This is a genomic window from Kushneria avicenniae (assembly GCF_900112585.1).
In the GTDB taxonomy this organism is placed as follows: domain Bacteria; phylum Pseudomonadota; class Gammaproteobacteria; order Pseudomonadales; family Halomonadaceae; genus Kushneria; species Kushneria avicenniae.
This window is the reverse complement of the sequence record NZ_FOLY01000003.1, coordinates 342471-457813: the sequence shown is the minus strand read 5'-3', so window position 1 is coordinate 457813 and position 115343 is coordinate 342471. Positions and strand designations below refer to the sequence as shown.

Sequence of the window (115343 nt, the reverse complement as noted above, 5' to 3'; positions counted from 1 at the left end):
TGGTGGTATCAGTAGCAGACGACATGGTGATCTCCCTGTACGTCACAAGCATCGGTAACGGGTATCGATGGGGTGTCTCGATGATGTGTCTATCGTGCCAGCTCGATGCGTGGGTTAACATCGATAAATCTGCAATGACACTTGAGAAAAACTCACATTACCATGCCGGAATCGCTGCCACCGCTCAACGCCCTGAAAGCCTTTGAAGCCGCTGCACGCCTGGGCAGCGTCACACTGGCGGCTCAGGAGCTGAGTGTTACCCATGGCGCCGTCAGCCGCCAGATTCGTGCGCTGGAGGCACATTTCGAGACGTCACTGTTCGAGCGTGCCGGGCGCGGTCTGGTGCTGAGTCGTCACGGCCGCCAGCTCCAGGCCGGGGTCAGTGAAGCCTTCACCGTGCTGCGGGCGAGCTGTCGGGCCCTGAGTCGCGACATCGAGGATGCCCCCTTTACGCTGGCCTGTCCGGGCAGCCTGCTGGCGCGCTGGCTGATTCCGCGGCTGGACCGTCTGCACCGGGAGCTGCCGGCGCTGAGACTCAACGTGCTGGCCAGCGACGGCGAGCCCGACCCAGGGCGCAATGACATCAGCGCAGCGCTGGCCTTCATCGCGCCCCCCTGGCCTTCTGATCGGCAGGTCATCGAGATCGCCGCCGAGACCATCGGCGCGGTTGCCGCCCCTGATATCGCGGCCCGACTGACCGGGCGACCGGTCGAGGCGCTGCTGGAGGAGACGATTCTGGAAACCGCCTCACGCCCCCAGGCCTGGCCGCAGTGGGGTCAGGCCCGGGGGGTTGAGCGCGAGGCGCTGACACGGGCTCGACAGGCGGGTCAGAGTTTTGAGCATCTCTATTATCTGCTGGAGGCGGCGCTGGCGGGTTTGGGCGTGGCGATTGCGCCGCGTCTGGTGATCGAGGGCGATCTTAAAAGCGGTCGGCTGGTGGCCCCCTGGGGGTTTGTCGAGACCGATGCCCGGCTCTGTCTGCTGCTGGCCCGTGGTACGCCGCGCCACAGCGGCGAGGCGCTGGCGGCGTGGCTACGCCACGAGCTGACCGCGCCCGCGTGAGGCGTCGGTACAGGTGAGCAATAACGTTCAAGCTGCAGGACGGGCGATGCGTTTACGCTTTGAAGGTGACGCTTCGGGAGAGCCGCGATGAACAGCGCGTTCGAGTTTCAGTTTTCCAGCAGTCGGCATGTGCCGACGCTCAAGGTACTCAGTGCCTCGATCAGTGATTTTCGCTATGACCGCCACGCCCATACGGAGTATGCCTTCGGCGTGACGCTGGCCGGGCGGCAGGACTTCTTCAGTGCCGGCGCTTACCACCGCAACCCGCCGGGCAGCGTGATCTTTTTTAACCCCGAACAGCCCCATGACGGCGAGTCCGGCGGCGACCACCGCCTGGACTACGTCATGACCTATGTTTCCCCCGACACGCTGGCGCCGATGTTTGCCGCGGCCGCCGGCGACGAACAGGCCGGCAGCCTTTCAAGTCCGCAAACGCTGATCACGGACCCGGTCCTGCGCGATACCATCCTGGCGCTGTCGCGTCTGGTACAGGGCGGCATCGGCAGCCGGATCGATCAGGAGCATCTGCTCGGCCGGATCGCTACCCGGATGACGCAGCGCGCCGGGCGCTATCAGACCGTCTCACCGGCCGCCTCCCGGCCCGACCGGCTGCTGATGCGTGCCTGTGACTATATCCGGGCCCATCTCGATCAGGAGCTGTCGCTTGAGCGCATCAGTGCTGCCGCGAACCTGTCCCGCTATCACTTTCTGCGCCTTTTCCGGGCGCAGTTCGGCATGACCCCGCACCAGTACGTGATCAGTTGCCGCATCGATGCCGCAAGAGGCGCGCTGGAAGCAGGTGCCACGCCCGGTGACGTGGCCCTGCGTTATGGCTTTGCCGATCACAGCCACTTCAACCGCCGCTTCAAGCGCATCCACGGTGTCACGCCCTTTCAATATCAGCAAAGCCTTGCCCACTGATTCGGAACGTCCATCATGCTTGCCATCATCGTTTATGCCCTGGGCATCATGTATTCGCCCGGGCCCGTGAATCTGCTCGGCCTCAACATGGGTCTGCACGGTCAGGCCCGACGCGCCATCGGTTACTATCTGGGCGTGGGGCTGGCCATGCTGATCCTCTTTATGCTGTTCGGCCTCGCCGGCGCGGCCTGGGTCAAACCGGGTGTGCTGATCGTCTTCGGGGCGCTGGGGTGCGGCTATATCCTCTATCTCGCCGTTAAAATCGCGCGCGCCAGCATCGATCCAAACGCGCTTGCCAGCACGCCGCGCGTGATGACCTTCCGCGACGGGCTATTCATGCAGCTGGGCAATCCCAAGGGCGTGGTGGCCACGCTGCCGATTGCCACCCTGCAATTTCCGGCCGCCGGCATTCACGGCGCAGGGCTGATCATCTGGTCGCTCGGACTGGCGGCGCTGGCCGTGGGTGCCCCGGGCAGCTATGCCGTGCTTGGCGCGATCATGGGACGTCGGCTGGAGAGTGCTCGGGTGCTCAAGGGGATCAATCTGGTCATGGCAGCGCTGCTGGTCGGCGTGGCGCTGTCCATGGGCTGGGAGCATGTCTGGTTGCCTTTGATGACATCGTCCGGCCAGGCGTAAACCTGAATCGACGTAGAAAGCTCATTTTTTCGCGCTCTGCAGTCGTTCCAGCGCGCGGCGGTAGGCACCGCTGCGCACTGCCTTGCTGATCATCGGCATCGCGCTCTTGATACCGGTGCGCACCGCCTGCCGCTTGAGGCGTGACATGTTTAGTCCCAGCATCTCGCTGGCCCAGTCAGGAAGCAGATCGATCCCCGCCTGCATAAAGAGCGCCCCGGCCGGGCGCAGCACGAGATTGCGCGGCGGCGCATCAAGCAGCACCTGAATGACCTCCCGGGTGCGTGCATCACAGATCAGCTCAGGGCGCGTCCGCGCAAGATACTCCTCCACCGCCGCGCGACTGTCCGGCACGTTGCGTGCACCGAGTGCCTCGGCGATGCAGGCGGTCTCGAAGAAATAGCGGTCCTGGTCAGCGTGACTCATCTGTGGATTGCGATAGCGCAGATGCCCGGCCATGAAGCGGCTCATTTCGGCCACGTGCACCCATACCAGCAGGTCGGGATCATCGGCGGCGTAGGGGCGGCCGTCGGTGGCGTGACCCTTCACGTACTCATGCACCCGACGCACGCGTGCAATCGCCGTTTCGGCCTGCTCAAAGGTGCCAAAGCTTGTGGTGGCGATGAAATCGCTGGTGCGCCTGAGCCGCCCGATCATGTCCTCGCGAAAGCGCGAATGGTCCCAGATACCGGCCAGCGCCAGCGGATGCAGCATCTGTAAAAGCAGCGCGCTGATACCGCCGCACATCATCGGCGTGAAATCGCCGTGCAGGTTTCTGACCAGCCCGTCACGGGGAAAGGGCCCGGGATTCTGATCGGTACGCGCCTGGCCCAGGCGCTCGATCATGGCGTCACGCAGAAAGGTCGAGGTCATGGGTGTATGGTTCGCATCCCCGGCATTGGAAAAGGCGTCAGGACTGCTTTCAGTGTAGGCCAGCCGGTCGCGCATGGGCGCGCGATCCGTAACTGGAGCAACCGGCCTACACCTGCCCGTACTGGCCGGCGGCCTCGCCGAGCCAGCGGCGGATCAGGGGGTCGACCGACTCGGGCGTTTGATCCAGCATGGCGCGGGTGAGACCGCGCACCGGGTCGAGCAGGTCGCGGTCGCGAGTGAGATCGGCGATCTTCATGCCGACCAGACCGGTCTGGCGGGTGCCGAGCACCTCGCCGGGTCCGCGCAGTTCCAGATCGCGCTCGGCGATGCGAAAGCCGTCGCTGGAGTCGCGCAGTACCGCCAGGCGCTCGCGGGAGGTGTCCGACAGCGGCGGATGATAGAGCAGCACGCAGAAGCTCTCCACCGTACCGCGGCCGACCCGGCCCCGGAGCTGATGCAGCTGGGCCAGCCCGAGGCGCTCGGGGTTTTCGATAATCATCAGACTGGCATTGGGCACATCGACGCCCACCTCGATGACCGTGGTGGCGACCAGCAGATCCACCTCGCCGTCGCGAAAGGCGTTCATCACCTCGGCCTTTTCCTGGGCCTTCATGCGGCCGTGCACCAGCCCGACCTGAAACTCCGGCAGCGCCTCGGTCAGGGTATCGCGGGTGACCTCTGCGGCCTGGCAGGTGAGCGCCTCGGACTCCTCGATCAGGGTACAGACCCAGTAGACCTGACGCCCTTCGAGACAGGCATTGCGAATGCGCTCGGTCACCTCGCCACGCCGCTCGTCGGACACCGCAATCGTTTTGACCGGCGTGCGCCCGGGCGGCAGCTCGTCGATCACCGAGACGTCCAGATCGGCGTAGGCGCTCATCGCCAGCGTTCGCGGGATGGGGGTGGCGGTCATGATCAGCTGGTGCGGGGTGGTGCCGCTCACCTCCCCCTTCTGGCGCAGCGCCAGGCGCTGATGCACGCCAAAGCGGTGCTGCTCGTCGATGACGGCCAGACCCAGACGATGAAAATGGACATCTTCCTGAAAGAGCGCATGGGTGCCGGCCACGACCCGGGCATGCCCTTCGCTGATCCGGGTCTTGGCGTCCAGCCGCGCCTTGCCCTTGAGCTTGCCCGAGAGCCAGGCCACCTCGATGCCCAGCGGCTCGAACCAGCGCTTGAGGCTCTTGTAGTGCTGTTCGGCCAGCAGTTCAGTGGGCGCCATGAGCGCTGCCTGATAGCCGCCGCTGACGGCCTGCAGCATGGCCATGGCGGCCACGACCGTCTTGCCGGAGCCGACATCGCCCTGCACCAGGCGCAGCATGGGGATGGTCTGCGTGATGTCGGCGCTGATCTCGCTCAGCACGCGACGCTGGGCTCCGGTCAGCGAAAACGGCAGCTGGGTCAGAAACCGGGTCGCCAGACCGCCGCTGGCGGGCAGTGCGGGGGCAGCGTCTTCCTGAATGCGCAGGCGAATGCGGTAGAGACTGAGCTGATGGGCTAGAAGTTCCTCCAGCGCCAGCCGTCGCTGGGCCGGGTGGTGCCCCTCGGCAAGCGTTTCCAGCGGCGCATCCGGCGGCGGGAAGTGCAGATAGTCCAGCGACTCGCGCAGTGCGGGCAGGCGAAAGCGACTGCGCAGCGACTCGGGAATCAGCTCCTCGAGCGCGAGGCTGCCCTGGTCGAGATGCTCAAACGCCTGACGAATCAGGGCGCGCAGCCGCGGCTGGGCCAGCCCTTCCGTGGTCGGGTAGACGGGCGTGAGGGTCTCCTCGACCTCCTTGCCGGTATCGTCCTTTAAAAGCCGGTACTCGGGGTGGTACATCTCGAGCCCGGTACTGCCGGAGCGGGCCTCACCGAACAGGCGCAGGCGGGTGCCGCGGGCAAACTGGGTGGTCTGTGCCTGGGAAAAGTGAAAAAAGCGCAGCGACAGAATGCCCGAGCCGTCGCGCAGGCGGACCAGCAGGCTGCGCCGGCGCCCCTGAATCACATCGGCGGCCGTAACCTCACCTTCCACGACGGCTTCGTGACCGGCGCGCAGGCCTGCGATCGGTGTGACCCGGGTGCGGTCCTGATAGCGCAGCGGCAGATGAAAGAGCAGGTCTTCAGCCGCCTGCAGCCCAAGGCGCTCAAGGCGCTCGCGCATGGCCGGACCCACGCCCTTGAGCGTATCGAGATCCGTCGCGCCGCTGGCGGGCCGGGTCACGGCAGTGCTCATCGTGATTCGGTGGCCTGCTGACAGGCGCGAATGGCGCGGGTGATCGAATCGATCGCCTTGGGCCGCGGGAAGCTGGCCCGCCAGGCCAGCGCCACGGTGCGGCTTGGTACCGGGTCCTTGAAGGGGCGCGTCTCCAGCACGCCGCGGGCGTAGTGAGCGCTGTCGGTGGCCGAACGTGGTACCACGGTAATACCCAGCCCCGAGGCGACCATGTGGCGGATGGTTTCCAGCGAGCCGCCTTCGGCTATCAGGGTGTTGCCGGGCTGATGGACGTGATCCTTGATGGTCGGGCAGGCTTCGAGCACCTGATCGCGGAAGCAGTGGCCCTCGCCCAGCATCAGCATCTTCTCGTCATGGAGGACCTCGCGGTCGATCTCCTTGCGATCAAGCCAGGGATGACCGGTCGGCAGCAGCACTTCAAAGGGCTCATCATAGAGCGACTTGGTCAGGACATCGGGCTCGGCAAAGGGCAGCGCCACGATGATCACATCCAGCTCGCCGGAGCGCAGTTTGCGCCGAAGCTCACCGGTCAGGTTCTCCTCGATGTAGAGCGGCATCTGAGGGGCCTCCTCGGAGAGCCTTGGAATCAGATACGGGAAGAGATAGGGGCCGATGGTGTGAATGGCCCCGACGCGCAGGGGGCTTGAGAGCTGGTCCTTGCCCTCGTTGGCCAGCTCCTTGATGGCGCCGGCCTGTTCGAGCACGCGACTGGCCTGCTCGATGATCTTTTCACCCAGTGGGGTCACCTGGACGGTGGACTTGCTGCGCTCGAACAGCGCCACGCCCAGCTCTTCCTCCAGTTTCTTGACCGCCACCGACAGGGTCGGCTGGGAGACGAAGCAACGCTCGGCGGCGCGCCCGAAATGGCGCTCCTGGGCCAAGGTTACGATGTAGCGAAGTTCTGTTAGAGTCATGTAGCAGACCGAGCCAGCACGTGGAACAGGAAATTGTCGCAGGAAGCGACCGTTCAATTCAGGGCCTTATAGTCAAACCTTATCGGCCCTATCAAGCAAGGAGCTTAGCGGGTGAACAAGACAATTCTCATCCTTGGATGCGGTGATGTTGGTACCGCACTGGGGCAGCGCAAGCTCGCACAGGGATATCGCGTGGTCGGTGTTCGCCGCCATGCCGAGGGACTCGAGCGCAGCGGTATCGAAGCTTTATCGATGGATATCAATGACGTTTCCTCGCTCGAGGCGCTGCCGGATGCCGACATTGTAGTCTATGCACTCAGCGCTGACCGCTTCGAAGAGAGCGCCTATCAGGCGGCCTACGTCGATGGTCTCGATCGGGTGCTGAGCCACTATGAAGCGCGCGAGCGTGCACCGCAGCATGTGTTCTTTGTCTCCTCGACCTCGGTCTACGGTCAGCAGGAGGGAGAGACGGTCGACGAAGAAAGCGTGACCGAGCCCCAGAGTTTCTCCGGACGCCTGCTGGTCGAGGCCGAACAGCGTCTGGCCAAAAGCGTTCTGCCCGGCACGGCTGTACGCTTTTCGGGCATCTATGGCCCCGGCCGCGAGCGGCTGATCGGCCAGGTGCAGGAAGGTCGCATCGCGCCAAAGAGTCCGCCGATGTACTCCAACCGCATCCATCGCGACGACTGTGCCGGCGTGCTGGATTTTCTCATCGAGCGCGCCGTCAGCAATGAACCGCTGGCGCCGGTCTATCTGGGCAGCGATACCGAGTCCACGCCGCTGCATGACGTAATGATGTGGCTGGCGGCCCGGCTCAATGTCGAGCCCAGCAGCACCATCCAGTCGCCGCTGCGTCGTCGCGCCAGCAAGCGCTGCGACAGCGCTCGGCTGGTCGAGGCCGGCTACCACTTTGAGTACCCCACCTTTCGCGAAGGCTACGCTCAGGTGCTCAAGGCGGCCGGCGTTCAGGTCAGCGAGCAGGCCTGACGCTGCGCGAGGGTCCTGCCGGGCGTAGACCGGATATATGAAAGGGGGCGATGGCCTGTGCCATCGCCCCCTTTCATTGCGGTCACCGGTCAGTCGTGAGACGACTCAGTCGCCCAGCACCATGACCCCTTCGGCTTCAAACTGGCTGCCCTTGGGCAGCTCCTTTACGCCCACGGCGGCACGCGCCGGATAGGGCGGCTGGAACCACTCTTCCATGACCGCGTTGACGCGAGCAAAGTGCGACAGGTCGGTCAGGTAGAGGTTGAGTTTGACGATGTCAGCCAGCGTTCCGGCGGCTTCTTCACAGACGGCCTTCATGTTTTTGAAGACCTGATGGGCCTGCTGCTCGATGTCGTCGCTCACGATCTCCATGCTGACCGGGTCCAGCGGAATCTGACCCGACAGATAGATGGTGTTGCCGGCCTTGATGGCCTGCGAATAGGGCCCGATGGCCTTTGGCGCGTGATCGGTATGGATGGCGGCACGGTTACTCATGAACACTCCCTGCGTTGTTGTCGCAACGTGTTGTCGAGACGCTTTAAAAGGGGATGATGCGATATATCGTCAGCTGCCGGTACGCGAGATGCGACCCACATAGGCCAGGTTGCGAATACGCTTGATGATACGTGCCAGATGCACGCGGTTGCGCACGGCAAGGGTCAGGTTGACGATCGACAGACGCTCATCACGCTCCTCGATATTGATGCGCTCGATATTGGCTTCGGCGTCGTTGATCAGGCTGGCAAGCTCGGCCACCAGCCCGCGACGCGTTTCGATTTCAATGCGCAGCCCCACCGGGAAGTCATCCTCCACGGTGTCGGACCACTGCAGTGGGAAGCACTTTTCCGGGTCTTCACGGCAGTCTTCCAGATTACCGCATTCGCTGCGATGCACCACAATGCCGCGTCCGGCGCTGAGGCTGCCGACAATGGCATCCCCCGGCAATGGATAGCAGCAGCGGGCAAAGCTGATCACCATGTTGTGGGCGCCGCTGATCGCCATGGCGCCCTGATCGTCACTATGGGCCTCAATCTGTTCGGGCTCGCTGTCGGCCAGCCGCCGCGCCACGCTCCAGGCCACACGGCTGCCCAGCCCGATCTCCTCGAGCAGGTCATCCAGCGTGTCCAGTGACAGCGCCTTGAGCAGTTCGTCGACGTGGGCAGGCGCGAGGCTGTCCAGCGTCATGTTGAACGAAGAGAGCGCCTGGTTGAGCAGGCGTCGGCCCAGCGCTACCGAGTCGTTGCGCTGCTGATGCTTGAGGGCATGACGCACCGCCGAACGGGCCTTGGCCGTGATCGTGAACGACAGCCATGCCAGATTGGGCTGGGCGCCGGGGGCGGTGATGATTTCAACCGTCTGGCCGCTTTCAAGGCGCGATGACAGCGGCGCCAGATGCCGGTCGATGCGACAGGCGATGCAGCTGTTGCCGATGTCGGTGTGCACCGCGTAGGCAAAGTCGATTGCGGTAGCGCCGCGCGGCAGTTCCATGATGTCGCCCTTGGGGGTGAACACGTAGGCGTCATCGGGGAACAGGTCGTTTTTGACGTGTTCGATGAACTCCAGCGAATTGCCGGCGTGGCGCTGCATTTCCAGCAGGCCGCGTACCCATTCGCGAGCGCGGGCGTGGCTGCCCATGGCGATCGGGCGGTCGGTCTGCCCGGCCTTGTAGAGCCAGTGGGCGGCAATACCGTTGTTGGCCATCGCCTCCATCTCGCGGGTGCGAATCTGCACCTCGATGGGAATACCGTTGGGGCCAAAGAGCGTGGTATGCAGGCTCTGGTAGCCGTTGGCCTTGGGGATGGCGATGTAGTCCTTGAAGCGCCCCGGCACCGGCTTGTAGAGATTGTGCACCGCGCCCAGGATGCGATAGCAGGTATCGACCCGATCGGTGACGATGCGAAAGCCGAACACGTCCATCAGCTCGTTGAAGGGCTTGCGCTGATCGCGCATCTTGCGATAGATCGACAGCAGATGCTTCTGGCGGCCCATTACCGTGCCGGGCAGCTCGTCGCCATCCAGCGTGCTCTGCAGGGTGCTCTGAACGTGGCGCACCATCGAGCGGCGGTTGCCGCGCGCCTTGACCACCGCGCGCTGGATGCGCTCGGCGCGCATCGGGTGGATGGCCTGAAAGGAGAGGTCCTCCAGCTCCACCCGGATGGTGTTGATGCCCAGTCGCCCGGCGATGCGTGAATAGATCTCGAGCGTCTCGCGGGCGATACGCCGCTTCTTGTCCGGGCGCAGGGCACCCAGGGTGCGCATGTTGTGCAGCCGGTCGGCCAGCTTGACGATGATGACGCGAATATCACGCGACATCGCCAGCACCATCTTCTGGAAGTTTTCCGCCTGGGCGACGGCCTTGTCCTCGAAGGTGATCTGGGTCAGCTTCGAAACGCCATCGACCAGCTCGGCCACTTCCTCGCCGAACTGGCGCGACAGCGCCTCCTTGGTGATGCCGGTATCCTCGATCACATCATGGAGCATCGCCGCCATCAGGCTTTGATAGTCCATGTGCATGTTGGCCAGGATGTTGGCCACGGCCAGCGGGTGGGTCACATAGGGCTCGCCGGAGCGGCGATGCTGGCCGTCGTGGGCCTGTTCGGCGTAGTAGAAGGCGCGTCTGACCTGCGCGATCTCATCGACGGTCAGGTAGCCGTCCAGGCGGTCGGAGAGATCATCGATCGTGAACATGGCAGGTCAGTGTATGGGCAATGGGCTTATTCGCTTTCCGGTTCGTAACGGGGGCGCTGCGGGACCATGGCTTCCAGCGGCTCGTTGAGCACGGAGCGGTCGACCTTTTGCGCGGCGATTTCACGCAGGGCCATGACGGTAGCCTTGTCGTTTTCCCACGGGAGTTCGGCATTGCGCGAGCCGCGAGCCAGCTGGCGGGCGCGGTGGGTCGCGACCATGACCAGCTGAAAGCGGTTATCCATGTATTCGAGACAATCTTCAACCGTTACTCGTGCCATGATGCTGGCTCCTGAATGCGTGTGGTCTGAGTGAAGGCGTCCGGCGCGTCACCAGGCCGGGCGTTATCGTGTTCGGAAGGGGGAACCGAGTCTACCGGAGCCCTTCCACTTCTGACAAGAGCTCACCGATCAGCGCATGGTTTGCCGCCTTTACTCGCGTCATTCGAAGACGTTCGGCACCGATCAGTCCTTTCAATTCGTCGACGGCGGTGGCGAAATCATCGTTGATGACGAGATAGTCGTACTCATCAAAATGGGACATCTCGCTGATCGCATCGCGCATGCGCCGGTCAATGGTGACAGCGTCGTCCTGGCCGCGACCCGCCAGGCGTTCGCGCAGGGCCTCGCGCGAGGGCGGCAGGATGAAAATCGACACCGCCTCCTGCATCTGCTGACGAACCTGACGCGCGCCCTGCCAGTCGATCTCGAGAATCACATCTTCGCCATGAGACAGGCGCTTTTCCACTTCAATGCGTGAGGTGCCGTAATGGCGATCAAACACCCAGGCGTGTTCAAAGAACTCGTGACGCTGGATCATCGCTTCGAAGGTGGGCTCGTCCACGAAGTGATAGTTGATGCCATCGGTCTCGCCGGTGCGGCGATGGCGGGTCGTATGAGAGACCGACACACCGATGTTATCGGTGGCGGCTACGAGCTCGCGCACCAGACTGGTCTTGCCGGCGCCCGATGGGGCGGAAATGATGTAGAGCGTGCCCTGAGACATGAAAACGGTCCGAATGAATGGCTGCAAGGCGCACCATTATGGCACAGCCCTGCAGCCGCCCGTGAGGAGATTGCTCAGGCCGCGACGGCGATCTCGTCATGCAGGGGCACATCGGCCAGCTGCGCCATGGCCTGCCGATAGGCTTCAACGTTTTTCGGATACTTCACGCCTTCCACCAGCGAGAGCTGGCGCAGCACCGGGAAGAGCTCGATGTCATCCATGGAGAGCACCTCGTTGACGGCCTCCGGCGACTGGATCAGGGCATCCAGCTCGTTGAGCCAGCGCTCCACCTCCACCATGAGTTCCGGTGTCTGCTCGAGCAGCGTGTCGAAGCTGCCAAATGCGACCTCCTTGTTGGCCGTGAAATACTCGGCAGCCTCGACAGTGGCGAATTCGCCCAGCGGCGCCTTCGGCACGCGGGGGATGAAGAGTCTGGCCACGGTATCGGAGGCGGCGCTGACCCAGCGGGTGATTTCCGGATTGCGCGGGCCATCCATGACCTTCACGCCTTCCGCCTGGCTGTCGATGCCCTTCACGATGTCCATGCTCTCGCCCATGGTGTGTCCATCCTCGAATTCGAGGATCGGCACCTTCTTTTCACCGATCAATCGGGTGGGCGTTTCGGCGTCGTCGTTGAGCAGCGTCTGCAGCGTGATCGGTACATCCCGCAGGCCGAAAATCATGCGTGCCTTGACGCAAAAGGGGCAGTGGTCGTAGATGTAGAGGTTCATGCTTTTCCCTGTGCCATTCCCAATGGATTTCGCGTTTATCAAAGCCTGGGCCACGCACGCCGCTGCCGCCAGTCGAAAGTCATGCCTGATCGGTCAGAAGCTCAGGCTGGCACTCAGACTGACCTCCATGGGATCCCCCACCACGACCCGGGTATCGCCGCCACTGGAAGGGTAATAGGTCGTATCGAACAGGTTGTGAACGTTGAGCTGTACGTGGGTATTGTCGCCCAGCCAGCCGTTGTCCCAGGCGATAAAGGCGTCGGCCACGGTATAGTCGTCAAGGCTGAAGCTGTTCTCGGCATCTCCCTGGCGATGGCCGACATAGCGCAGGCCGCCGCCGACCCGCCAGCGACCGTTTTCGGGCGCAACATCAAGCTCTCGGGTCAGCAGCAGTGAGGCGGTGTGACGCGCCACATTGGGCAACTCGTTGCCTTCGGTACCGCCTTCGGCGTCCTTGCGTACCTCGGCATCGGTCCAGGTATAGCTCCCCAGCAGCGAGAGCCGGTCAGTCAATTGCCCCTGCAGGGCAAGTTCCACGCCCCTGGCGTCGCTTTTGCCCACGGCGTTGGAGACGCCATTGTCGGTGACGACCACGTTTTTCTTGGTGATCTCGAAATAGGCCAGCGACGCTTCAAGACGTTCTTCGAGCAGGCGTCGTTTCAGTCCGATTTCCCAGCCATGCCCCTCTTCCGGATCGAAGGTCTGGCCGGTGTCGCTGTCCGGGACGTTGGGAATAAAGGATTCGCTGTAACTCGCGTAGGCCGACGTCACGGGATCGATCCTGTAGAGCAAGCTGGCATGCGGCAGGAAGACGGTATCGTCGCTATCGGTATCCGTCACGAAGGGGCGCCCCTGTCCGCCCTTCTGCTCGGTGTACTGATAGCGTCCGCCCAGCCCTAGAGTCCAGCGCTCACCGAGGTGGATGGCATCGTCGACATAGGCGGCAGTGCTGTTGATTTCATCGAGACGGTTGCTGCGCGCGGTTTCGTAGGTCGCACCGTCAAGATCGAGATCACCGTAATCGGGATCATAAATCGAGATCGTATCGGTCGTGCCACGATAGCGGTCGGCCAGATAGTCACGGCGACGTTCGTGATCCGCGCCCAGGGTGATCTCATGGCGAATGCCGGCCAGGTCCACATTGCCGAGCAGCTCGGCAGCGCTATAGATGACCCGGCGATCGAAGCCGTGATTGGCATCGGCGCGGCGACGGGCGTTGCCCTGTTCGTCGACGCTCAGGACTCGTGGCTGACCATCATCATACTGGCGCCGATTCCAGCCCCAGGTGAGGCGGCTGGTCCAGTCGGCATCGAGATCCTGCTCCCAGCGAGCGGTCAATGACTGGTCGTGCCCGGTCACCCTTGACCAGTTTTCGTCGAGACGACGCTTGCGTGGAATATCGACCGGACGGCCATCGACGAAGGCGGTGCCGCGATCCAGAGTCAGGTCGTAGTCACGATATTCGTAGGCAAGCCACAATCGGGTATCGTCGTCTTCCCAGGCCAGCGAGGGGGCAATCACGGTCTGGCGGTTGTTGCCGAAGTTGCGCCAGTAATCCTTGTCCTGATGGCCGACAATGAATCGAAAGGCGGCGCCGCTGTCGCCCAGCGGGCCGGTCAGATCGATGCTGGCATTGCCGCCGCCAAACGAGCTGCCCTCCCCGCTGATCGTGCGCTGCCATTCATATTGCGGCTTTTTGGTGACGAGGTTGATGACCCCACCCGGCTCCTGGATGCCATATCGAAACGAGCCCGGTCCCTTGAGCACTTCGATGCGCTCGGTGGTAAACAGCGGGAAGGTGTTGCGCGGCTGTCGGATGCCGTCGCGCAGGACCGACCCGTCACTGTTGCTGCCAAACCCGCGTTTCATGAAGCCCGCTTCGGTACCGCCCATGGTATTGCCCTGGGTGACGCCAGGGACAAAGGCCATGGCGTCGGTCAGGGAATCGGCGCTGATATCCGCGATCATCTGCGGTGTGATCGCATTGACGGTCCGCGCCTGGTCGAGAAAGTCAGTCTGGCGGCCGGTCACCATGCTGGAAGTACCCGGTCGGTAGCCCTGAGCGGGTGATGCCCCGATTCGGGAGGCGGTCACTGTAAGTGAGTCAAGGGTATCGGTTTCGGCGGCGCTGGCGTTGGTAGAGATGAGCGAACCTGCCGATAGCAGGAGCAGTGTCGTGACAAGCGACATCGGCAGCCCGGAGTGGCGTTGTGACATGGTATGTGTTCCCTGAAATATGCCGCTTGTGCGGCGTGTCATGACCGTCATCAAAGGGCGGTCGTTATGGTTTTTGTCGAGATGCTTCTTGTTAAGCGTTTACCCGTTTACCCGTTTACCCGTGATTCCCGGGCAGGATGACCGGTTTCATCGGTCAGACGTTGCTGGCGGGTAGGTGGTCTGGAAGGTGCCGTCGGGTGCGATCGGCAGATAATCTCGAAACAGGGCTTCACGAGTGGCTTCCGGATCGAGCGCGGCGCACTGCTGCGGATGCAGCCATCCGGCAATTGCCTGAAGCGCCACGGCGCTGAAGGGCCCCTGATGATAGCCGTGCCACAGGGCATGAAACCTGCCCCCGTTGACAGCCGAGAGCACTCCCCAGCCGGGTCGCTCAGCCACGATGTCGGCCATGTCCTGCCGAGTGCTGGCGACATCAACGCCAAAGCCGGCCCGGATCGATTCCCCCCGGGCCCACTGGGCGGCGGTGGCGATGATGACGTCCGGGTCGCGGGCCAGAATGGCTTCCGGATTGAGGACATTCTCGCTGCCCGGGGTCAGACCGGCGGCGATATTGTCTCCGCCGGCACGCGCCACCAGATCCGCAAGACCGGTGTCGAAATTGCTGCGACAGCAATCCACCTTGAGCCCCGGCGCAATGTCAATCAGCACGCTGGGGCGGGTGGTGACGTTGTCGAGACAGTGATCCACGGCATCGATTGCGGTATCCAGGTCCCGGGTCAGCGCTCCGGCGCGGGGCTTTGCATCAAGCACCTCTCCAAGCAGCGCAAGAGATGGCACCGTATCGAGTAGCGGATGGCGCTGAAAATCGATGAACAGGACCGGGATACCCAGTGCTTCGAGCTGGCCCAGCATGGGTGAATCACGCATCTCGGGATAGCGGGCCAGGTTGGTCACCACGAGATCGGGCGAGAGTGCCAGCAGTGACTCGGTACTGAAGCCGGCGTTGTTGTGGCCCAGTGACGGTAGCGCCTTCAGAGCGGGGAATCGTGCGGTAAACCCGGCCTGTGCCTGTCGGTCAAAGCCTGCAAGCGATCCGCGCCAGCCGCTCAGGCGCGAGACCGGATCGGGGAGCAGTGCAGCAAGGGCGAACAGATGACGGGGGTCATCCAGAAAAATATGCTGAGGGGAACGTTCAATGGAGACCTGACGCCCGGCGATATCGGTGACGGTCATGGGGAAGTCTGCGGCATGGGCAGGCACAATCCCGCCAGCAAGCCACAGAAAAAGAGCAACGCAGCGCCAGCGCCACCCTGAAAAGGACATCATGAATATATTCTATACCGTGCATAAAGGAGAATAATTATCATTTATGCACGGTGCTGGCGTCAATTCTGCTGACGCTGTCGGCACAGTGAAAGCGTTTTATCCGCGATCAAGCATCGGATAGTGACGAAAGAGTCCCTGCTCGGAAAACGGCAGACGCCGTTCGGAGGCGAGATATTCGCTGATCAGGGGCAGTTCCAGTACGTGATCATGCAGGGCAATCACTTTCGGGATATCCGCTTCCAGCGCGGCCATGGCGTTCGGGAAGGCATAGCGCAGCCCCTGCACCATGTGAAAGAGCGATAGATCGACGTAGGAGAGCCGCTTGCCGACCAGATACACGTCGCTTTCGGGATTCCTGTCGAGAATCTGCTCGAAGTAGTGAAGAAACTTCGGCAGGCGATTGTCGAGAAAGTTGCCCGCCCGGCGAACGGCTTCCGTCTGCTGATCCTCGAAGTAAAGCTCCGGCCCCATGGGGTGATGGACATCGTGGGTCTCGGCGACAAGATCGGTAATGGTCAGCTGCAGGCTGTGGGCCCAGAACTGATAGACCTTGTCGTCGCTGACCAGCTTCAGCCGCGGCCCCAGGTACAGCAGGATATTGGCGACGTGGGAGATGACCTCCTTGCCCGCCTTTAAAAAGGGCGGCGCCAGGGGCGGGTAACGGGTCTCGCTGCCTTCAAGCCAGGCGTTGACCGCCTCGATGCCGTAGCCGGGCTCGGTGCTGTTGCCCACATCAATATAGTCGGCCCCGCCGGCCTCCAGCGCCAGCCGGATGAATTCGCCCCGGCCGGGAATGCTCGGCCAGTAATAGAGCTCGTAACGCATGGTCTTCTCTCCGTACTGACGACTTGGTTCGCGCCATGGTGGCAGGTGAAGGGCACTGCAATGAAGATGCCTGCCTCAGCGGGGATAAAACGGCACAGTACGCCGCAGGGGCTCGCCGCTCGTCATTAGACCGTCTGCCAGCGCGGTGGTGCCGGCTGTGCCAGTGCCTGCACGATGGCCGCCAGCGCCCGCGCCAGCGCCTCGCGATCCGGGGCGGCGCTCAGACAGATGCGAATCGCCTGCGGCGCGGCGGTGCTGCCGACACAGAAGGTCTCCGCCGCGGCCACCCGGACGTTGTCACGCTCAAGCGTCTCGACCAGCGTCTGGGCGCGATGATCACCGGGCAGGGTCAGCCAGGCGTAGAAACCGCCACGGCGCAGGGTCATCTCGAAATCGCCCAGCGCCTCGCGCACCATCGCCTGGCGCGCCTCGAGCTCCTCGAACTGCCACGACACCAGCCGGTCGGCCTCACCGCTGGCCAGCCAGCGTCCGGCAATGTCGGTCATCAGCGCCGGCGGCGCCCAGCACTGATTGCGCAGACTGGTGCGCAGCCGCTCCATCAGTACCTGCGGTGCGCGCACGACGCCCGAGCGCAGCCCGCCGCCCAGAATCTTGGCCACTGAAAAGACAAAAATCGTGCGCTCCGGCGCCAGCTGATACAGCGGCGTGCCACGTGCCTCCTCGGGCAGATGCATGACGCCGTCCTCGATCAGCCAGAAATCGCGCTGGCGTGCCAGTGCCACCAGCGCCTCGCGGCGCTTTTCAGACAGCTGCACCGTGGTGGGGTTATGGTGTTCGGGCATGAGATAGAGTGCCCTGAAGGGCGTGCGCTCATGGCGAGCGGCGAGCGCCGCCACGTCGATGCCCTCGTCATCAAAGGGGACGGCCACCATCTTCAAGAACTGCTGGCGCGCGGTGCTGATGACGCCCGGATAGCTCAGCGTCTCGGCCGCCAGGCGGTCATTGGGAGAGAGCAGCACCGACAGCGCCAGCGCAATGCCGTTTGTGCCGCCCTGGGTGATCAGGAGCTCGTCCGGGTCGACGGCCAGTCCCTGCGTCGTCAGCCAGTCGGCGTAGTGCCGGCGCGATGTGGCCAGGCTGTCATCGAGCGGATAGTTGATGGCCTGCTCAAGCGCTGCCGGGTCCGTACTGATGTCGGTCATGAAGCGCGCCAGCGTGGCCTGACGCGCCGGATGCGGTGGCGGCAGTGACATGCCCAGGTCCACCAGCCCCTCGTGTGGCGCCCCGATGACGCGTGAAAATCCTTCGATCTTCTCTTCAGCCCTGACCCAGGTCCCGCTGCCGACCTGGGCACTGACCCGGCCGCTCTGCTCCACCAGTGCATAGGCGCGGGTAATGGTGCCGACCGTGACGCCGAGCGCATCCGCCAGCCGGCGCTGGGGGGGCAGCCGGACACCGGGGGCCAGCTCACCGCTGTCGATGGCCTGCTCGATGGCATGTGCCAGCGCCCGATAGCGCGGGCCGCTCTCCGTGAGTTCGGGTATCCACATTGTCATGGTGACAATAAATCCGTTGACGGTGACATTGGAAAACGTAAGCTCTGATTGTCACCCATTGATGGGTCACACTTCCATAATTGTATTCATACAATGACAGCGAGGTTGCCACGATGTCCGTCAGCTGGTGGGTCTCCGTGACCCTGTTTGCCATCACCATGACCGGTACGCCGGGTCCCAACAACGTCATGCTGACGGCTTCTGGCGCGATGTACGGCTTTCGCCGCACCCTGCCCCACATCGCCGGTATTCTGCTCGGTGGCCTGACGCTGTTCACCCTGATTGCGCTGGGTCTGGGCACGCTGTTTCAGCGCTATCCGCTGATCCAGCAGATGCTGCAGGTTGTCGGCGCGCTCTACCTGCTCTATCTGGCCTGGCGCATCGCTTCGGCACCGCCGCCGCAGTTTGATATTACCGCTGATGCCCGGCCCCTGACACTGTGGCAGGCCGTCACGTTCCAGTTCGTCAATCCCAAGGTCTGGGTGATGGGCCTGGCCCTGATGGCCAGCTTTTTGCCCGCCGAAGGCCCGATCTGGCTCAATGCCTTTGGTCTGGCGCTGTTCATGGAAGTGATCGCCCTGCCCTGCATCTCGCTGTGGGCGGGATTCGGGATGGTCATCGCACGCTTTCTGACCACTCCGCGGGCGTGGCGCGTTTTCAACGTCACCATGGGGCTGATGACTGCCGCCTGCGTGGTGTTCATTGTAAAGTGAGGCCTACCTTCAACCATCCGCAGGGGCAGTATCTTCATGAGTGACCGGTCAGAACGCTCCGGGGTGAGCGTACGTGAGGTGATGGATCAGGACCTTGCAGCCATCCACGCCATCTACAGTCACCACGTGCGCCATGGCCTTGGCTCCTTCGAGGAAGTGCCCCCGACGCTCGAGGAGATGACGCGGCGCTGCGCCGGCACGCGCGAGGCGGGCCTGCCCTATCTGGTCGCCACGCTCGATGACGCCGTGGTGGGTTACGCCTACGCCGGGTTTTTCCGCCCGCGCAGCGCCTTTCGCTTTTGTCTGGAGGACTCCGTCTATGTCAGCCATGAGGCGCATGGGCGCGGCGTGGGCAGTGCGCTGCTGGGCGAGCTCCTCACGCGCTGCGAGGCCGGGCCGTGGCGCCAGATGACCGCGCTGATCGGCGACAGTGGTAATGCCGGCTCGATCGCCCTGCACCAGCGTTTCGGCTTTACCCATCAGGGCGTGATCGAGGCCTGTGGCTTCAAGTTCGGCCGCTGGGTCGATACGGTCATCATGCAGCGCGCGCTCAACGAGGGCAGTGACAGCCTGCCGGACGCCTGAAACGCACCGTTCTTCTCTGCCAGACCCGGTACCACAACGCCATCGACCAAAGGGTCGATGGCGTTGTGGTGTCAGGAATCAACGCAGCGAATGGCTGGAGTCTCGATACTTTATTTCCAACGGGATGGCAGGCATTCAGGTATCGGTTTTTCCTGTTGTCTTGAGCCATAAACCTGCCGTAACCAACAGCGCAATGACGGCACCCAGTATGAGCGCGACCATCGGATGACTACTGGCATCCAGCATATATCCGCTCCATGTGCCGACCAGCATGGCCAGCGATGCCATCGAAAAGGCGATGCCGACCATGTCGGGATAACGCTTGCCGGCATAACGTTTCTGTCGCGCAGTGAGGTTGGCGACATTGCAGTATGAGGCGGCGAGATAAAGCAGAAGGATCAAGGCCATGTAAGCGCAGAGCACCGGTATCGACAGGGCATTGCCATAACGCCATACCATGCCGATCAGCATTATCTCGTCGATGGCCACCACCAGTATGGCGATGGTGACATGGCGTCGATAGCGACAACGCTCCTTCAGGGCGAAAAACAAAAGCGGGCCGATCATCGAGCCCAATCCGCCAAAAACGCCGGCCATGGCGACAATTTCTCCCTTGCGATCGGACCCTTCTGCCAGCCACAACGGCAGGTAATAGAAAAACAGCCCCATGGAGAGATAAACCAGCGGCGTGGTGATGGGGGAACTGGCAGACAGACGAAAGATTTGTCCACCGAAATATCGAATACCTTCTACAAGGTTGAGCCGGGAGACATTGTTGTTGAGGGCATATTGATTCCGGCCTGTGGGAAACATCGTGTCACGCTTCATCGCTGCCCAGCGGAAAAAGAAGGAAGCCGCGGTCATGACAAGATTGACGATCAGAACAAGATAAATGGAATAGTTGACCAGAAGACTGCCCAGCGGTCGCCCGATCACCAGGGTTGCAAGCGTTAAAAGGCTGAGTGAAAACGCGTTGAAAGTCACGGCGGTCGATTCGGATTTCAGCGAAATTGCGCCGGCATAAGTGCCATTAGCGATATTGGTAATCACTGGAATGAAGGAGGCAAGGATGAAATAGGTCATTAACACGACCAGCGTTGAAAGCGATCCTTCATAAAGCAGCAAAATGACTAATACTGTAATCACCATATCGTAGACTTCACAGATCAAAAGTACTCGATAGGGCGAATAATGACCGATCAGTCTTGCAACGACATATGCAGAGGCATTAATGGCTCTGGAAAACGTGGTGTAAAGTGGAATCCATATCGGTGACAGCATGCCTACTGCGACCAGTGTTGGAATGGCCCCCTCAATGACGGATGAGCCGGAATAGGAAAGCATTAGTCCAAAAAACATTAATACATGAGGCTTTCCAAATATTTTTAATTTCAAAAACTTCATACTTTATCCTGAATAAAAAGCCACGACGGCTTTTCTCCTGCCTTTTTATCTCGTCATAAAAAAGACACTGATCGAGGTAATGGTTGCCTGCAGACCATACCGTCAACGGGATGTAATCGCGACCCGACCCGCAAAAGAATCGATAATCATCATGCAAGTATCTTGTAGATGATAATGGTTATCAATAATATATTAGATCGACCTTTTAGAATTTGGGGCGGGGATCTATAACAAGGGAATCTAATATATTATGTCTGCTTATTCATGCCTGGTTTTCATGAGGCGCAACGCTGCTCTGATCGCCCTATCAAGCGCGTTCGTGCCCCTGGATGCCCTGGCACAAACGCCGGATGCTCCGCCGGCAAATGGTCAGGCACAGGAACTGTCAACAGTGGTGGTCGAGGCGCAACGCCCGGTTGGACAGGCGGGCAACAATGAGGGCTACAAGACCTCACGCATGAATACCGCAACGGGGATGAACCTCAGTGCGAAGGACACGCCGCAATCGGTCACTTCAGTCACCGCGCAGCGCATGGCAGATCAGGGCAGCAATGACACCATCAGCGCGCTGGACAACGTGGTCGGGCTGCAGACCAAAACCGTCGATGCCGATCGCCTTCGCATCTATTCCCGAGGCTCGGTGGTGAATACCACTATTTTCAACGGTATGCCGATCACGGCGCCGGACTCCTCGGATCACCGCTTCGATTTCGGCGACACCTTCGTGGACAGTGCCCTGCTGGAACGTATCGAGGTGTTGCGGGGCGCCAACGGTTTAATGCAGGGCGCCGGTACGCCTTCGGCGGCCATCAATCTGGTTCAAAAACGGCCCACCTACGATTATCAGGGCAGCTTTGAGCTGGGGACGGGAAGCTGGGACAGGAAGCGTGGCGTCATGGATCTGTCCGGGCCGCTCACTGACGACAGGAGCGTGCGCGGTCGCTTTGTCTATGCCGGCACCGAGCAGGATGCCGAGATGAATCGATATTCACGCGAGCAGCACTCCCTTTACGGAGTGGTCGAAGCCGATCTTGATGATCAGACCACCTTTACCCTGCGTAATACCTATCAGTACCGCGATTCGGACTCCCCGATGGTGGGCGGCTTGCCCATTTTCTACTCCGATGGCTCACGCACCCGCTACAGCCGTTCCGCGAGTACCTCGCCGGAATGGGCCAGCAATACGACGCGCAATTACATCGGCCAGGCCGAACTCGAGCATTATCTCAACCCCGACTGGTCCGTTGACTTCAGCTTCATGTACAGCCGCGCGACCATGGATCAGCCTTCATTGTGGTCTTTCGGCGCGCCCGACCCGCAGACCAACGAAGGCCTGGTGCCGGGCAGCTTCTATGATATCGACAGTGAGCGCATTCAGAGAACCTTCAACGTTCGCGTCAATGGCCGCTTCAACTGGCTCGGGCGTGAACACGAGATGGTCATGGGGGCCACACACTGGCACCAGGAGTTTGAATTCCCTTATTACAGCCCTTCCAATTTTTCGCGGCCATATCCGCCGCTGGGTGATTTCACCCGTTCCGGTTTCGATTACGGTGATGAAAGACCGGACTGGGACAAGAGTACGGTCATTCGCAACCAGAACGGTGAACAAGAGCAGACCAGCGCCTATATCGCCACCAACTGGGCGCTGACCGATGATCTGCACCTGCTGCTCGGCAGTCGACTCGATCGATGGGAAACCGATCAGAACGCCTTCGGCACGCCCATCGACAAATCCGTGCATGAATGGACACCCTATACGGGGCTGACCTGGGCGCTTACCCCGGAGGTCAATCTCTACACCAGCTATACCCGTATCTTTACCCCGCAAAACAGGCTTGGTCGCAGTAGAGAGGTCATTGACCCGGTCACTGGCTCCAATTACGAGGCCGGCATCAAATCCAGCCTGTTCGAGGATCGACTGGATCTGTCTGCCGCTGTCTTCGAGTCCATTCAGGACAATTATGTCGATAGCACCAGCGCTCAGCTCGATGACGGTCTTTACACCTATGAGGCCTATGACAACGTCAAGACTCGCGGCTTTGAGTTCGAGGCCAATGGTGCCGTAACACCACAGTGGAACATTTATGGCGGATACTCCTATGCGCGCATCGAAAGCCCCGATGACGAGCGCATGAATACCGATATACCCACTTCACAGGTCAAGCTGTTTACCACCTATGATCTGGCCGGTCCGCTGGATGGCCTGACTGTGGGTGGCGGTGTCAAATGGCAGAGCAAAACGTTTGCTGACATCACCAACCCGGCGTCCGGAGAATCGGAACGCATCCAGCAGGACGATTTCTTCACGACCGATCTGATGGCGCGCTACAGGGTCAACCAGAACCTCAGCTTGACCGCCAACTTGTATAATGCGTTTGACGAGAAGTACTACTATCTCGAACCGGTGTCGTTCTCGCAGTATTTCTATGGCGCGCCGCGCAGCTTCTCTGTCGGGCTCAAATACGATCTCTGATGTTTGATGGCGTCACAAAATGCCACCGCCGAATCCATCACGGCGGTGGCATTTTCAGGCAGGGATGGCCGGGTCATCGCCCGGGCGGTCACTTCCGGGCCGTGCGGGTCGAGAAAGATCTCGCACTAACGATGGCAAAGATCCTGCTCATCGGCGTTTGAGGCGACCTCCTCGATGCGGTCGGCGTCATAACGCAGTATGTCGAGCGAGCGGATGCGGCTCACGCACGCCTTTTTAATGGCTGCCGGTCTGGAAGACCAGTCCGTCATCGGCGCGGTCGAGCGCCTCGCTGGTGCAGCCGGCCAGCGCGATCACCATAGCGAACGTAAAAGAGCAGCTTTCATGTAGAGGTACTCTTTGGCGGGTAAAAAGGGTTGCGACGCACGCTGTCGCCTTGAAAAGCATCGACAGGGATGGCGATGCCATCAATGACATGAAGGCCTGCGGCGTTCAGGGCGATTCAAAAACCTCTCGCATGACAAGAGCAACCGTTTTGAAGGGCACCGTGGCGTGATCAACCCCGGCAACGAGGGTAAAACTTGAACGCATGCCATAGGCCGATAGCGGCTGAAGCCGCTCGTTGAGGCTGCGTGCATCCCGAATCTGCTGTGGCATGTCGCCCTCGGCCAGAATCATCACCAGGCTGGGAGGATGCTTTGGGCGCTTCTGCATCGCTTTTTGAAACTCGGGCTCCAGCGGCAGTAGATACTGATCACGCCACCACAGCGACGGGCTCGCCGCGACCACGTGGTTAAACAGAGCGGGGCGCTTGAACATCGTGTAGATCGCGAACATGCCGCCGAAAGAGTGGCCGAACAGGCTCTGTTGACGCGAATCGATCGGTAGATCAGAAGCGACGCGCGGCATCAGGCGCTGCTCGAGAAAAGCCAGCAGTTCGTCCTGCCCGCCCTGGGGCGGCTCGTTCCGGTCGGCGGGCGCCGGTGGCGAAAAATCATAGGAACGTCGCCTGAAATTGAGCGCCTGTGCCTGCGGATAGCCGATCCCGACGATGACCGTGTCGTGATAGCGCGCGACGGTGTCGCGAGCCGCATGGAAGGCCGGAAAGTAGGCGTTGCCATCGAGCACATAGAGCACCGGATAACCGCCTTGCGGCGGGTCGCCGTCGGGCAGGCTGATCATGATGCGATACGCTCTGCCTTGTGCGTTATGCATCTCCCACTGCCGGGTATGGTCCAGCGTCACCGCGGTAGTCTCGGCCGTATCGGTATTCGCACTTGCTGCGTCACTTGAGAATGAACCGAGCAGCAGCAACATGAATAGCCCCATGCCTGTTAAAGCGATGCTCGCGCGTTCGCGAAAGCTGTGATTTACATGCATGTGTGTGGTTTTCCCTTACTGTTATTTTCACTGCCGGCTGATATTCAACCTGCGCTATACGTTTATTGGAAAATAGAATCCAGCAGCCAATGGTAATGATTGTCCGGCAGCGCCAAATTGGCGGAGCGCTTCATCAGTATTCGAATTTGAATCAAAAAAATGAGCACTTAGACATGTATTCATGTTGTTGGTTTATAAGAAACAGTTGTTTAAAGGTTTATTTTTATCGATCTATCATGACTCCCACACCTGTAACGATATAACCGAGCGAAGACTCTTTTATCATAATATCTGCAGATTGAGGACCATCAGACATGCGATCAAAATTCTCCTGATCAATACAAAACTCAAAAAATAGTGCATCTACAGAGTCCAGAGTTACTTGATAATTGCAGTTAATCCCCTCCTCTTTATGAATAATATCCGATCGGGCCATGGATGTACCAAAAACTTGTGTATATGCGTGTGGAAATGCAAGTGCAAGATTAAGCCAAAAAACAGAGAAAATTAAAAAAGGAAGGGCCAGTAGAGTGGCAAGTTTTTTCCATCGAGGTATGTTATGCCATTTTTTGTTTTGATTACTTTTACGGGCTAATCGAGAAATTATCCATGGAAAAGTGATTATTGTGAATGCGATGGATATGTAAGTTGCTATTTTGACAGTGTGTGGGTTGGCTACAAAATGATTAAAATATAGAGACAATGCTGCTGTTAGTAGAAAAGCAATAAAAAACCATGCTCCAACATTTCTTTTTACACTTGCGTTGCTGTCCCAAAAAATGCTCACTCTTTAATCTCCTGAATATGTGTTAGGCATATTTATTTATGTGGTTTTGGTTGATTTTTTTCTAAAATAACAGAGTCCAGAAAATATTGAAAATGGAGAGTCAGGATTTGTGGCATCACCCGATAATGGCTCTGCCGCACCTTTTTTCTGTCCAGTACGCCACTTTGCTTACTTAAGCAATGTACGATGCCTACCTATCGCCTTTGATGCTAATGCGTTAGGTTTTAATGAGTTTTTTGATGGCAAATCTGCTCAAGATATAGCGGATGTACAATGCAAGTTTTTATGGGTCTGTAAACTTAAAATGGGCGTGACGCGGCTATTTGATCTCTTTTTTGAAATCGGGTGTTAAGAAATTTTTGATACCCTCAACAAAAATATTAACCAGACACTGCCTGCAAAATACATGGATCAACCTCGATATTATCAAGCGTTGATATGTTCCTGCTGTTGGCAAATATCTTCATTTTTTTCGCGATAATTTTCTGAAAATAGGAAATTTCCCAGTGTGAAGTTCATAAAATTTACCGATCATAATCAATGATGGCCTGCCCCTGCTCGTCGCTTTCAATCTGCACGATAAAGGGGGCTCTGGTCGCGCCGAGCATGTTGGTATCCAGCGTCATGCCCTGATCATCATCGCCAAAGCGGGTCGACATCTGATCGCCGAAGTGTGAGTTGTTACTCACACTGTAGCTCTGAACGCTGCATTCAGAAGATGTCATGGTGCTTTCGATGGAAACATTGGTCAGGCCCTGTCGATAAAAATGTCCGGATTAAACCCGATAGCATCGGGGCTTGTAATATGCCCCTTGCTGGCGTATTTCCCGATCTTATGAGTTTCTGCCATGAATTTTTGGAGAAAAATGGTAGGGGTGACAGCGTTTAATCGATAGGGATGGATGCCAATTTTCCATTCTTTAAGCGTTTTCAAGGCGGTTAAATATACCCTTGGTGCCGAGTAATCCTTGCATACAATTTCAATCGACCTTCGGGGTGAGGCCATATCCAGAAGCGCTTTTGAATACAAAAAGTTTTCCAGCGTATTGCTTGCCTTGTGCTCACATTCGATTCGAGATGAAGGTACCCCCAGCGCCACGATAAGCGACTTTATGTTGCTGGATTCATCTGAATAGCCACTGATGACGATCGCCCTTTCGAAGGTCTTGAATCGCTCGGCAGTGACCCTGGCAATGTCGTCATGACTGTGCGCAGACCCCAGCACGAAGATGACGTCGCTGTGTTCGTTGACAGGCAGTGTTTCGATAATGTCAGTAGCGTGAGCATGTTGAACCTTGCTGTGCTGTTCCATAACAGTGTTTCCGGCGCTGAGGGCTTGCCGCGCTGGCCAATATCGCACCAGCGTGGCTCTCTCCTCTCCTTGTTTTTAAAACCCGACTTCCAGCCCGGCATAGAAGGTTCGCCCCGGGGCCGGCTCGAAGTAGCGATCGTTGCTGGCGTTGATGCGGGTATTGGCAAAGTGTTCGCGATCGAACAGGTTGCGAATGCCGGCGTAGATATTGAGGCTCGTATCGCCGCCGAGCTGCCAGCCCTCGCCCGCCCGCAGGTTGATCAGCCAGTAGCTGTCGACGTCCACGTCGTTGGCGTTATCGGCCACCATGTCGCCGATGTATTGCGTCTCCAGCGTGGCAAAGCGCTGGTCGCGCCCTTCCCAGGTCAGCCAGTTGACCCAGGTCTGTTCCGGCAGGCCGGGAATGCGGTTGCTGTCATAGCGCTCGCCGTTGGCTTCAAAATCGTCAAAGCGGTAGTGGGCCAGCGTCAGCGCGCTGTCGAGGCGCCAGGTCTCATCAAGCTGCCAGCCGAGTGCGACTTCCAGGCCGTCGCGGTCAGTGTTGCCGGCGTTCTGATAAAAGGTGCGATCGTCATCGCCCTCAAGGGTGTAGGGCACCAGCTCGTCGCGCACCCGCACCGAGAACAGCGCCACGTCATAGTTCAGGCCGTTGTTGAAGTGGCCGCGCAGGCCGATCTCGCGGTTCCACGCTTTCTGCGGTTCGACGCTCGAATTGAAGCCGCCGCCGCCGGCGGGGTTGGCAAACTCCGAGAAGGTCGGCGTCTCGAATGAGGTGGCGGTGTTCACATAGGCCTGATGGTCGGGCAGGTAGCGATAGCTCAGCCCCGCCGAGCCGCTCCACTCGTTGAATTCCCGATTCCCGCTGTTGTCGCCTTCAGTGGTCAGGTCATCGTCGATCCTGAGCCGAATGCGGTCGTAGCGCACGCCCAGCGAGGCGGTCCATTGATCGGTCAGATCGAGATCGCCCTGCACAAAGACGCCGGTCGAGGTGGCGGTCTGGGTCTCGTCTTCGCTCTTGTCGGTCACCTCGCCGCTGAAGGCGACATTGCGCCGCCAGCGGTCGTCGCGCTGGTGGGCGGCATCCACACCGACCGCGTAGCGCAGCGGCATGTTGGCCAGGCTCAGCGTTTGATGATACTCGGCACTACCGCCGAAGACGTCGCGGTCATAGCCCAGAAGACTGTCACCCGGATAGGGCAGCTGCTGCTCGAAGTTGCGCCAGGTGTAGAACCCCTTCACATAGAGCTCACCGGGGCCGGCGGAGAGATCCTCGTACTGCAGGCCCACCACCTGCTGATCGACGCTCTGGCCGGTGTCATATTCCCGGGTAAAGCGCCCGGCCTGATGGCGCTTCCGGGAGACCTGCTCACGGGTCAGCCCGCCGGGGTCTTCCGAGCGCGGGTTGTCGAGCAGATTGACGATGGCGGTCAGCGCCCGGTCATCGTCGAGCGCGCGACGCAGTTTGGCGTTGAGCAGGTACTTCTCCACCGAACTGTGGTCGCGGTAACCGTTCTGGTTCAGCGCCGACAGGCTGACGTGGTGCGACCAGTCGCCATTGACGCCGCCGGTCTGCAGGGAGGCTTTCCTGTAGTCGTCGCTGCCGCCTTCCACACGCAGCCGGGTGCCCGGGTCATCGCGCCCGTCGGCGGTCGTCACCGAGATCACCCCGCCGGCGGCATTGCCGTAGAGCACCGAGGCGGGACCGCGAATGACCTCGATGCTCTCGGCGCTGTCGAGATCAATGGCATCGATCTGGGCCTGTCCGTCGGGCAGCGTATAGGGGATGCCGTCCATCAGGATGGTAATGCCGCGCACGCCAAAGGGCGCTCGGGCGCCGAAGCCGCGAATGGCGATGCGCTGGCCCTGGGCGAAGTTGTCGCGGTTCTGGATAAAAACGCCCGGCACCTGGCCAAGTGATTCATCCAGCCGCACGCGCTGCTGGCCGCGCTGAAGGCTCTCGCGCTCGACGGTCGATACGGCTGCCGGGGTGTCATAGAGCTCGCGGGCCAGCCGCGGCGCGCTGACCACCATCGTCTCTACGGCATCAGCCGTTTCGACCTCCTCACCGTAGGCGTTCCCCGCCGTCATGGCGCCCGCCAGCGCCAGCAGCAGTGTTCTGCGTGATGTCATGTTGTTCCCTTGAAATCGGTTGTGTTCCTGAAACCGACAGTGGTGGTGTTGTCGTTATGTTGTTTGGTATGGCGCCGAGTCTAGCATCCGCCATGCCCGGACCAGCCTGTAATGGATCAAGGCGCGTCAATAAATCGTGTTTTACATTGACGATGTAAAATGATCGTTTTACTTTGAAGGTGTGGTTTCACTTTTGGGAGGTGTCAGCATGACCATCATGGACAGGCTCGTGACCGCATCAGAAGCTCTCTTCGACCGCCACGGCTTCACCGCCACCGGCATGGACAAGCTCACAAAGGGCACGGGCATCTCGAGTCGCACGCTCTACAAGCATGCCGGCAGCAAGAATGCCCTGATCGCCCGGGTGCTCGGTGAACGCGACAAGCGTTTTGCGCGGCGGCTGGAGGTAGAAAGCATCGATGCGCTGTTCAAGGCGCTGGAGGACTGGGTGCGGGTCGAGGGCCGGCGCGGCTGTCTCTTCCTGCGGGCCCTTGGTGAGACCGGTGGTGACACGCCGGAGATTAACGAGGCGGTACTGGCCCACAAGGCGCGGGTCGCAGAGCGTATTGCTGTGCTGGTCGAGCGCGACAACGGGCGTGAGGACCCGATGCTGGTCGAGCAGATCATCGTGCTCTTCGAGGGGGCCACGGCCGCGGCGGTCTATCGCGGTGAGCAGGCGGTGGTCGCTGCCCGGCAGTCGGCGGCCATCCTGATGGCGGGGGCGCGCTCATGAATCCTGCCCTGACGCTGGGGGCGACCGGCTTCGGTCTGATTGGCGTGTGTTACGGCTTTGCCCGCTTCGCCTTCGGACTCTTTTTGCCGCAGATCGATGCCGATCTTGCGCTCTCTTCCACTCTCAGCGGTCTGATTTCGGGCGGTGCCTTTCTGGGCTACTGCCTTGCCATCACCCTGTCGGCCTGGCTGACCGAACGGCTGAGCGCGCGCGTTGTTTCGGTAGGGGCGGCGCTGGTAGCCGCGGTGGGTATGGCCGGTATGGCGATCGCGCCCTCCGCGCCCTGGCTTGCTGCAGCCGTCATGTTGGCCGGCTCAAGTACGGGGCTGGCTTCGCCTCCGATGGCGGCGGCCGTGGCGGCCGCGGTTCGCCCCGAGCGGCAAAGTGCAACCAATACGGTCATCAATGCCGGCACCGGGGCCGGTGTGGTGATGTCTGGACCCGTGGCGCTGATGATGGGCGATCAGTGGCGTCTGGCGTTTGCAGGTTTTGCTGTGGCGGCCGTGGCGCTGGCGATTGCTGCAGCGCTTTGCGTGCCGAAGGCGTCCGGTCGTGACCGGCAGGCCGCAGGCGGCCTGCCCGTGTTCAATCGCGCGCTCAAACATCTGATCGTTGCTGCTTTTTTAATGGGCGCTGCCAGCACGGCGTTGTGGTCCTTCGGTGGGCAGCTGGTATCGCTGCGTCTTGACTGGGGCAGTACCGGCACCGGACTGCTCTGGATCGCCATCGGTGGGACAGGCATCGTGGGGGCGATGGCCGGTTCGCTGGTAAAACACCTTGGCATGGATTGCGTGCATCGAACGTTTCTCGCCACGATGGCGGCCGGTATCGTCATGGTCGGCATGACCGGCACCACGCCTGCGCTGGCGCTGGGCGGCGGGCTGCTGTTTGGCCTGGCCTATATCATGCTCACCGGGGTCTATCTGATCTGGGGCGTCGAGGCGCTATCGCAGCGCCCGGCCACCGGACTGATGATCGGCTTTCTGACCATCGCCATCGGTCAGACGGCCGGCGCACCAGTCTTCGGCGCACTGATGGAGATGCTCTCACCCCAGTACGCCGTCATCCTCTTTGCAGGCCTGGCGCTGACGGCCGGTTTGGCCCGGGCGGGTAAATAAGTCGCCAGCCGGGGCTCCAGTAAAAAAATGCCTGACGCTGGGTCAGGCACGAGATCAGATCGGCTTGAACAACGACCGCCTGGCGCCCGTCCCTGCCTTCATCAAGCCGGACAACGATTGGCATGACAGCGCCCTGTCTCCTGTAGGTGCTTGTGCAGCGTAGAAGCGCCGGACCGGGTCGGCTATCCCCTCTAGCGGGTGCGTTTCAGAAAATCCTTCAGCACCACGGCGTTGTTGTACTCCTCGTCGCGGGCGGCAAACAGCAGGGTCAGCCCTTCGTTCTGCGCGTGTTCGCGCAGCGTCTGCGCCAGCGTCGAATCCCGCTCGCGCAGCTCCTTGCGATAGGCTTCGTAAAAGTCATTCCAGCGGTCACGGTCACGGCTGAACCATTCGACCAGGTCCTTCGAGGGGGCGATGTCGCGATACCACTCGTCGATATAAGCGTCTTTTTTCGCCCCGCCCCGCGGCCACATGCCGTCAACCAGTACAATTGACACATTAGCGGTTACAGATTCGGTCTGCAGGGCTGCGTTTTGTCGCATCCGGGCATGTCGGCAGTTCCTCAAAGACACTTAAGGAAGGCACAATACACACTGACGATTGTTATGATATAACTTACCACAAAATGATCCATTCATATGACCGGGAGCGTGTGCAGAAGATGTCGGCGAATGCGGTGCTGAGGGTCAACGAGCTGTGCATTCGTGCCGGCGGGCAGACGGTGGTGAGCGATCTCTGCTTTCATGTCGCCGCCGGCGAGCGGGTCTGCCTGCTGGGGCCGTCAGGCTCCGGCAAGTCGCTGACGGCCGGGGCCATTCTGGGGCTGTCGCCGCAGTCGGTGCAGATCGATGGCAGCGTGTCCATCAACGGCGTGGAAGTGGCCGATATCCGCGCCACCCGCCGGCCACTGCCGTCGCGCTCGGGCATGGTCTTTCAGGACACGCACTCGGCGCTCAACCCACTGGTCAGCGTCGGCGCGCAGCTGCGCGAACCCTTCATGCGCTTTCACGGTCTCTCCCGCAAGGGGGCCCTAGAAGCTGCCGTGACCCTGCTGCGCGGCATGCAGATGCAACACCCCGAAGAGATATTGAAGCGCTCGCCGGCGGAGCTTTCCGGCGGTCAGCGCCAGCGTGTCTGCATGGCGCTGGCGCTGGCCTGCAAGCCGGCGCTGATCGTCGCCGACGAGCCCACTACCGCGCTGGACGTGCTCACTCAGGAAGAAGTGCTGACGCTGCTGCGCGAGTGCACCGGCACGGCGGATACCCCGGCGCTGCTGTTCATCTCCCACGATATCGGCGCCGCCTGTCGGCTGTGTGAGCGCGCGGTCATCATTGATGAGGGCCGGCTGGTCGAGAGCAACACGCTGACCCACATCATCGCGAATCCGCAGCACCGCTTTACCCGTCAGCTGGTGCACGCGCTGCGTGACAGTGCCGCCGGCGCGGTGCCCTGGGCGCCGGGCTTTGATGCGCGCGAGGGCCAGCTGTGCCCGGCCTGACCCCCGAGAACGCCGAGCCGCTGCTGCGGGCCGAAGGCCTCTACAAGCATCTTTACCAGCCGAGCCTGGCATTCTGGCGTGCGCGGCAGCCGCGCACGATCCTGCGCGACATCCATCTGTCGATTCAGCCCGGCGAGCGCATCGGGCTTGCCGGGGTGTCCGGCGCCGGCAAGACGACCCTTTTGAACCTGCTGCTGGCGCTCAACGGCGCCGATGCCGGGTCGATCACCTGTCAGGGTCGCCCCGTGCGCCCGGCGTCGACAAGGGCGCTGCGCTGGTATCGTCGGCTGGTGCAGTACATCCCTCAGGACCCGGCCTCATCACTCGATCCGCGCATGAGCGTGCGCGAACTGATCCGCGAGCCGCTGGTGCGCCTGAGTGTTGAAGGCCACCACGGTCGGCGCATCGACGAGGCGCTGGACCGGGTGGGTCTTGATCAAAAGTTTCTGGGGTACCGCCCCGGAGCGCTGTCCGGCGGCCAGGCCCAGCGCGTTGCCATTGCCCGCGCCGTGGCACTGCGGCCGCGCCTGTTGCTGGCCGATGAGCCGCTCAGCGGGCTGGACCTGCCGGTGCGGGCAAAGGTCATGCAGCTTTTCAATGACATGAGTCGCCTTGATGACACGGCCTTTTTGATCATCTCGCATGATCTCTCCGTCATGCCGCGCCTTTGTGAGCGCACGCTCATTTTGCATGACGGCGCGATCATCGAAGACCGTCCCACGGCGGCGCTGTTTGGCGCGCCCGAGCATGACCACACCCGGGCGCTGGTACGTGCCGCGCATCCGGATCTGGCGATCATGATGCCGGCGCCTGCCGCCAATGCTTCTTATCCCGTTGCTTGATACCCGACTGCCCAGGAGATTCGTCTTGACCCTTCGTCGCGCGTTTTATCGGTCCACCTTTTATTTGCCCGCCATGGCGCTGTCGCTGGCTGTGCTCACCGGCTGTCAGCAGGAAGACGCCACCGAGGAAGCGACCAGCGAGCAGGCCGGCAATGACCGCGTGCGCGTGGCGATGCTGCAGCCGCCGCGCTCCGGGCTGAACCCGCTCACCGATGATGCCTTCAAGCTCTCGCGCTGGCGCACCGCCGAGACGCTGATTCGCCTTGATGATGATGGTGATCCGCAGCCGTTTCTCGCCACCGAATGGGAGCAGGTCGACGATCGTACCTGGCGCTTCGAGATTCGCGACGATGTGACCTTCCATGACGGTACGCCGCTCACCGCCTCGCAGGTCGTCAGGGCACTGACGGCGGCCACCAGTGCCGTACCGCGCCCGCGCATCCTCGACGGCGTCAACATGACCATCGAGGCCGACGGTGACAATGCCGTACGGGTGCAGACCGAACACGCCGACCCACTGGTGCCCAACCGGCTCTCCAGTCCGCAGCTGGCCATCATGGCGGCGAAGGCCTACGGCGACGATGGCCGGGTCAATCCGCTCGAGGCCGGTACCGGCCCGTTCGTTCTAAAGGAGATCAACGGTACCCAGAGCGCGACGCTTGATCGCTATGACGACTACTGGGGCGAGCGCGCGGCGCTTGCCGGCATCGATGCCGACTATGTGCCCGATGGCACCGCGCGTGCCGCGGCGCTGCGCACCGGCACCGCCGATGTGGTCGAGGCCGTGCCGGTCTCGCAGGTGGCGCTGGTCGATCCGGAGCTGGTGCATGAGGTGCCAATGCCGCGCACCAATACGCTCTATCTCAATACCGAAAAGGGCCCCTTCCAGGACCCGGCCATGCGTGCGGCAGCGCGCGAGGCGCTTGATCGGGCGGCGATTGTCAGAACGGTCTATGAAGGGCGCGCCGATGAGGCGAACGGCCTGCTGGGGCCGGCGCTGGCCTGGGCCGACGGGCTGCGCTCACCGATCGAGGGGCGCCCGGATGCCGCCGACCCGAACGGCGCCAGTATCACGCTGGGCACCTTCACCGACCGGGCGGAGCTGCCGGAAGTGGCGGTGCTGCTGGAGCAGCAGCTCGAGGCGGCCGGCTTTGACGTCCACCAGGAAGTGCGCCAGTACGCTCACATCGAATCCGACATGCTCGCCGGTCAGTTCGACGCCTTTATCCTGTCGCGGGCGACCATGCTCGACTCCGGCGACCCGGTCGCCTACATGTACAGCGATTTTGCCTGCGAAGGCTCCTTCAATATCGCCCAGCTCTGCGACCCGGCGGTGGATGAAGCGCTCTCCCGCGCGGCAGACCTGCCCACCGGGCCCGCGCGTCGCCAGGCCATCATCGACGCCGAGGCCGCCATTCTGCAGACCGATGCCGCCGTGCCGATGCTGCATGAGCGCGTTATTCAGGGCGAGTCGCAGCGTGTGCACGAGGCCGTGCGGGACCCGCGCGAGCGCGAGCTGATTACCGAGCACACGCGCCTTGATGGCGCTTCTCGTTAAGGCCTTTCCCATGAGCACTGCAAGCGTCGGCGTCTCGCCTTCTCCTGCCTTGAGGCCCGCGCTGCGCGCGCTGGTGCCCACCCTTTCGCGGCTGGTGACGCTGGCCGCGGTGGTGGTGCTGGTCGGGCTTTTGCCCTGGCTCTCCGGGCGCGATCCGGCGCTGAGCATTCTGCGCGCCCGCGCCGGCGATCAGAATCCCACCGCGGAGGCGCTGGACTCGATTCGCGCCCAGCTCGGGCTCGACATGGGCCCGTGGGAGAAGCTGGGCCACTGGCTCTGGGGGCTGATGCACGGCGATGCCGGGGTCTCGTGGATCTCGGGCGGCCCGGTGCTGCCCGGCATGCTGCAGGCCACCGGTGTCTCGCTGGCATTGATGCTGGCGGCCATGCTGTTGGCGCTGGTCACCACCATGGCGCTATGCGTCACGGCCGTGCGTCGCGGATTGATGGGCGAGCCCGCGCCAACCTCCGGCGCGCTGGGCGCCACACTCACTGCGCTGCCGGAGTTTCTGCTCGCTGCTCTGCTGCTGGTGATCTTTGCCGCCGGGCTCAACTGGCTGCCGCCTTACGGCTGGGGCGAGGCGCGCCACATGATACTGCCGGCGCTGTCGCTTGGGCTGCCGGCCGGCGGGCTGATGGGGCGGCTGTTCAGTGACGGCCTGACGGCCAGCTTCTCCGAACGCTGGGTCGCGACCTGGCACGTGGCGGGCTTTGGCCGGCGGCGCATTGCGCTGGCCGTGCTCAAGCGCACCCTGCCCAGTCTGCTGCCCCAGGTCGGTCTGGTGATTGTCGGGCTGACCGGCGGCGCGATTGCCGTCGAGCAGGTGTTCTCGATTCCCGGCCTGGGCCGCGCCACGCTGGGGGCGGCCTCGGCGCAGGATCTACCCGCGCTTCAGACCGGCATTCTGCTGCTGCTGGCGATTGCCGTGGTGCTTGGCGGTGCCGCGGGGCTCGGGCGCACCCTGCTGCTGGGGCGTACCCTGCGCGCCGGCGCCGTGCCAGTCACCCGCCATGAGCCGCATCACGGGCGGTGGCAGTGGGTCGTACCGGTCGCGGTGGCGCTGCTGCTGGTGATCATCATCGTCGCCGGGATTGGCCGTGACCCGCTGGCCTCAAACTATCTGCGCCTGCAGCCGCCGAGTCTTGATCTGCCGCTGGGCGCCGACGGCACCGGGCGCGACATTCTCGCCCGCGTCAGCCACGGGGCGCTCTCCACCATGGGCATGGCACTGCTGGTGGTGTCGATCACCTTCGTTCTTGGCGTTTTGATCGGGCTGATGCCGCGACTGGCTGCCGGGCCGATCGAGGTGACCAACGCCACCCCCCCGGTAATCGCCGGGCTGTTGGTGGCCGGCCTCATGGGGCCGAGCGCCAGCGGGGCCATTCTGGCCGTCACGCTGGTAAGCTGGGCGCCGCTGGCGGCCCATACTGCGGCGCTGGTAACCGAGGTGCAGGGCCAGGCGCACGTGCGTATCACGCCCATGCTGGGGGTAGGTCGGTGGCGCCTTTTGAGCCGCTATATTCTGCCGTCGGTCATTGGTCCGGTCTTTCGTCACGCCATGCTGCGCCTGCCCGGCATCGCGCTGGCGCTGGCCGCGCTCGGTTTTCTGGGGCTCGGGCCGCGCCCGCCCGCGCCGGAGTGGGGGCTATTGCTCGCCGAAGGTATCCCCTATCTGGAGCGCGCTCCCTGGGCGGTGCTGGTGCCCGCGCTGGCGCTGGTGCTGATGTCGATTCTGGCGGTGTCGCTGTCGAGTCTCTGGCGGCGGGGGTGATGTGCAGGGACGAGACCACCGGGCCGCCTGTCAGGGATGAAAATGATCCGGAGAGCTGGTCAGACTTTCCGCGCCCGGCTAGTCTGGCGGGCCCACCGTATGACTGGAGCGCTTTTCATGCTGAAACCGTTACTGCGCGGGTGCCTGCTGGCGCTGCCGCTGCTCTCGCCCCTGGCACTGGCCGATGCCGATCATCCGCATGTCGAGATCCGGACCAGTCAGGGCAATATCGAGCTGGAACTTGATGCCACCGCCGCACCACGCACGGTGGAGAACTTCCTGCGCTATGCCGGGGAAGACTTCTATCAGGGCACCGTGTTCCACCGTGTGATCGACGGCTTCATGATTCAGGGCGGCGGCATGACGGCCGACATGACCCGCAAAAAGACCCACGACCCCATCGCGCTGGAAGAGAGTGAGCTCAAGAATACCCGCGGCACCATTGCCATGGCGCGCACCGGTCAGCCGGACTCGGCCACCAGCCAGTTCTTCATCAACCTGGTCGACAATCAGGCACTCGATTATCGCAATCTCTACGAGCCCGGTTACACCGTGTTTGGCCACGTGGTCTCCGGCATGGACGTGGTCGATGCCATTTCCGGCGCGCCGACCGGTCGTCGCGGCCCTTACGCCGATGTGCCCAGTGATCCGATCACCATTCTGGACGTCGAACGACTGGATTGATGTGCCCCTGACATGACGGCCCGGAATGCCTGTCCAGGGATTCCGGGCCGTTTTTTGTGGCTCATCACAAGGGCGTGTACGCCGTGCGCCCCGAAGCTGCGATGATGATCGCTCGAATCATCACGAGGGCAGTGCATGAGACTTCAGGGACAGCGGGCCGTGGTGACCGGTGCCGCCAGCGGCATCGGGCTTGCCACGGTAGAGCGTTTTCTCATTGAGGGGGCCAGCGTGGCACTGCTGGACCAGGACGCGCCTGCCCTGACTCGAGAGGGCACCCGGCTGGGGCGGGTGTATCCCGGCAGGGTTCATGTCGAGACGGTGGATGTGGCCGATCATGGGGCCGTCAGGGGCGTCATGGCCGCCTCGCTCAGCGCCCTGGGCGGTGTCGATATTTTGATCAACGCCGCCGGGGTCAACGTTTTCGCCGACCCGATGGCGGTGGATGCCGAGCTCTGGCAGCGCTGCCTGTCGATCAATCTGGAAGGCGCCTGGCACTGCATTCAGGCGCTTTTGCCGTCGATGCTTTCGCAGTCGCGCGGTCATGTGGTCAATATCGCCTCGGTCCATGGACATCGGATCATTCCCGGGGCCTTTCCCTATCCGGTGGCCAAACACGGCCTGATCGGGCTGACCCGTTCACTCGGTATCGAATACGCGGCCCGGGGTATTCGGATCAATTCGATTTCGCCGGGGCTGATTGCAACGCCCTCCGCGCAGGCCTGGCTTGACGGATTGAGCGAGGCAGAGCGGTTGCAACAGATCGAACTTTTGCCCTGCAAGCGCTTTGGCGACGCCGAAGAGGTGGCCGCCACAGCGCTGTTTCTGGCCGGTGACGAGGCGCGCTTTATCAATGCCACCGACATTCTCATCGACGGCGGGCGCAGCCAGGTCTATCACCTCTAGATCTCACACCCGCCGTCGGTCGGTCTTGCCTTCGGGCCGTCAGTGCAGCTCACCGGAGGGGCCGAAGTATTCGAAATGGCGATACGGCGTGTCGATGCCCAGCGCCGCCAGGGCGTTGTCCACGTCGCGCATGAAGCCGGTCGGGCCGGTAAAGTAGCAGCTCGGTGTGACCTCGCGCGGCAGATAATCGGTGAGCAGGGCCCGGTCGATGATGCCCTTGTGTCGCGCCTCCTCGGTGCTCTCGGGCTCGCTGTAGACGTAGCGGTAGGTGAGTTGGCTGCCGTACTGTTCCGCCATCGCCTTGAGATGGTCGCCAAAGGCATGAACACGGGCATTGCGGGCGCCATGCAGATAGATCACCTGACGACCGGCATCGAGTGCCTGCGCCATGAGCGACAGCATCGGTGTCTGTCCGACACCGGCACTGATCAGCATGACCGGCGCGTCGCGCGCATCGAGCACCATCTCACCGACCGGGGCCAGCAGTCTGATGTGATCGCCGACGTTGACGTGATCATGCAGGTGGCGACTGGCGCGGCCCTGGCCTTCGCGTTTGACCGAGATGCGATAGCCATCATCATTCGGGCGGGAGGTCAGGCTGTACTGGCGCAGGGACTGCTCGCCGTCAATGTCGAGCGCCACGCCCAGGTACTGGCCCGGCTGGAAGGTGCGAACGGGTTGGTCATCGGCCGGTCTGAAGTAGAACGACACGATCTCTTCGCTCTCCGGCACGCGATCCACCAGGGTGAAATCGCGCTCGCCGCGCCAGCCGCCGGGTGCCTCTTCAAGCGCGCGGTAGGTGGCCTCCTCGGCATCGATCAGCCGCTCGGCGAACTCCCAGTAGAGCCCGCTCCAGGCATCGGCAATCTCGGGGGTGACAGCATCGCCCAGCACCTCGCCGATGGCGGCCATCAGGCATTCGGACACGATGGAATACTGGTCGGGCTGCAGATTGATCGCCACGTGCTTGTTGACGATCGGGCGCATGAGCCGCTCGAGCGCTTCCGGGTCGTGGCGGTTGAGAGCGTAGGCGACGACCGAGCGGGCCAGCGCGCGGGGCTGTTCGCCGGTCTGCTGATGGCGCATGTTGAACATCGAACGCACATGCGGATAGCGCTCGAACATCAGCGGGTAAAAGGTGCTGGCGATGGTTTCAGCATGTTCGGCGACCACCGGGGCCGTGGCATTGATGATTTCAAGCTGCTTTTCGTTAAGCATGACGCCCTCCTGGCGACAGGGAAACACAAGAGACACGTCTGATATCGCAAGCCCCGTGCCAGGCCGGACACACTGCGACAGCCTGCCACATCATTACCGCCTCGGGGCCCGTCGCAGGCGCTCTGGCGGGTATTCGCTCATTGCAATGCGTTGGTATTGATGCCGCGGAAATGGTCATAATGACCTCATTTTTGCATGTCAAAATGACGATCAGGCAGGCGGAGTGTCGATATGACCATCTTTTCACGCGCGCTGCGCGAGCTGCTTGCCGCACTGAGCGACGGCAGGCAGATGGAGGCTCTGCACGAGCAGTGGTCACAGTTGCTGGCCGCGCTGGTGCGCAACTATCCGGCCGATGCCTGTACGCTGATGGTCAGCGTCGAGGGCGGGCTGCAGCCGGTGGCGGTGCTGGGAATGGGCAGTGAAGTGTGCGGTCGCCGCTTTCAGCTCGAGGCCCATCCGCGTCTGGCCGCCATCGCGGCGCATCCGCAGGTCTGTCGTTTTCCGCGCGACTGCCCTCTGCCGGACCCCTTCGACGGCCTGCTCGATGCCGACCTGACCCATGTCCATGACTGCATGGGCGTGGCGCTGCGCGACGGTGAGCGGCTGCTGGGCATGCTGACGCTCGATGCGTTGATGCCTGATCAGATGGCAGGCATTGACGATGATGAGCTGATGGCCACAGCGGAGCTTCTTGCCACCTGCCTGCGCCTGACCGGACAGCTGGCAGAGACCCGGTCACGACTCAATCAGGCGCTGTCGACCGTGGAGAGCGCGCCCCTGCCCGCCCCCGGCTGGCACAGCCCGGCCATGGCGCGACTGTTTGAAAGCATGGCGCTGGTGGCGCCGACCGATCTGAGCGTGCTGCTGCACGGAGAAACCGGCGTCGGCAAGGAGCGCCTGATGCGCTATCTGCACGAGCGCTCGCGGCGCTGCAACGGGCCGCTGGTGAAGGTCAACTGCGCCACGCTGCCGGAATCGCTGATCGAAAGCGCCCTGTTCGGCCACCGTCGCGGCGCCTTTTCCGGCGCCAGTTGCGACCATCGTGGCCACTTTGCGATGGCCGATGGTGGCACCCTGATGCTTGATGAAATCGGCGAGCTGCCGCTCTCACAGCAGCCGCGGCTGCTGCGCGTTCTGCAGGAGGGCGAGATTCAGCCGCTGGGCAGCGACCAGCCAGTGAAGGTGGATGTACGCCTGATCGCCGTGACCAACCGCGATCTTGCCGAGGAAGTGGCCGCCGGGCGCTTTCGCGAGGATCTCTATCACCGCCTGAGCGTCTTTCCGCTGCGCATTCCGCCGCTGCGCGAGCGGCGTGAAGACATTCTGCTGCTGGCCGGCCATTTTCTCGAGGACAACCGGGTGCGGCTCGGGCTTGCCAACCTGCGCCTGGACATCAGCGCCGAGCAGGCCCTGCTGGCCTGGCACTGGCCCGGCAACGTGCGCGAGCTTGAACACACTCTGAGCCGGGCGGCCCTGCGGGCCATGGGCGATGCACGCCCCGAATCGCGTCGCTCGGCGGTGGTTCGCATTGTCGGTACGCATCTGGATCTGTCCATCGAGGCTGCCACAGGCAGTGCTGGTCCTGCGGAAAATCGCTTATCCACACCTGCTCAAGCGCAACCGGCTGTGGATAACACGCTTTCCCTGCGCGAGGCCACCGATACTTTTCAGCGTTACCACATTGAACAGGTACTGGCCGCACACGATCACAACTGGGCCGCCAGTGCCCGGGCGCTTGGAATCGATAGCGCCAATCTGCATCGCCTGGGGCGACGGCTGGGACTTAAATAGGTATAAGGTCCGGAGCCCGTTTCAAAATCTGCTCTTGAATCGCTTGAGGCAGATTAGCGAACAAACGCGCAGAATCATGTTATAGAAAATTTTGAACCTACGCTCGCATCGCGTTACCAGCTCTCTAAACCTGCTGGCCAAGAAAAGTTAAAATCAAACACCTTATCTATCCATGTTGCTGGAGTAGAAAGCAGTTGTTAATGCTCGGCAAGTGATGCATGGGCGAGTATCTTGACGGCACATACCCGATGATAATGGTGCTCTTGTTCTTAACCATGCAAGGATGTTTGAATTCGTTCCGAATGCCGTTACCTATTAGTGATGGGCAGGGCTGGTTTTCGCAGCTTTAATTATTTAAACCAGTCCTTTTCAAAGCGTCCGTTCTTGAGTCTATACATCGATAGGCCGTACTTCAGATCCCTGCCCTTGGCGTCTTTCATCATTCCTTTTTCCCTTCCCAGAGAACAGAAAAATGCATCGAAAAGTAGTATCGCTGCATCGATGAACCACCATAGCAATAGACCGCCTAGAGTTAGTGCTTTTAATATCCCCGATTTCCATTTGCCTAGGTAAAATCGGTCAATGCCAAAGATACCAAAAAACATGGATAATATTAGCGCAAAGATTCTATTTTTCCTTTTGCCCTGAAGATTGTTGCTTTCCATTTTTTAGCCTGCATTTGAAGAGATAGAATCTTATTTTAGTGAAAAATGTTATATTGATCAATGGGCTCGCGTCAGCGATTTTGCTGGTGCCAGTTTTAACGTAAATGGCTGAATTAAGTGCGGTTTACTCTTCCGCTGATGGTCAAAAGTAAATGTTGGTCAATGAGCAGATTAAAATATTTTCTTTTCATTTTCTTACACTGTTTTTGTTCTATCATTTTTAAAAACCAAATGAATATTAATCTTTAAAGTATGGGTCTACTTCAACTTTTCGTTGCGATCATCGCAAGCTTTGTCATTCCCTTGGCATCTTTATTTGCTATGGTGCTACTGGGTTTTATTTTGAATAAAGTGGCTAAACGTCTCGGATTGAGAGAAGAGAAAAACTCAAAGCCGTTGCCCGGATGGGGCTACTTGTTAATTTTTGCTACGCTCGGCTCATTTGCATGGACAATTTACTCGCTACCCAATGCCGCCGAGCTTCGTCATATGATGGACAAGGTTTCAGGCTACAACACGACTCGCCTTGAGCTGACATTACGTGAAGACACCCCCGAAGCTCGGGAGGCATTAGTCAAATCACTAACGCCATTAATGCGCAAGTGTGGCCGTGAGATTACCTACCGGATGAAAGGTCGATATGGGACTCACGTAGAGCGCGATGAGGTGCCAAGTTTTTACCGTTTTCATCAAGGGCGGTTGGAGATTGTCATGGGCGGCGTCCTGCCCGGTGAATCTCTTTACATGACACGTGCGACGCTGGAGGCGCTGGGAGCGCGGGTGCCAGATACGGTGCAGGCACAATTGAAACTACGCAACCAGGTTATCGATGCTTTAATGCTGCTGCCATCGAGCGTAATCCATGCTCTGGATTCGGCAAAGGGTTTTGGCTCGGACCGATTTCTTCGTCAGGAATGCTCGTTCAGCATGGAGGTGCAGATTGATCTGGATGCAGTCTGGGACATGCTCTTTGGGCGTACATTGAGACCTGGTGTTCTGAATGGTGCGGTGCTTGAGAGCGATGCCAATGATTTTTTTAACAAGCAACCACTAAGGGTAGTCGGTTTTTCCGACGGCCATATTGAAGCCAATAATTCCGGTATCGGACGCCACCTGACAGGTCGCATATACCTGCTTCCCGAAAAAATCGACCCAGCGAATACACCTGACTGCGGTCGCGCCCTTGTCCGCTGGTCAAGCCCTGAGTTGCGTGCGGCACTGCTGAATGCGCTGCCAGGTAACCTGCCCAAATTGGTCAATCACGTAGAGCTTGAGCAAGAGGAGCGCTTCAGCCCTTGGTATAGCCGGGGTGGCTGGCAGACGGTGTTTCCTGAAGGAGCGGGTAAAGGGCAGCGCGAAGCATGCACCGCTGAGGAAAAGATTCACACTCGCACCATCGTGCACTGGATCCGCGCCGGATGTAACAGTGACTCACCCGATGAAACCAGCTGTGCTCGTCTAAAGCGGTTGCGCGATTCGGCACTGGAAAACGCCATGAATTGTTCGATCGGGAAAATCTAGAATAAAGCCTTGAGCCATGTATAAGTGATAGCCTTATTTAATGGCCGCATGGCCGCATGGCCGCATGGCCGCATGGCCGCAAGGGGTGCTGAACATGGACAGCGCCAATCTGCATCGGCCTGGTCGGCGACCGGGCCTGAAATACAAGGTATTCGGAGATGTGAAACGACAATGTTTCACGTGAAACATGTCGATGATCACATCTGGTGTCGCGATGTGAAAATGCCCGCCGGTCATGCCGGCGAGCATCCTGGTTCTACCCTTTCGAAACTTGCTTAAACCTCGACGTTGAGGCTCACGTCGATGTTGCCGCGGGTAGCGTTGGAATAGGGGCATACCACATTCGCCTTGTCCACCAGCGCCCGGGCCTGCGCATCGTCCATATCGGGGAGGCGGATCGTCAGGGCCACTTCGATGCCAAAGCCGGTGGCAATGGCGCCAATGCCGACATCGGCACCTACCCAGATATTGTCGGGCAGTCTGACCTTCTCCTGAGCCGCCACGTGCTTGAGCGCGCCCAGAAAGCAGGCCGAATAGCCGGCGGCAAAAAGCTGCTCGGGGTTGGTGCCGTTGCCACCATTACCGCCGAGTTCCTTCGGTGTGCTCAACACGACATCAAGCTTCTCGTCGGAAGAGACGGCGCGGCCTTCACGGCCGCCGGTGGCCTGCGCGCTGGCACGGTAGAGTACCTTTTCAATCGACATGGTCAGGGTCCTTTTTTAATTCTTTGGCTATTAAATAGCGCGCGATATAAACGGATAAAAAATCAGGCGTTATCCAGGCGCTTTTTCAGCGCGTTAAGCTGATCGCGCAGCGCGGCCATCTCCTGCGCCGAGCAACCGGCCGCCTGCTGAACCTGGGCGGGCAGTCCCAGCGCCTGGCAGCGCAGCGCGCGTCCCTTGTCGGTCAACGATACTTCAACCTGGCGCTCGTCCTCGCGGGCGCGTTCCCGCCGAACCAGCTCGGCCCCTTCCAGACGCTTGAGCAGCGGGGTCAGCGTGGCCGAATCCAGCGACAGGTGTTCACCGATGCTGGAGACGGTCAGATGATCGTCCTGCCACAGCACCTGCATGACCAGATACTGGGGATAGGTCAGATCCAGCCGCTTGAGCAGGCGCCGGTAGAGCTTGCTCATGGAGAGCTGGGTGGCATAGAGCGCAAAGCAGAGCTGCGACTCCAGCGCCATCATGGTCTCGTTATCTTCGGGAGTGTCGTTGATCATGGTTGTAATCTATATCGTGCGCTATTGAATGGCCAGCTATTTAAATTCATGACGATCATGATGACGGCCTCAAAAAGGCAATGATGACCACGGCGGTGTCATCACGGCGTTCATCGTGAGGACAAAAACGCTGTTTGAACAATAGCCTGGGTGAGGTATGACGCACCGGCGCGCCGTTGGGGCACGCGCCGGGCAGGGCGGGAATCAGTCGATGAGGAAGTCGAATTTTTCGCGCAGGGCGTCCCAGCTGTCCTTCGAGCTGGCGGCAATCATGCGGCCCTGATGAATGGTGGGGTTATAGGGCGTGCCGTCGAGCAGCGCCGCGTAGCCACCGGCTTCCTGCAGGATCATGATGCCGGCGGCGTGATCCCAGGGCATCAGCTTGGCGGTGAGCATGAAGTCCACAAAGCCGAACGCCATGGTGCGGTATTCATGGCAGGCGCAGCCAAAGGCCATCATGCGGGCAAAGTCAGGGAAGAGCCCGGCCAGATCGTACTGGGTCTCCTTCGGGAACAGGCGGATCGAGGTGGAGCCGACCATGTTCGAAAGCTTTTTGGTATCGGACATCCTGAGCCGTCGCTGCGTACCGTCGGGGCGACCGAACCAGGCGCCCTCCCCCTTGCGGGCCATGACCCAGTCATCGGCCAGCGGATCGTACAAAAGCCCGAACACGGTCTCGCCGCGGCTGACCACGGCCACGATCACGCCGAACTGGTTGAGGTTACGAGCGAAGTTCCAGGTGCCATCGATCGGATCGATGATGACCGCCATCTCGGCATTGGCGATGGTGTTCAAAAGCGTGGCGTCTTCGGCCACGGCCTCTTCGCCCACGATGGTGGCTTCGGGAAAGGCCTTCGCAACGCCCTGAGTAATGACCTTCTCGGCGCTCTTGTCGGCGATGGTCACCAGGTCATCCGGGCCATCCTTGGTGTCGATGGCGTCAGGATCGAGGCTGCGAAAGCGCGGCAGAATCTCGGTTCTGGCGGCGTGGCGAACGATGTCGATAAGCGTCTGGGCAGCGGCCTGATCCAGGGTCATGACGGGGCTCCTCGTGAACGGGGCAGGTGAAATGCCGCCGCCGGGGCAATGGTCATCAAGTCGGCGGCGGCGGATGGCCTATAGCATGGCGGTCATTGCAGGTGATCACCAGTGCCAATCATCAGGCGTACAGCGGATTGTCCCTGAAGTAGTCCCGAACGCTTTGATGCAGCGCCTCGGCCAGCGCTTGCTGGTGGCTGTCGGTGAGCAGTCTTCTGGCGTCCTGGCGGTTGGACATGAAGCCGTTTTCCACCAGCATCGAGGGGGTCTCGGGGGACTTGAGCACCGCAAAGGCGGCCGAGTTGACCTGGTGCTGATGCAGGTTGGTGACCTCCCCCAGGTTGTTCAGCGTGGTCTGTCCCAGCGAGCGGCTCGCCTGCATCGTGCCGCGCATGGAGAGTTCCAGCAGCGTGGACTGAACGTCGGGATTATCGCTGTAGATGCGGCTGTCGCGGGTCGAGGCGTAGCGGTCGGCGCTGTTTTCGCTCTCGGCCATCCAGCGCGATTCGGCCGAGCTCGAGCCGTGCTCGGAGAGTATATAGACCGAAGCGCCCGAGGCCTTTGTCGTCATGGCGGCGTCAGCGTGGATCGACATGAACATGTCGGCCTTCGCATCGCGGGCGAGCAGTACTCGCTGATGCAGCGGAATGAAGATATCGGTATCGCGCGTCAGCATCGGGGTGAAATCGGGATCACTGGTCAGACGCTTGTGCAGTCTGCCGGCGATGCCGAGCGCCACGTACTTCTCGTAGTCATCGCTCTGGCTGATGCATCCCGGGTCCTTGCCGCCGTGGCCGGCATCGATCGCGATGATGGCCGGTCGCCTGCCGCCCTCACCTGACGCAGCCTCACTGTGACGGGTAGTGGCCGCCGCCATCAATGGATCGGCGCCCAGATGAATACTGACCTGCTGCCCGCCCCGCGCCCCCGGCTGTGCCGTGACCTGCACCTGAGCCTCGTGGGCCAGATCCACCACCACCCGCCTTCCCGAGCCGTGCGCGCCCTGACGGATGTTTCTGACCAGCCCCGTGCCCCCGGCGATCGAACCGTTGGCAGCCACCTGCGACACCCGGGTCAGATCGATGACCAGTCGGGCAGGGCTGGAAAGGTTGAAGTAGCTGTAGTCGCTGCCGGGCGGCAGCTCCAGCGTCAGTAGCGCGGATTGATCATCGCCCTTGAGACGATAGCGGCTGCTGCGAACATCGTCAGCCATTACCAGAGCGCTCGGAAAGAGGGAAAGGACGGCCAGTGCCCCCAGCACTTCACGGCGTTTCATGCATGATCTCCCCGGGAATGCAGACCGCCCTGCCACGACATTGAAAAGTCAACATTGAACCATCGATGCGCTGGCGGTGGGCGGCCCTGTCTGCGGTAAAAGTGTTATTTAATAACATAAGGCTTTCAGGTTGATATCAAAAATTGTGTCTGTCGGGTGGTGCCGGCGCTCGTTGAGACACGCAATGACCGACGACGTTCGACTTGTCAGCAGGGGGAATTATCTGATAAATATATTGGTATATTTCTATATTAATAGGTTTAAGACATGACGACATCTGCACAGGCGCTGGCCGCCCCGCTGTTTGAACCCCTGTCACTGGGTCCGCTCACGATTCCCAACCGCATTGTCATGGCCCCCATGACGCGTAACCAGTCGCCGGGTGGCGTGCCGGGCGAGGACGTGGCGGCCTACTACAGAAGCCGCGCTGAAGGGGGCGTGGGGCTGATCATCACTGAAGGCACCTATATCGATCACCCCGGCGCCAACGGCTACCCGGACGTGCCGGCCTTTCATGGCGAGGCGGCACTGGCCGGCTGGAAGCGGGTCGTCGAGGGCGTTCACGCCGCCGGCGGCAGGATCATGCCGCAGCTGTGGCACGTCGGCCGCGAGCGCCGCCCGGGCGTCGAGCCGGACATGAGCGTGCCGGGTTTCGGGCCGATGTCGATCATCGAGGACGGCGTAGAGGTCGTAAAGGCGATGACCGAGCAGGACATGCAGGACGTGGCGGCCTCCTTTGCCCGCGCCGCGCGCGATGCAAAGGCGATCGGCTTTGACGGCGTCGAGCTGCACGGCGCCCATGGCTATCTGATCGACCAGTTTCTGTGGTCCGGCAGCAATCAGCGCAGCGATGAGTACGGCGGCAGTGTGGAAAACCGCCTGCGCTTCCCGCGGATGGTCGTCCGAGCGGTGCGCGAGGCGGTGGGGCCGGACTTCCCGATCCTCTTCCGCTTCTCTCAGTGGAAGCTCTCCGACTATGACGCGATCATTGCTGAAACCCCCGAAGCGCTGGGAGAACTGCTCAATCCGCTGGTCAATGAGGGCGTGGATATCTTCCATGCCAGCACCCGCCGTGTCTGGGAGCCTGCTTTCGAGGGGAGCAGCAAAACGCTGGCTGGCTGGACGCGCGAACTGACCGGCTGCCCGGTCGTGGCCGTGGGTAGCGTGGGTCTGGACAAGACCTTCCGCACCGGCCACTTTACCCGCACTGAAGATCCGACCTCCAAAAGTCGAGTTAATGTCGAGGAGCTGGCCATGTGGCGAGCGCGTCATGATTTCGATCTGATTGCCATCGGCCGCGCCCTACTCTCCGACCCGCAGTGGGCGCGCAAGGTGCGTGACGGGCGTCTCGATGAGCTGCACGATTTTGATCGCAGTGCACTCGACACCCTTGTTCGCTGAAGCGCACCGACCGGGCTGTCTCGGCAGTCCGGCCGTGAGCGCGTATACTGAGAGGGCCTCCATCGCCTGGCCCTGATCATGGATATCAATACGATTTTAAGTGCACTGGCCAACCCGGTGCGCCTCGACATTCTGTGCTGGCTCAAGGAGCCGGAACGTCATTTCCAGCCTCAGAAGGACGTGGCGCCCCCCGGCGGTATCTGTGTCAGCCATATCCGCGAGAAGACCGGCCTCTCCCAGCCGACCGTCTCGCTGTATCTGTCGACGCTGTCGCGCGCGGGGCTGGTGTCGTCCCAGCGGGTGGGTCAGTGGACCTATTACCGCTACGAGCACGAGGTGGCCGAGGCCTTTCTAAGCGCCCTCGGCGAGCGGCTGTTGGTCGACGGGTCGCAGTGACCGCGTGATGCAGGTCTCTACGGTCAGGCTGCCGGGTCACCATGGTACGGCTTTTCAGACAATGCCCGCCCTCTTCCAGGAGGCGGGCATTTTTGCGTGCGGTCAGCGCCTTCTGCGAAGCGAGAGATAAAGTATACGAAGCGAGAGATAACGCCGTTGATGCAGACTCACGGCGTCACTGCGATGCTTGATATAGTTGACACTATCAACCATTGGGCGGATCGTATCGAGCATCCCTTTCATTGACGGTCATGTGTCATGTCTTCTGCCGGTCACGCCCTTTTCGGGCTGTTACACGTCTACAAGCGTGCCCTGCGCGAGCGCTATCTCAAGGCCGGGATCACCCTGCCGCTGTCCCATCTGCGCGTTCTGCGAGAGATCGGCGGCCATCAGGGTGTAATGGCCCGTGAGCTGGCCGAGGCACTACTGCAGGACAAGGGGCTGATCACCCGTGTCACCCGCGAACTGGAGCGTGAAGGGCTCGTCGAGCGCCATCCGCATCCGAGCGACAGCCGCGCCGCGCATCTGCGTCTCAGTAATGACGGCCGAGCCCTGCATGAGCGTATCAACGCCATCGAGCAGGCCTGCGATGCACAGATGACGGCAGCCCTGAGCGACGATCAGGCCAGCGCCTTTATCAGGACCGTCAATGCCATGACCGAACAGCTCGATCGTCCACAGGAGAGCCCATGAGCCGCCCCACCCCCCGCGTGTTTACCGTCCTCGACAAGACCCTGATTACCCCGCACATGCTGCGCGTCACGCTTGGCGGCGACGGCATGGTCACCTTCCCCGAGGATCAGGCCGGCACCTACATCAAGCTGATGTTTACCCGCAACGATGGCACGTCGCTGATGCGTACCTATACCGTGCGCGCCCAGCGAAAAGACGCCATTGATGTGGACCTTGTGCTGCACGAGGACGGCGGCCCGGCGGCGCAGTGGGTCGAACAGGCCGTGCCGGGCGATACCCTCGAGATCGGCGGGCCCGGCCCACGCAAGCGCGTTGATCAAACGGCCGACTGGTATCTGCTCGCCGGGGACATGACCGCCCTGCCGGCGATCAGCGACAATCTGGAAAACCTGCCCGCCCACGCCCGCGGGCATGCCGTGATCGAGGTATTGAGCGAGGCCGAGGTTCAGCCGCTGGATAAACCTGACGGCATCCAGCTGCACTGGGTCATCAACGAACACCCGGGCGAGAATAGTGACGTGCTGATCAATGCGGTGCGCGGGATCTACTGGCAAGACGGCCGCCCCGCCGTCTGGGCAGCGTGTGAGTTCTCCGCCATGCGCAGGCTGCGCCACTACTTCAAGGTCGAGCGTGAGGTGGCCAGAAGCGATCTGTACATCTCCAGCTACTGGAAACTGGGCATGAACGAGGAGCGCCACAAGACCGCCAAGCGAGAGGACGCCGAGCAGGCCGGTTAAGGGTCAGCTGGCCCGAAGCGCGGCGCCGTGGCGCCGGAAGTACCCACTGGCGCCGAGATAGCGCAGGCTGACGTAGCCCACGATGACGGTGGCCACGATCACTTCCAGCGTGGCCAGCCCGTGAACGATCGCAATGCCGCGAGAATCAACCCCCTGGTGGGCCATCCAGTCGGCGGTTTTGGCCAGCGCCGTCGCGCCAATGACCATGGGAAAGGTAAAGGCGGCGTAGCCCGGGCTGAAGGGCAGCCGCAGCAGCCTGAAAAAGGCCAGATAGATCACCAGCGTCATCAATACGGCAAGGCCGCCCAGCAGCGCCACAAGCCATGAAGACGGTGCCTCGACCACCGTCAGATACCCGGCCAGCGACAGGCTGGCGGGGGCCGCCATGATGGCAATGGTCGGTTTGGCCGGCTCAGGAATCTCATCGGCAAACAGCAGCCGATACACCATTACCGGCAGCAACACGGCATACAACACCATGCCCATATACAGCAGCCCCAGGGCCAGCGGATGCAGTGCGGCCACGCCCGGGAAGGCCACATCGGCCACGATGATACCGACCGGCGGCACAAACCAGGCCGGCACCATATGGTGCAGTTCAAAGACCCTGAGGCGATGCTGGATGAAAGCCACCAGAAAACTCAGGTGAAGCGCCACCCCGACCAGCCACAGCGTGATGCCGACCGCCGGTGTGAGCCACTGCCCGGCGCTTTTCGAGATGACCATCAGCGCCATGGCAAAGGTGGGCACGACACTGCCCACCACCGGATGGGCCAGATCCACCAGCAGCGATCGCGGGTCACAGACGACTCGAGTGATGAGTATCAGCAGCAGCATGGAGGCCACGAGCGCGCCGCCCAGCTGTGCCATGCCGCCCAGAGGGGCGAAGCTCTCCCAGCTCCAGCCCAGGCTGGCGATACCCAGCGCCAGACCGGCCATCGGCGTCGGCGCTGTCCGGCAGTGCTGTAACCAAAGGGCCATGGCGGTGCTCCTCAAGGATGATGAGGGTATTTTATGGCCGTTCGCGCTATCGTTATATTTTAACTTTTATCACCCAACGTTAAACAGAATCTAACGATTGTGGAGGCCTCATGCGGCTTACCCTTCGCCAGCTGGAGGTGTTTCTGGCAGTCGCTCGGGAGCGAACGTTGACCGCGGCGGCAGCCTCGCTGTTTCTGACCAAACCGGCCGTGAGCGTGGCGCTGTCGGAGCTGGAAAAGCAGTGCGGCCGGACGCTGTTTGATCGCCATCGCAACCGTCTGCACCTCAATGATCAGGGCCGCCGACTGCTGCCCATGGCGGATGAGCTGCTGGCGCGCAGCCAGGCCATCGAACGGCTCTTTGATCACGACACGCCGGGCGGACAGCTGCAGGTGGGGGCCAGTTATACGATCGGCCATCAGCTTCTGCCCGCACTGCTGAACGATTTTCGTCTCGAGACCGGTCATCGCGATCAGCGTGTGACGATCGCCAACAGCGCGGCCATCTGTCAGGCGCTGGAATCGTTCGAGCTGGATATCGGCATGATCGAGGGGCGCATCGTCGATGAGCGCTTTGACGTTTTGCCCTGGTGTCATGATCACATGCGGGTGGTGGCCTCTCCGGACCATCCGCTGGCCCGGCGCCGTCGTGTCGAGCTCTCCGAGCTGGCCGAGCATGACTGGCTGCTGCGCGAACCGGGGTCGGGCACGCGCGAGCAGTTCATGCGTTTTATCGCGCCCGGATTGCCGCAATGGCGACTGGGGATGGAGATCAACTCGGCCGAGGCCATCATCAACGCCGCATCGGTCGGGCTGGGGCTGACCTGCGTGTCGGCGCTCGAGGTGCGCCACGCCCTGCGCGACGGGCGGCTGGTCGAGATCCCGATTGATCTGGAGATGACCCGCGAGTTCAGCCTGGTCCTGCATCGCGATAAATATCGAAGCCCCTTGATCGAGCGTTTCGTCGCCTTCTGTCTGGCGCGACGCGAGACGATGGTCCCCGGGACGCTGGTGTGACGCCAGGGCCTGGCGGTAACGAAGTCCAGCACCCTACAATGGCCTCCCCCGTGATGACCCTGACCCGCGAGCACCCATGACTCTGCTTTCACCGCAACTGCTGCCCCCGGAACTTGAAACCGAACGTCTCCCGTCCGGCGCCTGCCCCTATGACGCGCTGGAGGATGCGGCGCTGCTTTCCCGGGTGCTGGAGATCTTTGATCGTCGCGCGGTGGCCGGAAAGCTCTATGAAGTGAGTGCTCACTGGACCCACGAGGCGCTGACTCGTCATCTCAAGGCGGCCGAGCCATCCCCTCTCAGTGACGCCGAGCGGCGGGTACTGATCACCCTGCTGCCCGCGCCGCCGTCGCATCAGCACCGGGCCGAGTTCACCTTTATCGATCTGTTCGCTGGCATCGGTGGCATCCGTCAGGGGTTTGAAGCGGTCGGTGGTGAGTGTGTGTTCACTTCCGAATGGAACAAGTACGCGGTACGCACCTACAAGGCGAACCACTACTGCGACCCGCAGACTCACCGCTTCAACGAAGACATTCGTGATGTGACCCTCTCCGCGCGAGACGACATCGATGAAGAGACCGCCTACGCCCATATTCGCGAGCAGATCCCCGAGCACGACGTGCTGCTGGCGGGCTTTCCCTGCCAGCCCTTCTCGCTGGCCGGCGTCTCCAAGAAAAACGCGCTGGGGCGCAAGCACGGCTTCGAGTGTGACGCCCAGGGCACGCTCTTTTTCGACGTGGCGCGCATCATCGCCGCGCGCCGTCCGCCCGCCTTCGTGCTGGAAAACGTCAAGAACCTCAAAAGCCACGACCAGGGCAAGACCTTTCGCGTGATCTGTGAGGCGCTCGATGAGCTGGGCTATGACGTCGCCGATGTGGACGCCCCGAAGGGCCGAGACCCCAAGGTGATCGACGCCCGCCACTTCGTGCCCCAGCACCGCGAGCGCATCGTACTGGTCGGCTTTCGTCGCGACCTGAACGTGCATGAGGGCTTCACCCTGCGCGATATCAGCGCGCATTATCCTGCGCACCGGCCCACCTTCGGTGAGCTGCTGGAATGTGATGTCGATGACAAGTACGTGCTCACACCGAAACTCTGGCACTACCTCTACCAGTACGCCAGAAAGCACAGGGAAAAAGGCAACGGCTTCGGCTTCGGCCTGACCCGGGCAGAGGACGTCGCCCGCACGCTGTCCGCGCGCTATCACAAGGACGGCTCGGAGATTCTCGTCGACCGTGGCTTCAATGACGCGCTGGCCTTTGACGCCCCCGACAACCTGCAAAACCGCCCACGCCGCCTGACGCCGCATGAATGTGCGCGCCTGATGGGCTTTGATGCCCCCGGCGAGCGGCGCTTCGTGATTCCTGTCTCCGACACCCAGGCCTATCGCCAGTTCGGTAACTCGGTGGTGGTGCCGGTGTTTCAGGCCGTGGCGGAGATGATGAAGCCCAAGGTGCTGGCGGCGAAGAAGACGATCAAGTAGAAAAAAGCAGGAATAAAAGAATTTAATACGGATAAGTTCTTATTTAGAGTTGTTGAGATTTATACAGTTCGCTTTCAATCCTTTTAAGCTGTTCCTCATTTTCACTTGTAATTAATAGCCATCGAAAATGGCTTATAAAGGTAGATTTCAATCGATGCCTATACTGCGATGGTTAACCCGAGACGAAGACGTACGCGCCGCTGAGAAGGTGCCCTATCGCTTAATGGAAGAGGATCACGAGCTTGGCTATGGTGATCAGAATTCAGGAAACATGCTCATCCAAGGCGATAATCTCGACGCTCTGAAGGCACTACTGCCTTATTACGCGGGGCAGGTTAAATGCATCTATATCGATCCACCCTACAACACTGGCTCCGCTTTTGAGCACTACGATGACAACCTAGAACATTCCAAATGGTTGGCCATGGTGTGGCCCCGACTAGAGCTACTGCGTGAGCTGCTAGCTGAGGATGGTTCTATATGGATAAGCATTGATGACCGAGAAAGCCATTACCTTAAAGTCATTATGGACGAAGTTTTTGGGCGAAAGGGCTTTCTAGCGAATGTAGTGTGGCAAAAGCGCTACTCGCGTGAAAATCGCGGAGTTTTAGGTGATGCACATGAGCACATACTCGTTTACGTAAAAAACGAAACGCTGTTTAGAGCTAGAGCTAACAGAATCCCCCTAGATGAAAAGCAGGCAAAAGTTTATAAAAATCCTGATGACCCCCGTGAAACTGATCCCGCAAAGAGGTGGCGCGGGCTTCCAATGACTGCGCAAGGCTATCGTCCGAATCAAATGTACAAAATAGTCGCACCTAATGGGAAAGTTCATTACCCACCAGATGGGCGCTGCTGGTCGATGGTTGAAGAAGAGTTCAAAAAAAAATTGGCTGATAATAAAATATTCTGGGGTAAAAATGGAGATGCAGCGCCGAGTGTAATCCGCTATCTATCGGAAGTTTCTGGAGTCGTGCCTTGGACATGGTGGCCACACGATGATGCTGGACATACAGACGAGTCAAAAAAAGAAAGTATAAAAATATTTGGTGGCAGCAATACTGCTGACACTCCAAAACCAGAACGACTGATTCAGCGCGTACTACAGATAGCATCAAACCCCGGCGAACTCGTACTTGATAGCTTTCTTGGCTCCGGCACCACCGCGGCTGTGGCTCACAAAATGGGCCGTCGATATATCGGCATTGAAATGGGCGAGCACGCCGTCACACACTGTGTTCCCAGGCTCAAACAAGTCGTTGATGGCGAACCAGGCGGCATTTCTGAAGCGCAGAATTGGCAGGGCGGCGGTGGCTTTCGTTTTTATAAGCTTGGCCCGCCCGTTTTTACGGAAGATGGTCAAATTCAGCCCGACATAAAATTCCCGGTGCTGGCAGCGCATATCTGGTTTACCGAAACCAATACATCATGGGCAAAGCCGCATGACCAAACACCGTTCCTTGGCAGCCATAATGGCCATGGGTATGCCCTCTTATACAACGGCATTCTTGGGGACAAAGCTGCTGCCAATGGAAACGTACTGACTCGAAAGACGTTAGCCGTAATTCGTGCTGCGCAGGGCATTTTTGAAGGTCCCATGACCATTTATGGCGAGCGCACCATGCTTTCAGAGGCAACGCTTAGCGCTGAGAAGATCGAGTTCAAGCAAACTCCTTACGATGTTAAGGCGCGGACATGAAGCTAAAGAGTTATCAACAAGCCTCACTCGATACGTTGAAAGCCTACCTGGAAGAGGCGCGGGTGATTGGCCCGCAAGAGGCGTACAAAAAAATTACCGAAAAGCCTGAAATAGCGGCGCGGCTCCGAGGTTACTCAGCAAAATATAAACCGATTAAAACGCTGCCAGACACGCCTTATGTGTGCCTACGCCTACCCACCGGTGGCGGTAAAACAATTCTTGCTGCTCACTCGATCGGTATCGCTAAAGACGCTTGGGTAGAGAAGGACCTCCCCTTGGTGTTGTGGCTTGTTCCCACCAATACCATTCGTACTCAAACGGCGGAGGCCCTTAAAAACCCTCGACATCCTTACCGAAAAGCGCTGGACGAGGCATTTGGAGGGCGCGTTCGAATCTTTGATATCGGCGATTTTACTCAGATCAAGCCGCATGACCTGCGCTCTAATCTCTGTGTAGTCGTCGGCACAGTACAAACGCTGCGTGTAAGCAATACCGATGGGCGAAAAGTCTATGCACATAACGAAGAAATGGAGCCACACTTCTCGACGGTTTCTCCGCAAACGCCGGAACTAGAGCGCACCGAGAAGGGCAATATCAAGTTCAGTTTCGCTAATTTGATGCGCCTGCACCAACCACTGGTGATTATGGATGAAGCCCATAAGGCAGGTTCCCAACTCAGCCAAGAAGTTTATGAGCGTATCAATCCAACGGCACTCATCGAATTTACCGCCACACCTAAGGGATTTAATAATCTGCTTCACTCAGTGACCGCTCAGGAGCTGAGAGATGAAGAGATGATAAAAATGCCCGTGGTTCTGGACGAGGCCGAGACATGGCAAGGTGCGGTTAACTCGGCCATTTTGAAGCGCGCCGAGCTGCAAGAACATGCTGAGCGCGACCGAGACGCTTATATTCGTCCTATCGTGCTCTTTCAGGCACAAAAAAAGGGCGAAGAAGTTACCGTAGAGGTGCTAAAGCAGCATCTGATCGACAATGAGAATATCGATCCCACTAAAATTGCAGTAGCCACTGGTGCACAACGCGAATTAGACGGCATCAACCTGTTTAGACCTGATTGCCCTATCGAGTATGTCATTACGATCGAAGCGCTCAAGGAAGGCTGGGACTGCTCGTTTGCTTATGTTTTTTGCTCGGTGGCAAATATTCGTAGCTCCACCGATGCCGAGCAGCTTCTTGGCCGTGTGCTTCGCATGCCTTATGCACAGAAGCGTAGAGAAAAAGCGCTGAATAAATCCTACGCCAAGCTGGTCTCAAAACACTTTTCTGAAGCGGCTCATAGCCTACGCGATAAACTCGTAGATATGGGCTTTGAAGAGAGCGAAGCGGAAGACAATATCGAAGCCGAGCAGCTCGGTCTGGATGATGGCTTGTTTGGTCGACAGCCTCAGCCTGTCCCGACAATGAAGGCCGCTATTCAGGCTAGCGAAGAAGAAGCCCGCAAAATGAATACGGCCGTGCCGTTGAAAGTACAAGTGACTTTTGATGAGAGCGGCAAGAGCCACGTGGAAGTCAAAGGTTTCCTCAAGCCCGAAGAAACCGACACATTGATCAGCTATACCCCTGAATCTCTTAAACCTCAGCTTCAACAACGCATCAACGAGCATCATGCTAAGCACCAGCACGAGATACCGCCCTCACAGAAAGGAGAAACCTTCACGCTGCCTCGTTTGATGGCCAGTATGCAGGGAGAATTGGTGCTTGGTGACACAGATATTCTCATGGAACAGCATGAGTGGTTGCTTGCTGATCATCCGGCTCGCTTGGACGCGTCCGAGTTTAGTATCGTGGATACCACGAACACATTTGAAATTGATCTGGACGGCAATCGTGTGATCATTGGCTCTGGCGATGTCGCTGGACAGCTCTCCATGAACGTCGAAGTAGACGACTGGACTCCAAACAGCCTAGTGCAATGGCTGGATCGCAAAATACGCACACCATGGCTGAGCCAAACTGAACTACTGGCTTGGCTAAGTGACGTTGTAACTTATCTAACACGTGACCGCGAGATAAGCTTATCGCAACTGATGCGCTGCAAATTTATTCTCGCTCGCAAGCTGTCTGAAAAAATACATGCTCTCCGCCTAGCGGAGCGTAAGAAGGTTTACCAAGCCAGCCTGTTCGGGCCAAGCGCCCATATTGAGGTCTCTTTCGACCAAGGCTTTACCTTTTTCGATGATATGTATGCCGGTGTTCCGAAATATCGCGGCACCTATCGCTTCAAAAAGCACTTCATGGGGCCCGACGCTGTGCCCATCTTTGATTCCAAGAAGGTCAACGGCGAGGAAGAACAGTGTGCTTTCATGATCGATTCGCATCCAAAAGTAAAATACTGGACGCGTAACGTCAGCAGGCACCCCAATTCATTTTCGCTACCAACTTCCACCGATAAGTTCTATCCAGACTTTGTCGCCCTTCTTGATGATGACCGTCTGCTTGCTGTCGAATACAAAGGTAAAGACCGCACTCCGGAGGAAAATCGTGATTCACGCGAGAAAAACCTTATTGGCCAGCAATGGGCAAAGGCTTCCAATGGTCAGGCTTTATTTGTTATGACAACCATTGAGAAAGGCAATCCGAGAGATATTCATGTAGCCATTGATGAGGTTTTACACAGGGCACATTGAAATATCAATTGTGATTTTATGAAGAAGAAATATATATCTTGGATTGAATCCTTAACCTCATCGAATCTAAATTAAAAAAGCCCGGCAATGCCGGGTTTTTATTGTTATTAAGGGATTAGATTACTTACTCCGGCAGCACATAGGTCAGGGCGTAATCTCCCGCCGGCGTTTCCATAAAGTGATGGCCACGATCATCAGACCGCTGGTGTCAGGACGACTGATCCCGCTTTAAAAGCCGCTTTCGCAGCGCCGGGCTGCGCGGCAGGAGGCCGACGGTCAGCCCGAAAGGGCGAAAGGCGCGGTTCAGCAGCGCCAGCGATGGGCTGCCCTTGTCGGTTTCGATATCGGAAAGCGTGCGGCGGCTGATACTGGCAAGTGCTGCGTATTCGGTCTGGTTCATGCCCAGTACCTCACGGCGCAGTTTTTTGAGCACGGCGCCGGGTGTGGTTTTCCCGATCAAGAGCTGCTCGACCATCTCCAATAGCAGTGTTTCGCGCTCGGCCGACGTCAGGGGTTGTGTCATGTCAGCCCCCACTGCTCAAGGCGTTGATCCAGCCGGGCCAGACCGATCGCGGGGTGTGTCAGAATCGATTCCGGTACGCCGCGGGTGGCCAGCCGCTGTTCGAGGCCGAGCAGTTGCCTGGCCAGCGCTCGCAGCTCATCGATCATGGTGTCCTCCGGGACATGATGCGACAGCGCCCGTGCGATCGCCTGCCAGTCGAAGTGGCCGCCCTCTTCGTACGGTGCTCCCCAGCGGGTGGTGCGGATCACCCCCTCGGGGTCGGCTTTCATCGGGGCAAAATCGTAGATGGGCGCCAGGGTCATACCGTCCGGGCGCTTGATGAGCGCCGTATTGCGGCCATGGTTATCGGAGTTGCCAAAGACCACGTTCAAAAGGTCCCGTTTGACCAGCTCAATGACGACAGGGGCGGCCTCGAAGTCCGCGCCGGCTTCCGTGACGCGATATTGCTGACCGAGCCGCTCGATCAATGTCTCGATCACGTCAAACATGTTGAGCGCAGCGCCAGGACCTTTTTCCATGATCGAATAGAGGGATTCGAGCCCGAACAGGGTTCGTCGACCGTTCTGGAAGGCGACATCAAAGCGCGGCAGCCACAGAGAGGGATACCGCGTGCCCTCTTCCAGTCGCATGGTGCGGGTCTCGATGGTGTTCATCCCAAGGGCGGCCAGCTCCTGATAGAAGTGGTACTCGGCGCGCAAAATATCGCAATCGATGGCAGCCCTGCGGTTTCTCGGAAACTTGACCAGGTAATGATGATCCTGGCAGAGCGGATCGTCCTGCCAGGTATCGATCCACACCTCATCGTTGTCGTTACAGCGCAGTATCAGCTTGGGTGCTTCCCCGCCCGCGCCGGTCGCGCCGCCACTGGCGGCGCCCATTTGCTGGGCGTATTCAAGAAAATCCGTATGGCGTTCAACCACATCGCGTACCGGAAAGCGTAGCCGGGTCAGCTGGCCGGTCTCGGGTCTTGTCGGCACTGCTTCCTTGATACGCAGATTCCCAACCGGCGCGATGGTGCCGTGTCGTAGCAGTTCAGCATCCTGCGCGCCGGTGGAGAGATGTTCGATGCCCAGCTGCGCGATCCAGTAACGGCGGCTGGCGCCGGCCGGCATGATGTCATCGATAAAGGCGAACCACGGAGAGGCATGAAACTGCTCCATCAGGCGCACCGGGTAGTTGATGCCACAGGCGCACTCATCATCCTGTTCCATCCATGCCACGGCGTACTGCTGGTCATAGCCCAGCGTGGCGGTGCCGCTGCGCCCTTTTTCAGGTGCTGACAATGTCAGAGTGGCCGCGTCGTGCCATTGATCGTGATGAAAGATTTGAAGCGTCAGCAGCATGGCGCCCTCATTGAGCAAAAAAATGCTCATTGTGAAACCAGAAACACGATATTGAGCAAAATAACGCTCAAGGTAAACAGCTCCCGACTTTTTTGAGCGCTATTTTGCTCAAACTGTCAGAGTAAATCCGGTCCGCCTTGCACCGATATCAAAAAGCCCGGCAAATGCCGGGCTTTTGATGGTCACGAAAGCACTGCATCACTTACTCCGGCAGCGCGTACGTCAGCACGTAATCCCCCGACGGCGTTTCCATGAAGTGGTGGCCGGTGGCGACGATCATCAGATACTCGCGGCCGTTGGCTTCATACACCAGCGGATTGGCCTGGCCACCGGCCGGTAGCGGCGCGCTCCAGAGCGTTTCACCGCTTTCGATGTCGATGGCCCGAATCAGATCGTCGGTCGCCGCGGCAATGAAGATCAGGCCGCCGGCGGTGACGGCCGAGCCGCCGTTGTTGGGCGTGCCGATGTTGATCGGCAGGCCCGAGCGGATCCCCCAGGGGCCGTTGGCGCGTGCGGTGCCCAGCGGGCGGTCCCACAGCGTGTTGCCGGAGGCCACATCGACGGCGCGGATATGACCGTAGGGCGGCTCCTTGCAGAGCAGACCGGTGAAGGGCACGCGCCAGCCGGCGTTGACGTTGACGGCGTAGGGCGTGTTGGCCTGCGGGTCGCCCGCGCCTTCGGCACCGCCGTCGTCGCTTGCCATCTCCTCGCGCGGTTTCCAGCCGTACTCGTTGGCCTTCTCGCGCGGTACCAGAATGTTGTAGTTGGGCATGTCGTTGTAGTTGGCGATCAGCACGCCGCGGTTGGGGTCGATTGCGATGCTGCCCCAGTCCGAGCCGCCGTTGTAGCCGGTGTATTCGACCCAGTGGCGATCGGCGGTGGGCGGTGTGTACATGCCCTCATAGCTGGCGTTCTGGAACTGGATGCGACAGAACATCTGATCAAAGGGCGACATGCCCCACATGTCGCGCTCGGTCAGCTCGGGCTGTTGCAGGGTGTGATAGAGCGAGTAGGGCTGGGTTTTCGAGCGCTGCTCGGGCTCCACGCCGCCCTGCGGGACCGGACGCTCCTCGGCGCCGCCGCCAAGCAGTTCGCCGCTGCGCCGATCAAAGACATAGATGCCGCCCTGCTTGGTCGGCATGACCACCGCCGGCACGCGGCCATTGTCGGTAGGAAAGTCGATCAGGGTCGGCTGTGAGCCGGGATCGTAGTCCCAGACATCCTTGTGCGCGGTCTGGAATTTCCACTTCGGCAGTCCGGTCGTGACATCCAGCGCCACCAGCGAGCTGGCCCATTCATTCTCGGCCGGCGTGCGCGAGCTGCTCCAGTAGTCCGCCGCCGAGTTGGCCATCGGCAGATAGACCAGCCCCAGCTGGTTGTCGCCCACGGCGGTGGTCCACATGTTGGGGGATCCGCGCACGTAGGTGTCATCGCCGCTGAGTGGTTCGCTTTGATCCGGGCGGCCGGCATCCCAGGCCCACTCGAGTTCACCGGTCACGGCGTTATAGCCTTTGATCACACCGGAGGGCGGATAGCGACGCTGACCGTCGAGCACCTGATGGCCGGTCACCAGCACGTTATCGACGATCACCGGCGCCGAGTTGATGGAGACATAGCCCGGCGGTGTCTCGCCCATGTTCTGTTTGATATCGACCTGGCCGTTGTCGCCAAAGTCGGTACAGGGCTGGCCCGTATCGGCATCCACGGCAATGATGCGACCATCCAGCGTGCCCGAGAAAATGCGCGTGCGGCACTGCTGCGCGGTGTCATTCGACGAGGCCTCTGCAACGGTAGTGTCTGATCGGTCATCAGAGCCCACGGCGCTGTCGTCGCCCGGGGCCGCCGGACGGTTCGTATCGATGCTTTCATCCTGTGCCGGGGCGTTCTCCGGCACCTGATAGTACGTCACGCCGCGGCAGGCGGCCGTGTAGGGGATGGCGTCTTCCGAGACCTGCGGGTCATGGCGCCAGCGCTCTTCACCGGTGGCGGCGTCCAGCGAGATCAGGATGTTGCGCGAGGTGCACAGATAGACGCTGTCGCCGACCTTCAGCGGCGTGGTCTCGGCGCCCCAGCGATGATCAAGCAGATCCCCGGTACGATAGGTCCAGGCCGGTTCGAGCTGGCTGACGTTGTCGGGGGTGATTTGATCCAGCGAGGTATAGCGGGTGGCGGCATTGTCGCCGCCGTAAGCGGCCCAGTCGCCGCGCGCCGGCTGATCGGCAGGCTGGGCGTTGCCGGTATTCGTGGCAAGCGACGCCGACTGCGGCCCGGGCACGTCACCGGAGTGCGAGAAATTATGCGGCAAAAAGGCCAGCGCACCGGCACCGGCCAGCACCAGCGTCAGCCCGCCGGCGGTGACAAACGAGGCGCGACGCGACGCACTGTCAGACGTTTTGTACGCCACCAGAGCGACCAGAATGCCCAGGATCAGGATCACGTCCATACGCGGGATCCAGCGCCAGTAATCCAGTCCCGACTCCCAGGCCGCCCAGATCAGCGAGCCGATAAAGACCACCGCGTAGAGCACTACCCCGGCGCGGCGCTGCATGATCAAAAGTCCTCCGGACAGCAGCATGCCGATGCCGGCCAGCAGGTAATACCAGGAGCCGCCGACGATGGCCAGCCAGGCGCCGCCGATGGTCATGGCAAGGCCCACCAGCGCGACCAGCGCCCCGACCAGTAACAACGCGACATCGCGCCGATGGTCATTTCCTGAAGATGTTCCCATGTCGCTCTCCCTTGCGCTTGTCGTTATTCGGACAAACTTGTTTACCGCTTAATGATGTTCCCGTTATGACAGCCTGGTCGCATTTCCGGTAAACACAAATTGGATCAAGGTGTGAGATCACAGCATGGGCCTGCCCCCCACCCTGAACGGACGGGGGAACTGATGAATGGCGCTGGCGGTTTTTAGAGGATCAAATGGAAAAACAGAGGGGCACGGATACGCAGGATGAGAAAGACAGGCTGCGAAAGAGCGCTCGGCCCTGTCACCGGGTCGGCGGCTCGAAGGCAGAGGAGCGGCTGGCATCAGCGACGCTTTCGCGCCCCTTGTAGTGATGACGCCTGCGCCGATCAGGCACTCACTGCCGGTATCGGCAGGGCGTCATGGCGCCATTCGGCATCCATGTCGTCTGCATGGGTCAGGCGACGACCGGCGTGAAACAGCGCCAGCTCTCCCTTGTCAAAGCGCTGCCAGTCATGCCCTTCGGTGATGGGATGCGTGGCGACGATGACAAAGCGTTCGCCTTCACAGTGCAGGGCCCGGGTATCGACATGCTCGTTGCAGTCGATCAGGTGTACCCCGGCCGTGTCGGGGGTATGGGCCGCCCAGTGCAGATCGGTGGTGGCGTGGACAAACATGAAGTCGTCCACGGTCAGGATGAAATTGAAGGTGCCGTGACGGGCAATGTCGGTCGACAGCTCTTTCAGCGCTTCAAACATCGCCGACAGGGGCGGTGCGGTATCGCCAAAGCGTGCAACGAGCCGGGTGAAGATCGAGGCGAAAGCCTGCTCGCTGTCGGTATTGCCAAAGGTGTGGAAGCGGCCATCAATGTCGGGGGCAAAATCCTTGAGATCGCCGTTGTGGGCAAAGAAAAAGCGCTTTCCCCACAGCGTGCGCGTGAACGGGTGGCTGTTGGCATCTTCCACGGCACCGACGGTGGCCTTGCGGATATGGGCCATGAGATTGCGCGAGCGTGTGCTGCCGCCGGCCAGCAGATGGGCATGTCGGCAGCGGAATGCGCTGGAGGCGTACACCTTCAGATGCGGCTGACCATCTTCCGCACGATAGGCGATGCCCCAGCCATCCTTGTGGTCGCTGGTACCGCCACCACGGCAGAAGAACCCGCGCAGCAGATAGTTGGGAGCGATGGGATGGAGACTGTTGACGCCAAAGATCTGACACATCGGACACGGCCCTCATGATCACCGTCTCGATGTTGGCGCATGTCGCTCCCGAACCTAAACAAGAAAAATCGCTATTCATATGAATGTTTGTGTTAAAGGCGAGCGGGTCACCTCACGATGCCGGGCGGGCTCCCTGCTCTGCTCAAGACAGCGCGCCGACAAGGCCGATGGAAGAGATCAGGGCGTGCAGCAGCATGGGCAGCAGTAGCCCGCGGGTGCGCCAGCGGTAGTAGCCCAGCACCAGCCCCCAGCAAAACAGGGCCACAAAGGTGAGCAGGTGGTGATACTGAACCATGTGCAGCCCGGCAAAGCACAGGGCACTGAAGCCGACCAGCCCTGCCATTCGCCAGCCCCGTGACTGATCATCAAGGCGTGCGATCAAAAAGTGACGAAAGGCCAGCTCTTCGATGATCGGCGCCCAGATGAGCACGCAGATCACCATGATGACACTCTGCAGAGCACTCTTGCCGTCATACAGCGAGGTCATGAACGCCTCGGGTGCCATGTTCATCCAGACGCTGACCACGGCGATCAGCCCTTGAATCAACAGCACCAGAGCAATGCCTCGAACGACATCACGCGCGGTGAAATGGCCAATAATCGTGGGCTGTGGGGAGAACCAGCGTCGCCATGCCCAAAAGCCCGCCAGCATCAGCAGCAGGGATGGCGCCAGAAGTACCGCGAAGCCATAGCCACGCATGAGCGTTGCAAAGGCGGCATCGCTCAAGAGGCGTTGCCATATCAACACGCTTAAAAACTGGCTGCCGAGATAGACGGCAAACATCGAAAGGCCAAAGAGCACTTCCAGAAGAGGCCTCTTGCGCATGGGAGAGGCTGCAGTCATCACCGGAACTCCAGTCGCTGAAAAGGCTTGAAGGATATATGCCGACGCGGGCATCCGTTGCGGAACAAAGAATATCTTTATCAGGAAAGCCGAATTTCCTGTCGACTTTCCTTTAAAATGCTCGAGGATTTCCTTTTTAAACATGCCTTAATGAACATCGAGACCACTTCCTATTCCGCCAGCCTCGAAGCGTTATTCGAGGACACGCTGTCATGGCAGATCCAACCGGACAGGACCCTCTTCGAACAGCTTGTGCCCAATTTTCTCAACTCCGGTGATGGCTTTCGATACGCCAGTTTTTCCTTTGAGGAGATGGCAGATCACATCGATCGGCTGGGCAATGCCACCGAGCATCTGTTTCGCTGCCTTGAGCATTTCATGGCGCACGCCACCGAAGAGGACTACCGGGACCTGGGCATCACCAATCCGCAATTGATCCGGCTGATCAAAATGAGCTGGGCGGCGGACGACAAGTGCCGGCACATCCACCCTGCCCTGTTCAATGGCCTGTATGGCAACCTTGACTATTCCATTGATGACGCCGGTCAGCACTGGATCTACGAGTTCAATGGCAATACGCCGGTGCTGACCTATGAATCGATCGTGGTGCAGCACCATTTCTTCACCGAGCAGCGCGAACGTCTTGAAAACGTCGATCAGTTCAATGGCCTTTCCGAAGCCTGGCAGCGGTTTTTCATGCAGATTCGTGACCGTCACGGGCGGCTCAATATGGCCTTTGCCGGCTTCAATGCGCTGGTCAATGACACCCTGACGCTGGAAACGATGTGCTTTGCGGCCGCAGAAGCCGGTCATGACGCCGTCATTCTGGAGCTTGGCGAGGATCTTGAATACGACAGCTATTCACAAAAATACTATCGCGCCGGCCATGACACGCCACTGGACTATCTCTTCGGCCTGTTCCCGTGGGAGGACTACGATCGTCAGGCGCTCTCTGCCTTTATTGCCAACTACGAGAATCTGATCGATACCGGCCGCGGCACGATCATTGCGGAGCCTCCCTACAAGCTCCTGCTCTCCAACAAGGCCTTCATGGCCTACATGACGCGTATCGACCCGGAAGGCAGCCTGAAAAACGGCTTTATACCGACCTACCTGTCGCCCGAGCCGCTGGCGGGCCAGCGATATGTCTGCAAGCCCGTTTATGGACGCATGTCGTCCAACATTCAGGTGTTTGAAAACGATGCGCTCATCGGTGAAACCGACGGAGATTATGCGGGCTCCTCTGTCGTCTATCAGCCCTTCCGGGACATGATTCAAATCGGTGACTGCTGGTATCAGCTCAGGATGTGGCTGGCGCCACAGGAGACGCGTGCCGGAGGCGATCAGGTCTTTACCCCTGTCGGCATGGCCGTTAGACGCAGCACTTCAGCACTGAGCATGAATGTCGAGACCGAGGAATTCGTTCCTCATGTTTACCGCAGGAAAATCTGATAATGCGCAAGTTCACTTCCATCGCCCTGGTGGCCTCCACCACCGTTGTTCTCACCGCCTGCTCATCCAATGACCATTCAATGAGTCAACAACAGTTGGCAGAGTACTGCGGGATCGATACCGCGAAGCTGCTTGAGGACATGAGATCGGCAAATCCGCGGGTAGAGTCGGTTAAAATCCAGGACACCGACTGCACGACACAGGTGGTCTACAAGGACGAGACCGGCCAGCGCCATTACGCCGAGGCCGACAATCATCACATGATGAGCCTGCTGGCGGCCGGCGGCGCAGGCGCCCTGCTGGGCTACATGATGTCGGGACCGGGCCGCAGCAGCTTCTACGATGCGCAGATGCGCAGGAGAGACCGCGACAGGGACCACTCGACCTTTTTCTCGCCCTACATTGCAAGCAACTCACGGGCACTGGGCGCCTATCGCACCGGTCGAAGTGCCTCCCGCATCAACGTCTCCGGCCGGAATGGGCAGGTGACTACCCGCTCCAATCCGTTCAGGGGGACTTCTTCCACGGCGCGATCCTCTGCCTATCGCGGTGGTTGATCACCGGGCCATCCGGCCGCAGCCTGAAAAGGTCGCGGCCGGGGGCTGTGCAAGATGAGAAGCGGCGGTTACTTTTAAGGGCCTGTCTGAGAACCCGGTCAACGGACGCCAACGCTACTCGATATTTTGAATCTTAATATTGATCAGAAATAAAAATATATAATTATCAAAGGTTTATTTTATTTTTAAAAGGATTTTATGTTTTTACTACCCAAGCTACTACCCATTCGGTAATGAGCTGAGATAGCTAATGTATCTTTTCCTGCCCATCAGTATCTGTGAACTGTAGCCTTTAACAAAGTGTATAGGCAGCCTTTGGTTGATACGGGCAAAGTTGCATAACAGCACGGCAAAGCTGACCAGAAAATCAAACGCTGCGCTTGACGCGCATGCCCAGCCAGACATTGATGATTAGTGTAACCATGATAAGCGTGCCGCCATATTGACCTGTCTGATTCAGGACCGAGCCGATACCGGGAGGCATAACGTAAAGCGTACTCCCGAATGTTCATTGCTGACCGTTGCCAGACCGCCATGAAGCTGAGCGATGGAGCGAACGATCGCCAGCCCCAGTCCGCCGGAATCGCCGGGCGTATGGCGCGACGCATCCACACGATAGAAACGCTCGAATAACAGCGGCAGATGTGCCTCGGGAATCACCTCTCCCTGATTGAAGACACTGATATGGTGCAGGTGATCAATCTGCTGCTGATCAATGATGATGGACGTTTGCGCCTGACCGTAACGCAGGGCATTGGCGATCAGATTGGCCAGTGCACGCCGGAGCAGATCCGGGTCGGCATCAAGGCAGCCCCGAGCCCGGTTGATCAATGCCATGCCGCGCTCTTCGGCCATGCCTTCGAAATACTCGCAGAGCTGATCGACCATGTCGTGAAGTTCGATCGGCTGTCGAACGAGGCTCGTATCGGGCTGCTCGTTACGCGCCAGAAAGAGCATGCTGTCGATCATGCGTGCCAGTCTTTCAAATTCCTCCTGATTGGAAATCAGTGTCTCTTTGTATTCCTCGTCGGTCCGATCATGACGTAGCCTCTGCTGTGTCTGTCCCATGAGATTGGTCAAGGGGGTTCGCATCTCGTGGGCGAGATCTTCAGAAAAGCGTGAAAGCTGCAGAAAACCGGCCTCGAGTCGCGTCAACATGCCATTCAGGGCAATGCTCAAGTCGCGCAGCTCGCTGACTTCCGAGTGCTCGGGCAACCGGTGATAGAGATGCTGCATATCGATGGTGGCTGCGCGTGCCGCCAGGCGTCTTACCGGAGCCAGTCCGCGCCTTGTTACGATCCAGCCGAGCAAAAAGGCCGCTAGAGAACCACCTGCCAGCGAAAGCCAGAGTTTGCCACGATAGCTCGCCAGCATGCGGTTACGCTCGGCCAGGCGCTTGCCGGCGACCAGCGTGACCTGTTGGCCATCAAGACGGGCATCGATCCAGGCAAGTCTTGCCGGTGCGCCGTTCTCGAAGGTGCGCAGCTGCACCTCATCGCTACCCTTCAGTTCAGGCACCGACTGATGCATCGGGTTGACTTCTATCAGAGGGTGTCCGTCATCCGTCAGCACCCAGAGCACGCTTTCGCGATTATCAAGCATGTTGGCATACAACCGAGGACGCTGACGCAGTGCCTCGATGCTGTCACTGTTGTCCAGCAGCACGAGCATGCGCTCAAGGCGTCCTCGCAGCATCTGATCGTCACGCCAGGTAATTTCGCTATACAGGGAGTGATAAAGATACAGACCGAGGGTGCTCAGTAGCAGCCCGACGACAAGTGCAAATAAAAACGCCAATCGGAGCGTCAATGAGCCCGGGACCCGGCTCATGGCTCAAGTCCCAGCATGTATCCCATGCCACGGACCGTGTGAATCAAGCGATGAGGCCAGGGATCGTCCACCTTTGCGCGCAGCCGGCGAATGGCCACATCGACAACATTGGTGTCGCTTTCAAAGTTCATGTTCCAGATCTGTGACGCGATAAAGGTGCGTGACAGCACTTCGTTTTCGCGGCTTATCAATAGATGCAGCAGCGCGAATTCCTTGTTGGTGAGATGAATACGCTGACCCTGGCGCATTGCTCGGTGCTGAACAAGATCAAGGGACAGATCACCAACACCGAACAGCTGCGTCTCACGCGGCGGGCCACGTCGCAGCAGGGTTCGAACCCGGGCCAGCAGCTCCACGTAGGAAAAGGGCTTCACCAGATAGTCATCAGCGCCAAGTTCAAGCCCCTTGACGCGATATTCCACAGCGTCACGGGCGGTAAGAAAGAGCACCGGCGTCTGCCAGCGGCTGCGGATAAACTGAAGCAACTGCCATCCGTTCATGCCTGGCAGCATGACATCAAGAATAATCAAATCGAAATGTTCATCGCTGATTCGCTGCTGTCCTGCAAGCCCGTCATGCGCGACATCCACACTATAACCGGACTCGCTGAGGCCCTTGTGTAAATAGTCTGCAGTCTTGACTTCATCTTCCACGACCAGAATACGCACCGTCATCCCCTGTGGTTATTGCAATTTATCTTCAGCGTTTTTCCTGATGGATACCATTACAAATCTGTAATCCAGCCGTAATGGTAATGGCCGTTCGCCTGGACGATATTGCCCGGGTCAACGACAACAACGCTGCAGGAGAATAGAGAATTGATTCACAAGGCTCGATGGTCGCTGCTGCTGGGGGCACTTTGTACCAGTGCGGCGCTGGCGCAATCCCCCGACGTAGCAACGCATCCTGATGTCTCTCTGGCACTGGCTGATCAGATCCTGAACGCCACACTTGAAGCCTGTCACGGCGACCAGCATACGGCGGTGGCTGCCGTGGTAGATCGCGGCGGCAACCTTGTGGCCCTGCAGCGTGATGACAATATCGGCCCGCACAATACGCAGGCCGCCCAGCGCAAGGCCTTTACCGCGCTTTCAACGAAAACACCGACGCGTCAGCTGGCAGAGTCGGCACGTAACAATCCTGAGTCGCAGAATCTGTCCACTGTCAGCGACCTGCTGCTGTTGGGCGGTGGCGTTCCCATCAAAAGTAACGGTGAGGTCATTGGTGCCGTTGGTGTTGCCGGAGCGGGTGGTTCAGCGACCGATGAGGGATGTGCGCTCAAGGGTATCCACCAGGTGTTACCACAGGATCAATAACAGGAGAACGACATGAAGACATTAACAACTCTGGGCGCTGCCGTGCTGCTGTGCGGTGCCTCGACGCTGGCCATGGCGGCCACCAACCCGATCAGCGTTCACGTACTCAACACCCAGACGGGCAAGCCTTCTGCGGGTGTCGAGGTCAAGCTGGAGCATCAGACGGACAGCGGCTGGGAAACCGTCGCCACTGATACTACCAGCGAAGACGGGCGAATTTCGGCGCTGTTCCCCGAGGGCGACACCTTTGAGTCGGGGGTGTATCGGGCAGTTTTTGAAACCGGTGACTGGTACAAGGCGCAGGATATCTCGACCTTCTTTCCTGAAATCACTGTCCCGTTTCAGGTCGATAACGTCGATCAGCACTATCACATTCCACTGCTGTTGAGTCCGTACGCTTACTCGACCTATCGTGGCAGCTGATACTCTGCTATCGATTGTTTAGACGGCAAGCACAGCCCCCGGCAGCGATATCGCTGCCGGGGGCTGTGCTAATGAGATATCCACTTTTTTGGAGAAAGTCATGACTCTATATGGTGTTCCGCTATCCCCGTTTGTTCGTAAGGTGTTATTGGTGGCCAATGAGCTTGGTATCCCGCTTGATACCATCGAGGTGCCGCCCCACAGCGATGATCCGGATTTTCGACGTATCAGTGCCATGGGGCGCATTCCGGCATTCAGCGACGGAGCGTTCGAACTTGTAGACTCGTCGGCCATCAGTCGCTATCTGATCATGCAGGCCGGGAGTGATCTCATGGGCGGGCAGAACCCGCGGCGTCAGGCTCAAATTGTGGTCCGGGAACGTTTTGCCGATGACGATCTGGCCCCGGCGCTGACTGATGTGTTAATCGAGCGGGTGGTCAAGCCCGTGCGCCTTGGTCAAACAACGGATGAGTCGGTCGTTGAAACGGCGCTCGAGAGCAGGCTTCCGCCAGTATGGGATCGTCTTGAGAGTCTGCTGGCTGATAATGGCTCATGGTTGGTGGACGGCGAGTTCAGCTATGCCGATTTTGCGCTGGGCACGCATTTGGCCAGTGCCGAGCTTGCAGCAGTAATGCCAGATGAATCGAGTTATCCGAACATCGTTGCCTGGCATCATCGACTTCAATCACTAGCGGCTTACAGTGCCATGATGACAAACACGCAGGAGTGTATTGAACGCATGAAAAAGAATTTATCGGCTCAAGGCCCGGCAGCATAAATTTTGATCAGCCGAAAGGATGAGCCAGTATCGTTGCGTTCAAAAGAGCCGGCTATTGTGTCGGCTTCTGTGTGGTTCATACACCAATGTTTGCATGTCGATATGGTGACTAATACTGAAAGCGTTAATGGTTATCCAACCTCGCTCTTATATTTAAAAATAATCTAAGGATATAACTTTTTGTGCGTTATCCTTGAGGCATGATTCTTCAAGGAGCTGTCATGAAAAACTTTGCCCTCTCTCGGGGTGATCAGAAAAGCGGCTGTCCCAATGTCGCCGGCTTTTTCGATCCTCGCACTTTCAGTATCCAGTACGTTGTTAGCGACCCCGCCACGCGCCGCTGCGCGATTATCGATCCGGTGCTCGATTTTGATGAGAAGGCTGGTGCGACCGCCACACTGCAGGCCGATACATTGCTGGCCTATATCGAGCGCGAAGGGCTCGAGGTCGAGTGGATTCTGGATACACATCCTCACGCCGATCACTTCTCCGCTGCGCGCTATCTCCATGAAAAAACCGGAGCGCCGACCGCCATTGGCCGACCGGTGACTCGGGTTCAGGCGTTGTGGAAAACGATCTACAACTGGCCGGATTTGAAGGATGACGGCAGCCAGTGGGATTATCTGTTCGACGAAGGGGATACCTTCAAACTGGGTGAGATCAATTGCCGCGTGATGCACTCACCGGGTCATACACTGGCCTCGATCACTTACGTGATTGGTGATGCGGCCTTCGTTCACGACACCCTGTTCCAGCCAGACTTCGGCACCGCGCGCGCCGACTTTCCCGGCGGCAGCGCCCATCAGCTGTGGCACTCGATTCAAGCGATCCTGGCGCTGCCCGATAAGACGCGGCTATTCACCGGTCATGACTACATGCCCGACGGCCGCGAACCGCAGTGGGAAAGCACGGTGCGCGAGCAGCGCGAGACCAACAAGCATCGTTTGAGCGATAGCAGCGAGGCCGAGTACGTCGAGCTGCGTAACCGTCGCGACAGCGAATTGCCGATGCCAAAACTGATCCTGCACGCGCTACAGATCAACATTCTCGGCGGCCGCCTCCCTGAGCCGGAGAGCAACGGCAAACGCTATCTGAAATTGCCGCTTGACGCTCTGGAAGGTGCTGCATGGGAGTGAGAATGCCACGTCGCCAAGCCATATTGCAGCGTGTCGAAACAACCAACGGGAGCCAGCCATGGACAGGTCAACAGTTTTGAACGAATCGTCAGACGTTAATGAGAAACGGCACGACGTCGTCATCATCGGCGGTGGTGCGGGCGGCATCGCGGTCGCTGCAAGCCTTCACAAGCGCCGGTTAGATCTCGATATCGCCATCATCGAGCCCGCACAGGATCATTTCTATCAGCCCGGCTGGACGCTGGTCGGCGGTGGCGTTTTTACAGCGGACCAGACGCGACGTTCAATGCATTCAGTAATGCCGGATTTTGCGACCTGGTATCAAACTACAGCCGATCAACTGATACCTGAACTACATCGGTTGAAGCTCGGTGATGGTTCGACGCTTGGCTATCGGGCATTGGTGGTTGCGCCGGGTCTCGAGATCGACTGGCAAGCAATCGATGGTCTTGAGGAAACGTTGGGCAAGAATGGTGTGACCTCAAACTACCGTTTTGATCTGGCGCCCTATACCTGGTCATTGGTTCAATCCATGAAACGAGGCAAGGCGCTTTTTACCCAGCCACCGATGCCGATCAAGTGTGCCGGCGCGCCACAGAAAGCAATGTATCTCTCCTGTTACGAATGGGAGAAGCAAGGTTTTTTGAAAGATATTGACGTTCACTTCCACAATGCCGGTGGTGTGATGTTTGGTGTTTCGGACTTCGTGCCAGCACTGGACGAATACGTGCAACGCTACGGCATTCACAAGCAGTTTCATCAGAATCTCATCGCCGTGGACGGCTCGGCCCAGAAGGCGCGCTTTCGTGTCACCCATGAAGACAGTGTCGAAGAGATCGAGACCGATTTCGATATGCTTCACGTCGTGCCGCCACAGCGTGCCCCACGGCTGGTGCGAGAATCGTCACTATCCAATGAGGGCGGCTGGCTCGATCTCGACGCCGAAACCCTTCAGCATAATCGTTTCAACAACGTCTTCGGTCTCGGTGATGCCAGTGGTACCGGCAATGCCAAGACGGCCGCCGCCGTGCGCAAGCAGGCACCGGTGGTGGCGGACAATTTGCTGGCTGCACTTGACGGCAAGCCGATGCCTTCCGGTTACTTCGGATATGGCGCCTGCCCGTTGACGGTAGAGCGTGGTCGCGTAGTACTGGCGGAGTTTGGCTACGGTGGCCAGCTACAGCCGACCTTTCCGTCCTGGATCAACCAGGCGACAAGGCCGACCAAACTCGGCTGGAATATCAAGGCGCAGCAGCTCCCCTTCATTTACTGGAACCTGATGCTCAAGGGGCATGAATGGCTGGCCAAGCCGCAGGCCCGCTCCTGAGAGGTGCCTCTTTCATGAATACCCGACCGCATCATGGCTCGGATAACGGAGCGGACAAGTCATGAGTCAGCAGCAAAGAGCCGGATTGGCGCGCTGGCTTCCGATTCTTGATTGGGGGCGGCGTTACAATGCTGGGTTGCTGGTCGATGATTTGCTGGCAGCCGTGATCGTGGCGCTGATGCTGGTCCCGCAGGCATTGGCCTACGCCATGCTGGCAGGGCTCCCACCTGTGGTAGGGCTGTATGCAAGTCTGGTGCCGCTGGTCATCTATACCCTGCTGGGAAGTAGCGCGACGCTCTCTGTTGGTCCGATGGCGGTGGTGTCCCTGATGACCGCCTCGGCACTTTCGCAGGTTGCCAAATCGGGATCGTCAGATTACGTCGCTGCAGCCCTGGTTCTGGCGCTGCTCTCCGGTGCCATTCTGCTGGTCATGGGGCTTTGTCGGCTGGGCTTTCTGGTCAATTTCCTGAGTCATCCGGTAATGACCGGCTTCGTCAGTGCTTCGGGTATTTTGATCGCCGCTAGTCAGCTGAAGCAATTGCTTGGTGTCGACCTCTCCGGCTCGACGCTGCCGGCGCTGTTGTCCCGGTTACCCTCTGCATTGGAAAGTGTCAGCCTGCCGACTGTCATCATTGGGATGGGATCGCTTTTGCTACTGTGGGCCATACGAGGATGGGGCAAGCCCGTACTGGAATACTGTCATGTACCGTCTCGAGTGGCGGGCGTACTGATCAAGCTGGCGCCGATCGCCACCATTGTATTGGCAGCACTGGTTGCCGGCGCGGCAGGCTGGCTGGGTCGCGACGTTGCCGTCATTGGTAAGATTCCCGCCGGGCTGCCACCGCTGACCCTACCCGACTGGGAGCCGGAGCTGTGGCGATCGCTGATCGGTTCGGCGGTGCTGATCAGCATCGTCGGCTACGTGGAGTCGGTCTCGGTGGCCCAGGCGCTAGCGGTGCGCCGCGGTGAACGCGTCGATCCGGACCAGGAACTGATCGGGCTTGGTGGCGCCAACCTGGCGGCGGCTTTTACCGGCGGTATGCCGATCACGGGCGGTTTCTCGCGCTCCGTGGTCAATTTTGATGCCGGCGCTCGTACCCCGGCCTCCAGTGCATTCACTGCCGCCGGTATCGCGCTGGCCATGCTGTTTCTGTCGCCCTGGCTGCGGGAACTGCCGATGGCGACGCTGGCAGCAACCATCGTCATTGCCACTGTCTCGCTGATCGATCTGGCAGCGTTCAAACGCGTCTGGCGCTACGCCCACGGCGAGGGTATCGCCATGACGGTGACTGCACTGGCAACGCTGATGCTGGGTGTGGACGTAGGCATTCTGGTCGGTGTCGCCATGTCGCTGGCTCTGCATCTCTATGGCACAAGCCGACCTCACAGTGCGGAAGTCGGTCGAATTCCCGGCACCGAACATTTTCGTAATGTCCGTCGTTATTCCGTGGAGACCGATGCAGGGGTTGCCATTCTGCGCGTTGACGAGAGTCTCTATTTCGCCAACGTTCGCCACCTGGAAGACCTGATCACGGCGGTGGTGAATCGTGACCCTACGCCTCGGGATCTGGTGCTGGTCTGCCAGGCGGTCAACGTCATTGACGCCACGGCGCTGGAGAGTCTCGAGGCGCTCAATCGGCGCCTGCAGGATCGACAGATCGGACTGCATCTCGCCGAAGTGAAAGGGCCCGTAATGGATCGGTTGTGTCGTACCGAACTACTCGAAACGCTCAATGGCCGTGTCTTTCTGAGTACCTTCGATGCCTGGTGTGAGCTGCATGGCCGAGGCTCGGCGCCGCTGAGTCATCCGTGTATTGAATCGCCGGTGCCCGAGCGTTCGGTAACTATCGGTTGAAGACATCAACGTTATTACCAAACGAGCAAGATGCGGAAATGATGAATATAAAATCACTTGATAACCGATTGAGTGTCACTGCGCAGCCCCGGCTCGATGAGCTTGAGCAGTTGGCAGCTCGGGGGTTCCGCACGATTCTCTCCAACCGCCCACGGGGCGAAAATGAGGACCAGCCGGATCCTGATGCGCTTAAGGACAAGGCCGAATCATTGAGTATGGTCTGGCATCAGATTCCGGTCAGGCCGGGGGAATATTCACAGGCTGACATCGAGGCGTTCGAGCACATTCTGAATAACGCTCAAGGGCCCATTGTTGGCTTTTGTCGTTCGGGCAAGCGTGTGACTGATCTATGGGCCTTGTCACAGGCAGCCTGTCGTCCCGTGCAGGAGCTTATCGAGGCCGCCGGCGCCATCGGTCATGACCTGGAGCCCTTGCGTGAGCGTCTTGAGCAGCAGGCCAGCCAGACGATTCGAAGGAACTGATTAATATGTGATGTTGGCGCGGCCGAGCGTTTGGCAACTGCTGTTTGACGGCACTGACAATGAGGTGCGAGATGGAAACGATGAGCGGGTTGCAAGGTGCACTGGGTGGCGTTCTGATCGGGCTTGCCGCCACCCTGCTCATGGGATCGTTGGGACGAATTGCTGGAATCAGCGGCATTCTCTCCGGACTGCTTTTCGAACGCGGCGGAAACAGGCCCTGGCGCCTTGCGTTTGTGCTGGGCATCGTATCCGGGCCGGGCCTGTTGATATTGACCGGGCTGGACTGGGGCAATGTGTCAGGCGACAGCGGAGCGGTGGTCGGTCTCCCGGAGAGTGGACCGGCGATGATGTTGATTGCCGGCCTGCTGGTCGGGTTGGGCACCGGCCTGGGGAGCGGCTGTACCAGCGGCCATGGGGTTTGCGGGTTGGCGCGTCTGTCGCCCCGGTCAATGGCCGCAACGCTCGTCTTCGTACTTGTTGCCATGCTGACCGTGTACCTGTCGCGTCATGTGCTGGGGGGCTCGGTGTGAAAATTCTGGCAGGTTATTTAGCGGGATTGTTGTTCGGTCTCGGCCTGGCGATCAGCGGCATGACCGATCCGGCGCGAGTTATCGGCTTTCTCGATGTTGCCGGCGCCTGGGATCCGACCCTGATCTTCGTGCTGGGCGGGGCGGTTGTCACTACATTCATCGGTTATCGCCTCGTCTGGCGACGCCAGATGCCGCTGTTCGAGTCCCGGTTTCAGCTGCCCACCCGCCGTGATCTCGATAGCCGGCTGCTGGGCGGTGCCGCGCTTTTCGGTATTGGCTGGGGCCTCTCCGGCTATTGCCCGGGCCCGGGGGTTGCCTCGCTGCCGGAACCGAGCTGGCCGTTGGCGGCATTCATCATGACCCTGCTGCTGGGTTGGTGGCTGGCGCGTCGGCTCTCTTCCGCTCACTGATCGGCAAGCTCATTCTGACATCATCGCCGTCCGCCAGACTATGGTAAAAATGGATCGCGTCCAAACGGGGGAAACATGCGCGTACTGCTTGTCGAGGACGATGCACCTGTGGCGGCCGGCATCGAAGCGGGACTGGCGCTGAGCGATTTCGTCGTCGATACGGTGAGCACGGTGGACGGCGCACGCGGGGCGCTGTCTGCGATTGACTACGATGCCGTGGTGCTCGATCGCCGTCTGCCCGATGGCGAGGGTCTGACGTTGCTGCAACAGTGGCGTCGTGCTGGCGTTGCCACACCGGTGCTGATGCTGACGGCAAGAGATGCCGTGGCCAGTCGCGTCGAAGGGCTTCAGGGCGGAGCTGACGACTACCTGGTCAAACCGTTCGATCTGGATGAGTTGACCGCAAGACTGCAGGCGCTATTACGCCGCAGCGCCGGGCAGGTCGATTGTTCACTTCGTCACGGGCGCCTGGCGCTGGATCCTGTTGCTCGCAGTGTGATGCTGGATGGCGTACCGGTGGCGCTGGTGCGTCGCGAACTGATGCTGCTGGAGGCGCTGATTCGGGCTCGTGGGCGGATTTTGAGTGCTGATCAGCTAAAGGATCGCCTCTACGGCATTGATGACGAGATCGAGAGCAACGCCCTCAATGTGCACATCTACCAGCTGCGTCGCAAGCTGGGACGCGAAGCGATCGAGACGGTTCGTGGCATCGGCTACCGTCTCGGCCCGCTTTCCGCCGACAGGCCTTGTCAGGGCGACACCCCATCATGAGCCTTCGGCTGCGTCTCGTCGTCACGCTCGGGATCACGCTGATGCTGCTGTGGGGGCTGACGGCGGCGTGGTCGATGCGCGATCTCTCGAGCCAGCTCGAGCGTTCGTTAGATCAGCGCCTGGCCCAGTCGGCCCGAATGGTGGCCGGTCTGCTTGATCGTGTGCCGGCGGCGACCTGGAGTGGTGAAGTTGGCGAGACGTCAGTCATCCCTGCGCTTGAGGGCATCGCCTGCCGCGTGTCATCGCTGCGCGGGCAGGTGGTGGCGGGTACGCACCCGGGAATGAACGATGTTCTCGCAGTCGATGCCGAAGGCTACAGCTACCGCGATCACAACGATCAGCGTTGGCGCGTTTATACTCTGGTCGACGACGACAAGCGGATCACCGTCGCTGATCGCCTGCGGGAGCGGGAATCATTGTTATCTCAGGTACGCCGCGCAGCCTTTTATCCGTTTCTGCTCGCACTGATCGGTAGTCTGATTGCGCTGTGGTGGGGCGTGACTCGGGGACTATCGCCGCTGTCGAGACTACAGCGGCGCTTGATGGCACGCGATCATGGTGACCTCTCGGCACTGCCGATTCGCGGTTTGCCGGGGGAAATTCGTCCGCTGATCGACGGTTTCAACACCGTGCTTGCGCGTACTCGACGCATGCTGGCGCTGGAGCAGCGCTTTACCGACGATGCCGCGCATGAGCTACGTACGCCGCTGACCGCGATTCGTACCCATCTTCAGATTGCGCGACGCGTCAACGGCGATCCCCGCCGGAAGGCGATGCAGCAGGCGGAAGCAGGGGTCGAGCGGCTGACGAAGACGCTCGACCAGTTGCTGTTGCTGGCACGCATGGAGAGCGAGGAGATTGCGCGGGGGAGTGTCGATCCCACGCGGCTGGAGCAAGCCCTGGAGGCCGCGATGGTGGAGACCGGCAGTCGTGATCGGTGCCATTGGCACGCATTGGCCGATCAACTTCATATCGCGCTATCCGGGGAGTTGCTGGTGATCGCGCTGCGTAATCTGCTCGAGAACGCCATGCGTCACGGTTCACCTGACACCCCGATCGAGATTGAGGCGCACGAGGCGGACGGCATGGCCGTGATCGACATCGTCAATCAGGGCGAGACCATCCCGCCCGAACAGATCGCTCGCCTGACGGAGCGCTTTCATCGCGGCAATCATCCGCAGGGCAGCGGCCTGGGGTTATCCATCGTCGAGGCGATCGCCACCCGGGTCGGCGGCAGCGTGCGGCTCACCTCCGGCGACGGTATCGGGCTGCGGGTGACGCTCTCGCTGCCCCTGGCCTGACTCGCCAGGGACGGGTGAGCAGAGGTGGATGAGAAAACTCAGGGAGAGTCGCTACCCATGATGGTGCGCAGCTTGTCCGGCGAGGGCGCGCCCCTGACCTTATACACCGTGCCATCATCGTCCTGATAGAAGGTCACGGGTGTCGCGTAAAGCTGACCATCATGCATCAGTTGCGTGTTGTCACTGACCCATTGCTCGCTCTGATCGGTTCCCTCGCTATCCGGCATGGCGCCGGTACGGTAGTGCTCGGCGATCGCGGCGCTCGGATCGTCGGCGGCCAGGATTGCGGCGGCTTTCTCGGGGCTGTCCGCTTTCAGAATGCCTACCATCAGATGACGAATCTGGACCTCACCGCTTTCGATCCAGGGCTGAGCGTCCTGCCAGAACTTGCGGCAGTAGGGACAGTTGGGATCGCTGAAGGTGTAGACCACTCGCGATGCATCGGCATCGCCCTCGCGAACCCAGTGATGATCCGCCATTGTCTTCCATAGCTCGGCATTCCTGGGCCCATCGACGAGCTTTTCCAATGGCTCGGCGGAGACGTCACGGCCCCGGGCGTCGATCAGCGTACCGACGACGGCATGTTCGCCGTCCGGGGTCAGATAGGCGGCCACACTCTGCCCTCGGATGCTGGCACCGTAGCCCTTGAGCCCACCGGGGGCATCGAATTCACCGTGAATGGTAAGGCCCTGCTGCTCAAGAGCCTGAATCGGCGCGGGCCAGTCATCGGCGGCGGCGGGAAGGCTTGCCGCCAGAGCAATACTGGCGGCCATAGGCAGCGCGAGCCGTAGTGACATCATTCGGGGGGTGTGATGTTGCATCGTTGTCGTCTCCGTTTGTGAATGCCTGGCGAGAAGGTCAAGTGAAGCGCCTGGGTTGAAAGCGTGCCCGAATCGTCATGGGGCAATGCGCTCGAGACTGCGATCGAGCGTGGCACGGGAAAGCTCACCGAAGTGGGTATCGACGAGCTGGCCGTCGGCGTCGTAGTAGAGGGTGGTCGGCATGGCCATGGCACCCACCTCCCGACCGAAGGTCATATCCGGATCGCGATAGAGATGATCGAGCGAGAGGGACTCCCGTTGCAGAAACGTCTCGATGGCGTCAACGCTCTCGCCCTGATTGACGAACACGAACGACACGTCGTTCCGCGCCTGCTGGGCCTGCTCCAGCATCGGCATCTCGCGACGACAGGGTGGACACCAGCTCGCCCAGAGATTGACCACCATGGGCCGATCAGATGCCTGCAGCACGGTGGGCAGTGCTACCGGTGACCCATCGAGAGCCGCCAGCGGGATAGCGGGCAGGCTCGCCCCGCGAGGTGCCGTCAGCGTCAGGGCGCCAGCGGTCATCGACCATGCCAGGGCACCCGAGAGAACCGCTGCGCCCAGGGGACGGCGCATGGCCGGCTGCCGCCAGAAACGCCAGGCCAGATAGGTAAAAGCGATCGCCAGTCCCGCCAGCGACTCGAACCCGCGATCCCTGATATCGAGCCAGGACCAGAAGGTGTCGTAGCTCTGCCAGTAGCGGGCGACGAACACGATGCGTGCGCCGATCACGCCGATCAGCAACGCATTGAACAGAACATCGCCGACGCTGATTTGCCGACGACGGCCCACCCAGGCACCCACGATCAGGGCGACGATCATGGCCACGATCAGCAGAAGCTGACCCAGACTCACGCCCAGGGGCCCCAGAGCGATACTGCGATCAAGCGAATTCATGGTCAGCCCTCCGTGGACTGGTTGGCGTTCTGTCTGGCCTGCGTATAGCGGTCGAGAAAGGCCACGGCATCCAGTTCGCCGATGATGCGGGCGCTGCGCTGTTCCCGACCGTCAGGGCCGAACCACATCAGGGTCGGCGGACCGACGATGCCGAAGTGCTGCATGATCGCCTTGTCCTCGGCGTCGTAATCCGTGACGTCGATACTCAGTCGCTGCACGTCCTGGAGCGCCTCCTTGACGGCCGGGTCGCTGAACACTTCCCGTTCGATGACTTCGCAGGAGACGCACCAGTCGGCGGTGAATTCGACCAGTGTCATCTGGCCGCTGTTGGCGGTGGTCTGGACGCGGCGTTCGAGCGTGACCAGATCCTTCACGTCCTCGAACGCGACAGGCCCGGACTCGCTGGCGTCTTTGGAGGCCGTTGCCACACCGCTCGGGACGTAGACTGAGATGGGTTGCCATGGATTCCTGGCGCCACCGGCGGCACCGATCAGGATCAACGTGCTCCACAGACCGATGATGGCGGCACTGGCTGTCGCAACCTGGCGCAGGACGCCTCCTGGCCTATTGCCATTTGGGTCGTTACCACGTGCCAGAGCGACGAGAGAGATCGCTCCGCCCAGACCCAGTGCGCCCCACAGGCCAAGAACGATGGCATCCGAGAGAATTCGGGCGACGAACCAGATCGCCATGCCCAGCAGCACGAAGCCGAAAAGCGCCTTGACGCGGGTCATCCAGGCGCCAGGGCGAGGCAGCAACTGGCTGCCAAGCGTGCCGATCAGCACCAGCGGAGCGCCCATGCCGAGGCCCAGCGCGAGCAGCGTCACGCCGCCCAGCCACGGATTACCGGTGTCGGCGATGAAGAGCAGAGCGCCGGCGAGAGGAGCAGTCATGCAGGGGCCGACCAGCAGGGCGGAGAGCCCCCCCATGACGGCGACGCCCTTGAGCCGGCCGCCGCGCTGTCTCGACAGTCCCGCATCCAGGTGTTGACGCAGCATCCGCGGCAGTTCGAGCTCGAAGGCACCGAACATGGCGAGCGCCAGCACCACGAACAGCACCGAGAAAATGCCGATGAACCAGACATTCTGGAACAGAATCTGCAGATTGGCGCCGGCCATGGCCGCCGCCACGCCCAGTATTGCGTAAGTGGCAGCCATGGGGAGAACGTAGGCGAGCGAGAGCACGAAGCCGGCGATGCGAGTATTCTCCCCGCTGCGACGTTGGCCGACGATCAGACTGGAGAGGATGGGGATCATCGGCAGCACGCAAGGCGTGAAGGTCAACAGCAAACCCATGCCGAAGAACGCTGCCAGCGTCCAGATCCAGTTGCCACCGGCGAGCTGCGCCGCCAGCTGCTGATCTTCCGCCATCGCCGCGTCTGTCTGGGGCTGATTGGTGAGGCCTGGCGCGACAGATGCTGGTGTCGCGGATGATGAATTCGGCGCATCGGTCGCGGTATCCGTTCCTGGCTCATTCGCGTCGGTGGTGCCGCCCCCCGAGGCACCGGCAACGGATTCCAGATCGAAGGTGCGCTGCTGAGGCGGATAGCAGAGGCCGGCATCGGCGCAACCCTGCCAATGAAGGGTGAGGGTATCGGCTTCCCCGGGCTGCGTGGTCATGCTCAACGCATGACGGTAGATTTCGGAGCGACCGAAGTACTCGTCCTCGATAGTCTCCCCCTCGGGAATATCGAGCGATAGCTCGTGTTCATCGGCCTCAGCGGCGAAGCTGTGGCGATAGAGATAGTAACCGGGCTCAATCTGCCAATTGATGTTTATCTCGTCGCCGTCTTGTATCAGCGTCGGTTTGAAGGCCTGAACCGGTGGCAGGAAATCGCCCTGTTGCCCGAACGGATCCTGCGCCATGGCCAGCGTGGTAACACCGAGCAATACCAGCATCATGATCCAACGGACTCGACTCGACTGCATCAACTTCACCTTGGCTCCTGCCCGCATCAACTGGACTCCTGACTCGATGCCGACAGGTTGGCTCATGGAGATGAGCTGAGGATGAACCCTTGTCATTGTGGTTGGCGGCGTATATTCATTTAATGAATATAATTATTCTTTTGACGAAATTTTGACAGGGGTTGAAATGAACGATCATTCCTTATCGCAGTGGCTCAACTCCATGGGGCTGGTTCGAGGCAAACCTGACAATGCCGAACTGGCGATCCCCTGCTCGCCGCTGCCCGTTGGGCAGGCGGTCGATCAGTGGCTTCCCGCGCCCGGCCAGACCTGTCATGGACTCTTTCAGATTTCTAGTGTGCCCGATGGACCGGATCGAGTGCATAGCGGTGTCATGCGGCTGGTACGAACGCTCAATCTAATGGCTCAGGCCGAGGTGGCGTGTCGCGCCGTGGTCATCGTGGCGGGGCCGGCGACGCCGTGCGTGTTGAAATCTGCAGCTTATCGCGAGCGGATTGCCGAGCCGTCACTCGAGGGAAATCCGAACACACGCTGGTGGAACGTCTTGCGCCAGCAAGGGGTACCAGTTCTGATTTGCCTGCAGGCGCTGGCCGCCCAAGGGTTATCGCTTGAGGAAGTCGAAGCCGGCATCGAGCCTGTTCAGTCGGGCTTGAGCGCGGCGTTGGCACTGGGACGACATGGGTTCGTTCCGCTGAACCTGTAAAAGTGAAAGCATGGCGACATTATAGTTGTAGCTGGGCGAAGATTGAGGCTTCCAGCGCAATCAGTCGCGTAATCACCAAGGCAATCGCCGACGAAAAACTCGTTCCCCGAGCCCTGGTAACACCATCAGGGCGGCAAGCAGCCAGGCTGGCCAGCTACCAACGCGGCTGAATGGTGTCAGACCGGTCATGGGTATGACCTCACCGATGATGCTCGTTGTTTCAAACTGTGGGCTGCGCTCGCGGAGATTGCCCTGATCATCGATGATCGCAGTAACACCGTTATTAGTCGCTCGTACCACGTAACGTCCGTTCTCAAGCGCCCGTAGCCTCGCCATCTGCAGATGCTGCAGCGGTCCGATCGAGCGACCAAACCAGGTGTCGTTGGAGACCGTAAGCAGCACTTTGGCGTCTCGGGCGCGCTCGGCAACCAAATCGGGATAGACGATCTCGTAGCAGATAGCGTTTCCGATAGCGACATCGTGGGTAAAAATCGGTGGCTGCGATCCAGCGCCGGCGCTGAAGTTCGACATCGGAAGATCGAAAAAATCGATTACGTCGCGCAGCATGACGTTCAGCGGAAGATACTCACCGAAGGGAACCAGGTGGGACTTGCGGTACTCGCCCTGCACGGCCCCGATACCGATGACGGCATTGTAGTAATGCTCGTCGCGGTCCTCTTGAACGATACCGGTGAGAAGCGCTGTACCATTAGGGAGCGAGGCCTGCAGGCGATCGAGGTAGGAACGAGCCTGACTTGCAAACATGGGCAGTGCCGTTTCAGGCCAGACGACGATATCGACGTTCATCGGCAGTTGGCGGGTCATCCGAGCATAAATTTCCAGTGCATTACGCTGACCCTCCGGACTCCATTTTTCGAGTTGAGGCAAGTTGCCCTGAATCAGTGCGAAGCGCAGTGGATCGGCAGACTGATGGGTCCACTGAACTGGCATTGCCAGTGTAGCGAGCCAGATCATTGCGATCGGCACCACAGCCCACCAGCGTCGTCGAAAGAACTCGACTAACATTGTCCCCGTCAAAGCGACGATTAATGACAGCAGATAAACCCCACCGATAGGTGCCCATACCGCTATGGGAGAATCTACTTGAGCACTACCCAGCAGCAGCCATGGAAAACCCGTGAATGCCCAGCTGCGAAAGGCTTCGGCCAGCACCCAGATGCCAGCAAAGCTCAGGAATGCCAGCCGAGGTGAGGTGAAATATCGATAGAGTCCAAGGCAAATAGCGGGAAACAGAGCCAGTACGGCGACGAATAGTCCAGTCAGAACGATTGCCAACGATACACTGGTATAGCCATAGTCATGGATCGAGACGTAGACCCAACTGGTACCTGTACCGAATAGAGCGATCCCGAAAAGCCAGCCGTGCAACATCGCCTGTGCCGTGCCCAGGCGATGATGATTTAGGTACATCAACGCCACGGCGAGCGGCCCTAACCACCAGAGGTGGAAAGGTGCAAAGCTCAGCGTTGAGAGACAGCCGGCTACAAGAGCAGCGAGGTAGGCTGGCCAGGTCCGATAGATACATGCTGACATGCACTCCCCTTCGAGACAGGGCTGGGTCAAAGGTAATGAAAATCTTCTCGACGACAGCGATGTAGCAGTACCTGCCTGGGCTCCTGATTAGCCCGACGCTAGTCGTTGACCGCTTCTTTTCGCGCCTAATGGAAGGCCCGGCCTGATGTGAAAGACACCGGCTTGTTGGTTAGCAGGGCCCTGCATCATGACCAGCTTGATAATATCGAGCGACGTGTGCTCATGTTTCTACCAGCGTGCTTGAGAGCTATGGTTTGCGGCCATTTCAACCGGTCTCAGACTGGATAGACTGCTTCGTGGGGATGAGCTCAAAATGAATTCTTCTTTAACTTAATAATAAAGGCATTAGTGACAAAGTAGATGTTTTTATGTCATCAACATAATGCCCAGAATTATTTTTCAATCTTGATTAGACGTTCTTATAGCACTGCCGTTAATTATCAGATAAGGCTAAATAGATAACTGCATAGAAGCGTCTTTAAGCCGATTAAGCGCCAGCTCTACTTTAGGTCGATCAAATAGCTTGAGCTTACGTTGTGCCGAGCCCTTGCCTCCAGGCCAGTGATGAACACTTTCCATAATCGACTCCATGTCTGGGGCTACATTCGATCGAAACAGCAACCAGTCCACTGTCGCCAGTAACTCCATCCCGAAAGGTGACTCGAAGCCATCGATCAGCTCTGCAGTTTTTTCAAGCGCAGGCAAATAAGCTTTCGCCTCGGTTTTGAGATAAAGCTCTACCTTCTCCCGACAAGCGTCATTGAACCAGATGGTATCCAGTGGCCCGCAATCGTTGATGCGTTTCTCGCTGTTCAGGTAGCTCCCATCCAGCCCACTTAATAAATGACGAAGACGGTCGGCATAAGGGCCGTAGCTATTGGCTTCAAAGCGAAGGTCCAACGGGTTGTCCAGGCCTTCTGCTTCAATTGCTCGCTCCAAAAACCATGCCAGTTTCTGGATCTCCAGCAAACTACACTCCATGCCCAGCACCCAGTAGCGACGCACCAGCTCGGCAATCAGAGCCCGGGCCGGGGTTAGCTTTTCCACACCCTGACGCTTCGCCACGTTTTGATATCGAGTTGTAGGCTCAAAAACGATGATTTCTACATCGGTTAGATCTCTCAGGGCTCGCTCAATGTGGGGCTTTACCTCATCCCAATCCAGGCCACCGTTACCCGCACCCAGTGGTGGGATAGCAATAGAGCGCACCTGGTTTCGCTCGATGAAGTTTCGAAGATCGGCCAGACCATCGATGATCCACTGCATCCGAGATTTTGCACGCCAATGCTGCTTGGTAGGGAAATTGACAATCCACCGTGGCCCCATCAACTCGCTGGATTCAGTGACAAACATGCGTCCAGTCTGTACCTCACCTGCCTTGCAGGCATGAGCATAAGCCTCAGTATTGGCAGGGAAGCGCTCCTTGAACATCAGCGCGATGCCCTTTCCCATCACGCCTACCGTGTTAACGGTATTCACCAGGGCTTCAACTTCTGCCTCCAGTAGATTGCCTGTTGTGAAGGTGATCATGATGGTCTCCTCAAAAGTACCAGCTGGGCTTACAGTAGATATCCAACGCGACACTCAACTCATCGGTCTGCTGCTGTAGCTCCAGCTTTACTTCTGGTGTGTAACATATGGCACCCAGCAACGCCTCGATAGGTACATGCTCATGAATCAACGCTTCTGCCTGATAGCGTTCAATCTTTTCTGGATCGTCCGGATCCCGTTGAAAATTGCGCTGCTGAAGTAGTGGCCAATCGATGGCGTGCAGATCTTCCAGGCCGTTGAAATAATTGGCGGTAACCGGATAGGCATGCCGATCGGTAAAGACAAACGGCAGGTTCAACTCTGCTACCTTGTGCAGACTGGATACCAGGATAACGATGTCTTCGTTTCTCAATTGGCGAACTCCACCCCGGCCCGTATGGATGTTGTACATCATTGGCGAGAAAGGCGTGAAGTAGAAGGGGATATAGTCGTTCAATACACCATTCGGTGGCAGTGGCACCTTGCGATGCGCTCGACGATCGATCAGGTCTTCATTGCCGATGGTCATCCATCTGCTTGAGCGCACATTGCTGGTGCCGGCATGCAAGCCATTAGCCAGAATCCATGGCACATTTTGTCGGTGGGTAATCCGCCAAATCAATGCTTTACCGGGATTCAGGCTTTTGTGCGCCATTAGTAGAACATACCTCGACATACCGTAACCTCAAGAGAAAGTCGGCGCTGTGCTACTTCTGCAGCCACTACGCTTTTGACCTGCTCTGTTGGCACATAAATCATGAAGAAGTCAGCAATTATGACAGGTACAGGGGATAAACACTCCGCCATACGGACAATTTTGCACTCAGGGTCGCTATAATTACGTCTCTCCAGTAGCTCCCAAGTGGCTACCCTTGAGTGGCCAGATGCTGAAAGTCTGGTTACAGAGCTGGCCGGTCTGGTTGAGCAGGCACCAGGGCAACATGCACACCAGCTCCAGTTGCCATTACCGCTGGCCAGATTGATGGCAAGGCTGGGCCGAGCGAATGGCCAACGATTGCTTGCCGCCTACCCCATGAGTGATCTGCCGATGGCCCTGGCTGATGAGGCTGTAGAGCGTACCTATGTCAGTGCGTCGCACTCTGCACTGTCCGAGGCTCTAATGCTGATCAGTGGTGCCATGATGGTGACACAGGCTCATGGGACTCACGCAGCTACAGCGCCACAGGCTGATGTCGTGCTGTCGGTCCCGCCTATGGGCGTTAGGATTCCCGATTCAGGAGGCGCCGAGAAGCAGCGACCTCGCCGGTCCGAAGCTGTCGGTCTTCAGGAAGCGCATGAGCTGTCTACACGAAGAGCGGCCGTACTTGGCCCTGCAAGCCTCCTTTTTGATAAGACAGAGTACGCGCTGAGAGAAACGCTTGTCCGTAACGACGCCATCGACATGGTCATTCAGTTGCCTGGTCAAACGCTCCGGGGCACCAGCATCCCGCCTGTTCTACTCGTGCTGGATCATCAGAGAAGACCGAAAGCGCCCATTACCTTTATAGATGCTGCTCGGTTGCTTCCGGATACCTCCCGGCAACGTCTTAAGCCGCTCCATCAGAACTTGGAGTTCTGGGAAGCACTGAACCAGCTCATCGAATTAGGCTCATCAACCAGCGAAGCATCTCGACAGGTCACCCTGAGCGAGATCGAACAAAACGACTTTGACCTGTCGGTGAGTCGCTACGTCGCAGGGGATGCCACTCAGAAGATCAGTGATCTGGAGGAGGCTCGCTCGCTGAACGAGGTGGCCGAAATTGTGCGAGCTCAAGTACTCAAGAGTGAAGAAGGCGATGACGGGCGTCTCTTTATTGAAATTGGCGGTCGCGATATCGACGCGAGCGGACAGATCCATATCGAAGCGCCTTGCAAGGAGATCGTGGTAGCGGGCCGTGCCCGAAAGCGTGCCGAGCAGCAGCAATTACGCCCGGGTGATGTGCTTCTCATCGGTAAGGGCAGCATCGGACGGGTGGCACTGGTGGGAGAGGATTGCGGTGAGAACTGGGTAGCAGGGCAGGTTTTTCTGATCATTCGGGCTCAGAAACGTGATCGGTTGAGACCTGAATACCTCTACCGCTATTTGGCCTCTCCCATGGTGCAGCAGTACCTGAAAGAGATCGTCAGTGGTACGAGCATTCCCGTTCTCAAGGCCAATGACATCAAACACCTGCCAGTGCCGGTACCCAGCTTGGAAGCGCAGGAGCAAGTTGTCGACGTTCATAGCCAGATTATGGAAGAGTACGAGGCCATCAAGGCGCACCAGGCCAAAATCGAAGCGTTATCTCAGCAGTACTGGGCAGTCTGACGAAAGACAGCAGCCCGGAGCCCAATTTATAGAAAGGAAAGTCATGATCACAGGCGATATGAAATCGCGTATTGACCGCATCTGGGACACGATGTGGTCCGGCGGTATCTCCAACCCGATTACCGTTATCGAGCAGCTCACCTATCTGCTGTTCATCAAGCGGCTGGATGAGTTGCACACGCTTAAGGAGCGCCAGGCGTCACGTACAAGGCGACCCATCGAAGAGCCGATTTTCAAGGACTCGCAGAACCATCTGCGCTGGTCATACTTCCGCGAAACAGCACCTGACAAGATGTTCGAGACCGTTCGTGATGAGGTCTTTCCCTTTATCAAGACGCTGGGGCAAAAAGGCGAAGATGACGGTGAGGGTGGCTCGACCTATACCCATCACATGCGCGATGCCCTCTTTCTGATGCCAGCGCCCAGGGTGTTGGCCAGCGTGGTGGATCAGCTCAATGATATCGACATGAGCGATGCCGATACCAAGGGTGATCTCTATGAATACATGCTGGGCAAGATTGCCAGTGCCGGCCAGAACGGCCAGTTCCGCACGCCACGCCATATCATCAAGTTGATGGTCGAGATGACCGCACCCAGCCCCAAAGACGTGATCTGTGATCCGGCCTGTGGCACGGCAGGCTTTTTGATCGAGGCCTCTAAATACCTGAACAAGCACCATAGAGGCGAGATTTATCGGGATGATGCGGCCCGCCGTCGCTTCAATGAAGGCACCTTCCACGGCTACGATTTCGACTCCACCATGCTGCGTATCGGCAGCATGAACATGCTGCTGCACGGCGTGGAAAATCCCGATATCCGCTACCGGGATTCGCTGGGCGAAACCGACGAAAACGATGCTGAAAAGTACTCGCTGATTCTCGCCAATCCGCCCTTCGCCGGTAGTCTGGATTATGAATCCACCGCCAAGGATCTGCTGCGAACCGTCAAGACCAAAAAGACCGAGCTGCTGTTTCTGAGCCTGTTCCTGCGCGTTATGCAGACCGGTGGACGCGCTGCCGTCATCGTGCCAGATGGCGTGTTGTTCGGCTCGAGTACAGCCCACAAGACGCTTCGTCGGCTCTTGGTGGAAGAGCACAAGCTCGAGGGCGTGGTCTCGATGCCTTCAGGTGTCTTTAAACCCTACGCCGGCGTGTCCACCGCCATTTTGTTCTTCACCAAGACGAACTCCGGCGGTACCGACAATGTCTGGTTTTACGACATGCATTCTGACGGGCTGTCACTGGACGACAGGCGTACGCCGCAGCCGGAAAAAAGCGACCTGCCAGACATTCTGGCCCGCTGGAAAAATCGGGACGCCGAGCATGATCGTATACGAACGGAGAAAAGCTTTCTGGTGCCTAGAGCTGAGATTGTCGGCAACGACTATGACCTCTCGATCAATCGCTATAAGGAAGTCGAGTACGAGGCGGTAGAGCATGAGGCGCCGTCGGTAATCATGGAGCGATTGGCAAGGCTTGAGAATGAGATTGCTGAAGGAAGTAAAGAGCTGGAGGAGTTGATTCAATGTGGCCGCTAGTCTCGCTCCCTAGTTTTTGCAAACCAAAGCAGTGGCCAACGATTTCCAAATCCGAGTTTACAAGCGATGGTTATCCAGTATACGGGGCAAATGGAAAAATAGGTTTTCATTCAACATATAACCATGAAGAGCCAACAGTTCTTATAACTTGTCGCGGAGCAACCTGTGGCAGGGTCAATGTTTCTGAGCCAAAATCTTATGTGAATGGTAATGCAATGGCTTTGGATTTTCTTGATGAAGCCAAGGTGCATATAAAATATTTGTATTACTGTCTACAGAACTCAGACTTTGACCAAATTATAACAGGAGTTGCTCAGCCTCAAATCACACGTCAATCTTTGAATCGCCTTCAAGTTCCTTTACCTCCTCTCGATGAACAAAAACGCATCGCGTCCATTCTCGATGCTGCAGATGAGCTACGCGCCAAGCGTCGGGAGTCGATCGCGCAGCTGGATGCATTGCTTCAATCGACCTTTTTAGAGATGTTTGGAGATCCAGTTTTTAACCCATACAACTGGGAAGTGTCAGAAATAAAGAATGTTATTTCTGAAAAGCCTATAAATGGTGCTTACTATTCTAAAGAAGCATACGTAAGCAATGGAACTCGCATGGTGCATATGGCAGATGCATTTTATGGAACAGCAAATTTGGCTGGAATGAGGCGTGTTGATGCTCCACCTCAAGATATCCATAAATATGGGCTTTTCCACAGCGATATTTTAGTTTCTCGCCGCTCACTAAGCTATGAAGGAGCAGCCAAACCTTGCATGATCCCTGCATCTTCTGAACCATTAATATTCGAATCTTCCCTAATACGTTTAAGGTCTAACCAATCTAAATTAAAACCTATTTATTTGTTTTATTTTCTTCAAAATGAGCGTGCTCGATCGAAATATGTTTTGCCGTTAGTTACGCGCTCTACTATTTCGGGTATAAATCAGAAAAATCTGATGCAAGTAAATGTTTTGTTGCCTCCGATTGATCTCCAAGAGCGCTTTGTCGCTATTGTTGAATCCATTGAGAAGCAAAAAGCCAAGATGCATTCTCATCTTAATGAGCTGGATTCTCTTTTCGCCTCACTTCAACACCGCGCTTTTACCGGAGAACTGTAGGTCATGAGCAATTTTGCCTTTCTGCCACGTGAATTCAGCACCGTCGCCGAGTCCGCCACTCTGGCAGAGGGGCATATTGTCGGTGACCCCAGGGCGTCCTGCTTCCATGCGCGCTTTGCGCTGGAAGCGGCCGTGCACTGGCTCTATCGCTTCGATCAGACGCTCAGGATGCCTTATGACCGCAACCTGGGTGCCCTGCTCCATGAGCCGACCTTTCAGAACCTGCTGCCGGAGGCAGTGTTTCAAAAGGCGCGAGTCATCCAGAAGATGGGCAACCAGGCGGTCCATGAGCCACGGCCCGTCAGGGAGAGCGACGCGCGACAGGTGGTAAAAGAGCTGCACCATCTTTGCTACTGGCTGACCCGCACCTATACGCCACAGGCCTCGAGAGATGGCGCGGCCTGGCGGGATGAGCGTGTACCTGCTCCCATGGACAAGCTCGTCGCGGCCGATGTCGTGCCGCGAGCGGAGCTGGAGGGGTTGGAGAAGAGGCTGGCCGAGCAGAACAAGGCCGCGCTCAAGCAGCAGCAGGAGCGCGATGCCCTCGACGCTGAAGAAGTTCAGACGCTGCGTCAGAAAGTGGCCGAGGCCCGCGAAGCCGCCGAGCAGTGCCCGGATACCCATGATTATTCCGAGGCAGAGACACGCGACTATCTTATCGATGTCGAGTTGCGTCGTGCCGGTTGGCCACTGGATAAGCCGGAGGACCGGGAGTACGGGGTCACCGGGATGCCGAACGCCAAAAATGTCGGCTATGTGGACTATGTACTGTGGGGAGACAACGGCAAGCCACTGGCCGTGGTCGAGGCCAAACGCACGACGGCGGACGCTGCAGTCGGACAACAGCAGGCCAAGCTGTATGCCGACTGTCTGGAAAAGATGCACGGCCAGCGCCCGCTGATCTTCTACACCAATGGCTATGAGACCTGGCTGTGGGACGATGAGTCTTACCCACCCCGTCAGGTCGCAGGCTTTTATACCAGGGATGAGCTGTCGCGCGTCATTCTGCGACGCCAGCAGCGCAAAACGCCGGATGCCACTGTTATCAACAGTGACATTGCCGGGCGCTATTACCAGAAGCGCGCCATTACCAGCATCTTCAGCCAGTTCGACCAGGCCCGTCGCAAGGCGCTACTGGTCATGGCCACCGGCACAGGCAAGACCCGTACCGCCGTGGCACTAGTAGATGCACTACAGCGTACTGGATTGGTGAAGCGGGCGCTGTTTCTGGCCGATCGGGTATCACTGGTCAACCAGGCCGCCAATGCCTTCAAGACCCACCTGCCTGATGCCAGTCCGGTGAATCTGGTGACCGAAAAGCATACCGAAGGTCGGGTTTATGTCTGCACCTACCCCACCATGATGGGGTTGATTGATGACATGGATGGCGACAAGGCTCGTTTCGGACCGGGCCATTTTGATCTGATCATCATTGATGAGGCGCACCGCTCGGTTTATCAAAAGTACGGTGCCATCTTCCGCTATTTCGATTCGCTGCTGGTTGGTCTGACCGCCACACCCCGTGAGCAGGTCGATAAAAATACCTACGATCTTTTCGAACTGGAGCCAGGCGTCCCCACGGATGCCTATGAGCTCACTCAGGCCGTCAAGGACGGCTTTCTGGTCCCGCCCAGAGTTCAGCAGATCGACCTGAAGTTTCCCAGTCAGGGGATCGACTATGAGCAGCTCAGCGATGAGGAGAAAGCCGAATGGGAAAGCCTTGACTGGGGAGACGATGCAGAAGAGGAAGGCATTCCCAGTAAGGTCAACGCGCCAGCCATCAACAACTGGCTGTTCAACAACGACACCATCGACAAAATGCTTCAGCACCTGATGGAAAACGGCTACCACGTGGATGGTGGCGACCGGCTGGCAAAAACCATCGTTTTCGCGCGCAATCATGAGCATGCCAAAGCCATCGAAGAGCGTTTCAATCATCACTACCCCCAACACGCTGGGCAATTCGCACGTATCATCGATAATAAAGCCAAATATCCGCAAAGCCTGATCGATGACTTCTCACAGCCGGAGAAGGCGCCCCATATCGCCATTTCGGTTGATATGCTGGATACCGGCATCGATGTGCCGGAGGTCGCCAACCTTGTGTTTTTCAAACCGGTCTATTCAAAGATCAAGTTCTGGCAGATGGTTGGCCGAGGGACCCGCCTGTGCCCCGGTCTGTTCGGCCCCGGTGGTGAGGAGGATGAGAAAAAGGATTTCCGGGTATTCGATTTCTGCTTCAACTTCGATTTCTTCAAGGAGAATCCGGAAGGTATCGAAGCCAGCGGCGGTGTGCCACTCGGAACGCGACTGTTTCGGAGTCGCGTTCAGCTATTGAGCCATCTTCAGGCCACGCCGGATCTGGATGCTGAGAAGCAACTCACTTCCAAACTGGCCGATGCACTGCAGGCAGAAGTGTCGGCCATGAACCCTGAAAACTTCATCGTGCGCATGCATCTGGCCTCCGTGGAGACCTTCAGAGAGCGCGATAGCTGGAATCAGCTCGACAACGAAGCGTGTCAGACGCTGATCAATGATGTTGCTGGTTTGCCTACAGAGCAGGAACCCGAGCAGATCGAATCCCGTCTGTTCGATCTCACGGCTCTTCGCATGCAGCTGGCTCACATCGAGGGCGATACTGCGACCTTTGAGCAGCTGCGTCGCCGCGTGGTTGAGATGGCGTCGCTATTGGAGGAGAAAGCCTCGGTACCACTGGTCAAGGCGCAGCTGGGTTACCTGCAGGCGCTGGCAGATGCCGGATTCTGGGAAGGCATCAACGTTAATATGCTGGAAGAGATGCGTTTGCGCCTTCGTGAATTGACGCCCTTTCTGGACAAGAAGCGCCGCCCCATCGTCTACACCGATTTCAAGGATGAAGTGCTGGGCGTACGCAATGAAGAAGTCTTTGAGCTGCCAAAGATGACCGGCGTTCAATATGCCCGGAAGGTAGAGGCTTATCTGCAGGAGCATCTCGATAATATTGTCATTCACCGACTGCGCACCAATCAGCCGATGACCCAGACTGATCTGGAAAGCCTGGAGACAATGCTCACTACCATCGGTGAAGAAGACGGTGAAGAGCTGCTTCAAAACCTCATGGCGCAGCATGAGGCGCCGTCACTGGCCCATTTCATTCGTGGACTGGTAGGAATGGACAACGAAGCCGCCAAGGCAGCCTTTTCGCAGTACCTCTCTGATCACAGCCTGACTGTTCCACAGATGCGCTTTATCGAAATGGTTATCGAACAGCTCACCGCCCGCGGCGTCATGGACGCCAGCGCGCTCTATGAAGCTCCTTTCAGCAGTGTGCATGCCGGTGGGCCGGATGCCCTATTTGCCGATAAGGATAACGTGATTGAAGGGATCTTCGAGGCGCTAGAAGCGACTCAGCCGAAGATCGTGACGAAGGCAGGATGAGGGCGGTTCTCTAGATGTTTGCAGAGCCTCTTCAGCTCTAACGATTAATCAGCCATCAAATGGACAAAGTAGGCATGCATCGAAAGATAGCGCCCTGAGCCTGGTTTAGTGGGGCCTCCAGAAATGATGGAGGCCTTTGGCCAATTGTGCGACCCCAGCAAGTAGAGGGCAGGTTTATTGTGAATCAAACCTGCTTCTATGGTCCTTGTGACCTTACATTGCCTGAATCAATAAAGACGCGGCCGGCCGCCGCATTTCTCTGATGCACGGGGTGTTGAGCTGGTCTGAAACGTTCGGCCTTTTACTGCAAGAGAGACGTATTCATCGACTTTGGTGAGATAGGCTGCAATTTTATCCAGGTGCTCCCTTTTCAGGTCGTCTGAATAATGTATGTCACCGAGCGCGTTGTATCGATAGTTGCTGCCACCGCTATGGTTGCAGTTGAAATACATCCCTTGATTGTTAGTGAGCCTTCTCCAAAGCTCACCAATATTCCTTCCCAGCGCAATATCCCTGCGTACCCGGTTACCGTCAAAGAAGAAAACGAAGTGATAATGGAACCCTTTTTTAGGTCGCCATTCCAGCTTCCATGCGTAACCTAGAAGGTGTTCGAACATCGGGTGTGAGTGAAACATTCGACAGAATTTTTTTCGGTGATAATCGGCTGTCTCATGATCTATATAGTATCCATCAGTCTCGCTATAGCCTAGGTCGATACGTACCACCAGTAGGCGGCTGCAGCAGCCAAAAAGAGAATCTACCAGACGAAAGAATCTTCTGTAATTGTCGCGACTGTTTCTTTTTAGGCGGGCGTGTTCAATGCCAAATGATGGTAATGATAGGTGTTGATGCCACGACCATAATCTCTGATTCAGGTCATCAACCACCTGCTCGGCAGCTGATCGCGTCATCGGTAGAGGTTCTTCCATGGTTGACGTGTGGAGATATGAGCAGCTCTTAAATGCCTGCAAAAAGCTTTTGGTATAGGGAGGTGACTGTAAACTGTAAGCGCCCTCATTATGGTCAAGTATCCCTGTAAGGCTTGCCACAATACTCTGCAACTCGTCCAGTAGCGGATCATCTGCCAGTTTTACCAAGCCGCTGCCACAGGGGGTAGACTGAATCACAGTGGCAGGGTCAAACCATAGGTGAGAGCTAGTAAGCTGCTTGAGTCTTTCCTCGATTTCAATCAGAGCTGCAAGCTGCTGATTTTGATTTGGCTGAGTTGATGGGTCCCACAATATCTGCTCGTCATGGTAATCCATATTCAGATCATTCAAAAAATACGATATGTCATCATTGGCAATGTAGTCGTCGGTGGGGTTGTGCATGGGGTGCTCCTGGCTACGGTTGGTTTTCCTCGTAGCATTCCCCATGGTTGTAAAAACAAACCTTTTCTGACTGAAAGCTGATGAGCCTCGCCAATGAATACAAGGCCCCTGAGGCAATCAGGGGCTTGAGCCTATACTGATTGTGTAAGGGATGAGTATAAATAGGCCAAGCTCTTGAGAAGCTTAGCCTATTTGGTTTGTTTCCCTGTCGCTATCATTGGCTAAGTGATATGCAGCATCCACTTATTACTCCTGATCAAATAATAAACACCTTAATAACAAATAATCCGAAAAAAAGAGTTATCCATATCCCACTGCTGAGACTTCGATAGCCACCCTTTGGTGGCTGTTTTACCGGGTTTTTCGAACCATCATTTTCTGAAAGTTAGCGTCACGATTATCAATTAAATTTTTGGTTATCGAGAATAAAAAACTTTCAGACGCACACTACCTCCATGAGCCTGTAAGAAATGGCTTCAGTTTTTTTCCAGAAAGCCGGGAGGTAGTTATGGCGACCGAATGTTCGAAATGCGGCTCGATTAAAATTCGTTCTCTTCATCAGGGGCGCAAGGTCTGCGGAAGCGTGGGTATGGCAGCGGGCTCTGCAGGCGGTGCTGCCGGGGCGTGGAGTGGTTCACAGGCAGGGGCGTTGGCAGGGGCCTTTGCAGGGCCTGTAGGCATCACGGTAGGCGGTCTGGCTGGCGCCGTATTCGGCGCCCTGGCAGGTGGGGCTGCCGGTGGCGTGACCGGCGCCCGGTTTGGCAGCGAGCTCGATGAGCGTGTGCTCGATAACCTCGAGTGCTGCTACTGCGGCCATACTTTTCGCATTCAATCCACCCAATAGCTGTCTCCCTCGGAGGCACCGACTCATTCCCATCTCTTCATTCAAAGGGCCCGTCATCAACCGATGGCGGGCCCTTTTGCCGTCTATACCACTATCAGCAAGGAGTTTTCTCATGACACATCAAGTCGAGCAGATGGCGTACGTTGGCGACACCCCCTGGCATGGGCTGGGACAGCAGCTGTCTCCCCATCAGCCACTGGAAGTCTGGCAGCAGCAGGCCGGCATGAACTGGCACATCGAAGAGACGCCGGTGCGGTTTATTGCCGATTCGTCCTCTCATCTGGGCAGCATCCACTCCTTCCCCGAACAGAAGGTGTTGTTCCGCTCGGATACCCAGGTGCCGCTCTCGGTCGTATCGCAGCGCTACAAGGTGGTGCAGCCACAGGAGGTACTAAATTTTTATCGTGACCTGACCGAGTACGCGGGGTATGAGCTGGAAACTGCAGGGGTACTCAAAGGTGGTCGCAAGTTCTGGGCACTGGCCCGTAGTGGTTTAAGCACGTCACTCAAGAACACGGATGAGGTCAGGGGCTATCTGTTACTGGCTACGTCCTGTGATGGGACATTGGCCACAGTAGCTACACCCACTTCCGTGCGGGTGGTCTGTAACAACACGCTGAGTATGGCCATCGAAGGTGCTTCTCAGATGGTTCGGGTACCTCACAGTACCGAGTTCAATGCACAACGGGTCAAACAGCAGCTGGGTATTTCAGTATCGCAGTGGGATGACTTCATGTACCGCATGAAGGCACTGGCTGAACGCAGGATCAGTCATGACGAGGCCACCCGTTACTTCCAGGCCGTGCTCAACAATACCGACGCGTCGCTGGGCACGCCGACCGGGAAGCCAGGTCGTGCCATGAACCGAGTGCAGCAGCTCTATCACGGTGAAGGACGTGGATCTCACTTAGCAACAGCGAAGGACACGGCCTGGGGGCTGCTCAACGCCGTGACCGAGTATGTCGATCACGAGAAGCGGGCCCGCAGCAACGATACCCGCATGGACTCGGCCTGGTTCGGGCAGGGCGCCAATCTGAAGCATCGGGCACTGGATAGCGCCCTCGAGCTGATCGCCTGACCACCAGGCCTGTTGTTCACCACTCAACCGCATAAAGCCCGACCAAAAAACTGGTCGGGCTTTTTTGTCGTCGCAAGGAGCGATTCATGAATACCGATATCCCTCTATCCATCTCCATCGCGCTGACTGACCTGTCGCGCCAGATGCTGGAACAGAACAAGACGCAGGCCGACACCCTTGTCTGTGCCAAAGGCTGCTTTTACCGCGCGTCCATGACGCTTGAGCGTATTGCAGAAGAGGATCTGCAGGACGTCATCAATGAATACCTTCCGGAGAAGACCTCATGACGCAGTCAATCACACGGCAGGACAACATCACCCGGCATCCATCTGAATCCAGTAGCGACAGCACTGCCATCATTCAGGTGATCGAACGGGCAGCGCTCAACCCCGATGTGGACATCGACAAGATGGAGCGTCTGCTGCAGATGCAGGAGCGTGTCCTCGATCGTCAGTCCCTGATGGCCTACAGCAGTGCCATGGCCGCCATGCAGACCGAGCTGCCCAGCATTGTCGAGCGAGGCAAGGGTAATAACGGTCACTACGCCACGCTGGAGGATATCGTCGATACGGTGCGGCCTATCCTGCAGCGCCACGGCTTTGCCGTGAGCTTTCGCATTCAGACACAGGAACGCGGCATTCAGGTGACCGGTGTGCTGATGCATCGGGATGGCCATCGCGAAGAGACCAGCATGTTGCTTCCTGCCGATGTCAGCGGCAACAAGAACGCCGTGCAGGCCTTTGGCTCCTCGACCAGCTATGGCAAGCGCTACGTGCTTTGCGCGCTGCTCAACATCACCACGCGGGGACAGGACGATGATGGTCATGCCGCTGCCCCTATGAAGCGGATCACCTCCTTTCAGGCCGGACAGCTTCGGCAGCTGATCGCCCGGTGCCCGACAACCACACAGGAGTGGTTCATCGGTCGCTATGGCGATGCCGAGCAGGTCCCCCAGAATGATTTCGACAGGCTGCGTGCTTCACTGCAAAAGCGCATCCAGCCACAACAGCCACCACATGGCGAGGCGAGCGAGGGTTAACGCCCTCGCCATATATGCCGTCACACCCTTCAGGAGCGCATGATGCAGATACTCAACTGCGAGCAGGGAACACCCGAGTGGCATGCCGCACGGCTGGGCATCGTTACCATGTCAGAGCTCAAGACGTTACTGGTCAAGGGCAAGGGGCCGGGTGGTTTCGGGGCCGGTGCCCTGAGCTACATGCACCAGCTAATTGGAGAACGCATTACCGGCGAATCGGCAGATGCTTTCTCGGGCAATGCCCATACCCAGCGTGGGCATACACTGGAACCCGTGGCACGGGAACTCTATAGCGAGGCTACCGGCAATGCTCATCTGGAGCAGGTCGGGATCATTCTTAACCATAGAGCCGGCTACTCACCGGATAGCCTGGTAGGCAGTGATGGGCTCATTGAGGTAAAGACCAAACTGCCCAAATACCAGATCGAGCTGCTGATTGCCGATGAGTTGCCACAGGAGCATATAGCCCAGTGTCAGGGTGGGCTTTGGGTGAGCGAACGCGAGTGGATCGATTTTGTCAGCTACTGGCCGGGGATGCCGCTGTTCGTGAAACGTGCCTATCGTGATGAGGCAATAATTCAGAAAATCGCCGAGCGTGTGGCGGCGTTTTATGAAGAAATGGACAGGCGTATGGCCGTAGTTATAGCAGCGTAATTACAAGGAATATCATTCAAGATATTTCTATTTTGCGTTTTATCAGGCCACCTCAAAAATAATTTCAAACTTCCCTGGCTCAGACATTTAGCCGATGAGATGTGGTAGGGATGATGACACGTCAACCATGGCGGCTCTCAAAAAGAGCCGCCATGGTTGCGTGATCAGCCCCATTATTTTTTGCCCAAACAGCATGGTTTGAAAATTCTTGCGCCAATTCTGGCCTTCGTTCAAATAGCTCAAAGTGGTTTGGCGGGCTTGCTGAAGAAATATATAGCGGTCCATGTCTCTAATGGACAGATAAGCATGGTCATGCAAATAAATGACTACGGCAGGCCCAGGAAGTTCAGAGGGGGATTGGAAGGGACAGAAAGTTAATAGCTTTTAAAGTGCTTGGTTGAGAAAGGGCGGGAGTATGGTCTGATGCAGCTCAGAGTTTAGCCTCATCTCTCATCTTTATTTTTAGAAAAATCCAATCATTGATTTCACTCTCAACCCAGGCAACGTTTCTCTCGCCTAAAGAAACAGGCTTGGGGAAATTGCCTTCAGCGATGTACTTGTAAACAGTAGAGCGCCCCAGCCCTGTTAAAAATATGACATCTTTCAGCTTGAGTAATCTCATGATGCGAAGCTCCGTATTCGTCTCATGAGATCTGACGCATGTGTAAGAAAACACTTTTTGGATCTATCTGCAGCTATCAAAACTGATAGGCCTATAGAGCTTCCGTGAAATACGAAATGTCTTTTCTGATGCCGATGATTACTAATCATCGGTTTGCAGGGCCGATTCACCGAAATGCTCAAACTGACTTGGCTGGCTCTGAGTGAGCCTTCATAAGTCTCCAACCAAATCGATACAACAGACTGAGAATGGCTAGGAGAGCAAGCGGGGTCAGGCTTGGAGCGGTCCAGCTTCTCTACTTGTGCCATAAACCTTATAAGATCTCCATGAAAATAGCCCTAAAGTTACTCAGGAATAGCCCGATAACTCTACAGTATGGTTACGTAGTTCTTTTTTATTGATAGAAGTTTGGAGATGACATGCCTATAGATGCGGGGTTTCCTTATTTTAAGGAGCTGGAGCTTAAGAACGATAGATACCGCAATTTTTATGCAAGTGCTTTGAGGCAGGAGATGGATCGTGGTAAAGGTATTGATTCATCTTATAGCGGCATGGTTGATTACTTTAAAAGCTTGCAAGAAGATAAAAAGACGGATGTTATCCTTAAATTAATAGATGCCAGAAAAGCAAAGCTTTTATCAGAAGAAGATTTCTCTTGGATAAAAGATGAGAGGCGCATTTGTAATTTTGTTTGGTGTGTCCTGAAATGGGCTACCGATGATCAGATAAAAATTATGTCTTTTATTGACCAAAAATATGATCTTCCGAAATCAAATGCTCACACTACTTTCTTCGATAACATTGTTGAAACGGAAGATTTTTTCGACATCAAAAATAGTTATCAAAAAGTAGTGGCATTCTTTGATAATTGGAATGAGTTATCTATTACAAAAAACAACATGATGGATAAATTAAAAAAAGGCTGGGAGTATAAGAGGAGAGAAAAAATAAAGCTTGCTTGGCTGAATTTTAAAAATAAAGAGCAGTGCGATTGGGCTTGGGATTATATGAAAATAAAGTTTGAAAAGCATTTGCTTAACAAAATGTTTTGGTCACTTCGTCCACTGAATAGTGAGCAAGCTTACTATTGTGCTTTTGCTGTTTTAGATTATTGGGAGGCTGAAGTCGGGACAAAAGAACTTTTTGTTTTAAAACTAAAAAAGCTTGGGATCAAAGAGAGTATCGAAAAAAACAATCCGAGAAATCACCGTTAAATACATATATCAGCAGTGAATCAAAAAAACAGTTGGATAGTCTGGCAAAAAACAGAGATGAAAAAATTTACCAAACCCTTGAGAGAATTATCAAAAGAGCTCACAACGAAAAGTGGTAATCAGCCAAATTAATGATGATTGCAGGTGCAACAAGATTGGCAACTTTAATCATCGCTTCTCTTCGCTCTTGGAAATAATCGTACCGATCATAGATGCCTTCAACGCCTTTGATCTTGTGGTTCAGGCAGCGCTCCGCCACATGCGCCGGTGTACCCGTAGCAGCCAGCAGACTCCGGCAGGTCCGCCGTAAATCATGCACGGTAAAGGGCTCCAGATCTCCCATTCGGTTCTCTGGCTGTTGCTTCTTGCCGGGCTCGCTGCCGAACAGCTTGGCGATAGCGCGGTTCAGTGTGTCCTTGCCCATATGGGGCGAGCTGTTGCCCCGTCGGCTGGGGAATACGAACTCCGAGCCGCAGGCCCGTATCTTGAGCTCCTCCAGCCAATTGATGGTCTGAGGAGGAAGCGGAATCCTGATCCCATTGCCGGACTTGCTGCGTTCGCCGGGCAGCGTCCATTGACTATTGGGTAGATCGAATTCTTTCCATCTCGCCTCGGTCAGCTCGGTCTTTCGTGTTCCCAGTACAAGCAGAAGCGCGCAGGCGAGATAGTTCTCTCGACTGAAGCTTGCGCTGTTGTCTCGAAATACGCTGAAGGCGGTGTTGATTTCGTCTAGGGTCAGGGCCCGGCTACGACTCTTTTCCACGCCGCCAGCATCATTGACGTTGAAAGCTGTCGCGGGGTTATAGGTGATAAGCCCCAGCTTGATGGCGTGGTTAAACAACTGCTTCAGATACATCAATGTATCGTTGGCGATCGTTGGTCGACCGCTTTGGGCCACCTTCCTGATGATGCTCCTTACTTCCATGGGCGTCACGGTATCCAGCTCGCGTTTGCCGAGACTGGGGGCCACCTCCTTGTGATAAATACGGTAGGGGATTCTGGGATGCTTGAGCCGTTTCTCAAGATCCGGATACCAGTCTGCAAACAGGTCGTCGACGGTTTTTATCGACATCTGTTGTTCCTGCTTGCGCGCCTCGATGGGGTCAACGCCATCCTGAACCAGCTTCTGATGATCCTGAGCTCTGGCTCGAGCTTCTGCAAGAGAGAGATGAGCCTGTTTGCCCAGCGTCATCTCCCGGCGTTTACCCAACAGCGTATATCTCAACATCCAGTATGGCGCGCCCTTTTGCGGCACCATGAGGTACAGGCCGTCACCGTCGCTGTAACGCCCGGCTTTGCCGCCCTTGATAAGGGCCTGCACTTTTCTGGCATTGAGGCTTCCCATGGTTCTTTTCTCTTTTCAGTGAAAGCGGATGGAGAACGGTCTCTCCGGATACCCCGAATAATCCAGCCCTGCCACAAAAGAGCGTCTGCCTATGCCTGCTCCCTTCGAGCGATGGGCAGCTAACTCACTGTGAACGTTACAGAATCGGCAAGCGGTGGGGAGTACTTTCGATGATAAACGGCAAAAAGTGGGGAGGCAATGAATTTACTCCCCACTTTACTACCCAAAAGGATGTGGATTTTGATAGATGTTGATAGACGTCAGTGGAATGGTTGTCGATAAAAATTCTTTAGAAACAATGGTCTTATGTATCGTTGTGGCTTTTGATAGACCCTACTCGATATTTTGAATCTGCTCGCGCATCTGCTCGATCAGCACCTTCAGCTCCACTGCGCAGCGGGTGGTGTCGGTGACCGCGGCCTTGGACGAGAGCGTGTTGGCTTCGCGATTGAGCTCCTGCATCAGAAAATCCAGTCGGCGTCCGATCGGCCCCTTCTGCTTGAGCTGTCGTTCGACTTCCCCTACATGCGTTTCCAGCCGGTCGAGTTCTTCGGCCACGTCGGCCTTTTGTGCGATCAGCGCCATCTCTGCTTCCAGCCGGGCCGGGTCGAGTTCGGCTTTCACGGTCTCCAGGCGTTCCAGGATCTGCTGGCGCTGACGCTCCAGCACGGCCGGGAGATGGCCGCGGACCTCCTCGACCTGAGTGCGAATGGCACCGAGCCGCTCGCGAATCAACGCGCAGAGCTGCTCCCCTTCGCGCTCGCGGCCGGCGTTCAGGTCCTCGAGGCCCTGCGACATCAGCTGGAGTGCTCCCGCGCGTACGGCGTCCATGTCGATCTCGCCGCCGCGGGCAATACCGGGATGGTCCAGAAGCTCCAGCAGGGTCGGCATCGAGGCTTCCGGGGCGTGACGGCGCAGGCGCGTCAGCGTCTCCATCAGCACTTCCAGATGCTCGACGTTGATGTCGAGACCGTCGCTGCCGCTCTGGGCGCGCTCAAAGCGCAGCGAACATTCGATCTTGCCGCGGGAAAGGGCACCGCGCAGGCTGTCACGAAACGGCGTTTCGAGATCGCGCAGGGCCTCGGGCAGACGAAAGTGCAGATCGAGGTAGCGCTGGTTGACCGAGCGCAGTTCCAGCGCAAGGCTGCCCCAGTCGGCATCCAGCGTCTGGCGGGTAAAGGCGGTCATGCTGCGTGCCATGGGTCATCCTTGCATGAGAGGTAAGATTGATCAGTCTAAACGATTCGTTCATTGCGCAGGCAGGCGTGTAAGATGCCCGGCCCGCTTTTTGGTTTATGTTTTCATTTTTACCAGTAGAGAGAGTGTCATGCGACCCAGTGGACGTGCCCCCGAGGCAACCCGTGAAATTACCCTGACCCGCGGCTATACGAAGCATGCCGAAGGTTCGGTGCTGGTCGCCTTTGGCGATACGCAGGTGCTGTGCACCGCAAGCGTTGAAGCCGGCGTGCCGCGCTGGCTGCGCGGCAAGGGGCAGGGCTGGATCACCGCAGAGTACGGCATGCTGCCGCGCGCGACCCACAGCCGCAGCGGTCGGGAAGCAGCCCGCGGCAAGCAGGGCGGGCGCACGGTCGAGATTCAGCGTCTGATCGGGCGCAGCCTGCGCGCGGCGGTGGATCTGAAAAAGCTTGGCGAGTTCACCATCACCATTGACTGCGACGTGCTTCAGGCCGATGGCGGTACGCGCACGGCGGCGATTACCGGCGGCTGCGTGGCGCTGGTCGATGCCCTGCAGACGCTGCAGCGCAACAAGCAGATCAAGACGGATCCGCTCAAGCAGCTGGTCAGTGCGGTGTCGGTCGGTATCTACAAGGGACAGGCGGTGACGGATCTGGACTACGCCGAAGACTCGCGCGCCGAGACCGACATGAACGTGGTCATGACGGGCGATGGCGGCATCATCGAGGTGCAGGGCACCGCCGAGCAGAAGTCGTTCTCGCGCAGTGAGCTCAACGCCATGATGGATATGGCCGAAGCGGGCTGCGAGCAGCTCTTTGCGCGTCAGCGCGAGACGCTGGGCATGGTCAGCTGAAACAGGTCGATCGGGGCGTGTGTGGATACGCCCGGGTAGTGATCACGCTGGACAATAACAACGCCAGCCAGTAACGACGCCAAACAGTAACAACACGGCGCCGACAGCGAGAGGCTGTCGGCGCCGTGGCGCGAAGGGACCGGGGCCGGGCAGTGCGATCACGATGGCGTCGTGATCGGACGGTCTGTCAGAGCTCCAGATCGTACTCGATGATCAGCGGCGCGAACTCGCTGAAATCGGCATCGCGATCGATCCAGGCGCTTTTGACCGTGCGGGCCAGGTCGGGCCCGGTGATCTGATAGTCCATGCGCCAGCCGTCCTGACGCTTGCGCGGGACGTCGCTGTCGGGCTTTTGCCACCAGGTGTGATGGCCGGCGTTGCGCTCGACTTCACGGAAGGTATCGACAAAGTCCATCGGTCCGAAGACCTGGTCCATGAAAGCGCGCTCTTCGGGACGAAACCCGGGCGTGCTCTGATGCTCGGACCAGTGGTCGAGATCGACGGTCTTGTGGGCGATGTACCAGCTGCCGGCGATGATGTACTGGCGACGCTTGCGGCGCAGCTTGCCGAGATAGTCGCTGTACTGGGTGATAAAGCGCTGCTTGGCGTGCGGGTCTTCCGGCATCAGAAAGGACGCCACGCTGAAGCGTTCGTAGTCGGCCTGCAGAAAGCGCCCTTCGTTGTCGCACTGCTCAAAGCCCAGACCATACATGATCGCCTTGGGGATCTTGCGGCAGTAGATCCCGACGCCGGCAAAATCGTCCTGCTCGGCATCCAGGAAATAGCCTTCATAGCCCTCGGGATAGAGGATCGAGTCGTCCAGTTCGAAGCTTTTGGTCTTCAGGTTCTGCACGCAGACGATGTCGGCATCCTGCGCTTTCAGCCAGTCGAGAAAGCCCCGTTCGACCGCCCTGCGCATGCCGTTGACGTTGATACTGGCGATTTTCATACATGGTCCCTTGTTTTTCGCGCGTGTATGATACCCGAGCCTGACAGGTTTGGGTAAAGGGCCGATCCAGGAAATAAGGGTACGACATGTTGAATGAGCAGCGGGAATTCATCGAATTCGCCATTGCCGAGCAGGCGCTCCGCTTTGGTGAGTTCACTCTCAAGTCGGGGCGTGTCAGTCCCTATTTCTTCAATGCCGGCCTTTTCCACACCGGGGCAGCGCTGGAAGTGCTGGGGCGCTGCTATGCCGGTGCCATTCAGCGCAGCGGCCTGGAGTTCGATCTTTTGTTCGGCCCCGCCTACAAGGGCATCCCGCTGGCATCGAGTACCGCCATTGCGATGGCGACTCATCATGACCGCAATCTGCCTTGGTCGTTCAATCGAAAGGAAGCCAAGGACCACGGTGAAGGCGGCTCGATTGTTGGTGCGCCGATGTCGGGTCGCGTGCTGATTATTGATGATGTCATTACCGCCGGCACGGCCATTGGTGAGTCCATGGCACTGATCGAGGCGGCCGGGGCCACTGCCGCCGGTGTGGTCGTGGCCCTTGATCGACAGGAGCGCGGTCAGGGCGACATCAGCGCCATCGAAGACGTTCGCCGGCGCTACAATATTCCGGTGATCCCGATCGTCACGCTGGCAGGTATTCTTGAATATCTCGAGACCCACGGCGATGACACGCTGGCGCCCCATGCCCGCGCCATCCAGGACTATCGTGCCCGCTACGGTGTTCAGGGATAACGGTTTCAGACAGTGGTAAGGTGTCCTTAATAAAAAAGGTACCATCATGTCGATCCACATCGTCATGATGGCACAATGTGCCGGTGCACACCGGTCTGTATTCCCGCAGGCGAACGGATTCCTCTCTGACAGCGCATGTCCCGTTCAAGGGGACAACAAGCCAAGGACTTCAAAATGAAAAAGATCATCATCTCGGCACTGGGTGCAGGCCTTGCCCTTGCAAGCCTCAACGCTTCTGCCCTGAGCCTCTCGGCCAGTGGTGGCGAAGACGCTCACGGTTTTCAGGTCAATCAGGGACTGTTGCCCGGCTTCAGCGCCGGTCTGGGATATTTCAGCACCAACGATAGCGGCAATAATACCAAGGCCTATTCCGGTCAGTTGATGTTCTCCCCCTATCTGCCGGGTGTTGATGTGTCGCTGGGTGGGCGCTATCAGTATCTGGATTCCGATTATGGTGATGGCGGCGGTCTGGGGCTGGGTGGCTCGGCCTATGTCGATACGCCGATCCCGCGTGTCAGTGTGGGGGGCTACGGCTTCTATACGCCGGAAGGACTGAGCCATGGCGATGTCAACGAAAGCTATGAGTACGGCGCCCGCGCCCGTGCCACGCTGATCGCCAACACCTATGGCTATGTGGGCTATCGCTATTACCATACCGATTTCGATAACCACGACGGCAAGACGCTGTTCAGCGGTCCGGAACTGGGTGTCTCCGTCGGTTTCTAAAACGGCAGGCGCCTGACATGAGCGGGCCCGGCCTTTGTGCCGGGCCCGCTGTCGTTGGTATCCGCGATACGATTTTCCGAGGTAGAGACACCCCGCCATGCTGGATATCGCCCTGTTCGAGCCGGAAATCGCGCCCAATACCGGCAACATCATCAGACTCTGCGCCAATACCGGCTTTCGCCTGCATCTGATCGAGCCGCTCGGCTTCGAACTCGATGACAAACGTCTGCGTCGGGCCGGGCTCGATTACCACGAGTGGGCCCGCGTGCAGGTGCATGCCTCGCTTGAGGCCTTCATGACCGCGGTCGAACCACTGCGGCTACTGGCCATCACCACGCGCGGGCGCACCCGTCATGATCATGTGGCCTATCAGACCGGCGATGCGCTGCTGTTTGGCCCGGAAAGCCGCGGCCTGCCGCAGACCCTGATCGACAGCCTTCCCGAGCATCAGCTCCTGCGCATTCCAATGCGCGAAGGCAGCCGCAGCCTGAATCTCTCCAATGCCTGCGCGGTGCTGGTCTATGAGGCCTGGCGGCAGCTCGATTTCGAGGGCGCGTTATCGCCCGGACCGTCGAGCGATTTTGTCATGAACACGCTGTAAGGATCTTCGCAGTAGCTGCCAAACGGCGGGCAGGTCTCAAAGCCAAAGCGGGCATAGAGGCTGCGTGCCGGGGCGAAGACAGCGGGTGTTCCGGTTTCAAGGCTCAGCCGCTTGAAACCGCGCATGCGTGCTTGTCGAATAATATGATCGAGCAGCTTGGCCGCCACGCCGCGGCGCAGATGCGTGCCGGCAGTGCGCATCGACTTGATCTCGCCGTGGGTCTCATCGAGCGCCTTGAGCGCGCCGCAGCCGGCAATGGTGTCATCCTCCCACACGCTCCAGAAGGTCAGTCCGGGCGCGCGCAGCGCTTCAAGATCCAGCGCATGACAGCTCTCTTCGGGAGAGTGACCGGCAAGCTCTGTCACATGGGCGCGGATCAGCGCGATAGTGGCGTCACTGCTCAGATCGTCCTCGATAATCTTCATCGCTGTTGCCTTTATTGTTGTGAATGAGATGTACGCTTTGGACAAGGGCTTCAGAGGCTGGACGGCGCCAGCCGCCCTTCCAGCCAGGCAAACAGGCGCTCGTAGCTGGCCATCTCGGCGGCACTTAAAAAGCCCTGCTCGGTGATCAGCTGATCGCTTTGTGTCCTGATGGCCTCGAGCTGCGTGTCGAGGGTCCGGGCATCGTTTTGTGTGAGTTGATCGCTGTCCCGGGCGCTTTCAATGCGATAGCGCAGCGTTTCGATACGATCATTGATGCGTTCCCGATCACTCTGATTGACCCGATAGTGACCATCGTCGAGATGAACTTCCAGACCCGAGCCGCGTACCAGCTGGATCAGCGCGGCATCAGGCGTGAATTTTCCCTGCAGCGCCGGTGCCTGGCGATCACCGAGCTGGGAGGTGTCGACCTCGACCGGGCAACCGCTGGTATGGGCAAACTGCTGAAGCGCTTGGTCCAGTCGCTGTTCGGGATAGTCATACGCCATCGCCTGGATCTGACAGGCGGCGCTGGCGGCCATCGAAGCGCTGACGGTGGTGCCGGCCAGCAGCAAACAGGCCGTGATGCGAAAAAGACGCTGTCCGATGTGGCGTACAAGCATTTGATGGCGCATGAGTTTCCTCGTCTGGTCGGTGGCCGTTGATCGATCGGCAGGCTGTCATTACAGCACAGGAGCGGGTGCAGGATGTATCATGACCTGCTTGCGTCATCTGCCTTTTCTCAGGTTGTTCCCATGTCCGATATTCGCCACCGCATCAGCGGCCTCAATCCGCGCCAGCGTGACGCCGTGAAATACATCGATGGCCCCTGTCTGGTACTCGCCGGTGCCGGTTCCGGCAAGACCAGCGTGATCACCACCAAGATTGCCTATCTGGTGCATGAGTGCGGCATGAGTGCCCGGCGCATTGCAGCGGTGACCTTTACCAACAAGGCCGCCCGCGAGATGAAGGAACGCGTGCAGGCGCTGCTGCCCGGTCGCAGCGGCCACGGCCTGACGGTGTCGACCTTTCACACGCTGGGACTGACCATCATCCGCTCGGAGCTGAAAACGCTGGGTCTGCGCCCGGGCTTTTCGCTGTTTGATCCGGAGGATGCGAAGGCGCTGCTGCGCGATCTGATGCAAAAGGATGCCCAGATCGATGCCGATCAGATCAACCGGGTGCAGCACCAGATCTCGAACTGGAAAAACGATCTGATCCTGCCGGGCCACGCCCTGTCGCATGCCGAGACCGAGGATGACGCGTACTGCGCACGCATCTATGAGCACTACGTGCGTCACCTGAAGGCCTACAACGCGGTCGATTTCGATGACCTGATCATGCTGCCGGCGACCATGTTCGAGCGTCATCCGGAGGTGCTCCAGCGCTGGCGACACCGCATCCACTACATGCTGGTGGACGAGTATCAGGACACCAACTCCAGCCAGTATCAGCTGGTGCGCATGCTGATGGCCGAGCGTCAGACCTTCACCGTGGTGGGTGATGATGACCAGTCGATCTATGCCTGGCGCGGCGCGCGGCCGGAGAATCTGGTGCAGCTGGGCGAGGACTTTCCCTCGCTCAACGTCATCAAACTGGAGCAGAACTACCGCTCCACCTCGGTGATCCTCAAGGCTGCCAACACCCTGATTGCCAACAACCCCCACGTCTATGAAAAGACGCTGTGGTCGGACAAGGGCCGCGGCGAGCCGATTCGGGTGATCGTCAATCGCAACGAGGAGGCCGAGACCGAGCGGGTGGCCACCGAAATCCTCACTCGGCGCATCAAGGAAAGCGCTCAGTGGCGCGATTTTGCCGTGCTCTATCGCGGCAACTTTCAGGCCCGGCTGCTGGAGTTGAAGCTTCAGCACCACCAGATTCCCTACAAGCTCTCCGGCGGCACTTCCTTTTTCTCGCGCAACGAGATCAAGGACGCGATGGCCTATCTGCGCCTTCTGATCAACCCGGCCGATGACAACGCCTTTTTGCGTATCGTCAACGTGCCGCGCCGCGAGATCGGCCCCACGACGCTTGAAAAACTCGCCAACTACGCTCAGGAGCGCAAGGTGAGTCTCTTTGCCGCCTGCAGTGAGATGGGGCTGTCGCATGTGCTTTCGGAGCGCGCCGTGGATCGGCTGGGGCGCTTCAATCACTTCCTTGAAGGCATTCGCAAGCGCATGGATCAGGGCGATGCGATCGCCGCGATCCGGGCGATGTTTGCCGAGATGGATTACGAGGCCTGGCTCTATCAGAACGCCAGCGCGCCGATCATCGCTGAAAAGCGCATGGGTAACGTGTACATCCTGATCGACCAGCTCGAGAAGTCGATGCACCGTGACACGGACGAGGGCGATGAGGGAGCCGAGGAGACCGACGACGTCGAAGCGGCCATCTCGCGGCTGGTACTGCGCGATATTCTCGATCAGCAGGCTCAGGAAGATGACACCGACAAGGTGCAGCTTCTGACCCTGCACGCCTCCAAGGGGCTCGAGTTTCCGCACGTCTATGTGATGGGCATGGAAGAGGAGCTGCTGCCGCACCGCAACTCGATCGAGATGGACACCATCGAAGAGGAGCGCCGGCTGGCCTATGTCGGGATCACCCGCGCCCGCCAGACGCTGACCCTGTCGCTGGCCCAGCAGCGCAAGCAGTTCGGCGAGATGATGAACTGCGCGCCGAGTCGCTTTCTCGATGAACTGCCGCCGGAGGATCTGGAATGGTTCGGTCGTGCTGACAAGGAAGACCCCGACAAGAAACACGAGCGCGGCCAGAGCGCGATTGCCGGACTGCGCTCGCTGCTCAGCTAGTTCTCGCCGGCCTTCTCACCGGTTAGCGCCTTCAGATCCCGATAGAGTGCCACCGGGATCGATACGCCCGATGTCAGGCTGCGCTCGCGCGCTTCAAAGCGGCGCTGCGACGGCAGCCGCGCGCCCTGGCCCAGAATCTGCTCGAACAGCCTCTCTGCGTGCGCCAGCCCCGCATCACATTGATCGCCCAGAAATGTTTTTGGTGACAGCGCGATGACAAGCTCGCCGTGACAGGGCCGACCGGTGCCTTCTTCGTTGGCCGCGTGGGTCTCGTGGCTCAGGGCATCGTTGATCAAGGGCCCCGCCAGCAGCTCGATCATGGTGGACAGCGCCGAGCCCTTGTGACCGCCAAAGGGCAGCATGGCGCCCTCAAGTGCTGCTGTCGGGTCGGTGGTCGGCTGGCCGTGGTCATCCAGCGCCCAGTTGTCGGCAATGGCCTTGCCGGCGCGGCGGTGCAGCTCGATTTCGCCGCGCGCCACCATGCTGGTGGCAAAGTCGAAAGTGTAGGGATTGCCGTTCGGCCGCGGCCAGGAAAAGGCAAAAGGATTGGTGCCCAGCAGGGCCTGCACGCCGCCACTGGGGGCCACAAAGGCGTGGGTCGGGTTCATCGCAATCCCCGCCAGCCCGCGCGCGCAGAGCGCTTCCACCTCCGACCACAGCGCCGAGAAATGAAAGCAGTGATTGATCATCAGCACCGCAATACCGTTGCGCTGGGTCTTTTCCTGCAGAGGGGGGGAGGCCCTGCTCGAAGGCCAGCAGCGAACTGCCATAGCGGGCATCAACCTTCACGATGCCGGGGGCATGATCGATCACTTCCGGCACCGCCTGTGGATCGAGCCCGCCCATTTTGGCCGTCTCCACGATGCCCAGCAGGCGATACAGCCCGTGGGAGTGACACTCATCGCGCTGCGCGGCGACCACACTCCGGGTGATCGCCTCGACATGTCCCTCGCTGAAACCTGCGTTTTGAAGAATGCGCCGGCTCAGCGCTCGTGCTTCTTCAAGCGAAAGCGTGATGTCGTGTTCCATGAAAGACTCCGATCGGTATAGACAGGCCGAGCCGACGCACAGTCTGCCAAAAAGAATGGTTGTAGCCGATTGCTGGCATCGACAGCGCCGGATGGGCGAGCATGGCTCATGTCGTCCTCCAGAGATGGCTATCCTTTTTGGACAAGATCAAAGTCATCGTTCAGTGCCCGCCATCGAGTCGCCTCACTGCGCAGGGCATTTGCCATGATGGCAATGTCGTTGGGCCCTGCCACAAAGCGATAACCGGCTTGTGACAATGTGTCTACACCACGGGTCGGTGCCGTGATGGTGCCCATCCAGCAGCCACTTGCATTGATGCGTGCTTCCATGTCCTGAATGGCCTGACGCACCCCGGTATCCTCCAGCTGCTCCAGGCGCCCCATGGAACCGGCCAGATCGTTGGGGCCGATAAACAGCATGTCGATACCTTCAATGGCTGCAATGGCCTCTATCTCTTTTTGAGCATCGATATGCTCGATCTGTACGATCAGCAGCAGATTGTCGTTGGCTATCCGGGCATAGTCACCAACGGCGCCAAAGCGTGAGGCACGCACGATGGGGGCGGCGTAGCCACGATTGCCCTGCGGGGGATAGCGGCAGGCATCCACGATGGCGCGGGCCTGTGCGGCAGAATTGATCATGGGCACCATGATCGAGCGCACACCCATGTCGAGTATCCGTTTCAGATAGGCCGGGTCTTCGGCAGGAATGCGCAGGACCACATCGCCTCCGGCGGCCTCGACGGCGCGTAGCAGATGCGCGGTGTGTTCGAGACTGGCAATGCCGTGCTCGTTGTCGACCAGAATGGTTTTCCAGCCAGCATGGACGGCCATCTCGGCAATCTCGGGACTGGCGCTTTCAAGCCACAGTGCACTGACGGTACGGCCCTGCTCCAGGGCTTTACGGGTCGGGTTGAAGGAGGTCATCGGGGCTCTCGCTTGGGTGCATTGAAGGAGAGGGCCCGCTGGCGCTTATAGCCCTCATAAAGTGCTCGGCAGAGCAGAACTGTCCAGACCATCAGCGTGAGCACGCCCAGCGCCGCCGCCCAGGGGCGCTCAAAAAAGGCCAGCAGGTCACCCTGGGACTTGATCATCGAGGTCATGAAGTTCTCTTCGACAATACCTCCCAGCACGATGCCGAGAATTGCCGGCGCCAGCGGAAACCCGGTCGCTTCCATGGCATGGCCCAGAATGCCCAGGGCCAGAACAATCCAGACCGCGACGACCGAGTTGGTAATGGCGTAGGCGCCGACCAGCGAAAAGAGCAGCACGATCGGCATCAGGACACGGCGCGGGACGCGCACGATTCTGCTCGAGAGGGCAATGACCGCAATGCCGACCGGAATCATCAGCAGATTGGTCAGCGCAAAGGCGCCATACAGGGTGTGAACGATCTCCGGGTTGTCGGTGAAGATACGCGGCCCCGGCGACAGACCATTGAGCAACAGGATACCGATGGCGATGGCCGTGACGCTGTCGCCCGGAATGCCGAACACCAGTGCCGGAGTCCAGGCCCCGCCAATGGCGGCGTTGTTGGCCGAGCCACCATCAACAATCCCCTCAATATGCCCCTTGCCATAGCGTTCGGGCTGGCGCGAAAAACGCTTTGAAAAGGCATAGCAGATCCAGGCGGCGATATCGGCGCCGGCCCCGGGCAATGCACCGATCAGAGTGCCGGCAACACTTGAACGCGCCACGTTGCGCCGATAGCGCGCCAGAGTGGCAATGGCCTCGCGACAGGCCTGTGGCAGCGTTTCCCGTACTTCGATGGGGGGCGGTTGGCGTTTGCCGCTGCTGGCAGCACGCATGATTTCACTGAGGGCAAAAAGCCCGATGATTGCGGGAATGAAACTGACGCCATCGAAGAGTTCGTACCAGCCGAAGGTAAAGCGCGGATGGCCCACGGCCACATCGATGCCGATACAGGCGATAAACAGGCCGATGAACAGGCTGGCAAAGCTCTTGATGACCGAGGCATTACTGGTCATGACGGCGCAGCTCAGTCCCAGGGTTGCCAGCCAGAACACCTCATGGCTTGAGAATCCGATGGCGACTCTGGCCAGTTGCGGTGCGATCAGGGCCAGCAGCACGACGCCTACGATCCCGCCGATAGAGGCGGCCAGTAACGAGATCAGCAGGGTCGAGCGTGATTTACCGGCACTCGACAGCTGGAAGGCATCTTCGACGTAGGCCGCCGAGGCTGGCGTTCCCGGGATACGCAGCAGCGCGCCGGGGATATCGCCGGCAAAGATGGCCGTGGTGGTGGTCGCCACGATGGCGCTGATCGCCATCAGCGGGTCCATGACGTAGGTAAAGGGCACCAGCAGTGCCACCGCCATGGTGGCCGTCAGGCCCGGCATGGCACCGACCAGCGTGCCGTAGAGCGTGCACAGCGCCAGAACGGTCAGCGACTGTGGCGAGAAAAGGCGCAGGAGGGTATCGATATCCATATGGATTCACCAGGCCAGCGGTGTCAGGACGCCCCAGGGCAGCGGAACATTCATCAGGGAATAAAACAGCAGATGCACCCCGAAGATCAGCGACACGGACAGGCACAGCGCGCGGGGCAGGTTCAGACCAAACAGCAGCGCCGTGGCCGTGATGGCCAGCAGCGAGGTGAGATGAAAGCCCAGCGGCTCCAGCGCCAGGCCAAACCCGGCCACGATCAGCACCAGTAACGCCAGTCGTATACCGGCCCGGCGATGATGCATGGGTGGGTTTTGATCCTCTTCGGACTGGGCGGAAGTGCTGGCCGGCGTTGGGCGCTGTCGAATCAGAAGCGTCGAGATCAGCAGCAGCACACCACAGACCATGAGCCCGACGGCGGCAATTGAGGGAAAAAGGCCGGGACCATAGGGCAGGCCTGCCATGCTCGGAAAGGTTGAAGCACGCCAGAAGACCAGCGCACCGAACAGCACCAGCAAAAGCCCCGGAAACAGATCAGTGCGTGTCATGTCCTGCTCCTTGCCTGCTTCTTTCGTTCATTCTTTCCTGACTATCGGGCCAGCCCGATGGCATTGATGACGTCGCCCAGCTGCTGGTCGGTGTCATGAAAAAGCTCTGCGGTCTGCTCGGGCCCTTCATACACTACCTCGCTACCCCGACTGGCCTTGAACTGGGCCCACTCATCGCTCCGGGTAATTTTCCTGATGGCCTGGTCGTAGGCGCAGGTCATTTCTTCAGGCAGATTGCCGGGGCCGCTGATGGTCATGAAGGCGCTCTGTGTCCAGCCGCTGTCGAGCACGTCTGCCGTGAGGGGCACCTCGGGCAGGCTCGAATTGGGCGTGTCGCTCATGTAAGCCAGCGCTTTCAGCTCGCCCTGCTGGACCAGATGCTGCGCCTCTGACAGGGATGGCGTGGCGACATCCACACCGCCGGCCATCAGCTCCTGAAGCGCCGGTGACGCGCCTTGGCTGGGCACCCAGCGAATGGCATCGGGGGGCAGCCCCTCCGCCTGAAGCATGCCGGCCAGCGCCAGGTGCCAGATGCCGCCCTGGGCAGTGCCGGAAGCTGTCAGCTCGCCGGGATTTTCCCTGGCTTCCTCCAGCAGGGATTCCAGGGAGTCCCAGCGAGCATCCTCTTTCACCACAACGCTGGCAGGATTTTGATCCACCAGTGCAATCGGCGTCGCATCCTGCCAGGTCAGGGGTGTCAGCCCCAGGTGATGCATGGTGGCCAGCTCAATGGTGGCAGCACCGATGGTGTAACCATCCGGTCGCGCTCGAGCCAGTGCCGTATGGCCGATCACGCCATTGCCGCCGGTGCGGTTGACCACATTGAAGGGCACGCC

Annotated in this window: 107 protein-coding genes and 1 pseudogene (2 of these 108 cut by a window edge); 54 read left to right on the top strand and 54 right to left on the bottom strand. The window is 58.9% G+C overall.

Annotated elements, in window-relative coordinates:
• Positions 1-25 carry the 5' portion of a tryptophan synthase subunit beta gene (gene trpB / locus BM079_RS08510; RefSeq protein WP_090132934.1) on the bottom strand. Its footprint begins 1304 nt before the window's first position, so only the first 25 of its 1329 coding nucleotides appear in the window; it begins with the start codon at positions 23-25; the stop codon falls past the left edge of the window.
• Positions 26-141: 116 nt separating this feature from the next.
• On the opposite strand from trpB, the gene BM079_RS08505 reads away from it, so the two are divergent.
• The 3 genes from BM079_RS08505 to BM079_RS08495 all read left to right on the top strand — a co-directional run bounded on the left by BM079_RS08505 (position 142) and on the right by BM079_RS08495 (position 2619).
• On the top strand, positions 142-1062 hold the full coding sequence (locus tag BM079_RS08505) for a LysR family transcriptional regulator (RefSeq protein ID WP_380059437.1): 921 nt from the start codon (positions 142-144) through the stop codon (positions 1060-1062).
• Positions 1063-1149: 87 nt separating this feature from the next.
• Positions 1150-1983: an AraC family transcriptional regulator gene (locus BM079_RS08500; RefSeq protein ID WP_090132931.1), complete on the top strand. Its 834-nt coding sequence runs from the start codon at positions 1150-1152 to the stop codon at positions 1981-1983.
• A gap of 15 nt (positions 1984-1998) precedes the next feature.
• The gene (locus tag BM079_RS08495; RefSeq protein WP_090132928.1) at positions 1999-2619 is read left to right on the top strand and encodes a LysE family translocator; all 621 of its coding nucleotides are present in this window, start codon (positions 1999-2001) and stop codon (positions 2617-2619) included.
• Positions 2620-2640: 21 nt separating this feature from the next.
• Here BM079_RS08495 and BM079_RS08490 read toward each other — a convergent pair whose 3' ends face one another.
• The 3 genes from BM079_RS08490 to BM079_RS08480 are packed head-to-tail and all read right to left on the bottom strand — an operon-like array spanning position 2641 to position 6615.
• Entirely contained in the window at positions 2641-3564 is a 924-nt protein-coding gene (locus BM079_RS08490) for an oxygenase MpaB family protein (protein WP_245742895.1), read from the bottom strand.
• A gap of 31 nt (positions 3565-3595) precedes the next feature.
• A complete protein-coding gene (gene recG, locus BM079_RS08485; protein ID WP_090132926.1) occupies positions 3596-5701 on the bottom strand; it encodes an ATP-dependent DNA helicase RecG in 2106 nt (701 codons plus the stop codon).
• Complete coding sequence (locus BM079_RS08480) at positions 5698-6615, bottom strand: hydrogen peroxide-inducible genes activator (RefSeq protein ID WP_090132924.1); 918 nt, start codon at positions 6613-6615, stop codon at positions 5698-5700. The genes recG and BM079_RS08480 overlap by 4 nt, the downstream gene beginning before the upstream one ends.
• A gap of 111 nt (positions 6616-6726) precedes the next feature.
• On the opposite strand from BM079_RS08480, the gene BM079_RS08475 reads away from it, so the two are divergent.
• A complete protein-coding gene (locus BM079_RS08475) occupies positions 6727-7602 on the top strand; it encodes an SDR family oxidoreductase (RefSeq protein ID WP_090132922.1) in 876 nt (291 codons plus the stop codon).
• A 105-nt stretch (positions 7603-7707) separates the two neighbouring features.
• Here the strand turns inward: BM079_RS08475 and BM079_RS08470 are convergent, their stop codons facing one another.
• The 9 genes from BM079_RS08470 to BM079_RS08430 all read right to left on the bottom strand — a co-directional run bounded on the left by BM079_RS08470 (position 7708) and on the right by BM079_RS08430 (position 17869).
• The gene (locus BM079_RS08470) at positions 7708-8097 is read right to left on the bottom strand and encodes a RidA family protein (protein ID WP_090132920.1); all 390 of its coding nucleotides are present in this window, start codon (positions 8095-8097) and stop codon (positions 7708-7710) included.
• A gap of 69 nt (positions 8098-8166) precedes the next feature.
• Entirely contained in the window at positions 8167-10290 is a 2124-nt protein-coding gene (locus tag BM079_RS08465; RefSeq protein WP_090132918.1) for a RelA/SpoT family protein, read from the bottom strand.
• A 26-nt stretch (positions 10291-10316) separates the two neighbouring features.
• Complete coding sequence (rpoZ, locus tag BM079_RS08460) at positions 10317-10568, bottom strand: DNA-directed RNA polymerase subunit omega (RefSeq protein WP_090132916.1); 252 nt, start codon at positions 10566-10568, stop codon at positions 10317-10319.
• A gap of 91 nt (positions 10569-10659) precedes the next feature.
• Positions 10660-11292, bottom strand: coding sequence for a guanylate kinase (gmk, locus tag BM079_RS08455; protein ID WP_090133293.1), 633 nt, complete (start codon positions 11290-11292; stop codon positions 10660-10662).
• A 74-nt stretch (positions 11293-11366) separates the two neighbouring features.
• Complete coding sequence (gene grxB / locus BM079_RS08450) at positions 11367-12023, bottom strand: glutaredoxin 2 (RefSeq protein WP_090132914.1); 657 nt, start codon at positions 12021-12023, stop codon at positions 11367-11369.
• 93 nt (positions 12024-12116) lie between these two features.
• Positions 12117-14240, bottom strand: a complete 2124-nt coding sequence (locus BM079_RS08445; protein ID WP_245742886.1) for a TonB-dependent siderophore receptor — start codon at positions 14238-14240, stop codon at positions 12117-12119.
• 147 nt (positions 14241-14387) lie between these two features.
• Positions 14388-15527: an ABC transporter substrate-binding protein gene (locus BM079_RS08440; RefSeq protein ID WP_090132912.1), complete on the bottom strand. Its 1140-nt coding sequence runs from the start codon at positions 15525-15527 to the stop codon at positions 14388-14390.
• 96 nt (positions 15528-15623) lie between these two features.
• Positions 15624-16352, bottom strand: a complete 729-nt coding sequence (locus tag BM079_RS08435) for a glutathione S-transferase (protein WP_090132910.1) — start codon at positions 16350-16352, stop codon at positions 15624-15626.
• Positions 16353-16477: 125 nt separating this feature from the next.
• Complete coding sequence (locus BM079_RS08430) at positions 16478-17869, bottom strand: aminotransferase-like domain-containing protein (RefSeq protein ID WP_090132908.1); 1392 nt, start codon at positions 17867-17869, stop codon at positions 16478-16480.
• Positions 17870-17982: 113 nt separating this feature from the next.
• Between BM079_RS08430 and BM079_RS08425 the strand changes: the two genes are divergently transcribed.
• A complete protein-coding gene (locus BM079_RS08425) occupies positions 17983-18582 on the top strand; it encodes a LysE family translocator (RefSeq protein ID WP_090132906.1) in 600 nt (199 codons plus the stop codon).
• A gap of 36 nt (positions 18583-18618) precedes the next feature.
• Positions 18619-19167 carry a GNAT family N-acetyltransferase gene (locus BM079_RS08420; RefSeq protein ID WP_090132904.1) on the top strand — a complete coding sequence of 183 codons (549 nt, stop codon included), beginning with the start codon at positions 18619-18621 and terminating at the stop codon, positions 19165-19167.
• A 135-nt stretch (positions 19168-19302) separates the two neighbouring features.
• On the opposite strand, the gene BM079_RS08415 is transcribed toward BM079_RS08420, so the two are convergent.
• Positions 19303-20571, bottom strand: coding sequence for an MFS transporter (locus BM079_RS08415; protein ID WP_139215283.1), 1269 nt, complete (start codon positions 20569-20571; stop codon positions 19303-19305).
• A gap of 319 nt (positions 20572-20890) precedes the next feature.
• On the opposite strand from BM079_RS08415, the gene BM079_RS08410 reads away from it, so the two are divergent.
• Complete coding sequence (locus BM079_RS08410) at positions 20891-23047, top strand: TonB-dependent siderophore receptor (protein WP_175489647.1); 2157 nt, start codon at positions 20891-20893, stop codon at positions 23045-23047.
• 234 nt (positions 23048-23281) lie between these two features.
• Here BM079_RS08410 and BM079_RS16720 read toward each other — a convergent pair whose 3' ends face one another.
• The 6 genes from BM079_RS16720 to BM079_RS08395 form a co-directional block, all read right to left on the bottom strand.
• Complete coding sequence (locus tag BM079_RS16720) at positions 23282-23482, bottom strand: hypothetical protein (protein ID WP_175489646.1); 201 nt, start codon at positions 23480-23482, stop codon at positions 23282-23284.
• A 15-nt stretch (positions 23483-23497) separates the two neighbouring features.
• On the bottom strand, positions 23498-24322 hold the full coding sequence (locus BM079_RS08405; RefSeq protein ID WP_175489645.1) for an alpha/beta hydrolase: 825 nt from the start codon (positions 24320-24322) through the stop codon (positions 23498-23500).
• Positions 24323-24608: 286 nt separating this feature from the next.
• Complete coding sequence (locus tag BM079_RS16595) at positions 24609-25172, bottom strand: hypothetical protein (protein WP_139215282.1); 564 nt, start codon at positions 25170-25172, stop codon at positions 24609-24611.
• A gap of 524 nt (positions 25173-25696) precedes the next feature.
• The gene (locus tag BM079_RS16590; RefSeq protein ID WP_139215281.1) at positions 25697-25897 is read right to left on the bottom strand and encodes a hypothetical protein; all 201 of its coding nucleotides are present in this window, start codon (positions 25895-25897) and stop codon (positions 25697-25699) included.
• Positions 25898-25920: 23 nt separating this feature from the next.
• The gene (locus BM079_RS08400) at positions 25921-26484 is read right to left on the bottom strand and encodes a YdcF family protein (protein WP_090132896.1); all 564 of its coding nucleotides are present in this window, start codon (positions 26482-26484) and stop codon (positions 25921-25923) included.
• 75 nt (positions 26485-26559) lie between these two features.
• Positions 26560-28614: a TonB-dependent receptor family protein gene (locus BM079_RS08395; protein WP_090132894.1), complete on the bottom strand. Its 2055-nt coding sequence runs from the start codon at positions 28612-28614 to the stop codon at positions 26560-26562.
• A 229-nt stretch (positions 28615-28843) separates the two neighbouring features.
• Here BM079_RS08395 and BM079_RS08390 point away from each other — a divergent pair, with 229 nt between their 5' ends.
• Together BM079_RS08390 and BM079_RS08385 are read left to right on the top strand one after the other, a co-directional pair.
• Complete coding sequence (locus tag BM079_RS08390) at positions 28844-29347, top strand: TetR/AcrR family transcriptional regulator (protein ID WP_245742881.1); 504 nt, start codon at positions 28844-28846, stop codon at positions 29345-29347.
• A complete protein-coding gene (locus BM079_RS08385; RefSeq protein WP_090132890.1) occupies positions 29344-30465 on the top strand; it encodes an MFS transporter in 1122 nt (373 codons plus the stop codon). The genes BM079_RS08390 and BM079_RS08385 overlap by 4 nt, the downstream gene beginning before the upstream one ends.
• Positions 30466-30656: 191 nt before the next feature.
• Here BM079_RS08385 and BM079_RS08380 read toward each other — a convergent pair whose 3' ends face one another.
• Positions 30657-31007 (bottom strand): DUF488 domain-containing protein, encoded by a 351-nt coding sequence (locus BM079_RS08380; RefSeq protein ID WP_090132889.1) that lies wholly within the window; start codon positions 31005-31007, stop codon positions 30657-30659.
• A gap of 119 nt (positions 31008-31126) precedes the next feature.
• On the opposite strand from BM079_RS08380, the gene BM079_RS08375 reads away from it, so the two are divergent.
• The 6 genes from BM079_RS08375 to BM079_RS08350 all read left to right on the top strand — a co-directional run bounded on the left by BM079_RS08375 (position 31127) and on the right by BM079_RS08350 (position 37721).
• A complete protein-coding gene (locus BM079_RS08375) occupies positions 31127-31963 on the top strand; it encodes an ATP-binding cassette domain-containing protein (RefSeq protein ID WP_090132887.1) in 837 nt (278 codons plus the stop codon).
• The gene (locus BM079_RS08370; RefSeq protein WP_245742880.1) at positions 31951-32805 is read left to right on the top strand and encodes an ABC transporter ATP-binding protein; all 855 of its coding nucleotides are present in this window, start codon (positions 31951-31953) and stop codon (positions 32803-32805) included. The genes BM079_RS08375 and BM079_RS08370 overlap by 13 nt, the downstream gene beginning before the upstream one ends.
• Before the next feature lie 25 nt (positions 32806-32830).
• Positions 32831-34363, top strand: a complete 1533-nt coding sequence (locus BM079_RS08365) for an ABC transporter substrate-binding protein (RefSeq protein ID WP_245742879.1) — start codon at positions 32831-32833, stop codon at positions 34361-34363.
• A 10-nt stretch (positions 34364-34373) separates the two neighbouring features.
• The gene (locus BM079_RS08360; RefSeq protein ID WP_090132884.1) at positions 34374-36134 is read left to right on the top strand and encodes an ABC transporter permease subunit; all 1761 of its coding nucleotides are present in this window, start codon (positions 34374-34376) and stop codon (positions 36132-36134) included.
• 117 nt (positions 36135-36251) lie between these two features.
• Positions 36252-36818 carry a peptidylprolyl isomerase gene (locus BM079_RS08355; protein WP_090132882.1) on the top strand — a complete coding sequence of 189 codons (567 nt, stop codon included), beginning with the start codon at positions 36252-36254 and terminating at the stop codon, positions 36816-36818.
• Between the two features lie 135 nt (positions 36819-36953).
• Positions 36954-37721 carry an SDR family oxidoreductase gene (locus BM079_RS08350; protein WP_090132879.1) on the top strand — a complete coding sequence of 256 codons (768 nt, stop codon included), beginning with the start codon at positions 36954-36956 and terminating at the stop codon, positions 37719-37721.
• 39 nt (positions 37722-37760) lie between these two features.
• On the opposite strand, the gene hmpA is transcribed toward BM079_RS08350, so the two are convergent.
• The gene (gene hmpA, locus BM079_RS08345) at positions 37761-38939 is read right to left on the bottom strand and encodes an NO-inducible flavohemoprotein (protein WP_090132877.1); all 1179 of its coding nucleotides are present in this window, start codon (positions 38937-38939) and stop codon (positions 37761-37763) included.
• 231 nt (positions 38940-39170) lie between these two features.
• Between hmpA and norR the strand changes: the two genes are divergently transcribed.
• Positions 39171-40733, top strand: a complete 1563-nt coding sequence (norR, locus tag BM079_RS08340; RefSeq protein ID WP_090132875.1) for a nitric oxide reductase transcriptional regulator NorR — start codon at positions 39171-39173, stop codon at positions 40731-40733.
• Between the two features lie 350 nt (positions 40734-41083).
• Here norR and BM079_RS08335 read toward each other — a convergent pair whose 3' ends face one another.
• Positions 41084-41398 (bottom strand): TM2 domain-containing protein, encoded by a 315-nt coding sequence (locus BM079_RS08335; RefSeq protein ID WP_090132873.1) that lies wholly within the window; start codon positions 41396-41398, stop codon positions 41084-41086.
• A gap of 252 nt (positions 41399-41650) precedes the next feature.
• Between BM079_RS08335 and BM079_RS08330 the strand changes: the two genes are divergently transcribed.
• The gene (locus BM079_RS08330; protein ID WP_090132870.1) at positions 41651-42919 is read left to right on the top strand and encodes a hypothetical protein; all 1269 of its coding nucleotides are present in this window, start codon (positions 41651-41653) and stop codon (positions 42917-42919) included.
• Positions 42920-43194: 275 nt separating this feature from the next.
• On the opposite strand, the gene BM079_RS08325 is transcribed toward BM079_RS08330, so the two are convergent.
• The 4 genes from BM079_RS08325 to BM079_RS08310 all read right to left on the bottom strand — a co-directional run bounded on the left by BM079_RS08325 (position 43195) and on the right by BM079_RS08310 (position 46455).
• Positions 43195-43623: an organic hydroperoxide resistance protein gene (locus tag BM079_RS08325; protein WP_090132868.1), complete on the bottom strand. Its 429-nt coding sequence runs from the start codon at positions 43621-43623 to the stop codon at positions 43195-43197.
• Between the two features lie 62 nt (positions 43624-43685).
• Entirely contained in the window at positions 43686-44141 is a 456-nt protein-coding gene (locus tag BM079_RS08320; RefSeq protein WP_090132866.1) for a MarR family winged helix-turn-helix transcriptional regulator, read from the bottom strand.
• A gap of 204 nt (positions 44142-44345) precedes the next feature.
• The gene (locus BM079_RS08315; protein ID WP_090132864.1) at positions 44346-45179 is read right to left on the bottom strand and encodes an inositol monophosphatase family protein; all 834 of its coding nucleotides are present in this window, start codon (positions 45177-45179) and stop codon (positions 44346-44348) included.
• Between the two features lie 121 nt (positions 45180-45300).
• Positions 45301-46455 carry an N-acetylmuramoyl-L-alanine amidase gene (locus BM079_RS08310; RefSeq protein ID WP_090132862.1) on the bottom strand — a complete coding sequence of 385 codons (1155 nt, stop codon included), beginning with the start codon at positions 46453-46455 and terminating at the stop codon, positions 45301-45303.
• Between the two features lie 267 nt (positions 46456-46722).
• On the opposite strand from BM079_RS08310, the gene BM079_RS08305 reads away from it, so the two are divergent.
• The 4 genes from BM079_RS08305 to BM079_RS08290 all read left to right on the top strand — a co-directional run bounded on the left by BM079_RS08305 (position 46723) and on the right by BM079_RS08290 (position 49682).
• The gene (locus BM079_RS08305; RefSeq protein ID WP_090132860.1) at positions 46723-47856 is read left to right on the top strand and encodes an NADH:flavin oxidoreductase; all 1134 of its coding nucleotides are present in this window, start codon (positions 46723-46725) and stop codon (positions 47854-47856) included.
• Positions 47857-47934: 78 nt separating this feature from the next.
• Complete coding sequence (locus BM079_RS08300; protein WP_245742878.1) at positions 47935-48252, top strand: ArsR/SmtB family transcription factor; 318 nt, start codon at positions 47935-47937, stop codon at positions 48250-48252.
• A gap of 258 nt (positions 48253-48510) precedes the next feature.
• Complete coding sequence (locus BM079_RS08295) at positions 48511-48945, top strand: MarR family winged helix-turn-helix transcriptional regulator (protein ID WP_090132855.1); 435 nt, start codon at positions 48511-48513, stop codon at positions 48943-48945.
• The gene (locus tag BM079_RS08290) at positions 48942-49682 is read left to right on the top strand and encodes a siderophore-interacting protein (protein WP_090132853.1); all 741 of its coding nucleotides are present in this window, start codon (positions 48942-48944) and stop codon (positions 49680-49682) included. Before BM079_RS08295 ends, BM079_RS08290 begins: the two co-directional genes overlap by 4 nt.
• Before the next feature lie 3 nt (positions 49683-49685).
• Here BM079_RS08290 and BM079_RS08285 read toward each other — a convergent pair whose 3' ends face one another.
• The gene (locus tag BM079_RS08285; protein ID WP_090132851.1) at positions 49686-50663 is read right to left on the bottom strand and encodes a TDT family transporter; all 978 of its coding nucleotides are present in this window, start codon (positions 50661-50663) and stop codon (positions 49686-49688) included.
• Between the two features lie 110 nt (positions 50664-50773).
• On the opposite strand from BM079_RS08285, the gene BM079_RS08280 reads away from it, so the two are divergent.
• From BM079_RS08280 to BM079_RS08265, 4 genes are all read left to right on the top strand, one after another.
• The gene (locus tag BM079_RS08280; RefSeq protein ID WP_090132849.1) at positions 50774-51679 is read left to right on the top strand and encodes a LysR family transcriptional regulator; all 906 of its coding nucleotides are present in this window, start codon (positions 50774-50776) and stop codon (positions 51677-51679) included.
• Positions 51680-51755: 76 nt separating this feature from the next.
• The gene (gene dcm / locus BM079_RS08275; protein ID WP_090132848.1) at positions 51756-53159 is read left to right on the top strand and encodes a DNA (cytosine-5-)-methyltransferase; all 1404 of its coding nucleotides are present in this window, start codon (positions 51756-51758) and stop codon (positions 53157-53159) included.
• Between the two features lie 223 nt (positions 53160-53382).
• Entirely contained in the window at positions 53383-54858 is a 1476-nt protein-coding gene (locus tag BM079_RS08270) for a site-specific DNA-methyltransferase (RefSeq protein WP_245742877.1), read from the top strand.
• Positions 54855-57506 carry a DEAD/DEAH box helicase gene (locus tag BM079_RS08265; protein WP_090132844.1) on the top strand — a complete coding sequence of 884 codons (2652 nt, stop codon included), beginning with the start codon at positions 54855-54857 and terminating at the stop codon, positions 57504-57506. Before BM079_RS08270 ends, BM079_RS08265 begins: the two co-directional genes overlap by 4 nt.
• 208 nt (positions 57507-57714) lie before the next feature.
• Here BM079_RS08265 and BM079_RS08260 read toward each other — a convergent pair whose 3' ends face one another.
• The 5 genes from BM079_RS08260 to BM079_RS08240 all read right to left on the bottom strand — a co-directional run bounded on the left by BM079_RS08260 (position 57715) and on the right by BM079_RS08240 (position 64107).
• Positions 57715-58029, bottom strand: coding sequence for a helix-turn-helix transcriptional regulator (locus tag BM079_RS08260; protein ID WP_090132842.1), 315 nt, complete (start codon positions 58027-58029; stop codon positions 57715-57717).
• Entirely contained in the window at positions 58026-59402 is a 1377-nt protein-coding gene (locus tag BM079_RS08255; protein ID WP_245742876.1) for a type II toxin-antitoxin system HipA family toxin, read from the bottom strand. Before BM079_RS08255 ends, BM079_RS08260 begins: the two co-directional genes overlap by 4 nt.
• A 172-nt stretch (positions 59403-59574) precedes the next feature.
• A complete protein-coding gene (locus BM079_RS08250) occupies positions 59575-62100 on the bottom strand; it encodes a membrane-bound PQQ-dependent dehydrogenase, glucose/quinate/shikimate family (protein ID WP_090132840.1) in 2526 nt (841 codons plus the stop codon).
• A gap of 347 nt (positions 62101-62447) precedes the next feature.
• Positions 62448-63281, bottom strand: a complete 834-nt coding sequence (locus tag BM079_RS08245; RefSeq protein ID WP_090132835.1) for a class II glutamine amidotransferase — start codon at positions 63279-63281, stop codon at positions 62448-62450.
• A 142-nt stretch (positions 63282-63423) separates the two neighbouring features.
• Entirely contained in the window at positions 63424-64107 is a 684-nt protein-coding gene (locus BM079_RS08240; RefSeq protein WP_175489644.1) for a CPBP family intramembrane glutamic endopeptidase, read from the bottom strand.
• A gap of 168 nt (positions 64108-64275) precedes the next feature.
• On the opposite strand from BM079_RS08240, the gene BM079_RS08235 reads away from it, so the two are divergent.
• Both BM079_RS08235 and BM079_RS08230 read left to right on the top strand, forming a co-directional pair.
• Positions 64276-65577 (top strand): glutathionylspermidine synthase family protein, encoded by a 1302-nt coding sequence (locus BM079_RS08235; RefSeq protein ID WP_175489643.1) that lies wholly within the window; start codon positions 64276-64278, stop codon positions 65575-65577.
• Positions 65578-65579: 2 nt separating this feature from the next.
• The gene (locus BM079_RS08230) at positions 65580-66134 is read left to right on the top strand and encodes a hypothetical protein (RefSeq protein WP_090132828.1); all 555 of its coding nucleotides are present in this window, start codon (positions 65580-65582) and stop codon (positions 66132-66134) included.
• A 456-nt stretch (positions 66135-66590) separates the two neighbouring features.
• Here BM079_RS08230 and BM079_RS08225 read toward each other — a convergent pair whose 3' ends face one another.
• Entirely contained in the window at positions 66591-67964 is a 1374-nt protein-coding gene (locus BM079_RS08225) for a heavy metal sensor histidine kinase (RefSeq protein WP_090132826.1), read from the bottom strand.
• Positions 67961-68632, bottom strand: a complete 672-nt coding sequence (locus tag BM079_RS08220; RefSeq protein WP_090133284.1) for a heavy metal response regulator transcription factor — start codon at positions 68630-68632, stop codon at positions 67961-67963. The genes BM079_RS08225 and BM079_RS08220 overlap by 4 nt, the downstream gene beginning before the upstream one ends.
• Positions 68633-68782: 150 nt before the next feature.
• Between BM079_RS08220 and BM079_RS08215 the strand changes: the two genes are divergently transcribed.
• From BM079_RS08215 to BM079_RS08165, 11 genes are all read left to right on the top strand, one after another.
• The gene (locus BM079_RS08215; protein ID WP_217639657.1) at positions 68783-69280 is read left to right on the top strand and encodes a GlcG/HbpS family heme-binding protein; all 498 of its coding nucleotides are present in this window, start codon (positions 68783-68785) and stop codon (positions 69278-69280) included.
• Between the two features lie 12 nt (positions 69281-69292).
• The gene (gene uraH, locus BM079_RS08210; RefSeq protein ID WP_090132823.1) at positions 69293-69703 is read left to right on the top strand and encodes a hydroxyisourate hydrolase; all 411 of its coding nucleotides are present in this window, start codon (positions 69293-69295) and stop codon (positions 69701-69703) included.
• Between the two features lie 100 nt (positions 69704-69803).
• Entirely contained in the window at positions 69804-70481 is a 678-nt protein-coding gene (locus tag BM079_RS08205; RefSeq protein ID WP_090132821.1) for a glutathione S-transferase family protein, read from the top strand.
• A 221-nt stretch (positions 70482-70702) separates the two neighbouring features.
• Positions 70703-71617, top strand: coding sequence for an MBL fold metallo-hydrolase (locus BM079_RS08200; RefSeq protein WP_090132819.1), 915 nt, complete (start codon positions 70703-70705; stop codon positions 71615-71617).
• Positions 71586-72944 carry an NAD(P)/FAD-dependent oxidoreductase gene (locus BM079_RS08195; RefSeq protein ID WP_245742874.1) on the top strand — a complete coding sequence of 453 codons (1359 nt, stop codon included), beginning with the start codon at positions 71586-71588 and terminating at the stop codon, positions 72942-72944. Before BM079_RS08200 ends, BM079_RS08195 begins: the two co-directional genes overlap by 32 nt.
• 61 nt (positions 72945-73005) lie before the next feature.
• Positions 73006-74799, top strand: a complete 1794-nt coding sequence (locus BM079_RS08190) for a SulP family inorganic anion transporter (protein WP_090132814.1) — start codon at positions 73006-73008, stop codon at positions 74797-74799.
• Positions 74796-75281, top strand: a complete 486-nt coding sequence (locus BM079_RS08185; RefSeq protein WP_245742873.1) for a TIGR01244 family sulfur transferase — start codon at positions 74796-74798, stop codon at positions 75279-75281. Before BM079_RS08190 ends, BM079_RS08185 begins: the two co-directional genes overlap by 4 nt.
• A gap of 71 nt (positions 75282-75352) precedes the next feature.
• Positions 75353-75811 (top strand): YeeE/YedE family protein, encoded by a 459-nt coding sequence (locus BM079_RS08180; RefSeq protein WP_090132812.1) that lies wholly within the window; start codon positions 75353-75355, stop codon positions 75809-75811.
• On the top strand, positions 75808-76221 hold the full coding sequence (locus BM079_RS08175; protein ID WP_090132810.1) for a DUF6691 family protein: 414 nt from the start codon (positions 75808-75810) through the stop codon (positions 76219-76221). The genes BM079_RS08180 and BM079_RS08175 overlap by 4 nt, the downstream gene beginning before the upstream one ends.
• 75 nt (positions 76222-76296) lie before the next feature.
• Entirely contained in the window at positions 76297-76992 is a 696-nt protein-coding gene (locus tag BM079_RS08170) for a response regulator (protein ID WP_090132808.1), read from the top strand.
• The gene (locus BM079_RS08165) at positions 76989-78293 is read left to right on the top strand and encodes a sensor histidine kinase (RefSeq protein WP_090132805.1); all 1305 of its coding nucleotides are present in this window, start codon (positions 76989-76991) and stop codon (positions 78291-78293) included. The genes BM079_RS08170 and BM079_RS08165 overlap by 4 nt, the downstream gene beginning before the upstream one ends.
• Before the next feature lie 38 nt (positions 78294-78331).
• Here BM079_RS08165 and dsbG read toward each other — a convergent pair whose 3' ends face one another.
• From dsbG to dsbD, 3 genes are all read right to left on the bottom strand, one after another.
• A complete protein-coding gene (dsbG, locus tag BM079_RS08160) occupies positions 78332-79114 on the bottom strand; it encodes a thiol:disulfide interchange protein DsbG (RefSeq protein WP_245742872.1) in 783 nt (260 codons plus the stop codon).
• 75 nt (positions 79115-79189) lie between these two features.
• On the bottom strand, positions 79190-80014 hold the full coding sequence (locus BM079_RS08155) for a prolipoprotein diacylglyceryl transferase family protein (RefSeq protein ID WP_090132801.1): 825 nt from the start codon (positions 80012-80014) through the stop codon (positions 79190-79192).
• A 2-nt stretch (positions 80015-80016) separates the two neighbouring features.
• Positions 80017-81969, bottom strand: a complete 1953-nt coding sequence (dsbD, locus tag BM079_RS08150; RefSeq protein ID WP_090132799.1) for a protein-disulfide reductase DsbD — start codon at positions 81967-81969, stop codon at positions 80017-80019.
• A gap of 139 nt (positions 81970-82108) precedes the next feature.
• On the opposite strand from dsbD, the gene BM079_RS08145 reads away from it, so the two are divergent.
• Positions 82109-82645, top strand: a complete 537-nt coding sequence (locus BM079_RS08145; RefSeq protein ID WP_090132797.1) for a DsrE family protein — start codon at positions 82109-82111, stop codon at positions 82643-82645.
• 72 nt (positions 82646-82717) lie between these two features.
• Here the strand turns inward: BM079_RS08145 and lnt are convergent, their stop codons facing one another.
• From lnt to darT, 3 genes are all read right to left on the bottom strand, one after another.
• Positions 82718-84199, bottom strand: coding sequence for an apolipoprotein N-acyltransferase (gene lnt, locus BM079_RS08140; protein WP_090132795.1), 1482 nt, complete (start codon positions 84197-84199; stop codon positions 82718-82720).
• A 450-nt stretch (positions 84200-84649) separates the two neighbouring features.
• A complete protein-coding gene (gene darG, locus BM079_RS08135; protein ID WP_090132793.1) occupies positions 84650-85729 on the bottom strand; it encodes a type II toxin-antitoxin system antitoxin DNA ADP-ribosyl glycohydrolase DarG in 1080 nt (359 codons plus the stop codon).
• A gap of 10 nt (positions 85730-85739) precedes the next feature.
• On the bottom strand, positions 85740-86384 hold the full coding sequence (gene darT / locus BM079_RS08130) for a type II toxin-antitoxin system toxin DNA ADP-ribosyl transferase DarT (protein ID WP_090133278.1): 645 nt from the start codon (positions 86382-86384) through the stop codon (positions 85740-85742).
• Between the two features lie 207 nt (positions 86385-86591).
• Between darT and BM079_RS08125 the strand changes: the two genes are divergently transcribed.
• Genes BM079_RS08125 through BM079_RS08110 form a run of 4 tightly spaced genes read left to right on the top strand, consistent with a single transcriptional unit; the run spans position 86592 to position 94103 of the window.
• Entirely contained in the window at positions 86592-88037 is a 1446-nt protein-coding gene (locus tag BM079_RS08125) for an N-6 DNA methylase (protein WP_090132791.1), read from the top strand.
• Positions 88038-88080: 43 nt separating this feature from the next.
• Positions 88081-89574: a type I restriction-modification system subunit M gene (locus BM079_RS08120; RefSeq protein ID WP_090132789.1), complete on the top strand. Its 1494-nt coding sequence runs from the start codon at positions 88081-88083 to the stop codon at positions 89572-89574.
• Entirely contained in the window at positions 89562-90686 is a 1125-nt protein-coding gene (locus tag BM079_RS08115) for a restriction endonuclease subunit S (RefSeq protein ID WP_090132787.1), read from the top strand. Before BM079_RS08120 ends, BM079_RS08115 begins: the two co-directional genes overlap by 13 nt.
• Positions 90687-90689: 3 nt before the next feature.
• The gene (locus tag BM079_RS08110; RefSeq protein WP_090132785.1) at positions 90690-94103 is read left to right on the top strand and encodes a DEAD/DEAH box helicase family protein; all 3414 of its coding nucleotides are present in this window, start codon (positions 90690-90692) and stop codon (positions 94101-94103) included.
• Positions 94104-94330: 227 nt separating this feature from the next.
• Here the strand turns inward: BM079_RS08110 and BM079_RS08105 are convergent, their stop codons facing one another.
• On the bottom strand, positions 94331-95434 hold the full coding sequence (locus BM079_RS08105) for a YagK/YfjJ domain-containing protein (protein WP_175489642.1): 1104 nt from the start codon (positions 95432-95434) through the stop codon (positions 94331-94333).
• Positions 95435-96023: 589 nt separating this feature from the next.
• Here BM079_RS08105 and BM079_RS08100 point away from each other — a divergent pair.
• The 5 genes from BM079_RS08100 to BM079_RS08080 all read left to right on the top strand — a co-directional run bounded on the left by BM079_RS08100 (position 96024) and on the right by BM079_RS08080 (position 99049).
• On the top strand, positions 96024-96278 hold the full coding sequence (locus BM079_RS08100) for a hypothetical protein (RefSeq protein ID WP_245742871.1): 255 nt from the start codon (positions 96024-96026) through the stop codon (positions 96276-96278).
• A gap of 112 nt (positions 96279-96390) precedes the next feature.
• Complete coding sequence (locus BM079_RS08095; protein ID WP_090132779.1) at positions 96391-97356, top strand: DUF932 domain-containing protein; 966 nt, start codon at positions 96391-96393, stop codon at positions 97354-97356.
• Positions 97357-97442: 86 nt separating this feature from the next.
• Entirely contained in the window at positions 97443-97643 is a 201-nt protein-coding gene (locus tag BM079_RS08090; RefSeq protein ID WP_090132777.1) for a hypothetical protein, read from the top strand.
• On the top strand, positions 97640-98395 hold the full coding sequence (locus tag BM079_RS08085; protein ID WP_090132775.1) for an ERF family protein: 756 nt from the start codon (positions 97640-97642) through the stop codon (positions 98393-98395). Before BM079_RS08090 ends, BM079_RS08085 begins: the two co-directional genes overlap by 4 nt.
• Before the next feature lie 42 nt (positions 98396-98437).
• Positions 98438-99049, top strand: coding sequence for a lambda exonuclease family protein (locus BM079_RS08080; protein WP_090132773.1), 612 nt, complete (start codon positions 98438-98440; stop codon positions 99047-99049).
• A 430-nt stretch (positions 99050-99479) separates the two neighbouring features.
• Here BM079_RS08080 and BM079_RS08070 read toward each other — a convergent pair whose 3' ends face one another.
• Positions 99480-99671, bottom strand: a complete 192-nt coding sequence (locus tag BM079_RS08070) for an AlpA family transcriptional regulator (RefSeq protein WP_090132769.1) — start codon at positions 99669-99671, stop codon at positions 99480-99482.
• A gap of 419 nt (positions 99672-100090) precedes the next feature.
• Between BM079_RS08070 and BM079_RS08065 the strand changes: the two genes are divergently transcribed.
• Positions 100091-100885, top strand: coding sequence for a hypothetical protein (locus tag BM079_RS08065; RefSeq protein WP_090132767.1), 795 nt, complete (start codon positions 100091-100093; stop codon positions 100883-100885).
• A 100-nt stretch (positions 100886-100985) separates the two neighbouring features.
• Here the strand turns inward: BM079_RS08065 and BM079_RS08060 are convergent, their stop codons facing one another.
• Together BM079_RS08060 and BM079_RS08055 are read right to left on the bottom strand one after the other, a co-directional pair.
• On the bottom strand, positions 100986-102230 hold the full coding sequence (locus tag BM079_RS08060) for a tyrosine-type recombinase/integrase (RefSeq protein WP_090132765.1): 1245 nt from the start codon (positions 102228-102230) through the stop codon (positions 100986-100988).
• A gap of 333 nt (positions 102231-102563) precedes the next feature.
• The gene (locus BM079_RS08055) at positions 102564-103430 is read right to left on the bottom strand and encodes a YicC/YloC family endoribonuclease (RefSeq protein WP_090132763.1); all 867 of its coding nucleotides are present in this window, start codon (positions 103428-103430) and stop codon (positions 102564-102566) included.
• Positions 103431-103557: 127 nt separating this feature from the next.
• On the opposite strand from BM079_RS08055, the gene rph reads away from it, so the two are divergent.
• The gene (gene rph, locus BM079_RS08050) at positions 103558-104280 is read left to right on the top strand and encodes a ribonuclease PH (RefSeq protein ID WP_090132761.1); all 723 of its coding nucleotides are present in this window, start codon (positions 103558-103560) and stop codon (positions 104278-104280) included.
• A 187-nt stretch (positions 104281-104467) separates the two neighbouring features.
• Here the strand turns inward: rph and BM079_RS08045 are convergent, their stop codons facing one another.
• On the bottom strand, positions 104468-105229 hold the full coding sequence (locus tag BM079_RS08045; protein WP_090132759.1) for an exodeoxyribonuclease III: 762 nt from the start codon (positions 105227-105229) through the stop codon (positions 104468-104470).
• Between the two features lie 86 nt (positions 105230-105315).
• Here BM079_RS08045 and pyrE point away from each other — a divergent pair, with 86 nt between their 5' ends.
• The 3 genes from pyrE (at position 105316) to trmL (ending at position 107296) form a co-directional block, all read left to right on the top strand.
• Positions 105316-105969, top strand: a complete 654-nt coding sequence (gene pyrE / locus BM079_RS08040) for an orotate phosphoribosyltransferase (protein WP_090132757.1) — start codon at positions 105316-105318, stop codon at positions 105967-105969.
• A 174-nt stretch (positions 105970-106143) separates the two neighbouring features.
• Complete coding sequence (locus BM079_RS08035; RefSeq protein ID WP_090132755.1) at positions 106144-106695, top strand: YfaZ family outer membrane protein; 552 nt, start codon at positions 106144-106146, stop codon at positions 106693-106695.
• Positions 106696-106792: 97 nt separating this feature from the next.
• Positions 106793-107296, top strand: coding sequence for a tRNA (uridine(34)/cytosine(34)/5-carboxymethylaminomethyluridine(34)-2'-O)-methyltransferase TrmL (gene trmL, locus BM079_RS08030; RefSeq protein WP_090132754.1), 504 nt, complete (start codon positions 106793-106795; stop codon positions 107294-107296).
• Here trmL and BM079_RS08025 read toward each other — a convergent pair.
• Complete coding sequence (locus BM079_RS08025) at positions 107215-107721, bottom strand: GNAT family N-acetyltransferase (RefSeq protein ID WP_090132752.1); 507 nt, start codon at positions 107719-107721, stop codon at positions 107215-107217. The genes trmL and BM079_RS08025 overlap by 82 nt on opposite strands.
• Before the next feature lie 50 nt (positions 107722-107771).
• Positions 107772-108353, bottom strand: coding sequence for an STN domain-containing protein (locus BM079_RS08020; RefSeq protein WP_139215280.1), 582 nt, complete (start codon positions 108351-108353; stop codon positions 107772-107774).
• 120 nt (positions 108354-108473) lie between these two features.
• Between BM079_RS08020 and rep the strand changes: the two genes are divergently transcribed.
• Positions 108474-110525 (top strand): DNA helicase Rep, encoded by a 2052-nt coding sequence (gene rep / locus BM079_RS08015; RefSeq protein WP_090133276.1) that lies wholly within the window; start codon positions 108474-108476, stop codon positions 110523-110525.
• Here the strand turns inward: rep and BM079_RS08010 are convergent.
• From BM079_RS08010 to BM079_RS07990, 6 genes and pseudogenes are all read right to left on the bottom strand, one after another.
• Positions 110522-111295: an Ldh family oxidoreductase gene (locus BM079_RS08010; protein ID WP_281243943.1), complete on the bottom strand. Its 774-nt coding sequence runs from the start codon at positions 111293-111295 to the stop codon at positions 110522-110524. The two genes, rep and BM079_RS08010, sit on opposite strands and share 4 nt — an antisense overlap.
• Positions 111296-111323: 28 nt before the next feature.
• A pseudogene (locus tag BM079_RS16945) lies at positions 111324-111554 on the bottom strand (Ldh family oxidoreductase); the annotation flags it as partial.
• A 128-nt stretch (positions 111555-111682) separates the two neighbouring features.
• Positions 111683-112480 (bottom strand): HpcH/HpaI aldolase family protein, encoded by a 798-nt coding sequence (locus BM079_RS08005; RefSeq protein WP_090132749.1) that lies wholly within the window; start codon positions 112478-112480, stop codon positions 111683-111685.
• On the bottom strand, positions 112477-114003 hold the full coding sequence (locus tag BM079_RS08000) for a tripartite tricarboxylate transporter permease (protein WP_090132747.1): 1527 nt from the start codon (positions 114001-114003) through the stop codon (positions 112477-112479). Before BM079_RS08000 ends, BM079_RS08005 begins: the two co-directional genes overlap by 4 nt.
• A gap of 6 nt (positions 114004-114009) precedes the next feature.
• Entirely contained in the window at positions 114010-114507 is a 498-nt protein-coding gene (locus BM079_RS07995; protein ID WP_090132745.1) for a tripartite tricarboxylate transporter TctB family protein, read from the bottom strand.
• 41 nt (positions 114508-114548) lie between these two features.
• A protein-coding gene (locus tag BM079_RS07990; RefSeq protein ID WP_090132743.1) for a tripartite tricarboxylate transporter substrate binding protein crosses the window boundary here: on the bottom strand, positions 114549-115343 show its 3' portion. Its footprint extends 201 nt past the window's final position; 795 of the gene's 996 nt are visible here — the last part of the coding sequence; the start codon falls outside the window, past its right edge; its stop codon occupies positions 114549-114551.

Coding starts and splice junctions, on each gene's coding strand:
- BM079_RS08500 (WP_090132931.1), top strand. CDS start 1,150: ATGAACAGCGCGTTCGAGTTTCAGTTTTCCAGCAGTCGGCATGTGCCG.
- BM079_RS08495 (WP_090132928.1), top strand. CDS start 1,999: ATGCTTGCCATCATCGTTTATGCCCTGGGCATCATGTATTCGCCCGGG.
- BM079_RS08490 (WP_245742895.1), bottom strand. CDS start 3,564: ATGCGCGACCGGCTGGCCTACACTGAAAGCAGTCCTGACGCCTTTTCC.
- recG (WP_090132926.1), bottom strand. CDS start 5,701: ATGAGCACTGCCGTGACCCGGCCCGCCAGCGGCGCGACGGATCTCGAT.
- BM079_RS08480 (WP_090132924.1), bottom strand. CDS start 6,615: ATGACTCTAACAGAACTTCGCTACATCGTAACCTTGGCCCAGGAGCGC.
- BM079_RS08470 (WP_090132920.1), bottom strand. CDS start 8,097: ATGAGTAACCGTGCCGCCATCCATACCGATCACGCGCCAAAGGCCATC.
- BM079_RS08465 (WP_090132918.1), bottom strand. CDS start 10,290: ATGTTCACGATCGATGATCTCTCCGACCGCCTGGACGGCTACCTGACC.
- rpoZ (WP_090132916.1), bottom strand. CDS start 10,568: ATGGCACGAGTAACGGTTGAAGATTGTCTCGAATACATGGATAACCGC.
- gmk (WP_090133293.1), bottom strand. CDS start 11,292: ATGTCTCAGGGCACGCTCTACATCATTTCCGCCCCATCGGGCGCCGGC.
- grxB (WP_090132914.1), bottom strand. CDS start 12,023: ATGAACCTCTACATCTACGACCACTGCCCCTTTTGCGTCAAGGCACGC.
- BM079_RS08445 (WP_245742886.1), bottom strand. CDS start 14,240: ATGTCACAACGCCACTCCGGGCTGCCGATGTCGCTTGTCACGACACTG.
- BM079_RS08440 (WP_090132912.1), bottom strand. CDS start 15,527: ATGATGTCCTTTTCAGGGTGGCGCTGGCGCTGCGTTGCTCTTTTTCTG.
- BM079_RS08435 (WP_090132910.1), bottom strand. CDS start 16,352: ATGCGTTACGAGCTCTATTACTGGCCGAGCATTCCCGGCCGGGGCGAA.
- BM079_RS08430 (WP_090132908.1), bottom strand. CDS start 17,869: ATGACAATGTGGATACCCGAACTCACGGAGAGCGGCCCGCGCTATCGG.
- BM079_RS08425 (WP_090132906.1), top strand. CDS start 17,983: ATGTCCGTCAGCTGGTGGGTCTCCGTGACCCTGTTTGCCATCACCATG.
- BM079_RS08420 (WP_090132904.1), top strand. CDS start 18,619: ATGAGTGACCGGTCAGAACGCTCCGGGGTGAGCGTACGTGAGGTGATG.
- BM079_RS08415 (WP_139215283.1), bottom strand. CDS start 20,571: ATGAAGTTTTTGAAATTAAAAATATTTGGAAAGCCTCATGTATTAATG.
- BM079_RS16720 (WP_175489646.1), bottom strand. CDS start 23,482: ATGTCATTGATGGCATCGCCATCCCTGTCGATGCTTTTCAAGGCGACA.
- BM079_RS08405 (WP_175489645.1), bottom strand. CDS start 24,322: ATGTTGCTGCTGCTCGGTTCATTCTCAAGTGACGCAGCAAGTGCGAAT.
- BM079_RS16590 (WP_139215281.1), bottom strand. CDS start 25,897: ATGACATCTTCTGAATGCAGCGTTCAGAGCTACAGTGTGAGTAACAAC.
- BM079_RS08400 (WP_090132896.1), bottom strand. CDS start 26,484: ATGGAACAGCACAGCAAGGTTCAACATGCTCACGCTACTGACATTATC.
- BM079_RS08395 (WP_090132894.1), bottom strand. CDS start 28,614: ATGACATCACGCAGAACACTGCTGCTGGCGCTGGCGGGCGCCATGACG.
- BM079_RS08385 (WP_090132890.1), top strand. CDS start 29,344: ATGAATCCTGCCCTGACGCTGGGGGCGACCGGCTTCGGTCTGATTGGC.
- BM079_RS08380 (WP_090132889.1), bottom strand. CDS start 31,007: ATGCGACAAAACGCAGCCCTGCAGACCGAATCTGTAACCGCTAATGTG.
- BM079_RS08375 (WP_090132887.1), top strand. CDS start 31,127: ATGTCGGCGAATGCGGTGCTGAGGGTCAACGAGCTGTGCATTCGTGCC.
- BM079_RS08360 (WP_090132884.1), top strand. CDS start 34,374: ATGAGCACTGCAAGCGTCGGCGTCTCGCCTTCTCCTGCCTTGAGGCCC.
- BM079_RS08355 (WP_090132882.1), top strand. CDS start 36,252: ATGCTGAAACCGTTACTGCGCGGGTGCCTGCTGGCGCTGCCGCTGCTC.
- BM079_RS08350 (WP_090132879.1), top strand. CDS start 36,954: ATGAGACTTCAGGGACAGCGGGCCGTGGTGACCGGTGCCGCCAGCGGC.
- hmpA (WP_090132877.1), bottom strand. CDS start 38,939: ATGCTTAACGAAAAGCAGCTTGAAATCATCAATGCCACGGCCCCGGTG.
- norR (WP_090132875.1), top strand. CDS start 39,171: ATGACCATCTTTTCACGCGCGCTGCGCGAGCTGCTTGCCGCACTGAGC.
- BM079_RS08335 (WP_090132873.1), bottom strand. CDS start 41,398: ATGGAAAGCAACAATCTTCAGGGCAAAAGGAAAAATAGAATCTTTGCG.
- BM079_RS08330 (WP_090132870.1), top strand. CDS start 41,651: ATGGGTCTACTTCAACTTTTCGTTGCGATCATCGCAAGCTTTGTCATT.
- BM079_RS08325 (WP_090132868.1), bottom strand. CDS start 43,623: ATGTCGATTGAAAAGGTACTCTACCGTGCCAGCGCGCAGGCCACCGGC.
- BM079_RS08320 (WP_090132866.1), bottom strand. CDS start 44,141: ATGATCAACGACACTCCCGAAGATAACGAGACCATGATGGCGCTGGAG.
- BM079_RS08315 (WP_090132864.1), bottom strand. CDS start 45,179: ATGACCCTGGATCAGGCCGCTGCCCAGACGCTTATCGACATCGTTCGC.
- BM079_RS08310 (WP_090132862.1), bottom strand. CDS start 46,455: ATGAAACGCCGTGAAGTGCTGGGGGCACTGGCCGTCCTTTCCCTCTTT.
- BM079_RS08305 (WP_090132860.1), top strand. CDS start 46,723: ATGACGACATCTGCACAGGCGCTGGCCGCCCCGCTGTTTGAACCCCTG.
- BM079_RS08300 (WP_245742878.1), top strand. CDS start 47,935: ATGGATATCAATACGATTTTAAGTGCACTGGCCAACCCGGTGCGCCTC.
- BM079_RS08295 (WP_090132855.1), top strand. CDS start 48,511: ATGTCTTCTGCCGGTCACGCCCTTTTCGGGCTGTTACACGTCTACAAG.
- BM079_RS08290 (WP_090132853.1), top strand. CDS start 48,942: ATGAGCCGCCCCACCCCCCGCGTGTTTACCGTCCTCGACAAGACCCTG.
- BM079_RS08285 (WP_090132851.1), bottom strand. CDS start 50,663: ATGGCCCTTTGGTTACAGCACTGCCGGACAGCGCCGACGCCGATGGCC.
- BM079_RS08280 (WP_090132849.1), top strand. CDS start 50,774: ATGCGGCTTACCCTTCGCCAGCTGGAGGTGTTTCTGGCAGTCGCTCGG.
- dcm (WP_090132848.1), top strand. CDS start 51,756: ATGACTCTGCTTTCACCGCAACTGCTGCCCCCGGAACTTGAAACCGAA.
- BM079_RS08270 (WP_245742877.1), top strand. CDS start 53,383: ATGGAAGAGGATCACGAGCTTGGCTATGGTGATCAGAATTCAGGAAAC.
- BM079_RS08265 (WP_090132844.1), top strand. CDS start 54,855: ATGAAGCTAAAGAGTTATCAACAAGCCTCACTCGATACGTTGAAAGCC.
- BM079_RS08260 (WP_090132842.1), bottom strand. CDS start 58,029: ATGACACAACCCCTGACGTCGGCCGAGCGCGAAACACTGCTATTGGAG.
- BM079_RS08255 (WP_245742876.1), bottom strand. CDS start 59,402: ATGAGCATTTTTTTGCTCAATGAGGGCGCCATGCTGCTGACGCTTCAA.
- BM079_RS08250 (WP_090132840.1), bottom strand. CDS start 62,100: ATGGGAACATCTTCAGGAAATGACCATCGGCGCGATGTCGCGTTGTTA.
- BM079_RS08245 (WP_090132835.1), bottom strand. CDS start 63,281: ATGTGTCAGATCTTTGGCGTCAACAGTCTCCATCCCATCGCTCCCAAC.
- BM079_RS08240 (WP_175489644.1), bottom strand. CDS start 64,107: ATGCGCAAGAGGCCTCTTCTGGAAGTGCTCTTTGGCCTTTCGATGTTT.
- BM079_RS08235 (WP_175489643.1), top strand. CDS start 64,276: ATGAACATCGAGACCACTTCCTATTCCGCCAGCCTCGAAGCGTTATTC.
- BM079_RS08230 (WP_090132828.1), top strand. CDS start 65,580: ATGCGCAAGTTCACTTCCATCGCCCTGGTGGCCTCCACCACCGTTGTT.
- BM079_RS08225 (WP_090132826.1), bottom strand. CDS start 67,964: ATGAGCCGGGTCCCGGGCTCATTGACGCTCCGATTGGCGTTTTTATTT.
- uraH (WP_090132823.1), top strand. CDS start 69,293: ATGAAGACATTAACAACTCTGGGCGCTGCCGTGCTGCTGTGCGGTGCC.
- BM079_RS08205 (WP_090132821.1), top strand. CDS start 69,804: ATGACTCTATATGGTGTTCCGCTATCCCCGTTTGTTCGTAAGGTGTTA.
- BM079_RS08200 (WP_090132819.1), top strand. CDS start 70,703: ATGAAAAACTTTGCCCTCTCTCGGGGTGATCAGAAAAGCGGCTGTCCC.
- BM079_RS08190 (WP_090132814.1), top strand. CDS start 73,006: ATGAGTCAGCAGCAAAGAGCCGGATTGGCGCGCTGGCTTCCGATTCTT.
- BM079_RS08180 (WP_090132812.1), top strand. CDS start 75,353: ATGGAAACGATGAGCGGGTTGCAAGGTGCACTGGGTGGCGTTCTGATC.
- BM079_RS08170 (WP_090132808.1), top strand. CDS start 76,297: ATGCGCGTACTGCTTGTCGAGGACGATGCACCTGTGGCGGCCGGCATC.
- BM079_RS08165 (WP_090132805.1), top strand. CDS start 76,989: ATGAGCCTTCGGCTGCGTCTCGTCGTCACGCTCGGGATCACGCTGATG.
- dsbG (WP_245742872.1), bottom strand. CDS start 79,114: ATGCAACATCACACCCCCCGAATGATGTCACTACGGCTCGCGCTGCCT.
- BM079_RS08155 (WP_090132801.1), bottom strand. CDS start 80,014: ATGAATTCGCTTGATCGCAGTATCGCTCTGGGGCCCCTGGGCGTGAGT.
- dsbD (WP_090132799.1), bottom strand. CDS start 81,969: ATGCGGGCAGGAGCCAAGGTGAAGTTGATGCAGTCGAGTCGAGTCCGT.
- BM079_RS08145 (WP_090132797.1), top strand. CDS start 82,109: ATGAACGATCATTCCTTATCGCAGTGGCTCAACTCCATGGGGCTGGTT.
- lnt (WP_090132795.1), bottom strand. CDS start 84,199: ATGTCAGCATGTATCTATCGGACCTGGCCAGCCTACCTCGCTGCTCTT.
- darG (WP_090132793.1), bottom strand. CDS start 85,729: ATGATCACCTTCACAACAGGCAATCTACTGGAGGCAGAAGTTGAAGCC.
- darT (WP_090133278.1), bottom strand. CDS start 86,384: ATGGCGCACAAAAGCCTGAATCCCGGTAAAGCATTGATTTGGCGGATT.
- BM079_RS08120 (WP_090132789.1), top strand. CDS start 88,081: ATGATCACAGGCGATATGAAATCGCGTATTGACCGCATCTGGGACACG.
- BM079_RS08115 (WP_090132787.1), top strand. CDS start 89,562: ATGTGGCCGCTAGTCTCGCTCCCTAGTTTTTGCAAACCAAAGCAGTGG.
- BM079_RS08110 (WP_090132785.1), top strand. CDS start 90,690: ATGAGCAATTTTGCCTTTCTGCCACGTGAATTCAGCACCGTCGCCGAG.
- BM079_RS08105 (WP_175489642.1), bottom strand. CDS start 95,434: ATGCACAACCCCACCGACGACTACATTGCCAATGATGACATATCGTAT.
- BM079_RS08100 (WP_245742871.1), top strand. CDS start 96,024: ATGGCAGCGGGCTCTGCAGGCGGTGCTGCCGGGGCGTGGAGTGGTTCA.
- BM079_RS08095 (WP_090132779.1), top strand. CDS start 96,391: ATGACACATCAAGTCGAGCAGATGGCGTACGTTGGCGACACCCCCTGG.
- BM079_RS08090 (WP_090132777.1), top strand. CDS start 97,443: ATGAATACCGATATCCCTCTATCCATCTCCATCGCGCTGACTGACCTG.
- BM079_RS08085 (WP_090132775.1), top strand. CDS start 97,640: ATGACGCAGTCAATCACACGGCAGGACAACATCACCCGGCATCCATCT.
- BM079_RS08080 (WP_090132773.1), top strand. CDS start 98,438: ATGCAGATACTCAACTGCGAGCAGGGAACACCCGAGTGGCATGCCGCA.
- BM079_RS08070 (WP_090132769.1), bottom strand. CDS start 99,671: ATGAGATTACTCAAGCTGAAAGATGTCATATTTTTAACAGGGCTGGGG.
- BM079_RS08065 (WP_090132767.1), top strand. CDS start 100,091: ATGCCTATAGATGCGGGGTTTCCTTATTTTAAGGAGCTGGAGCTTAAG.
- BM079_RS08060 (WP_090132765.1), bottom strand. CDS start 102,230: ATGGGAAGCCTCAATGCCAGAAAAGTGCAGGCCCTTATCAAGGGCGGC.
- BM079_RS08055 (WP_090132763.1), bottom strand. CDS start 103,430: ATGGCACGCAGCATGACCGCCTTTACCCGCCAGACGCTGGATGCCGAC.
- rph (WP_090132761.1), top strand. CDS start 103,558: ATGCGACCCAGTGGACGTGCCCCCGAGGCAACCCGTGAAATTACCCTG.
- BM079_RS08045 (WP_090132759.1), bottom strand. CDS start 105,229: ATGAAAATCGCCAGTATCAACGTCAACGGCATGCGCAGGGCGGTCGAA.
- pyrE (WP_090132757.1), top strand. CDS start 105,316: ATGTTGAATGAGCAGCGGGAATTCATCGAATTCGCCATTGCCGAGCAG.
- BM079_RS08035 (WP_090132755.1), top strand. CDS start 106,144: ATGAAAAAGATCATCATCTCGGCACTGGGTGCAGGCCTTGCCCTTGCA.
- trmL (WP_090132754.1), top strand. CDS start 106,793: ATGCTGGATATCGCCCTGTTCGAGCCGGAAATCGCGCCCAATACCGGC.
- BM079_RS08025 (WP_090132752.1), bottom strand. CDS start 107,721: ATGAAGATTATCGAGGACGATCTGAGCAGTGACGCCACTATCGCGCTG.
- BM079_RS08020 (WP_139215280.1), bottom strand. CDS start 108,353: ATGCGCCATCAAATGCTTGTACGCCACATCGGACAGCGTCTTTTTCGC.
- rep (WP_090133276.1), top strand. CDS start 108,474: ATGTCCGATATTCGCCACCGCATCAGCGGCCTCAATCCGCGCCAGCGT.
- BM079_RS08010 (WP_281243943.1), bottom strand. CDS start 111,295: ATGGCAGTTCGCTGCTGGCCTTCGAGCAGGGCCTCCCCCCCTCTGCAG.
- BM079_RS08005 (WP_090132749.1), bottom strand. CDS start 112,480: ATGACCTCCTTCAACCCGACCCGTAAAGCCCTGGAGCAGGGCCGTACC.
- BM079_RS08000 (WP_090132747.1), bottom strand. CDS start 114,003: ATGGATATCGATACCCTCCTGCGCCTTTTCTCGCCACAGTCGCTGACC.
- BM079_RS07995 (WP_090132745.1), bottom strand. CDS start 114,507: ATGACACGCACTGATCTGTTTCCGGGGCTTTTGCTGGTGCTGTTCGGT.